Raw genomic sequence first — 115,105 nt, 5'->3', positions numbered from 1 at the left:
CGCACCGGCTCTGCCGTCAGGCGTTGTTTCAGGCTCGACGACATCAGCTCCATCAGACTGGCTTCCATCTCATGAACCAGATCGTATTCGGCATCACGGGTCATTTTCATCGAATACGCGTTCAACGCATCGTAATCGAAGAAGCCCTTGAAGATATCGTCCAGGCAATAGCGCAGGATGTTATCCAGCAGGATCATTGGCTTGCGTCTGCGTGGCGTTTCCGGCGGCAGATTGACGAAGCGCGGCACTTTATCCGACGGGATTTCCAGCAGCGCATAGCGAATGGACTCGCCGCGAATAATTTCAACCGCCAGATAGGTGTAGTCATCCTTCAGGAATTGCACCAGATCCGTTTCACGATTGATCAGAATCGGCGTGATGTGCTGACGCAGATAATGTTTGAAATAGTGCCGCAGCCAGGCTTGCTGATTGGCAGAAAGCTGACGTTCGTTAATCAGGAAAATCTGGTTGCGCGCCATTTCCAGCAGCAGTTCGTTATACAGACCGTCGAATTCCTGATCTGCCTTCAGTACTCGCGCCTGAATTTTGCCTAGCAGATGACGCGAATGAGAGTTCAAACCCTGCTCTTCGCTGATGATAATCCGCCGTTTCAGCTCAGCAAAACGCACCTTGTAGAATTCATCCAGGTTATTGGAGTAAATCCCCAGAAAACGCATACGCTCAATCAGCGGGTTGCTCTTATCAGCCGCTTCCTGAAGGACACGTTCGTTGAACGCTAACCAGCTTAGCTCTTTCTCGATGTATAACTTTTCCTGACCCATTACAACTTACACTCCGTTTCAATCACGGGACGCAGCAAATCCGTCTCGATTCTATTATGGCGAGCTTTGCCACGAGATGTCCAACTGTGCCAGAAAAGTATGACAGTAAACCGACCACGCAGCGTGAAAATTAGCGCTAAACCTCCTGATTATTTATGGTTTTTATGAATGGCAGGCAACAAAAAGCCGGCAATCGCCGGCTTGAATAATCATTCTTCTGAAGCATGCCCCTGAGGGGGCAGTTTTACGCCATCGAGCCAGGCTGCGTGTTCACGCATCTCCAGGCGCCCATCGACGAACCAGCTCACCACAAGCGGGTAAATGGCATGTTCCTGCGCCTGAACGCGATCCGTAATGTCATCTTCGTTGTCGCCATCAAACACCGGGACTTTGGCCTGCAGAATAACCGGCCCGCCATCCAGCTCATCGGTGACAAAATGCACCGACGTGCCATGTTCCTCATCACCATTTTCCAGCACCTGACGGTGGGTATACAGACCCGGATATTTTGGCAGAAGAGAAGGGTGGATGTTCAGCAGGCGTCCGGAATAATGCGAGACAAACGCGGGGCTAAGAATTCGCATGTAACCGGCGAGCACCACGACATCTGGTGCATAGGCGTCAATTTCCTGGACCAGTTCGCGGTCAAACGCTTCGCGGCTGGCAAACTGAGCGGCTTCAAGCGCGTGCGCGGGGATGTGCGCTTCGCGTGCGCGCTCAAGGCCGAACGCATCGGCCTTGTTGCTGAAAACTGCGCGTAGGGTGCCATTAATCTGTTTCTGTTTGCAGGCGTCAATGATTGCCTGCAAATTGCTTCCGTTACCGGAAATGAGCACCACTATATTTTTCATTCAATGACCACACGCTCGTCGGAATCAGAGGCTTTGATGATACCGATTTTCCACGCGTTTTCACCTTTTGCCTGCATCAGGCTAATGGCATTGTCTGCTTCACTGGCTGGCAGCGCGATGAGCATCCCAACGCCGCAGTTGAAGGTGCGATACATCTCGTGCTGGCTAACGTTACCCGCTGTTTGCAGCCAGTTGAACACGGCTGGCCACTGCCATGAGGATTCGTCAATCACGGCCTGGGTATTATCAGGAAGAACACGCGGGATATTTTCCCAGAATCCGCCACCGGTCAGGTGGGCGATGGCATGAACATCAACGTTCTCAATCAGCTCAAGAATATTTTTGACGTAGATGCGGGTTGGCGCGAGCAGGTGATCGGCCAGCGGCTTGCCTTCAAGCTCGATAGTTTCTGGATTGCTTCCACTCACCTCGAGGATTTTACGCACCAGCGAGTAACCGTTAGAGTGCGGGCCGCTGGATCCCAGCGCAATCAGCACATCGCCATCGGTCACTTTGCTGCCATCGATAATTTCTGATTTTTCTACTACACCGACGCAGAATCCCGCGACGTCATAATCTTCACCGTGGTACATCCCCGGCATTTCTGCCGTTTCACCACCGACCAGCGAACAGCCAGACTGCAGACAGCCTTCAGCGATCCCGGTGATTACGCTTGCTGCGGTATCAACGTCGAGTTTGCCGGTGGCGTAATAGTCGAGGAAGAACAGCGGCTCAGCACCCTGTACGACCAGGTCATTGACACACATAGCGACCAAATCGATACCGATGGTGTCGTGGCGTTTAAGATCCATTGCCAGACGCAGTTTCGTTCCCACGCCGTCAGTGCCAGAAACCAGAACAGGTTCGCGATATTTTTGCGGCAGTGCACACAGTGCGCCGAATCCACCCAGACCGCCCATCACTTCAGGACGGCGGGTCTTTTTCACCACACCTTTGATTCGGTCAACCAGCGCATTACCTGCGTCAATATCAACACCGGCATCTTTGTAGCTGAGAGAAGTTTTGTTGGTCACGGCTCAAGTCCCCACGCGATTGCATTGCGATAGTAAGAAAAATCGGCGCAATTCTAACAGTCCAGGCAAACGTTTGCGAGCCTAATCTGTTGTCACAAAAAGTCGCTGGAAATTTACACATTTAACCCTCGCGCGAAGACAAACTTGATACCGTTCACGAAAATGAAACCGGTTTCTGTAATGTGCTTGCAACCCCTTATGGCATTGCACATGATTCCACTGAAACCGGTTTCTGTAATGGTTTTTGCAGAACATAACGCAGACTGAGGGAAAAAGCATGCCAGTATTCAAAGAAGGTTTTCTGTGGGGTGGCGCGGTCGCGGCACATCAGCTGGAAGGCGGCTGGAAAGAGGGCGGCAAGGGTGTCAGCGTTGCCGATGTGATGACCGTTGGCGCCCATGGCGTACCGCGAGAAATCACCAACGGCGTTTTGCCGGGTAAAAACTACCCAAACCACGAAGCCATCGACTTTTACCATCGCTATAAAGAAGACATCAAACTTTTTGCCGAGCTGGGCTTTAAATGTTTCCGCACCTCGATTGCCTGGACACGCCTTTTCCCGAATGGTGATGAGCTGGAACCCAATGAAGCCGGTTTGCAGTTCTATGACGATCTGTTCGACGAATGCCGGAAATACGGTATCGAGCCGGTGATTACCCTTTCCCACTTTGAGATGCCCTACCATCTGGTCACTGAATACGGCGGCTGGCGTAATCGTAAGCTGATCGATTTCTTTGTGCGTTTCGCAACGGTGGCTTTTGAGCGCTACCAGCACAAAGTGAAGTACTGGATGACGTTTAACGAGATCAACAATCAGGCTAATTTCCACGAAGATTTCGCGCCCTTTACCAACTCCGGTCTGAAGTATGAGCCGGGTGAAGATCGCGAGCCGGTCATGTTCCAGGCGGCGCATTATGAACTGGTGGCGAGCGCGCTGGCGGTCAAAGCCGGACGTGAAATTAATCCGTCGCTGCAAATCGGCTGCATGATCGCGATGTGTCCAATCTATCCCCTGAGCTGCGCGCCGAACGACATCATGATGGCGATGAACGCCATGCACCGTCGCTACTGGTTCACCGACGTGCATGTCCGTGGAAAATATCCTCAGCACCTGCTCAACTACTTTGAACGTCGCGGCTTTGCGCTGGACATCACGGCAGACGATATTGCCGCGCTGCAACAAGGCTGTGTGGATTACATCGGTTTCAGCTATTACATGTCGTTCGCCACCAAAGCGACGCCAGATAACCCGCAGCTGGATTACGACGAAAGTAAAAGTCTGGTTTCCAATCCGTACGTGCAAAAATCTGACTGGGGCTGGCAGATTGATCCGGTTGGGCTGCGTTATTCCCTGAACTGGTTCTGGGATCACTATCAGCTGCCGCTGTTTATTGTTGAAAATGGCTTCGGTGCCATTGACGTGCAGGAAAGCGACGGCACGGTGAACGATCAGTACCGCATTGATTATCTTGCCGCGCATATCAGTGAGATGAAAAAAGCCGTCGTTGAAGATGGCGTCGATCTGATGGGCTACACCCCGTGGGGTTGCATCGATCTGGTTTCTGCTGGAACCGGCGAGATGAAAAAACGCTACGGGTTCATCTTCGTTGATAAAGATAACGAAGGCCACGGCACGCTTAATCGCAGCAAGAAAAAGTCTTTTGAGTGGTATCAGAACGTGATTGCGACCAACGGCGAGTCGCTCTAACCCTTGTAAATGACCAATAAGCCCCGCGATGCGGGGCTCTTTTTTGTCTTGATGTAGACTCAATATCGCAGTATTCATCACTTTGCTTGATCGTCGTCAAGCAAGATGGGTATGGCGCACTCCGAAAAAAGCGGTATAATCCGGCGATTTTTTTTGCGGTAGCCACCTCAGAGGAGAATGAGAATGAAGATTGTGGAAGTGAAGCACCCACTCGTTAAACACAAGCTGGGCCTGATGCGTGAGCATGACATCAGCACGAAGCGTTTTCGCGAACTGGCCTCTGAAGTTGGAAGCTTACTCACTTACGAAGCAACATCCGATCTGGCCACAGAAAAAGTGACCATTGAGGGCTGGAACGGTCCGGTTCAGGTTGAGCAGATCAAAGGTAAAAAAATTACCGTTGTGCCAATCCTGCGCGCAGGTCTGGGTATGATGGAAGGCGTGCTGGAGCATGTCCCGAGCGCGCGCATCAGCGTTGTCGGCATCTACCGTAATGAAGAAACCCTTGAGCCTGTTCCGTATTTCCAGAAGCTGGTTTCTAACATCGATGAGCGTATGGCGCTGGTCGTTGACCCTATGCTGGCAACCGGTGGTTCGATGATTGCGACTATCGATCTGCTGAAAAACGCCGGTTGTAACAGCATTAAAGTGCTGGTGCTGGTTGCGGCTCCAGAAGGTATTGCGGCGCTGGAAAAAGCGCACCCGGACGTTGAGCTGTACACGGCTTCTATCGACCAGGGTCTGAACGAGCACGGGTACATTATCCCGGGGCTTGGCGATGCCGGCGACAAGATTTTTGGTACGAAATAATCGAATAACGAATAAGAAGCCGACTTTGATAGTCGGCTTTTTTTTGAATAAAAACACCAACAACTCACAACACTTGAGGAAAACACTATGACGCGCCGTACTATCGGGGTGAGTGAAAGACCGCCGCTTTTGCAAACAATCCCGCTTAGTTTGCAGCACCTGTTTGCCATGTTTGGCGCAACCGTGCTGGTGCCAATCCTGTTTCACATTAACCCGGCCACCGTGCTGCTGTTCAACGGCGTCGGTACGCTGCTTTATCTCTTCATCTGTAAAGGAAAAATCCCAGCGTATCTGGGTTCAAGCTTTGCGTTTATTTCGCCGGTTCTGCTGCTGTTGCCGTTAGGATACGAAGTGGCATTGGGCGGTTTCATCATGTGCGGCGTGTTGTTCTGCGTTGTTGCCTTTATCGTCAAAAAAGCCGGTACCGGCTGGCTGGACGTGATGTTCCCTCCTGCGGCGATGGGCGCAATCGTTGCCGTCATTGGTCTTGAGCTCGCAGGCGTCGCTGCAAACATGGCGGGTCTGTTGCCGGCCGATGGGCAATCGCCTGACTCTAAAACCATTATCATCTCGCTGGTCACCCTGGGTGTGACCGTGTTTGGTTCCGTCCTGTTCCGCGGTTTTATGGCAATTATCCCGATTCTGATCGGGGTGCTGGCGGGCTACGCGCTCTCCTTTGCGATGGGCGTGGTCGACACCTCGGCGATTGCGCAAGCGCACTGGTTTGCATTGCCAACGTTCTACACCCCGCGCTTTGAATGGTTTGCTATCTTCACTATTCTGCCTGCCGCGCTGGTGGTGATTGCCGAGCACGTTGGCCATCTGGTGGTGACGGCGAATATTGTTAAAAAAGACCTGATCCGTGACCCTGGTCTGCATCGCTCGATGTTTGCGAATGGGCTTTCTACCATGATCTCCGGTTTCTTTGGCTCAACGCCAAATACGACTTACGGTGAAAACATCGGTGTGATGGCGATAACCCGCGTCTACAGCACCTGGGTAATCGGCGGGGCGGCAATTTTTGCGATCCTGCTCTCCTGTGTTGGAAAGCTGGCGGCAGCCATTCAGATCATCCCTGTTCCGGTCATCGGCGGTGTGTCTTTGCTGCTTTACGGCGTGATTGGTGCGTCCGGTATTCGCGTGCTGATTGAATCCAAAGTGGATTACAATAAAACGCAAAACCTGATCCTGACCTCGGTCATTCTGATCATCGGCGTGAGCGGTGCGAAGGTGCATATCGGTGCGGCAGAGCTGAAAGGCATGGCGCTGGCCACCATCGTTGGCGTGGGGCTGAGCCTGATCTTCAAACTGATCTCCGTACTGCGTCCTGAAGAAGAAATTTTGGACGCGGAAGACAGCGAAAACGTGTCACATTGATCGTTAAACCGGGTGGACGATCCGCCCGGTTCTCTCATTGCAGGTTCCGTGGTAAACTCTTCGCCGATTTTACGTAAGACCTTAATCGAGGTATTTCTGAACGGACCGGCACAGCTCTCTCTGCCACTTTATCTTCCTGACGACGAAACTTTCGCGAGTTTTTGGCCGGGTGATAACCCCTCTTTACTGGCTGCGCTGCAAAACGTGCTGCGCCAGGATCACAGCGGATACATTTATATCTGGTCACGCGAAGGCGCGGGACGCAGCCATCTTTTGCATGCCGCCTGTGCTGAGCTTTCGCAACGTGGTGATGCGGTTGGCTATGTGCCGCTGGACAAGCGCACGTGGTTCGTACCGGAAGTGCTCGACGGCATGGAACATCTTTCGCTGGTGTGCATCGACAATATCGAATGTATTGCCGGGGATGAGCAGTGGGAAATGGCGATGTTCAATCTGTATAACCGGATTCTGGAATCGGGCAAAACCCGTTTACTGATCACCGGCGATCGCCCGCCGCGCCAGCTCAATCTTGGCTTACCGGATCTGGCATCTCGCCTGGATTGGGGGCAAATCTACAAGCTGCAGCCGCTGTCCGACGAAGATAAGCTTCAGGCGTTACAGCTGCGTTCACGCCTGCGTGGATTTGAGCTTCCTGAAGACGTGGGCCGTTTTCTGCTTAAGCGCCTGGATCGCGAAATGCGTACACTCTTTGATACGTTGGATCAGCTCGATCATGCGTCGATTACCGCCCAGCGTAAGCTGACGATCCCGTTTGTGAAAGACACACTGAAACTATAATTTTGCCGCCCGACGTCATTGCCCGGCGGCGTTTCACTTGCTTTGGCCTACAACCTCTGCCTTTTTTGATGCATTTCGATCCATTCATCCATTATTTTAATATCGAGCAACAAATGTTCCACCAATAGCGGAATCGGTCTGCCTGATGCCACGCTACGGCCACTTTCGCGCCATAACGCCGTACCGCTGATATCCAGATGTGCCCACGGAATTTGCGGCGGGCAAAAATGATGTAATAACCACGCCGCCGACGCACTTATCGCGGCATTGTTGGTGGGCGTATTACACAGATCGGCGATCGCGCTTTCAGTCTGTTTTTTCAGCCGCGCATCCAACGGCAGCGACCACACTTCGTCTCCGCTCTTGATTCCTGCTCGGGTTAAATGATCCCTTAAACGCTCATCCTGCGTCATCAAACCACTTAGTTCATATCCCAGCGCCTTCACCACCGCGCCCGTCAGGGTTGCTATGTCGATAATATAATGCGCCTGCGGATGACGCTGGCTCGCCCACGCAATGGCATCGGCCAGCACTAATCGCCCTTCAGCGTCGGTGTTATTAATTTCTACCGTCATGCCGTTGCAGGCGCGCGCCACCGTACCGGGCTGCATCGCGTCTGGCCCGATCGCATTTTCCGCCAGCGCCAGTACGCCCATCACCCGCACAGGCAGATTCAGCTCAGCGATAGTCAGCATGAGCCCCATCACGTTTGCTGCACCGCACATGTCGTATTTCATGGTGTACATGCCCGCACCGTCTTTAAGCCACAGACCCCCGGTATCAAACGTGATGCCTTTACCGACGTAACAACGCACCGGGCCGTCCTTGATACCGTCGTAATGGATTGCCAGCAGTCGTGGTGGGCAGGTAGCGCCTTTACCAACGGCATGCAGCAGCCCCATCCCTTGATCAATAATCTGCTGTTCATCAAGTACTTCGCAGCGCAGGGAAGGGAAAGCGGCACAAAATCTTTGCGATTCCTCGACCACAAACTGCGGCGTGCAACGGTCAGAGGGCATATCCGATAGCCGCCGCGCGGCGATCATCCCGTTCGCCGTCGCCTGTTCCTGAAGGAAAACCGACGTTAAACGTTCTTGCTGCTCGGGCAGACACAGTGCGGTGATGTGGCGAAGGCGAATTGCCGAGGAATCCGTCTTTTTCAACTGCAAATCGCTGAGCCGATGCGCCTGGTTGAACAGAAAACGCAGCAGCTTCGCCAGTACGGTGTCATCAACGTGAGTGACGTCAATAATCACGTTTTCGCTTGCCGGAGCAGAAAAAAGGGGCCGCAGCGCAGCGAGCAAACTTTCGCCTGAATTGTCCTGCCACAATGCGTCCGGCAGAAGGGTGATGCGCGCAAACGGCGCACAGCCGAAGCGGGTATCGGCGACATTTTTTGCGTCGCGCATCTCATGCAGCAAGGCGGTATCGGGTAGCTGGCTGCATGACGCGCGGGCAATCAAATGGCCCTCAGGCTCCGCCTGGGAAAGGGCGCTAATGAACTGATAAGTCGTCATGATTACTCCTCAATCGGCGCACGAATGCGTGCGGCATAATCCTGCATCCACAGGTCATCGACAGGCTGATAATGGGTTTTCTCATGCTGACGCTCGGTGCGAAAAACGGTGAGGGGCTGACGCGCAGTGGCGACGACAAACGAGAACGTCTTGATATTGGTTGCTGCGCCAAATTCCCCTTTGCTATTCATGCAGACCACCGAGAGATCGCCCACGCGCCCGAAGCGCGACATCAGCTTGTCTTCCAGTTCGAAGACCACGGAATCCGCCGCCTGCTGCGGGGTCATACCCTGAGCCATACGACGTACGATTTCGTAGCTGGTACAGCCTTTCATCAGGTCTTCTCCCACGCCTGTTGCGGTCGCCGCACCCGTTTCGCTGTCGCAGTAAAAACCGGAGCCAATGATGGGCGAATCGCCTAGTCGCCCGCGCTTTTTCATGAACAGACCGCTGGTGGACGTGGCGACGCTCATCGAACCGTGACTATCCAGCCCGATAATCCCGACCGTATCGTGCCCGTTATAGGGGCTTAATCCTTTATCCAGCGTTTCACGACAGCGCTTGCGATAGTGCTGCAACGCTCTGTCGGTGAGCATTTTCTTGTCGGCGAAGCCCTGACTGAGCGCCCATTCACGCGCACCCTGACCAACCAGCAGACTGTTATAGCGCTGGCGACTCAAGGCATGCGCCACGCGGATCGGATTCGCGATGTCGACCAGATTGCCGACTGCGCCGAAGGCCAGCGTGTCGCCATCCATATAGGCGGCATCCAGCTCAACGTCACCGTTCTCGGTTGGCAGACCGCCATAACCGACGGACTTATAAAACGGGAAGTCCTCGACGGTCGCGACGGCATCGACCACCGCCGTTGAAACCGGCTTTCCCGCAGCCAGGGCCGCTGCCGACTCCGTGACCCCTTCCAGCGCCATTCGCCAGGTCGCAATAATTCCCCACATGGTTTACTCCTGTTTAGCCAGCGTGGTTTCAGTTGGCATCGCGGTGGCAAGCTCCGCGGCGCGGTATTGTTTGTCCAGGATGCGCATAAACGGCAGGTAGAGCATCGCGCCGATAAGCAGATTGAGGAGCTGCATCACGCTGCCGCTAATGTGCCCGGTGACGATAAATCCACTGATCACCGGCGGTAGCGTCCAGGGGATGAACACACCCGTCGTCACCGCCACCGCGCCGAGTTGCATCGCGGCATATTGCACGGTGACGAGCACCAGCGGCACCAGATTGAACGGGATGAGCATGATCGGATTCATGATGACCGGCAGACCAAACAGAATTGGCTCATTGATGTTAAATACCGACGCCCCCGCGCCAAGTCGTGCCACTTCGCGCATGTTTTTACTGCGAGCAAAAATCAGCATAGCAATGACCAGAGACAGCGTTGCACCTGCGCCGCCCATCCAAATCATGTCAAAAAACTGTTCGGTGATAATGTGCGGCGGGGTGACGCCAGCCTGAATGGCGGCGATATTGTCGGTCTGATTTTCCATCCACAGTGGACGAATAATGCCGTTAATCATTGAGCCGGAGTTAATGCCCACTGACCACAGAATGGTGATGCTGAACACCGTCATCAGCGCACCAAAGTAGGATGTCCCGTAATGGCGCACTGGCGTGGCGACCACGTCGTAGATGAACTGGTGAATGGTGTTGTAGTGGGTGTTTTCAAACGCGATGCGAATCATCAGCACCAGAATCATGACCACCAGTGCGGGGATCAGCGCGGCGAACGATTCCTGTACCGCAGGCGGTACGCCTTCTGGCATTTTGATCACCAGATTTTTGCGCTTGAGCCAGCAGAACAATTCAGTCCACAGCAGCGAGCCAATCATCGCCACAAAGAGCCCTTTGCTGCCGATCCATTCCACGGGTATGACCGTGATGCCGCCGTTCTCTGCCACTTTGATAAACGGCGTGAGGATCAGGAAACTGACCAGCGCAAGAATGCCGCACGACACGCGGTCTTCATTGTAGTGCTCCGCCAGTCGGTAGGCGACGAGGAAGCTGATAAACAGCGACATTGTGGAGAACACTGCATTGAAGGGGATCTCGATAATGGCGCTCCAGCTCGCACCAAAAGCCTGAGACATAAACTGCTGGTAGGTCTGATTAGGGAAAGAAGAGATAACCAGCAGGATCGAGCCGACAATAATAAATGGCATGAAAGAAACATAGGCGCCACGAATAGCCCCCAGATGACGCTGCTGAGCCGTTTTAGCCGCCAGTGGCATCAGTTTTGCTTCAAGAAATCCCAGAACATTGTTCATTGTGAACTCCGTACAAGATTGAGTGACGTGGTTTATGTTATGTGTGTGGATTATCAGTGGAGCGTGACGATAAAAAGGTGAAATCGGTCACAATGCAATCACAGTGTGAATGTATATCTCATAAGATTGGTTAGAGAAAATTTAACGGAATCCTTTCGATGGAAATTAAACTGCACGCCAATGCAACCACCACGCCGCGTATTCGCCGGTATCTTCAGAAGTCCGATAAAAGTGACAAAGAGCTCTCTCTGGAACTGGGGATATCCATCACCACCGTTCGGCGCTGGCGTCACCGCGAGCATATTTCAGATAACCACACCACACCCAAATTGATACACAAAGCGATGAGACAAGAGCAGATCTCGCTGATTAATGCCCTGCGTGATGCCACAGGCGCGCCGCTTGATGAGCTTCTGCTGGTGGTCAACGATTTTCTGGGTATTCGCGTCTCTCGCGCGACATTAAACCGCTACCTAAAAGCAGCGGTGACACCGCGTCAGGGCGCGCCGCTGAGCGGCATCAAAGCGATAAAGGCGGGGCAACGACCGGACCATCTTGAACTTCATCATCTTTCACTTTCACTGCATATGGACGACGGCGGCGAGCACCATGTGCTCTGGGCGCGGGAGCCCGTCAGCGGCTGGTGTTTTGCGCGGGTTTACGCGGGGATATCGCCACAATTACTTGTGAACTGGACTCGCGAGCTGCTAGAGGCTTGTCCGACCGATATACAATCTATTGAGACTTTTGGTTTTGAGTCGCCCTTTATCCCTGATGGGATAACCCTGAAAATCGGTAGTGGAAAGCAAAATACCGTGCTGGTGACGGCGCGGCTGGTGGAGATTATTCCGCGTATTCAGGCTGAGCCGGTGGAATGCTTACTGGCAACAATGTGTGCGTTTTATAACGAGGGGAAAGCGCAGAAAAAACTGGGAGATCGCACGCCGCAGGCCTTTCTGAAAGCGCTGCGGCGTCAGGATTAGTTGAGGATATCGAGCACAGCTTCCGGCGGACGGCCAATACGCGCCTTGCCATGCGCGACGACAATTGGGCGTTCAATCAGTTTCGGATTGTCGACCATTGCCTGAATCAGCTCATCTTCCGTCAGCTGGCTGTTCGCCAGATTTAACGACCTATACAGATCTTCTTTCTGGCGCATGAGTTCCCGCGCGCTTGTCATATTCAGCATGCTCAACAGTTGGCGGAGAGTCTGTGCGTCTGGCGGCGTCTCCAGATACAGTACCACTTCCGGTTCGACGCCTTTTGACTTCACCAGTTCAAGCGTTTCGCGGCTCTTGGAGCAGCGTGGGTTATGATAAATTTTTACCGCGTCTGACATGAATTCTCCTTTTATTCATCACGCTTCACGTTGCGGATGCCTTGGCTTTTCGGCAACGTGAAACATTACATCTTCTCGTAGGGCTTGAACCGCTGCTGCAGTGAACGCAGCTGGTCGATACGCGCGTCGTATCGGGCCTGTTGCAGACTACCCAGCTTCACCTGCGAACTGGCGCTGCTCAACAGCGAAATGGATTGATCCAGACGTCCGACTAACGCGAAACCTTCAGCGCGTGCCGCCAGTTCCTGGTCGCGATTGCCGAGCTGTGCTTCCGTTTGAGCCAATAAATCCCAGCCGTTAGGATCGTCTTTATTGTTGAAGGTGTAACGATTGAGTATTGTGGCGGCCTCTTTCGGCTGTCCACCCTGTAAGTAAGCGTTCGCCAGGTTGAGCTGTAGCACTAGGTTGGTGCGCAGATCTTTTGCCCCTTTCAGGCGATTGATCGCCTCGGTGGTTTTCTTCTGGCCTAAATCAATATCGGTCGACAGATCGAGATACCACGGATTATTGGCATCAGCGGTTAACAAAGGCTGTATCGCTTTACGCGCCTCGTCGAATTTGCTGGCTTCCATCGCCTGAAGCGCACGTCCGTATTGCGCTGCATTTTGCTCACGGATATTGCCTTTAGACAAATTGTCGAGCAGATCGCTGGTGAGCTGATTTCGCCCTGAATTGTACATCCCGAGCGTTCTGACTTTTGCCATGTAGAAATCTTGCGACGACTGCACAACGACAGGGCGCATCTGGTTGGCACGGTTTCGCGCATCGGACAGACGGCTTTCTGGCAACGGGTGCGTCAGTAAGATCTCTGGCGGGCGAGACGAATAGCGCGCCTGATCCAGCAATTTTTCGAGGAACGTAGGCATTGCCTGGGGATCGAAGCCTGAGCGCTGAAGCACCTGAATGCCAATGCGATCGGCTTCCTGTTCGTTCTGTTGGGTAAAGCTGATCATACCCTGCCGCGTGCCGGCGAGCGTACCGGTCAGTGCAGCCATACCCGCCTGCGGGCTGGCCATTGCCAGTAAAATAGAGCCCAGTGCGCCCACCCAGGTCAGCGGGGCTGTGCGTTTTTGATCTTCCATCGCACGCGCCAGATGGCGCTGGGTGACGTGGGAGATTTCATGCGCCATAACGGACGCAAGCTGGCTTTCGTTATCGGAATAACGGAATAAGGCCGAATGCAGCACCACGTTTCCACCAAAGAAGGCGAAGGCGTTGATTTCGTCATTATTAATTAAATAGAAGTGGAAAGGGGTCTTCACCGAGTCAGCATGGGCGACCAGACGCATTCCAAGCCCGTTGATGTATTGCACCAGCAGTGGGTCGTTAATCAGCGGTGCGCTACCGCGAAGCTGACGGACATAAAAATCACCCATCTGCATCTCTTGCCCGATGGACAGCGTGCTGCCTGCTGAGGTGCCCATATCCGGCAATGTATCCGCCGAGTCCGCGAAAGCGGGCATCACCTGACTGACAGTCAGCGCGGCGATAAGCGTCGCAACCAGAGTTTTTTTCAACTGCCTGAACATAGCCTCTGCCCTGTATTTTGGATGTGCTCTTTTGACCGGTGAACCCGCATATCGTTCACCTTCGACTGCTCTGCGAGTGTAGCCGTGTTGAGGCGTGAAGAAAATCCCATTCACCCGGCTTTTGCTAAACGTGAGAGAGATACAAAAAGCGAAAGTCTTTTTTGTGACAGTTAGATACAATTCGCTCTCTCAGTCCCGCCATCCGATTCAGGGAAGGGTTGTATGCTCGAAATGTTAATGCAGTGGTATCGGCGCCGCTTCAGCGATCCCGAGGCCATTGCTTTGCTGGTCATTCTGGTCGCCGGATTTGGTATTTTATTCTTCTTTAGCGGACTGCTGGCACCTTTGCTGGTGGCCTTAGTGTTGGCTTATCTTCTCGAATGGCCGACGGTTCGTCTGGAAAAGATCGGCTGCTCTCGTCGCTGGGCTAGCAGTATTGTCCTCATTTTGTTCGTCGGCATTCTTTTGCTAATGTCGTTTGTGGTGCTTCCCATTGCCTGGCAACAGGGGATTAACCTGATCCGTGACATGCCGGGCATGCTGAATAAACTGTCCGATTTTTCTGCGACGTTGCCGCGGCGTTATCCGGCCCTGATGGACGCCGGCATTATTGATGCAATGGCTGAAAATATGCGCGCCCGCATCATGACGATGGGCGATTCGGTGGTGAAATATTCTCTCGCCTCGCTGGTTGGGCTGCTGACGCTGGCCGTATATCTGGTACTGGTGCCGCTGATGGTCTTCTTCCTGGTGAAGGATAAAGAGCAGATGCTGAACGCGGTGCGTCGTATTCTGCCACGTAATCGCGGGCTGGCAGGGCAGGTATGGAAGGAGATGAATCAGCAGATCACCAATTACATTCGCGGCAAAGTGCTGGAGATGATTGTGGTAGGCGTCGCCACCTGGATTGGCTTCGTGATCTTCGGGCTTAATTATTCACTGCTGCTGGCGGTGCTGGTGGGCTTCTCGGTGCTGATCCCGTATATCGGCGCATTTGTGGTGACGATTCCGGTTATCGGCGTGGCGCTGTTCCAGTTTGGTCTTGGAACCGAGTTCTGGAGCTGTTTCGCGGTGTATCTGATTATTCAGGGATTGGATGGTAACTTGCTGGTGCCCGTGCTGTTCTCAGAAGCGGTCAATTTGCATCCGTTGGTGATTATTTTATCGGTGGTGATTTTCGGCGGTTTATGGGGATTCTGGGGCGTGTTCTTCGCGATCCCACTCGCCACGCTTATCAAAGCGGTGGTTCACGCCTGGCCGGATGCGCCGGCGGTTGAAGAGTAAAAAAATCCCGGTTCACTGAACCGGGATTTTTTATAGGCTTCAGGCGTTTTCTTTTAACCAGGCCAATACCACATCGTGGTGATTGCTGGTTTTGAAATCGTCAAATACATGTTCAATTTTGCCATCTGCACCGATCAGGAAGCTGATGCGATGGATGCCGTCGTAAGTTTTGCCCATAAAGGTCTTCTCACCCCAGATGCCAAACTGCTCGCAGACCTGATGGTCTTCGTCAGACAGTAGCGTGAAGTTCAGCAGCTCTTTTTCGGCAAAACGTGACAGTTTTTCCGGCTTGTCGGTGCTGATGCCCAGCACGTCGACGCCCGCTTTTTTCAGATCGTCCATGTTATCGCGTAAACCGCAAGCCTGTACGGTACAGCCTGGGGTCATGGCCTTCGGGTAAAAATAGACCAGAACGCGCTGTCCCTGGAAGTCGGTCAAATTTACTTGCTCGCCGTCTTGATCGGGCAGGCTAAATTTCGGTGCGATGTCACCGGCTTTCAGTGGATTCATTACTCAACTCCATCCTGTTCATGCTGTGAATAATCTACGACGTTTATACTGCCTTGCGCATTGAGTTCTGTACAGAGTGCTTTGAATGACTGCTCAATATTTGATGCATCGTGTGACGCGGGGCTGTGCGCGGTAATCTGGATAAACAGTTTTGGCGTGGCCCCTGTCTGTGTGCGCGACACCAGTTCTGCAATGTTCATCTGATGGCTGTCAAAAAGTGCCGTAAAGCGTTCAATCAAATGCGGGGAGTCGGTGACTTCAACCTGAACCCACACTGTTGCTGGCATCGCCGGGCGCGGATGCGCGGTGGTGCGCTTCATGACGATCAGTAAATCGAGTTCAGCGCCCTTAAGCGGCAGCGTCGATTCGATGAGCGTAATCGCGTTCCAGGTCCCGGAGAGCAGCATAATAAACGTGAACTCATCGCCAAGCATCGCAAGGCGGCTGTCTTCAATATTGCAGCCGCAACTGCTGACGTGGCGGGTGATGGTGTTCACAATACCGGCTCTGTCAGCACCCAGCGCAGTGATAACCAGGTAATGTTGTGATGAGGTTGTCAAACCTGTTCTTCCTTTGCGTGGTCAAGTGTTCTAAGGAAAGCATAAAAAAAACATGCATACAACAGCCTGGACGCCTTACGTCGCTTGCTTTTATTACAGTTCCAAACGTACCATTGAGAATCTTGTTTGCACAGAGGATGGCCCATGTTCACGGGAAGTATTGTTGCGCTTGTTACGCCGATGGATGAGAAAGGTAATGTCTGCCGGTCAAGCCTGAAAAAACTGATTGATTACCATGTCGCCAACGGGACTGCGGCGATCGTTTCGGTAGGGACTACCGGAGAATCCGCCACCCTGAGCCACGATGAGCACGGTGATGTGGTGATGATGACCGTTGAACTGGCTGACGGGCGTATCCCGGTGATTGCCGGTACCGGTGCAAACGCCACCGCTGAAGCCATTAGCCTGACGCAGCGTTTCAACAATAGCGGCATTGTCGGCTGCCTGACGGTGACGCCTTACTACAATCGCCCGACGCAGGAAGGGCTCTTCCAACACTTCAAAGCGATTGCTGAACATACTGACTTGCCACAAATTCTGTATAATGTGCCGTCACGTACTGGCTGCGATATGCTGCCTGAAACGGTAGGCCGCCTCTCGAAAGTTAAAAATATTATCGCAATTAAAGAGGCGACCGGGAACTTAAGCCGCGTTCATCAGATCAAAGAGCTGGTTTCAGACGACTTTATTCTGCTCAGTGGTGATGATGCGACCGCGCTGGACTTTATGCAGCTCGGCGGCCATGGCGTGATTTCCGTAACCACTAACGTTGCGGCGCGCGATATGGCTGAAATGTGCAAACTGGCTGCGGCGGGTCATTTCGATGAAGCGCGCGTGATTAACCAGCGTCTGATGCCGCTGCACACAAAATTATTTGTCGAACCCAATCCGATCCCAGTGAAATGGGCATGTAAGGAGTTGGGACTTGTAGCAACCGATACGCTGCGTCTGCCGATGACCCCTATCACCGACCATGGTCGTGATGTGGTTGCCGGGGCGCTGAAGCATGCCGGTTTGCTGTAGAGTTTAGGGAGATTTGATGGCTTACTCAGTACAGAAAACGCGCCTGGTGAAGGTTGCGGGTGTTTCGCTTGTTATGCTGCTCGCTGCCTGTAGTTCAGACTCGCGCTACAAGCGCCAGGTGAGCGGTGATGAATCCTATCTGGATGCAGCCCCGCTTGCTGAACTTCATTCCCCAGCGGGTATGATCCTGCCGATTCAGAACGGCGATTACAACATTCCTGTCACTAACGGCAGCGGTGCAGTGGGTAAAGCGCTTGATATTCGTCCACCTGCGCAGCCGTTGGCACTGGTGAGCGGTGCGCGTACCCAGTTTACGGGTGATACCGCGACGCTGCTGGTTGAAAACAACCGCAGCAACACGCTGTGGCCGCAGGTTGTGAGCGTCATTCAGTTGAAGAACTACACGATTGATAAACGCGATGATGCCAGCCAGACGTTGACTACCGACTGGATTGAATGGAACCGTCTGGATGAGGATCAGCAGTATCGTGGTCGTTATCAGGTCTCCGTGAAACCACAAGGTTATCAGCAGGCTGTGACAGTCAAACTGTTGAACCTCGAGCAGGCTGGTAAGCCTGTTGCAGACGCCTCTTCATTGCAACGCTACAGCACCGAAATGCTGAACGTGATTGCTACCGGTCTGGATAAAACGGCGACCGATGCGGCAAACTCTGCACAAAGCCGCAGCGGTGTCACCTTCGACGTACAAAGCGCCGCGGATGATACCGGTTTGCCAATGCTGGTGGTGCGTGCACCGTTCAACCAGACATGGCAGCGTCTGCCAGCAACGCTTGAAAAAGTGGGTATGAAAGTCAGTGACAGCACCCGTTCAACGGGCAGCATCACCGCGACCTACAAGCCACTTTCTGACAGCGCATGGCAAGCACTGGGCGCGAGCGATCCAGGACTGGCCTCTGGCGATTACAAAATTCAGGTCGGTGACCTCGATAACCGCAGCAGCTTGCAGTTTATCGATCCGAAAGGTCACACGCTGACCCAGTCGCAGAATGATGCGCTGGTCGCTGTCTTCCAGGCGGCATTCAGCAAATAAAAAAGAAGGGCTGGTTAATCCAGCCCTTTTTATTTTAGTGCTACGCAAACGTGTGCGTGGCATAATATCCCCAGTTTTGAACACAAATCATCACACCAGGAGTAATCAAGATGCAGAAGCAAGCTGAGTTGTATCGTGGCAAAGCGAAGACCGTATACAGCACGGAAAACCCGGATCTGTTGGTGCTCGAGTTCCGCAATGATACGTCAGCAGGAGATGGCGCACGCATTGAGCAGTTCGACCGTAAAGGCATGGTGAACAACAAGTTCAACCATTTCATTATGAGCAAACTGGCTGACGCGGGTATTCCGACTCAAATGGAAGCGTTGCTGTCCGATACGGAATGTCTGGTCAAAAAACTGGATATGGTTCCGGTTGAATGTGTGGTCCGTAACCGTGCCGCAGGCTCCCTGGTGAAGCGTCTGGGCATTGAAGAAGGCATCGAGCTGAACCCGCCGTTGTTTGATTTGTTCCTGAAAAATGACGAAATGCACGATCCGATGGTCAACGAATCTTACTGCGAAACCTTTGGCTGGGTGAGCAAAGAGAATCTGGCGCGTATGCAGGAGCTGACCTTCAAAGCCAACGACGTCCTGAAAAAGCTGTTTGACGACGCGGGTCTGATTCTGGTCGATTTCAAGCTGGAGTTCGGTCTCTATAAAGGCGAAGTCGTGCTGGGCGATGAGTTCTCCCCGGACGGTAGCCGCCTGTGGGACAAAGAGACGCTGGATAAAATGGACAAAGACCGTTTCCGTCAGAGCCTGGGTGGCCTGATTGAAGCCTATGAAGCGGTTGCCCATCGTCTGGGCGTTAAGCTCGACTAAATCCTCCCCAATCACGCCAAAGGGTGAAAATATCCTTTGGCGTCTTACCTCTGTTTCCTATGGTAATTCTTCCCCTAACCGCCTACGATCACTCTATTGATGATGGGATTTATTCGAGGTGGTTATGCGCTGGCAAGGGCGTCGTGAAAGTGACAATGTAGAAGATCGGCGCAGCAATGGCGGCGGTGGCCCATCAATGGGCGGCGGCGGTATGCGCCTGCCTGGCGGAAAGGGCGGCATTATTCTGCTCGCCATTGTGCTGGTTGCGGGTTATTACGGCGTTGATCTGACGGGGTTAATCACGGGAGACCCCGTTCAGCAACAGCAAACCTCTCAGCGCTCCATCAGCCCGAACGAAGACGAAGCTGCAAAATTCACCTCTGTCATTCTGGCGACGACGGAAGACACCTGGGGTCAGCAGTTCGAAAAAATGGGGCGCACTTACCAGCAACCCAAGCTGGTGATGTATCGCGGCGCGACCCGCACTGGCTGCGGTACGGGCCAATCGGTGATGGGGCCTTTCTATTGCCCGGCAGACAGCACCGTGTATATCGATCTCTCTTTCTATGACGACATGAAACGCAAGCTCGGCGCGGACGGTGATTTCGCCCAGGGCTACGTTATTGCGCATGAAGTCGGCCACCACGTTCAGAAACTGCTCGGTATCGAACCGAAAGTCCGTCAGCTTCAGCAAAATGCATCGCAGACCGAAGTCAATCGTCTTTCCGTGAAAATGGAGCTGCAGGCTGACTGCTTCGCGGGCGTGTGGGGTCATAGCATGCAGCAGCAGGGCGTACTGGAGTCCGGTGACCTTGAAGAGGCGCTCAACGCCGCACAGGCTATCGGCGACGACCGTCTGCAACAGCAGAGTCAAGGGCGTGTTGTTCCGGACAGTTTTACCCACGGCACATCAGAAGAGCGTTACAGCTGGTTTAAACGCGGTTTCGCCAGCGGCGATCCGGCGCAATGCAATACCTTCGGCAAAGCCATGTGACGTTGCGCGCCAGGGATGAGATCGGCATGACGTTTGACAATTTGACTGCCCAACTTGCGCGTTCTGGCCATCGCCGATTGCTGGTGTTGAGCGGCGATGACGACTGGTTGCAGACGCACTCTTTGGCGCTACGCGACCCACTGCAAGGCGACTGGCTGTGGGTCGGTCAAAAAAACGCTGTCGAACCTTTTTGCACGCCGCAAAATCTGAAAAGCCTGCTCGGGCGCGAATATCTCCACGCTATTTTTGATGCCCGCGATGGTTTTGACGTCGCGGCATTTGCGGCCCTGAGCGGCACCTTACGCGCGGGCAGTTTGCTGGTCTTGCTGGTGCCGCCTCTCTCGCGTTGGCCTGAAAAGGCCGATGCCGATTCCCTTCGCTGGAGCGACAGCGCAGAGCCGATTGCCACGCCACATTTTGTTCATCATTTTTGTCGAATCATAACCGACGATCCCGACGTGATTCTCTGGCAGCAGGAACAGCCACTCTACGTGGCAAGCTGTCCACCGTTGCACGACTGGTACCCCGCCAGCGGTGAGCCGCTGTGCGAACAGGCCGACATTCTTCATGCCCTCACACAGATGAACGCAGGGATCGCGGTAGTCACTGCAGCGCGTGGGCGAGGAAAATCAGCGCTGGCCGGAATGCTGCTGCAACGCGTGGTAGGCCGCGCCATTGTGACCGCGCCCGCGAAAGGCGCGACTGACGTTATTGCGCGTTTTGCCGGTGATAATTTCCGTTTTATCGCACCGGATGCGCTGTTAGCTTCTGATGAACGCGCTGACTGGCTGGTGGTTGATGAAGCCGCCGCCATTCCTGGCCCGCTGCTTGAACAGCTGGTTGCCCGTTTCCCGCGGGTGCTACTGACCACAACAGTCCAGGGTTATGAAGGCACGGGACGCGGGTTTTTACTGAAATTCTGCGCACGCTTTCCGCATTTGCATTATTTCACCCTCACGACGCCCGTCCGCTGGGCGGCAGGATGCCCGCTGGAACGCGTGGTGAGCAACGCGCTGCTGTTTGATGATGAAGCCCTTGATGCGATCCCTGACGACGTCGCGCAGATCACCGCGCTCGCACAGCCGCTATGGGAGAGCCATCCACACCTCGCAGCAGATATTTATAAACTTCTTTGCTCCGCTCACTATCGCACGTCGCCCCTCGATTTACGTCGCATGATGGACGCGCCGGGGCAGCATTTCGCCATTGCCCGCGCCGCAGAAAAACTTATCGGCGCAATGTGGCTGGTGGAGGAAGGCGGTTTGAGCCCGGAACTCAGCAAGGCGGTATGGGCGGGGTATCGGCGGCCGCGCGGCAATCTGGTGGCGCAGTCGCTGGCGGCTCACGGCGGCTCACCGTTGGCGGCTACGCTTATCGGGCGGCGCATCACACGCGTTGCGGTACATCCGGCGCGTCAGCGCGAGGGCATTGGGCAGGCTCTTATCGCGTGCGCGGGTCAGCATATTCAGCAGGATTATCTCTCCGTCAGCTTCGGGTTCACCGATGAGCTATGGCGATTTTGGCAGCGCTGCGGGTTTGTTCTGGTGCGGATGGGCACGCATCGTGAAGCCAGTAGCGGTTGCTTTACGGCAATGGCGCTGCTGCCCATAAGCGAGGCGGGCAGGGCGCTTTGCGTGCAGGCGCATCAGCGTTTATGTCGTGATGCCCGAATCATTGAGAGATGGAACGGCGAAAAGATCCCCGTAGAAGAGGCGTGGGAACCTGTTCTTAATAATGATGACTGGCTTGAGCTGGCTGGGTTTGCTTTCGCCCATCGGCCATTCGCCACGTCTGCGGCGGCGCTTACGCGATTACTGCTGGCGGTGGATCTCCCGCTTACGGCCTTGCGCGGGAAAATAGAACGCCAACGGGATGATGCCCAGCTGTGCGCGGATCTTGCCCTTCAGGGGCGCAAACAGTTGCTCGCAATGCAGCGTCGTGAAGCGTGTCAGGCCCTTGATTCATTAGATATTCAGCGTAGCCAACGGCTTAAAAGTGACATTTTGCAATGGCAATTTTTTCAATGACTCCTTCAGTAAAGTGGCATGGTGATTACCTTCCGGAGGCGTAAACTCCACTTTATCGAATTAAGGAGATTGCCATGAAACATGACCATTTTGTTGTTCAAAGCCCCGAAAAACCCGCGCAACAATTACTGCTGCTGTTTCATGGCGTGGGCGATAACGCCGTCAATATGGGGCAGATTGGAAGCTGGTTTGCGCCCATCTTCCCCGATGCGCTGATTGTCAGCGTGGGCGGCGTTGAGCCGTGCGGTCCGAATGGACGCCAGTGGTTTTCGGTGCAGGGTGTGACGGAAGAAAATCGTCAGGCGCGCATTGATGCCATCATGCCGGCGTTTATTGAAACGGTACGTTACTGGCAAAAACAGAGTGGCGTTGGCGCAGCGGCCACCGCGCTGATTGGTTTTTCTCAAGGGGCGATTATGTCACTGGAGAGCGTGAAAGCGCAGCCAGGCCTGGTGTCCCGCGTGATTGCGTTTAACGGCCGTTTTGCCACGTTGCCAAAAACGTCGACCACATCAACAACGATCCACTTGATCCACGGTGGTGAAGATCGGGTCATCGAGCTGTCTCACGCAGTCGCGGCACAGGACGCGTTGATTCGTGAAGGCGGGGACGTGACGCTGGATATCGTTGATGAGCTGGGTCATGCGATTGACGATCGCAGCATGCAGTTGGCGCTTGATCATCTGCGCTTTACCGTGCCGAAGCATTATTTTGACGAAGCGCTGAGCGGCGGTAAGCCGAATGACGACGATATCGTTGAGTTTTTATGATGTGGCGTTCCTCTCTCCTGGCGGAGAGAGGAAATAAGACGATTATTTCTTCTGGTCTTTCTTCGGCCAGTTGTCGTCATCGTCCCACTTATCGTTGAAGTCACGATGTGGCGGAAGTTCGGGCTTGTTGGCGAGAAACTTCTTATGATCAACGCGCTTAAGATCTTTGATGACGTTAAGCAAGACGCCTACCAGAAACACCAACACCAAAATCCACCAGTATTTAGCCAGCCAGTCCATTCGCTATTCCTTCTCAGAGCCCTCGTCAGGCGACGAGTTGCTCCATGATACGTTGATACATACGCGCCAGTAGCTGTAAATCAGCCGCATTCACGCATTCATTGATTTTATGAATGGTGGCGTTCACTGGTCCCAGTTCGACAACCTGCGCGCCCATACGAGCAATAAAGCGTCCGTCTGATGTGCCACCCGTTGTCAGCAGTTGCGGTTTAATTTCATTATAGTGCGCGATGGCGTTAACCACCGCATCGACCAGCTTGCCGCGCTGGGTCAGAAACGGCTGGCCAGACAGCCACCAGTCCACGGAGTAGCGCAATTCGTATTTTTCCAGCAGCGCGATGACGCGGCTTTTAATCATCTCGTCGGTCAGTTCCGTACTAAAACGGAAGTTGAACTGCACGGAGAAATCACCGGGGATCACATTATTGCTGCCCGTACCCGCCTGAAGATTCGCAATCTGCATGCTGGTCGGCGGGAAGAATTCGTTGCCTTTATCCCATTCGATATTGACCAGCTCATTCAGCATGGGCGCAGCGCGATGCACCGGGTTATCGGCAAGATGCGGATACGCGACGTGGCCTTGCACACCGTGGATCGTCAGGTTGCAGGTCAGCGATCCGCGACGGCCATTTTTTACCACATCGCCCACCACTTCAGTGCTGGACGGCTCGCCTACGAGACAATAATCCAGGCGTTCGCGGCGTTCCATCAGCGCTTCAACGACTCTCACCGTGCCATTTTTAGCGCTGGCTTCTTCATCGGATGTGATCAGGAATGCCAGACGGTTTTTGTGGTTTGGATGCTGGGCGACGAACCGTTCGGCGGCCACCACCATCGCAGCCAGCGAGCCTTTCATGTCAGCCGCACCGCGACCAAACAGCATGCCGTCACGAATGGTCGGTTCAAACGGCGGATTGATCCAACGGTCAGCATCGCCTGGCGGAACGACGTCGGTATGTCCGGCAAAAGCCAGCGTTTCACCCTGGCCGCGCCATGCCCAAAAGTTCTGGGTGTCGCCAAAATCCATCCGCTCAACGGTAAAACCGATCGCGCGCAGACGTTCAATCATTAAAGCCTGACAACCTGCATCGTCCGGGCTAAGGGAAGGGCGGCGAATAAGCTGCTGAGTCAGCTCAATGACCGGGCATGACATAAACTGCACCTCAAATATAAGTCTGATAACTGGATTCACTAAAGCCCAGCAGCATAGGCTGACCGGGCGCGCAGAGCAATGGGCGTTTGATTATTGCTGGCATTTCGAGCATTAATTTTGCTGCGCTATCGGCATCGGTAATGCTACTACGAACGGATTCATCCAGTTTACGCCAGGTTGTTCCGCGCGTATTCAGCAGCGCTTCCCAGCCCAGTTCCGCGATGGCGGTTTGAAGGAAATCAGCGTCAAGCCCATCAACGCGGTAATCATGAAAGCGATATTCGACATTATGGCTTTCCAGGAAGCGGCGTGCCTTTTTTATGGTGTCGCAGTTTTTAATTCCATACATCACAATCATGATGAATCCTTTTGTCTTTATTAATAAAAAATGTTCAGTTTTTTCGATGTTATATTATTTGACCAAACATAACATATTTACCTTATGCCTGATTGTACTATGCCTGATAATTCAACCTACACATGTAAGCTGAATATTATTTCATCAGGACCGCATAAATGTCCAGATAAGCAAAATTTGGCTTAAAGTCAGTAGGTAATAAGAATATCACCCACACGTGTGGTTGTTTCTAAATATTGCTATTGGTCACATAAAATTTATGGTTAAAAGACCATATTTGAAGCACGTCAGGCACAGCAAGGGGAAGGAAAGCAAACCGATTGATTAAATTATCTTCACAACACCGATATATTCTCATAGAATACGCATAATAATAAGAGAGGTTGTTATGATTGAACGTGAACTGGGGAACTGGAAAGATTTTATCGAAGACATGCTTCGTAAATGACATTCAGGAAGAATTGCAAGAGCACTTATTTAGTATAAAAACGATGTGATTCATCACACAATAAAAAGGCGGCTCTGGAGCCGCCTTTTTTAATGCACGTTTATTCTGGCCGTTCTTTAAGCGGGAAGCGACGACGCACCAGCACGAAGAACAACGGAACGAAATAGATAGCCAGAACCGTGGCTGAAATCATTCCGCCCATCACCCCCGTCCCCACAGCATGCTGGCTGCTGGAACCTGCTCCAGAACTGGTCGCCATAGGCAGCACGCCAAACACAAATGCCAGAGACGTCATCAGGATCGGGCGCAGACGCTGACGACACGCGTGTAGCGTAGACGACAGCAGATCGTGCCCCTTCGAATTCATCTCATTGGCAAACTCGACGATCAAAATCGCGTTCTTCGCTGACAAGCCGATGACCGTGAGCAACCCCACCTGGAAGTACACGTCGTTTTCCAGACCACGCATCCAGGTGGCGAGTAATGCGCCGATGACACCTAATGGCACCACCAGCATGACGGAGAACGGAACGGACCAGCTTTCATAGAGCGCGGCGAGGCACAGGAACACCACCAGTAACGACAGGGCATACAGAGCAGGGGCTTGTGCGCCTGAGAGCCGTTCCTGATAGGACATCGCGGTCCACTCCAGGCCGAACCCTGCGGGCAGTTGCTGAACCAGCTTCTCCATGGTGTCCATCGCGGTTCCGGTACTTACTCCCGGCGCGGCTTCACCAACGATTTCCAGCGCGGAATAGCCGTTATAGCGTTCCAGTCGCGGGGAGCCGCTCTCCCAGTGGGATGTCGCAAACGCGGAGAACGGCACCATCCCACCCGTATTATTGCGCACGTACCACAGATTAATATCGTCGGGCAGCATGCGGTAAGGCGCCGCCGCCTGGACGTAAACCTTTTTCACGCGTCCGCGATCCATAAAATCGTTCACGTAGCTGGAGCCCCAGGCCGTTTGCAGCGTATCGTTAATATCATTGATGGAAACTCCCAGCGCCTGGGCTTTGCGCTGATCGATATCGATCTGTAATTGCGGGCTGTCATCAAGACCGTTGTGGCGCACGCGGGTGAGCGAAGGGTCTTTACCCGCCAGATCCAGCAACCGGTCGCGGGCGGCCATGAGCGCATCGTGCCCGGCGCCTGCGTGGTCTTGTAACTCCATATCAAAACCTGCCGAACTGCCCAGGCCACTAATGGCCGCCGGGCTACTGGCAAATACCCGCGCTTCTTTAATGCGCGTAAATGCTTTGGTGGCGCGCTCGATAATGGCGAAAGAAGAGCCGGTCTTGCTGTCGCGCTCGTCCCAGCCTTTCAGGCGGACGAACATCCGCGCGACGTTCTGCCCGTTACCTCCAGGGCCGGATCCGACGGTTGAAAACACCGACACAATGTTGTCTTTTTCTTGGGTGAAAAAGTACTGTTCAACCTTCTGCACCACCTTCAGCGTTTGCTGCTGGGTGGCACCGCTGGGCAACTGCACTGACGTGATAAACATGCCTCTGTCTTCCAGCGGCAGGAACGAGGTCGGCAGGCGCAGGAATAAAAATACCATCCCACCGAGCAGTAAAACGTAAATTACGATCCAGCGCAGGCTGCGGTGCAATATCTTTGCGACGCCCGCCTCATAGCGCGCCGCATTGCGATTAAACATGCGGTTGAACCAGCCGAAGAACCCTTTTTGTCCGTGTTGTTCGCCTTTGTGCAACGGTTTGAGCAGCGTTGAGCAAAGGGCGGGCGTCAGGATCATGGCCACCAGCACCGAAAGCACCATGGCAGAAACGATGGTTATCGAGAACTGGCGGTAAATCGCGCCGGTTGTGCCGCCAAAAAACGCCATGGGCACGAAGACGGCGGAGAGCACCATCGCGATCCCCACCAGCGCGCCCTGAATTTGCCCCATCGATTTTCGCGTCGCTTCGCGCGGCGAAAGGCCTTCTTCCGTCATGATACGCTCGACGTTTTCCACCACAACGATGGCGTCATCCACCAGCAAGCCAATCGCCAGCACCATGGCGAACATGGTGAGGGTGTTGATGCTGTAGCCGAAGGCGTATAACACGGCGAACGTTCCGAGCAGAACCACCGGGACGGCAATCGTCGGGATAAGCGTTGCGCGAAAATTCTGCAGGAACAGATACATCACCAGGAACACCAACGCGATGGCTTCGAGCAGCGTTTTGACCACATCTTCGATGGAAGCTTTTACGAAGGAGGTGGTTTCAAAAGCGACTTTATATTCCAGGCCGTGCGGGAAATAGGGCGCGAGTTCGTCCAGCCTTTCAATAACAAGCTTTGCGGTGGCCATTTCGTTCGCCCCTGAGGCCAGTTTCACCCCTAAACCCGACGCCTGATTGCCGTTAAATCGGCTCAGGTTGTCGTATTTTTCCGCACCCATTTCCACTTTTGCCACATCCCCCAGACGCACTTCCGAACCGTCCGGATTGACGCGCAGGGTGATGTCGCGGAATTGCTGCGGCGTCTGAAGTAATGACTGCGAATTGATGGTGGCGTTTAGCGCCTGGTTATCGACAGACGGCGTACCGCCAAGTTGGCCGACAGCGATTTGCGCATTCTGGGATTTGATGGCATTGGTCACATCCGTTGCCGTCATTTGCACGCTATTCAGCTTCGCCGGATCGAGCCAAATACGCATGGAATATTGCGAGCCATAGGCGTCGATATCGCCAACGCCGTTAATACGACTCAGCGGATCCTGAATATTACTGGCGACATAGTCTGAGATATCCTGTTTATCCATCGAACCGTCGGTGGAAACAAAGGCAATCGTCAGGATATTGGAATCACCGGTTTTGCGGACCGTGACGCCCTGATTTTGCACCGCCTGCGGCAGTTTTCGCATGGCTGATTGCAGCTGGTTTTGCACCTGCTGTACGGCTTCATCCGGGTCAGAACCGGCGGTGAAACTCAACGTAACGGTCGCCTGGCCTGTTGCGCTGCTTTGCGAGGACATATACATCAGATTGTCCAGCCCGGTCATGTTCTGCTCAATGACCTGGGTAACGGTGTTTTCCAGCGTTTGGGCTGATGCCCCGGGATAGTTCGCGGTGATACGAACGTTCGGCGGAGCCAGATCGGGATATTGCTCAACAGGAAGTGACAGAATAGCGAGAGTGCCTGTCAGACATAAAATAATTGCCAGCACCCAGGCAAAAATGGGGCGATCAATGAAGAAATTCGCCATGAAAATAAGACCTCGTTTTGCTGCGCATCGTTATTGTACATTGCCCGCTTAACTCTAGCGGCAAGGCGGATGCCAAACGTGGAGAAAATAAGGAGATAGTGTAAATTATCATGCGCATTTACAGCGCGTTCCTGACGTTCCGCACAGCGAATTATTGCCCACAAGCGAAGCAGACTGGCAACAATACCCTTTTATTTACCGTTATTTACCCTCTACGACCTCGGGTGTGCGAAAGCGAATACATACCTGCGTTCCGCCATTTTGCGGCTGTGAGAAGCCCAGCGACCCGCCAAGTCGTCCGGCACGCTCGCGCATGATATTCAGTCCGTAGTGCCCTGGCGGCTCGCTGGCATCACCAATACCAATGCCGTTGTCACGAATATAAACCGTGTGCATGCCATCAGGCGCAGTGATGCAGCTGACGGTAATCTCACTCGCCTGGGCGTGCTTGATGGCGTTCAGCACCGCTTCGCGCACAATTTGCAGCAAATGGACCTGCTTTTGTGCATCCAGGGCTAAGGATGAGAGTCGGCAGTCCAGCGCCAGTCTGGCGGTGGTTTGGCTTTGCAGACCTTCCAGCGCCTCTTGCAGCGCGGCTGGAAGATTCGAATGATTGAGCGCCAATCGGAACGTGGTCAGCAGCTCGCGTAACTGACGCCAGGCATTGTTCAGTTCGCGTGAGAAGTCGGTGATAATGGTCTGCGCAGGCACGTTATCGTCCGGGATAGCACGTTTGAGCAGCGCCAGCTGAATGCGCAAATACGAGAGCACCTGCGCCAGAGAGTCGTGCAGTTCGCGGGCAATCGTGGCGCGTTCTTCCATAAGCAGCAATTGCTGGTAGTGCTTCTGCGCCTGATTAAAATAGAGTCCGCGCCCGAGCATTGTCGCCACGCTTTTCATCAAAGGCAGAGAAACAGCCACACTCTCGCTTTGCCAGCGCAGCTCGCCAAAACGCGTGTCCTGCATAATGACCGGCAGGGTAAACGTCTCCCGATCGTCTTGTTTTACCCCTTCGCACAGCTGCCAGTTATCGCTGGCCTGCAGTTCCAGGAAACTCATTCCCGTATCTTCCTGAACAATCTGCAGAATATGCCGGAAACAGTGCGCGTCTATCTGACTGGTATTCAGCGCCTGGGAGCATTTGAACAGCATTTCGAGCTGCTGGTGGGCTTCATTCAGGTGACGGGTTTTTTCTTCGACCGTTATCTCAAGCGATCGATAGTGTTTATGCAATTCCGAGGACATATGGTTAAAGGTGCGCGAAAGCAGCCCCAGCTCGTTGGGCAGGCTGGTGCCCAGAGCTTGAATGTCAAAATCACCTTGTTCCATTTGCAGGCTGGCGGCAACCAAATGGTTAAGCGGGGCGACAACCTGTCGGCGTATCCGGCGCAGTGTGACCACCACCAGCAGCATAATCCCCACACCACCGGCCAGTGAAATCGCCACCACCAGCTGCATTTTGTGTTCCGCATAGTGTTGAAGTGCGAGCACGAAAGCGTCAATACGCTCCACATATTGCTGGATATGATCCTGATACCACGCCTTATCCCCCGCTTCGAGATGGCTGTCCATCTCATGCCATGCGATCTGCAACTGCTGATAACCGGTTTTTACTGATTCCGGAACGTACCAGCGATCCAGCTCTTTCAACACGGGGGAGTTAAGGGTGTTTTGCCAGTGAAGGCGATGATCGGAAAAACCGGCGCTGTTGCGTTCCAGATCGTAACCAAGACGGTAGCTTTGCATGCGCAAAGAGCCTGCAATATTAATGGCTTCAGCGTCACGCAGGCTGCTGGCAAGCGTCATTAACGCAATTCCGCTGGTCAGAACGGAGAGCAAAATAATCGAGATAAAAGCCCGGGCCAGGCTTCCTGAAACAGGACGTTTAACGATCACAACACGGCTTCCTGAACGTTACTGAAACGCAATTTCACCTGTGATGAAATAAATTGATCTGCCACAGGTAAGTCGTAAATAGTGCCCCTTTCTGGGCAAATGAACATTGCCTGAGACCGTCAGCCCAGTTAAATACAATATTCTTATAAAAACTAAGGGTAATGCTACCAGAACGGGTGTCTTATGAATCGATTTATTATGACCGATAACCTGCGCTGTATTGGATGTCATGCCTGCGAAGTTGCCTGCGTGATGGCTCACAATAATGAACAACACGTGCTCAGTTTGCGCCAGTTTGTTCCCCGGATCACAGTCCTGAAGCAGGGATCGCGTCGCAGTGCGGTGACGTGTCATCACTGTGAAAACGCGCCCTGTGCTCAACGCTGCCCAAATGGCGCGATCGCAAAAATCAACGACAGCGTACAGGTGAATCAGCAAAAATGCATCGGCTGTAAAGCGTGCGTTGTTGCTTGCCCCTTTGGGACGATGGAAATAGTCGTGACGCCGCTTGCGGACGGTCACGTTAAAGCCTCAGCGTATAAATGCGATCTGTGCCATGACAGACCGCAAGGACCTGCGTGCGTCGAGAATTGCCCCGCCGATGCGCTGACGCTGGTCACGGAAAAAGGGTTGAATCAACTGGCCAAAATGCGACGTCAGCGTACCGCCAGCCAGGAAGCACAGCCGTGGCACGGCACATCCGCGCCAACTGAGACGCGACAGAGCAAAGTCAGCCAAATGCAGGCGCTGGCGGCGCGCGGTGAACCGGACAAACTCACGCCTGCTCAACGAGCCGGAAACTTTGACGAGATCTATCTGCCGTTTCGTACCGAGCAGGCGCATCGCGAAGCGGATCGCTGCCTGAAATGCGGTGAGCATTCCATCTGCGAGTGGACCTGTCCGCTGCACAATCATATTCCCCAGTGGATTGAACGCGTTAAGGCCGGAGATATCGACGGCGCGGTGGAACTCTCACATCAGACCAACTGTTTACCGGAAATCACCGGACGCGTCTGTCCCCAGGATCGTTTATGCGAAGGTGCCTGCACGATTCGTGACGAATCAGGCGCAGTCACGATCGGCAATATTGAGCGTTATATTTCCGATCGGGCGCTGGCAAAAGGCTGGCGACCTGATATGAGCAGCGTGGTGTCCGTCGATAAACACGTCGCCATTATCGGCGCAGGGCCTGCGGGTTTAGCCTGTGCCGACGTGCTGATTCGGCATGGCGTGCACGTCACGGTTTATGACCGTCATCCGGAAATCGGCGGTTTGCTGACGTTTGGCATCCCGGCTTTTAAGCTCGACAAATCCCTGCTGACGCGCCGTCGGGAGATCTTTACCGCGATGGGGATCCGCTTTGAGCTGAACTGCGAAGTGGGCAAGGATATCCCGCTGTCCCGTCTGCTCAGCGACTATGATGCAGTGTTTATCGGCGTCGGAACCTACCGCTCAATGAAAGCGGGTATCCCCCACGAAGATGCGCCAGGCGTTTATGACGCACTCCCTTTCCTCGTCGCGAATACACGGCATTTGATGGGCCTCGCGCCATCCGTAACCGAACCCTACATCGACACCGCTGGTCTGAATGTGGTGGTGTTGGGCGGCGGCGATACGGCGATGGATTGCGTGCGCACCGCGTTACGCCACGGTGCTGCCAACGTCACTTGCGCCTATCGTCGGGATGAAGCCAACATGCCAGGCTCGAAAAAAGAGGTCAAAAACGCCAAAGAGGAGGGGGCGAACTTTGAATTTAACGTCCAGCCCGTTGAGCTGGTGCTTGATGACGCTGGCAGAGTGAACGGCGTCCGCCTGCTGCGGACTCAGCTTGGTGAGCCTGATGGGCAGGGGCGTCGCCGTCCGGTGCCGATTGAGGGCAGCGAATTTGTCATGCCCGCGGATGCGGTCATTATGGCGTTTGGCTTTAACCCGCACGCCATGCCGTGGCTGCAGGCGCAAGGCGTGAACGTAGATGACTGGGGCCGTATCGTGGCAAGCGTTGAGAGTCGCTATCGTTATCAAACCAGCCACCCGAAAATTTTTGCCGGTGGCGATGCGGTGCGCGGCGCGGATCTGGTTGTCACAGCGATGGCGGAAGGGCGTCATGCGGCGCAGGGCATGATGGATTGGCTGGAAATAAAACAGCACGATATTCATTAAATCAGTGGGGCGACAAAGCGGGTTTCACGGCGTACTATGAATGACTCATTACGTTCTGGAGCCCGTATGAGTCTGAAAATTGAGATCATCAAAGATAAAATCCTTTCCGACAATTATTTCGTCCTGCGCAATATCACCTATGACTTAACACGCAAAAATGGCGAGATGATCCGCCATAAACGTGAGGTTTATGACCGTGGCAATGGGGCAACCATTCTTTTATACAACCGTGAAAAGCAAACCGTAGTGCTGATTCGCCAGTTCCGCGTGGCTACCTGGGTCAATGGCAATCCCGATGGACGTCTGATCGAAACCTGTGCCGGGCTGCTGGATAATGACGCGCCAGAAGTCTGCATTCGTAAAGAAGCCATCGAAGAAACCGGTTTTGCCGTGGGTGAAGTCAAAAAACTTTTCGAGCTGTATATGTCACCAGGCGGCGTGACGGAAATTATTCACTTCTTTATTGCGGAATATACCGACGCGCAGCGCGCTAATGCGGGCGGTGGCGTAGAAGATGAAGATATCGAGGTGCTGGAGATTCCGTTTGAAAAGGCGCTAGAGATGGTCAAAACCGGAGAAATTCAGGATGGTAAGGCGTTGATCCTGTTGCAGTATTTGCAGCTTTCAGGGTTAATGTCTTGATCTTTATGCCGTTAATAAATTGCATTTCAAATAAATCTATCCGATAAATCTGATTGAGCAACCCCGGTCATGACACGAAGATACCGCCAGTTTTCGAGTCTATGTATCCGGGATTGTGCCTTTCATGCGCCTCAGTGTTTTACTTATTTTATTTCTCAGCGTGCTGCCTGTGCCACTGGTATGGGCGGCTCCTGCACAACAGTCTTTCGCCGACTGGCAAGTCACCTGCAACAACCAGAACTTTTGCGTCGCGCGTAATACGGGTGAACACGGTGGGCTGGTGATGACGTTGAGCCGCAGTGCCGGTGCCAAAACCGATGCATCACTGCGTATCGAATTAGGCGGATTGTCGAGGGCTTCAGGTAAGGAAGCGCCAATTGCGCAAAGACTGTTGTTGGACAACGCACGTTTAACGCTGAATACGCAGCGCTGGCAGATTTCGCCCTTGCGACTCATGACCGACGATGCCGTAACGGTGACTCAGTTTCTGAAAACAATTCAGGAAGGGGAGGCACTGACGCTGAACGGCGGTAAGCAGACGATTTCGCTCGCAGGGCTAAAAGCCGCACTGCTGTTTATCGACGCGCAGCAAAAACGCGTGGGAAGCGAAACGGCCTGGATTCAGAAAGGCGACGATCCCCCGCTGAGCGTCCCGCCCGCGCCGGCCCTTAAAGAAGTCGCCGTTGTTAACCCCACCCCTACGCCGCTCACGCATGAAGAACTCAACGATCTGCTGGATTACGGCTCATGGCGTATGAATAACAGCCAGTGCTCGCTCGATCCAAATCGCCGAGAAGTGCGCGTCACGGCGCTCACCGATGACAAAGCATTGCTGATCATCAGCTGCGAAGCGGGTGCGTACAATACGGTTGATTTGGCGTGGCAAGTGTCGCGTAAGAAGCCGTTTGCTGCCCGCGCGGTGCGATTGCGTTTGCCGTTTGTCTCGTCGAGCGAGAGCAGTGAAATGGAGCTGATGAATGCGCGTTTTGATGAGAAAACCCGCGAGTTGACCACGCTGTCGCTAGGACGTGGCATGGCGGACTGCGGTATCCAGACGCGCTGGCGGTTTGACGGCCAGCGTTTTCGTCTGGTGCGTTATGCTGAAGAGCCGAGCTGTGATAACTGGCATGGGCCAGACGCCTGGCCCACCCTGTGGATCACGCGTTAAAGCACGCTTAGCGCTTTCTCGACCACGTTTTCGACGGTAAAGCCAAAGTACGGGAACAGCTTATCCGCCGGGGCGGATTCACCGTAGCCGGTCATCCCGACGATGGCGCCTTTCAGACCGACATATTTGTACCAGTAGTCGGCGATCCCCGCTTCAACCGCCACGCGGGCCGCGACGTTTGAGGGCAGTACCGATTCGCGATATTCCTCATCCTGCGCATCAAAAATATCCGTGGAGGGCAGAGAAACAACGCGCACCGCGTGGCCTTCAGCGGTTAATTTCTCTGCGGCTTGCACGGTAATTTCGATTTCAGAGCCGGTCGCAATCAGGATCACGTCAGGCTTGCCGCCGCTGTCTTTGAGCACATAACCTCCGCGGGCGATGTTCTTCACCTGCTCCGGTGAGCGCTCAATTTGCAGCAAATTCTGGCGCGAGAGGATAAGCGCAGTGGGGCCGGTGTGACGTTCAACCGCCAGTTTCCAGCCGACCGCTGCTTCCACCTGATCGCACGGACGCCAGGTGCTGAAGTTTGGCGTCAGACGCAGGCTGGCGAGCTGTTCGACAGCCTGGTGCGTGGGCCCATCTTCGCCAAGACCGATTGAATCATGGGTATACACCATGATTTGTCGCGCTTTCATCAGGGCGGCCATACGCGCCGCATTACGCGCATATTCGACAAACATCAGGAACGTTGCGGTATAGGGCACAAATCCGCCGTGATGGGCGATACCGTTAGCGATGGCGGTCATCCCGAATTCACGCACGCCGTAGTGGATGTAATTCCCGGCGATATCCTCTTTCAGCGATTTTGAACCGGACCAGATGGTGAGGTTACTAGGCGCTAAATCCGCCGAGCCGCCGAGTAATTCCGGCAGAATCGGGCCAATCACATTGAGCGTATTTTGCGAGGCTTTACGGGTGGCGATTTTTGCCGGATTCGCCTGTAAGTTCTCGATCAACGCCTGGGTTTTCTCTTCCCAGTCTTCCGGGAGGCCGCCGCTCATCCGGCGAGAGAATTCGGCAGCCAGCTCAGGATGCGCTTTTTTGTAGGCGGCGAATTTTTCGTTCCACGCCTGCTGGGCTTTTTCGCCGTCTTCACGAGCGTCCCAGGCTTTGTAGATCTCTTTCGGGATCTCAAACGCCGGGTATTTCCAGCCCAGTTTCTGACGCGTCAGGGCCACTTCTTCTTCACCCAGCGCTGCGCCGTGCGCCTCTTCTTTACCCGCTTTATTTGGCGAGCCAAAACCAATTGTCGTGCGGCAAATAATCAGCGACGGTTTATCGGTGACGCGTTGCGCTTCTTCAATCGCTTGCTTAATCGCCTGCGGATCGTGGCCGTCAATTTCATGCACCACATGCCAGTGATAGGCCTCAAAGCGTTTTGCCGTGTCGTCGGTAAACCAGCCATCGGTGTCACCGTCGATGGAAATACCGTTGTGATCGTAGAAACCGATCAGTTTTCCCAGCCCCAGCGTGCCGGCCAGCGAGCAGACTTCGTGCGAAATCCCCTCCATCAGACAACCGTCGCCCATGAAGACGTAGGTGAAGTGATCGACGATGTCATGGCCTGGCTGGTTGAACTGGGCGGCCAGGGTGCGTTCAGCGACCGCCAGCCCGACAGCATTCGCCAGCCCCTGACCGAGCGGTCCGGTGGTTGTTTCGACGCCCGGCGTATAGCCAAGCTCAGGGTGGCCGGGCGTTTTGGAATGCAGCTGGCGGAAATTTTTGATCTCCGACAGCGGCAAATCATAGCCGGACAAATGCAGCAGGCTGTACAGGAGCATAGAGGCGTGACCGTTTGAAAGAATAAAACGGTCGCGGTCATACCACGTTGGATCGGTCGGATTATGTTTCAGGAAATCATTCCACAGCACTTCGGCAATGTCGGCCATGCCCATCGGTGCGCCAGGATGGCCGGAATTGGCTTTTTGCACGGCATCCATGCTGAGGGCGCGGATGGCATTAGCGAGCTCTTTACGGGACATATTTCACTCCATGGCGAGATTAAAGTTTGGCGGCAAGAAGATCTTCCAGTTTGCGCTGGTCAACGGCGAAGAGGCGGATGCCATCTGCCAGCTTATCCACGGCCATCGGGTCCTGATTGTGTTCCCAGCGGAATTCGGCTTCCGTTAACGGTTTCGGTTTTGGCAGAACGGTAGAGGTCGGCACCAGCTTGCGCATCACCGGCTCATCGTGATCCTGAAGCTCTTGCAACAGGGTCGGGGAGATTGTCAGGCGATCGCAGCCCGCCAGCGCCAGAATTTGCTCAATACGGCGGAAGCTCGCACCCATCACAATGGTTTCGTAGCGGTGCTGCTTGTAGTAATCAAAAATATTGCGCACTGATTTCACGCCTGGATCTTCATCCACCACGTAGGGTTCCATCGGTTTTTTGGCCTGATACCAGTCGTAAATACGACCGACAAACGGCGAGACCAGATAGACACCCGCTTCAGCGCATGCGCGTGCCTGTGCAAAGGAGAACAGCAGCGTCAGGTTACAGTTGATGCCCTCTTTTTCCAGCACTTCGGCGGCGCGAATACCCTCCCAGGTGGAGGCGAGTTTGATCAAAATGCGCGATTTATCGATACCTTGCTCCTGGTACAGCTCGACCAGTCGGTGCGCTTTGGCGATGCTTTTTTCCTGGTCAAAAGAGAGGCGTGCGTCCACTTCCGTTGAGACGCGTCCCGGTATGCTTTTCAGAATTTCCGCACCGATATTGACTGCCAGTTTGTCGCTGGCTTCAGCAACTTGCTGTTCCTGAGTCTTGCCGCGTTGCTTGCCGTAGGCGAGCGCGTCGTCAATCAGATGGCTGAAATGCTCAAGGCCCGCGGCTTTAAGCAGCAGCGAGGGATTGGTGGTCGCATCTTCTGGCTGATAGTGTCGAATCGACTCGATATCGCCGCTATCCGCGACTACCGTAGTGAATTGTTTGATGCCGTCTAGCTGGTTCATAAAGAAATACTCCTTCGAAAACAAAGCCCCAGGCGAGTGCGTTGGTTCACACTTCTGCGAAATACATGACGTACTTAACAAAAAAGCATAGCAGACGGGGGAGGCCTTGTTTTTGGAAGGGGTAACAGGATTGTTATAAATTGATAACAAATTTTGCTCTGGGATGGTGAGAGTTTGGCAGCCTTCAAAGTTTGTGCGGCTTTCAGGGGCGATACTATGCGCCACTCCAGGGTGAGCATCAGGAACGTGAGCACGCCACCCTTTTTGATCGATACCTGAAAGGAACAACAAGATGGATGATCAGTTAAAACAGAGCGCCCTCGATTTTCATCAATTCCCTGTACCGGGCAAAATCCAGGTTTCACCGACTAAGCCACTCGCCACTCAGCGCGATCTGGCGCTGGCCTATTCGCCGGGCGTGGCGGCACCTTGTCTTGAGATCGAAAAAGATCCGCTCGCCGCGTTCAAATACACCGCGCGTGGCAATCTGGTTGCCGTTATTTCTAACGGTACGGCGGTGCTTGGGCTGGGTAATATCGGCGCACTGGCCGGAAAACCGGTGATGGAAGGCAAGGGCGTACTGTTCAAAAAATTCGCCGGAATCGACGTGTTTGATATCGAAGTGGACGAACTCGATCCCGACAAATTTATCAACGTGGTCGCCGCGCTGGAACCGACTTTCGGCGGGATCAATCTCGAAGACATCAAAGCGCCAGAGTGTTTTTACATTGAGCAGAAACTGCGTGAACGCATGAACATTCCCGTGTTCCATGACGATCAGCACGGCACGGCAATCATCAGTACGGCCGCCATTTTAAATGGTCTGCGTGTGGTTGAGAAAACGCTTTCTGATGTTCGCATGGTGGTGTCCGGTGCGGGTGCGGCAGCAATTGCCTGTATGAACCTGCTGGTGGCGCTGGGCATGCAGAAGCACAACATTGTGGTGTGTGATTCGAAAGGGGTTATCTACAAAGATCGCGAACCGAATATGGCCGAAACCAAAGCCGCCTATGCGGTGGACGATGACGGCAAACGCACGTTAGATGACGTGATTGACGGTGCGGATATTTTCCTCGGGTGTTCTGGGCCGAAAGTGCTGACCCCGGAAATGGTCAAAAAAATGGCGCGTGCGCCGATGATCCTGGCGCTGGCAAATCCGGAACCTGAAATCCTGCCGCCGCTGGCAAAAGCGGTGCGTGAAGACGCGATCATTTGTACCGGGCGTTCTGATTATCCGAACCAGGTGAACAACGTGCTGTGCTTCCCGTTCATCTTCCGTGGCGCGCTGGACGTGGGCGCAACGGCTATCAACGAAGAGATGAAGCTGGCGGCGGTACACGCCATTGCTGAACTGGCGCACGCCGAGCAGAGCGAAGTCGTGGCATCGGCGTACGGCGATCAGGATCTGAGTTTTGGCCCGGATTATATTATTCCAAAACCGTTCGACCCGCGCCTGATCGTCAAGATTGCTCCAGCCGTTGCTAAAGCGGCAATGGATTCCGGCGTGGCGACGCGTCCGATTGAGGATTTTGACGCCTACGTCGATAAGCTCACGGAATTCGTCTACAAAACTAACCTGTTCATGAAACCGATCTTTTCGCAGGCACGTACCGACGCAAAACGTGTGGTGCTGGCCGAGGGGGAAGAGGCGCGCGTGTTGCATGCCACGCAGGAACTGGTGTCGCTGGGGCTGGCGAAACCGATTCTGATTGGCCGTCCGAGCGTTATCGAAATGCGCATCCAGAAACTCGGTCTGCAAATTAAGCCGGGCGTGGATTTTGAGATCGTCAACAACGAGTCCGATCCGCGCTTTAAGGAGTACTGGAGCGAGTACTACAGCATCATGAAGCGCCGCGGGATCACGCAGGAGCAGGCGCAGCGCGCGGTGATCGCCAATACAACGGTTATCGGGGCGATCATGGTTCATCGTGGCGAAGCGGATGCGCTGATCTGCGGTACGATTGGCGATTATCATGAACATTTCAGCGTGGTGCAGGAGATCTTCGGCTATCGCGAAGGCGTCCACACTGCAGGCGCGATGAATGCGCTGCTGCTACCAAGCGGCAACACCTTTATCGCTGACACCTACGTCAATGACGATCCGACGCCGGAACAGCTGGCGGAAATCACCATTATGGCGGCTGAAACCGTGCGTCGTTTTGGTATTGAACCGAAAGTGGCGCTGCTGTCGCACTCAAACTTTGGTTCATCCAAATCTGCAGCCGCATGCAAAATGCGCGAGACGCTGGAACGGGTGCGCGAACGTGCGCCGGAGCTGATGATTGACGGTGAGATGCACGGCGATGCCGCGCTGGTCGAAAGCATTCGTAATGAACGCATGCCGGACAGCCCGCTGAAAGGCTCGGCGAACGTGCTGATTATGCCGAACGTCGAAGCGGCGCGTATCAGTTACAACCTGCTGCGCGTTTCCAGTTCTGAAGGGGTGACGGTTGGACCGGTGCTGATGGGCGTGTCGAAACCGGTGCATGTGTTAACACCGATTGCTTCTGTGCGTCGGATTGTGAACATGGTGGCGCTGGCGGTGGTTGAAGCGCAGACGCAGCCGCTGTAATTGTTTCTCCTTCAGGCCCTTTCCCCGGTGGGAAGAGGGCCTGAGAGTGAGGGGTTAAATCCAGTCCCGCACTTTTATAAACTCAGCAAGGGCAGCCTCAGGGCTGCCTTCTTTTGGTTCAAAATTGTATTCCCAGCGCACCAGCGGCGGCATCGACATCAGAATCGACTCCGTACGACCGCCGGTTTGCAGGCCAAACAGCGTGCCGCGATCCCACACCAGATTAAATTCCACGTAACGACCCCGGCGATACAGCTGGAACTCGCGCTCGCGTACGCCGTAATCGGTATTTTTGCGACGTTCCACTATTGGCAGGTAAGCGTCGGTATATCCCTCGCCGACGGCCTGCATAAAGTTAAACGCGGTGTCAAAATCCGGCGCATTAAGATCGTCAAAGAACAGGCCACCGATGCCGCGCTGCTCATCGCGATGTTTAAGATAGAAATAATCATCGCACCATTTTTTGTACTTCGGATACACCTCTTCGCCAAACGGCTGGCAGATATCCCGCGCGGTGCGGTGCCAGTGCTGGGCGTCTTCGTCAAATCCGTAATAGGGCGTTAAGTCGAAACCACCGCCAAACCACCAGACCGGATCGGCACCGGGCTTTTCAGCAATAAAAAAGCGCACGTTGGCGTGGCTGGTTGGGACAAAAGGACTGTGCGGATGAACCACCAGCGACACGCCCATCGCTTCAAAACTGCGTCCGGCCAGCTCCGGACGATGCGCCGTCGCTGACGCGGGCATCGCATCGCCATAAACGTGGGAAAAGTTGACGCCCGCCTGTTCGAACACACCGCCGTTTCGCAACACGCGGCTGCGCCCACCGCCACCGGCCTCGCGCTGCCAGCTGTCTTCGTGGAATTCGCCGCCGTCAACGGCGCTGAGTTTCTGGCAAATATCATCCTGAAGCTGCATCAGAAAGGTTTTGACCTGCTGTACATTCGGTTTCATCGGCGTCTCGACGAGTGGGCTTTTTGATTATCGAACCAGTTAAAATAACTGATCACGCCGGAGGCAATCGCATTGGCGATTTTCTGGCGAAACGCCGTCGTTCCGAGCAGGCGTTCTTCTTCCGGATTGGTGATAAATGAGGTTTCGACCAGCACAGACGGAATCGATGGCGATTTCAGCACCACAAACGCCGCTTGCTCGGTGCCTTTGCTGTGCAGGCGATGCACGGGCTTGATACGCTTTAAAATGTGCGAGCCGAGTGTCAGGCTGTTTTTGATGGTGTCCGTCTGGACCAGATCAAACAGAACCTGCTGCAGCAGATGATCTTTATCAGTGGTTTTTTTACCCGCCACTTCGTCCGCGCGGTTTTCCCTGTCAGAAAGATATTTCGCCATGGCGCTACTCGCGCCGCGATTCGACAAAGCAAACACGGAAGCACCCGCCGCGCTTGGGTTGGTAAAACCGTCGGCATGGATCGACATAAACAGATCCGCACCGTGCTGATGGGCAATTTCCACGCGATCGTACAGCGGGATAAAGGTGTCACTGCTGCGGGTTAAACGCGCGTCAATACCGTTGCTACGCAGGATTGAGCGGACATTTTTCGCTATCGCCAACACAACGTGTTTTTCTTTAGAACCGTTGCGACCGATAGCGCCGGTATCGATTCCGCCGTGACCGGGATCAAGCATCACGACCCGCTTCGCACCCGCTTTTTTTACCTTCGGTTTGCTGTGTCCGTTAGCCGTTTTCAGCGTGCTGTCATCTTTTGCTTGCGCTTGCGCAATGCCGGTTAACGTTAAAGCCGCCAGCCCCGCTTTGAGAACCTGACGACGCGATGTGAGTGTTTTTAAGGGTTTGAATGTGCTCATGCGGCCTGGATTGTAAAAAAATGGGAGTCCTGGTGTTATATCGTATCGCGTTTTCCGTTACGACAGTCCATGTTGAGAATTGTTTTACTTTTCATTTCAATACGTGACAGAGTGACATTATGCCAAAATTTCACGCCTTTTTCGCTGGTTATTGGCTAAAGGCGGTGTTCGCGTCATAATCACTGTTTTTGAACCCAAAAAGGCGGTTAATACCATGGAGATACGCGTTTTTCGCCAGGAAGATTTCGAAGAGGTGATTACCCTTTGGGAGCGCTGCGATCTGTTGCGTCCGTGGAATGATCCCGAAATGGATATCGAGCGAAAGGTTAATCATGACGTCAGCCTGTTCCTGGTAGCTGAAGTGAACGGCGAAGTGGTGGGCACGGTGATGGGCGGATACGACGGGCATCGCGGCTCGGCCTATTACCTGGGCGTACACCCGGAATACCGCGCACGCGGCATTGCCAATGCGTTGCTTAATCGACTGGAAAAGAAGCTGATCGCGCGTGGCTGTCCGAAGATTCAAATCATGGTGCGCGAAGATAACGACGTGGTGCTGGGAATGTATGAACGCCTCGGCTATGAACATGCCGACGTGTTGAATCTGGGTAAGCGCCTGATCGAAGATGAAGAGTACTGAATTCCATCCCGGCGATTATGACGTGCACGGGCGCATCAGGCTGCCGTTTTTATTCTGGTGCGTGCTGTTGCTCCAGGCCCGAACCTGGGTGTTGTTCGTCGTCGCGGGGGCGTCGCGCGATCAGGGAAACACGCTGCTGAATTTGTTCTATCCCGATCATGATAATTTCTGGCTTGGGTTATTGCCCGGCGTGCCTGCGGTGATGGCGTTTTTGCTGAGCGGACGTCGACAACATTTCCCGCGCGTGTGGAACAGCCTGCGATGGCTGTTGGTCTTGGCGCAGATCGTGTTAGTTGCCTGGCAGCCGCTGCTGTGGTTTTACGGTGAGCCGCTGAGCGGCATCGGGATTACGCTGGTGGTTGTCGACATCGTGGCGCTGATTTGGCTTTTGACCAATCCCCGTCTGCGCGCCAGTTTTGCCCTCGAAAAAGATTAAACGGCACTTTTCACCGATGCTGCACTCCAACAAGCGTTGAATTAACAAGAAAGGACGTTTCAATGAAATCGCTGCGTTTAGTTTTATGCGCTCTGCCGCTGGTGTTAACGGGGTGTTCGACACTCTCGTCGATCTCCTCAATTAACTGGTCGGCGGCGTATCCGTGGAACTGGTTTGGGTCATCCATTGAAGTGACCGATCAAGGCGTCGGCAATATTACCGCCGCAACGGCGCTGGATCAGGACGCCATCGAATCCGCATTAGGCAGTGATTACCGCCTGCGCAGCGGGATGAAAACGGAAAATGGCAATATTGTCCGTTACTTTGAAGCGCTGAAAGACGACAAGCTGGCGATGGTGATTAACGGCGATAAAGGCACGGTAAACCGCATCGACGTGCTGGACAGCGATATTGAGACCGACAGCGGCGTAAAAGTGGGGACACCGTTCAGCGCGCTCTATCAGAAAGCCTTCGGCAACTGCACAAGCGCCGTTGCGGAAGAGAAAGTCGCCGTGGAATGTAAAGCCGATGGTCGCCAGCATGTTAGCTATCTCTTCACCGGCGAATGGAGCGGCCCGGAAGGTTTAATGCCGTCTGACGATACGCTCAAAAACTGGAAAATCAGCAAGATTATCTGGAAGCAGTAATTTGCGCCCAGACAAACCGTCTCGCTGAAATATCAGTATAATAGCCGCCATCCGTGCCACGACTCCGTGGCATCTTTTTTTCAGGAGGAGCGATGTCTCAGGTTCAGAGTGGCATTTTGCCAGAACATTGCCGCGCGGCGATTTGGATTGAAGCCAATGTTAAAGGGGATGTGGATGCCCTGCGTGCGGCCAGCAAAGTGTTTATCGATAAACTGGCCACCTTCCAGGCCAAATTCCCGGATGCGCATCTGGGTGCCGTCGTGGCTTTTGGCAATAACGTCTGGCGTCAGCTGAGCGGCGGTGAAGGGGCGCAGGAGCTTAAAGACTTTATCCCTTACGGTAAAGGTTTGGCACCCGCGACCCAATACGACGTGCTGATCCACATCCTTTCTTTGCGTCACGATGTTAACTTCTCTGTGGCACAGGCCGCGGTGGAGGCTTTTGGTGATAGCGTGGACGTGCAGGAAGAAATTCATGGCTTCCGTTGGGTGGAAGAGCGCGATCTGAGCGGCTTTGTGGATGGTACTGAAAATCCGGCAGGTGAAGAAACGCGCCGCGACGTGGCGGTTATCAAAGATGGCGTGGACGCGGGCGGCAGCTACGTGTTCGTGCAGCGTTGGGAGCACAATCTCAAACAGCTTAACCGCATGAGCGTTCACGATCAGGAGATGATGATGGGGCGTACGAAAGACGCCAATGAAGAGATCGACGGCGATGACCGCCCGGTGACCTCTCACCTGACCCGCGTTGACCTGAAAGAAAACGGCAAAGGCCTGAAAATTGTTCGTCAGAGCCTGCCTTACGGTACGGCAAGCGGTACGCACGGTTTGTATTTTTGCGCCTACTGCGCGCGCCTGTACAACATCGAGCAACAGCTGCTGAGCATGTTTGGCGATACCGACGGCAAGCGTGATGCCATGCTGCGCTTCACCAAACCGGTGACCGGCGGCTATTACTTCGCACCGTCCGTTGAGCGTTTACTCGCGCTGTAAGTGAGTCTGTACCCTGACCCTCTCCTTTGGGAGAGGGGAAATCCCCCCCTTATTCCCTTTTCTGCTTCTAAATCACCAAACGGTATATAAAACCGTTACTCCTTTAGTACTCGTTATAAATATGATGACTTCATAAACGTCATCACAAATATAGGGTGCGCAATGACCGTTACTGTACTGAAAAAAGGAACGCTGGCGCTGGCTGGTTTGATGCTGGTTGCGCAGGCGCAGGCCACGGAGTTGCTCAATAGCTCCTATGATGTCTCGCGTGAGCTTTTTGCTGCCCTGAATCCACCGTTTGAACAGCAGTGGGCGAAAGAGAATAACGGCGACAAGCTGACCATCAAGCAATCCCACGCCGGGTCTTCAAAGCAGGCGCTGGCAATTTTGCAGGGTCTGAAAGCCGATGTGGTGACGTACAACCAGATTACCGACGTGCAGATCCTGCATGACAAAGGCAACCTGATCCCGGCGGACTGGCAAAGCCGTTTGCCGAATAACAGCTCGCCGTTCTACTCCACCATGGGTTTCCTGGTGCGTAAGGGCAACCCGAAAAATATTCACAGCTGGAACGATCTGGTGCGTTCTGATGTGAAGCTCATTTTCCCGAATCCAAAAACATCCGGTAACGCGCGCTATACCTATCTGGCTGCGTGGGGGGCTGCCGATAAAGCAGACGGCGGCGACAAAGCCAAAACCGAACAGTTTATGACGCAGTTTCTGAAGAACGTCGAAGTGTTTGATACCGGTGGTCGTGGGGCGACAACCACTTTCGCAGAGCGTGGGCTGGGCGATGTGCTGATCAGTTTCGAATCGGAAGTGAACAACATCCGCAAACAGTACGAAGCGCAGGGTTTCGAGGTGGTGATTCCTGAGACCAATATTCTGGCGGAATTCCCGGTTGCCTGGGTTGATAAAAACGTCAAAGCCAACGGGACCGAAAAGGCCGCCAAGGATTACCTGAATTTCCTTTACAGCCCGCAGGCGCAGACCATCATTACTGATTACTACTATCGCGTGAACAATCCGGACGTGATGGACAAATTGAAAGACAAATTCCCGCAGACCGAGCTGTTCCGAGTGGAAGATAAATTCGGCTCCTGGCCGGAAGTGATGAAAACGCATTTTGTCACCGGCGGTGAGTTAGACAAACTGCTGGCGGCGGGGCGTAAGTAATGTTTGCTGTTTCTTCCAGACGTGTGCTCCCGGGCTTTACGTTAAGTCTCGGGACCAGCCTGCTGTTCGTCTGCCTGATTTTGCTGTTGCCGTTAAGCGCGCTGGTGATGCAGCTCGCGCAGATGAGCTGGGCGCAATACTGGGAAGTGATTACTAACCCGCAGGTGGTGGCGGCCTATAAAGTCACGCTGCTGTCGGCGTTTGTGGCTTCCATTTTCAACGGCGTGTTCGGCCTGCTGATGGCGTGGATTTTAACCCGCTATCGCTTTCCTGGTCGCGTTCTGCTGGATGCGTTGATGGATCTGCCGTTCGCGCTGCCCACGGCCGTCGCGGGTTTAACGCTGGCATCGCTGTTTTCTGTTAACGGTTTCTACGGCGAGTGGCTGGCGAAGTTTGATATTAAAGTCACTTATACCTGGCTGGGTATTGCGGTGGCGATGGCCTTCACCAGCATCCCGTTTGTGGTGCGAACCGTGCAGCCGGTGCTCGAAGAGTTAGGTCCGGAGTACGAAGAAGCGGCGGAAACGCTCGGTGCAACGCGCATCCAGAGCTTTTGCAAAGTGGTACTGCCTGAGCTGTCTCCGGCGCTGCTGGCGGGCGTGGCGCTCTCTTTTACCCGTAGCCTCGGTGAATTCGGTGCGGTGATTTTCATCGCGGGCAACATCGCATGGAAAACCGAAGTGACCTCGCTGATGATTTTTGTGCGCTTGCAGGAGTTTGATTATCCGGCGGCGAGCGCGATTGCCTCGGTGATCCTGGCGGCATCGCTGCTGCTACTGTTCTCGATTAACACTCTGCAAAGTCGCTTTGGTCGACGCGTGGTAGGTCATTAATGGCGGAAGTGACTCAATTGAAGCGCTATGACGCGCCCCGCGTTAACTGGGGCAAATGGTTTTTGATTGGCACCGGCATGCTGGTGTCAGCGTTTATTCTCGTCGTGCCGATGGTGTATATCTTCGTGCAGGCGTTCAGCAAAGGGATTATGCCCGCGCTGCAGAATCTGGCCGACCCGGACATGCTGCATGCCATCTGGCTGACGGTGATGATTGCATTGATTACCGTGCCGGTGAATCTGGTGTTTGGGATTTTGCTGGCGTGGCTGGTGACGCGATTTAATTTCCCTGGCCGTCAGCTGCTGCTGACGCTGCTGGATATTCCTTTTGCGGTATCGCCAGTGGTCGCCGGTCTGGTGTATCTGCTGTTCTATGGCTCCAATGGTCCGCTGGGAGGCTGGCTCGATGAGCACAACCTGCAAATCATGTTTGCGTGGCCTGGCATGGTACTGGTGACCATTTTTGTGACCTGTCCGTTTGTGGTGCGTGAGCTGGTTCCGGTGATGTTAAGCCAGGGCAGTCATGAGGATGAGGCGGCGATTTTGCTCGGCGCATCCGGCTGGCAGATGTTCCGACGTGTGACGCTCCCGAATATTCGCTGGGCGTTGCTGTACGGCGTGGTGCTGACCAACGCGCGCGCGATTGGTGAGTTTGGCGCGGTATCGGTCGTTTCAGGCTCTATTCGCGGCGAAACCCTGTCGCTGCCGCTACAGATTGAATTGCTGGAGCAGGACTACAATACCGTCGGCTCCTTTACCGCCGCAGCGTTGCTGACGCTGATGGCAATTTTGACCCTGTTTTTGAAGAGTGTGGTGCAGTGGCGTTTAGAGAATCAGGAAAAACGCCTGCAGCAGGAGGGAAATCATGAGCATTGAGATTGCCAATATTAAGAAGTCTTTTGGTCGCACCCAGGTGCTGAACGATATCTCACTGGATATCCCTTCCGGACAAATGGTGGCGCTGCTGGGGCCGTCTGGTTCCGGTAAAACCACGCTGCTGCGTATTATCGCCGGTCTTGAACATCAGAGCAGCGGACATATTCGCTTCCATGGAACCGACGTGAGCCGTTTACACGCCCGCGATCGTAAAGTGGGTTTTGTGTTCCAGCACTATGCGCTGTTCCGCCATATGACGGTGTTCGACAATATCGCTTTTGGCCTGAGCGTGCTTCCGCGTCGCGAGCGTCCGAATGCGGCGACCATCAAGGCGAAAGTCACCAAACTGCTGGAGATGGTGCAGTTGGCCCATCTGGCCGACCGTTTCCCGGCGCAGCTTTCCGGTGGACAGAAACAGCGTGTGGCCCTGGCGCGTGCGCTGGCGGTTGAGCCGCAAATTCTGCTGCTTGATGAGCCCTTTGGCGCGCTCGATGCACAGGTGCGTAAAGAGCTGCGTCGCTGGCTGCGACAGCTGCATGAAGAGCTGAAATTTACCAGCGTGTTCGTCACGCACGATCAGGAAGAGGCGATGGAAGTTGCCGATCGCGTGGTCGTAATGAGTCAGGGAAATATTGAGCAGGTTGATGAACCAGAACAACTGTGGCGCGAACCGGCGACCCGGTTTGTGCTGGAATTTATGGGCGAAGTGAACCGCATGCAGGGCACAATCCGCGGCGGACAATTCCACGTCGGCGCACATCGCTGGCCGCTGGGGTATACGCCTGCTCATCAGGGACCGGTTGATCTGTTCCTGCGCCCCTGGGAAATAGATGTGAGCCGCCGAACCAGCCTCGATTCACCGCTGCCGGTGCAGGTTCTGGAAGCTAGCCCTAAAGGGCATTACACCCATCTGGTGGTACAACCGCTGGGCTGGTATACCGAACCATTGACCGTGGTGATGCGGGATGAAGAGCCGCCACATCGCGGTGAGCGCCTGTTTGTCGGCTTGCAGAATGCGCGGATTTATCATGGTAACGAGCGAATCGAAGCGCGTGAGGAACTTGCTCTGGCCGAGTCTGCCTGATAGGTTAATCAGTATGTTTATCGCCCGGTGGCGTTGCGCTTCCGGGCTTTTTTTTGAGCAAAAACCGTGAACACATTAGAGCAAACCATCGGCAATACCCCTCTGGTCAAACTGCAACGCATGGGGCCAACCAACGGCAGTGAAGTCTGGGTCAAACTTGAAGGCAACAATCCGGCAGGTTCCGTTAAAGATCGTGCGGCGTTATCGATGATTGTCGAGGCCGAAAAGCGCGGCGAAATACAGCCTGGCGATGTGCTGATCGAAGCGACCAGCGGCAATACGGGTATTGCGCTGGCGATGATTGCCGCACTGAAAGGCTATCACATGAAGCTGTTGATGCCGGACAACATGAGCCAGGAGCGTCGGGCTGCGATGCGCGCCTATGGTGCCGAGCTTATCCTCGTGACGAAAGAGCGGGGTATGGAAGGCGCGCGCGATTTGGCCCTTGAAATGGCACAGCGCGGTGAAGGTAAGCTACTGGATCAGTTTAACAATCCTGATAATCCTTACGCGCATTACACCACGACGGGACCGGAAATCTGGCAGCAGACAGAAGGGCGAATGACCCATTTTGTCTCAAGCATGGGTACGACGGGGACGATCACGGGTGTTTCTCGTTTTCTGCGTGAACAGGACACCGCAGTGACGATTGTTGGCCTGCAGCCGGAAGAGGGCAGCAGCATTCCAGGGATCCGTCGCTGGCCTGCGGAGTATATGCCGGGCATTTTTAATGCGTCGCTGGTGGATGTGGTACTGGATATTCATCAGCGCGAGGCGGAAAATACGATGCGTGAACTGGCGGTGCGCGAAGGTATTTTCTGCGGCGTCAGTTCGGGTGGCGCGGTAGCAGGAGCATTGCGGGTAGCCCAGCAGAATCCGGGCGCGTGCGTGGTAGCGATTATTTGCGACCGCGGCGATCGTTATCTTTCTACTGGCGTGTTTGGTGAAGAGAGTTATTCGCAGGGGGCGGGGATTTAAGCGTCATGGAGATGATTTTATTTCGGGATAAAACCCGTGCGCAGCAGACCGATATTGTTGCTGTGCAGTCGCAGGTGGTTTACGGCAGCGTAGGTAACAGTATCGCTGTGCCAAATATCAGACTGCATCAGCTCACCGTGATGGCCGTTCCAACGGTGCTGTTCAGCAATACGCCGCATTACGATACGTTTTATGGCGGCGTGATCCCGGACGAATGGTTTAGCGGTTATCTGAAAGCGCTGGAAGAACGCGACGTGTTGCGCGAACTGAAAGCAGTGACGACGGGTTATATGGGCAGCGCCAGTCAGATAAAAATCCTGGCGCAGTGGCTTAAAACGGTGAAGCAACAGCATCCTGATTTGCTGGTACTGGTCGATCCGGTGATGGGGGATATCGACAGCGGTATGTACGTTAATCCTGAAATCCCCAAAGCCTATTGTGAGCACTTGCTGCCACTGGCCCAGGGAATCACGCCCAACGTCTTTGAGCTTGAGGTGCTGAGTGGTCAGCCGTGCCGCACCCCTGAAAGCGCCATTTCTGCCGCAAAAGGATTGCTGTCAGAGACCCTCAAATGGGTGGCGATCACCAGCGCGCCGGTGGCCGCTGATCCAGACAATATTCATGTGGTGCTGGTGACGAAAGAGGACGTCGTGGTGACTCACCATCCGCGCGTCGCGACCGATTTAAAAGGAACGGGCGATCTGTTCTGTTCAGAGTTGGTGAGTGGCATTGTGCAGGGGAGTGATGTTGCAGAGGCGATACGTCGTGCAGGCGATCGGGTGACTGAAGTGATGAAGTACACCCAGCAAAAAGGTTTCGACGAGCTGATACTCCCGGTATAAAAAAGCGCTCACGGCATAAACAAAAATGGCGCCCTAAGGCGCCATTTCTCTGTGCGGCAAGAATTACTTCTTGATGCGGATCACTGGGGTTTCACCCACGGTCACGCTGCCAGACAGTTTGATCAGTTCTTTGATTTCGTCCATGTTGGAGATAACAACCGGAGTCAGGGTAGACTTGGCTTTCTCTTCCAGCAGGGCCAGATCGAATTCGATCACGGTGTCGCCAACTTTCACACGTTGACCTTCTTCTGCGATACGTTTGAAGCCTTCGCCTTTCAGTTCGACAGTGTCGATACCGAAGTGAACGAACAGTTCGATACCGCTATCGGATTCGATAGAGAACGCATGGTTAGTTTCAAAAATTTTACCGATGGTGCCGTCAACAGGAGCAACCATTTTGTTGCCGGTTGGTTTGATAGCAATGCCATCACCAACAATTTTCTCGGCAAAAACAACATCCGGCACGTCTTCGATATTCACGATTTCGCCAGACAGCGGAGCAATAATCTCAATAGTTCCGGTGTCTTTCTTATCATCAGAAACCAGAGATTTCAGTTTATCGAACAAACCCATGATCTTCTCCTAAGCAGTAATTGGGCCGCATCTCGTGGATTAGCAGATTGTTTTTTCTTCAATGAACTTGTTAACCAGCGTCATTAACTCGTCCGTTGTCGGTTGAGCAAGAGCCTGCTCTGCTAACACCTTCGCATCTTCGAAGTTCGTGTTACGGATAATCTTCTTAATGCGCGGGATGGAAATGGCGCTCATAGAGAACTCGTCCAGACCCATACCCAGCAACAGAAGTGTAGCACGTTCGTCGCCTGCAAGCTCACCACACATGCCAGTCCATTTGCCTTCAGCATGAGAAGCATCAATAACTTGCTTGATCAGGTTGAGTACGGATGGTGACATTGGCTGGTAGAGATGTGAAATCATATCATTACCACGGTCAACTGCCAGGGTGTACTGCGTTAAATCATTGGTGCCGATACTAAAGAAATCAACTTCTTTGGCTAAATGACGAGCAATAACGGCGGCAGCAGGTGTTTCTACCATCACGCCGACTTCGATTGTCTCATCAAAGGCTTTGCCTTCGTCACGCAGTTCCTGTTTGTAGATTTCGATCTCTTTCTTCAGTGCACGCACTTCTTCAACAGAGATGATCATCGGGAACATAATGCGCAGTTTACCGAAGGACGATGCACGCAGAATCGCACGAACCTGATCGCGCAGGATCTCTTTACGGTCCATAGCGATACGTACTGCACGCCAGCCCAGGAACGGGTTCTCTTCTTTCGGGAAGTTCATGTACGGCAGTTCTTTGTCGCCGCCGATGTCCATGGTACGCACGATAACGGCCTGAGAGCCGCAAGCTTCAGCAACCGCTTTATAGGCTGCGAACTGCTCTTCTTCAGTTGGCAGGGCGTCACGGTCCATGAACAGGAATTCAGTACGGTACAGACCGACACCTTCCGCGCCGTTGCGCTCAGCGCCGTCTACGTCACGTACGGTACCGATGTTTGCGCACACTTCTACCTGATGACCATCCAGCGTGATAGCAGGCAGATCTTTCAGTTTAGCGAGTTCGGTTTTCTCGGAAGCAACCTGCTCCTGAACGGCGCGCAGTTTCTCGATTTCTTCGTTGGTTGGGTTGACGTAAACCACATTGTTTACGGCATCCAGAATCAGATAATCGTCGTTTTTAACCTGAGAAGTAACGCTACCTGTGCCCACGATCGCGGGCAGTTCAAGAGAACGCGCCATGATAGAGGTGTGGGAGGTGCGGCCACCGGCGTCAGTGATGAAACCCAGCACCTTGTTCAGGTTCAGCTGTGCGGTTTCAGACGGCGTCAGGTCAGCGGCGACCAGGATAACTTCATCCTGAATTGAGCTGAGATCGATGATGGCCAGGCCTAAAATGTTGCGTAGCAGGCGCTTACCGATGTCACGTACGTCAGCCGCACGTTCTTTCAGGTATTCATCATCCAGTTCTTCAAGGGCAGTTGCCTGACCTTCGATAATTTCATGCGCAGCCGCGTCGGCCGTCATGCCTTTATCTTTAATCAGGGCTATGATTTCCTGCTCAAGCTCCTCATCTTCGAGCAGCATGATGTGCCCTTCGAAGATGGCTTCTTTTTCTTCACCGAAAGTTTCACCAGCTTTAGTTTTGATCGCTTCCAGCTGCGCAGATGCCTTTGCACGACCGCTCAGAAAACGTTCAACTTCCTGATCAACCTTGTCGGCAGAAATTTTTTTCCGGTCGATGACGATCTCGTCTTCTTTCAGCAGAAGTGCTTTGCCGAAAGCGATACCCGGGGATGCTAAAATGCCTGAAATCATAACCCTACCTTACTTGTGACTGATATTAAAAAGAACCCGGAACTTACTCGAGCTCAGCCATCAGTTTTACCAGATGCTCAACTGCTTTCTGCTCGTCTTCACCCTCTGCAGAAATAGCCACTACGGTGCCCTGAGTCAGGCCCAGAGTCTGCAGTTTGAACAGGCTTTTGGCGCTAGCGCTTTTGCCGTTGGAGGTCACAGTGATCTCAGAAGTGAAGCCTTTAGCTTCTTTAACAAACTGAGCAGCAGGGCGGGTATGCAGACCGTTTGGAGCAGTAATGGTAACTTCTTGCTGGAACATTGTATTTCCCCAACTTATAGGTTTAGTGTTGTGGAACTAAAGTCTAGCCTGGCGGCTTAACTTTAGCCTGTCTTGTTAGCGCTGACGTTTCGCTCGTCATTAAACATTATGCAGTCAAAGCAAGACTTGAACCAAATCATAAAATCGATTCAGCAAGTCGATTTCTCACATTGATTAATTTCGCGCTTCAAAATAATTGTCAGGTTAAATACCAGACCCGACGGGGTGAATCAATGCCAGGAGGGGTAAAAGTTTGAAGTGGACCACAAAAAAGCACCCATTAGGGTGCTTTTTTACGCGTTTTTAACATGCTGGCATTACTGTTGCAGCTCTTTTTCGGTAAAGAGATCGGCAAACAGTGCAGTGCTTAAATAACGCTCACCCGAAGAGGGGAGGATAACCACTATATTCTTATTGGTAAAGGTTTCATCTTCCTGGAGTTTCAACGCAGCAGCCACTGCCGCGCCGGAAGAGATGCCCGCAAGAATACCTTCCTCATCCATCAGACGACGCGCCGTAGAGATGGCTTCTTCGTTAGTAATGGCAACGACTTTATCAATCAGCTTCAGATCCAGGTTACCTGGAATAAAGCCTGCGCCGATACCCTGAATTTTATGCGGGCCCGGTTTCAGCTCTTCACCTGCCAGTGCCTGGGCAATAACCGGAGAATCCGTTGGTTCAACCGCAACGGTAATCAGATCTTTTTTGCCTTTCGTGCCTTTAATATAACGGCTAACGCCGGTCAAAGTACCCCCGGTACCCACACCGGAAATAAATACGTCAACCTGACCGTCCGTATCTTCCCAAATTTCAGGACCGGTTGTTTTCTCGTGAATTTCCGGGTTTGCTGGGTTGCTAAACTGCTGGAGCAGCAGATATTTAGCCGGATCGCCTGCAACGATTTCTTCTGCTTTCTGAATGGCACCTTTCATGCCTTTCGCGCCTTCGGTTAGAACCAAATTAGCTCCCAGCGCTTTCAGCAGTTTGCGACGCTCAATGCTCATGGTTTCTGGCATGGTCAGCGTGAGTTTATAACCTCGCGCTGCAGCAACGTAAGCGAGGGCAATACCGGTGTTGCCACTGGTAGGTTCAACCAGTTCAATACCAGGCTTCAGAACGCCGCGTTTTTCGGCATCCCAAATCATATTTGCACCGATGCGGCACTTCACGCTGAAGCTCGGGTTACGTGATTCGACCTTCACCAGAATGCGTCCATTACCGATACGGTTCAGTCGAACCAAGGGCGTATGACCGATCGTCAACGAGTTGTCTTCGTAAATCTTACTCATGGCCTGTCCTTAACTGTATGAAATTGGGATACCGCTCCAGCATACCTGTTGAGAAGGTATGGGGAAGTAAGGAAATCGCATATCTATATGCTGTTGAGAAATAATGCGTTCAAGTATGGAATAAGGCGCGGCATAAGCCACTCCGGTTTACACAGGTTTGCACTATTTCCATAACGCATGTTTATCGCGATAACAGTCCACCCACATGGCTGTCGCACCGCAAACGGCAACAGGCATGATGAACAAATTCAGCACCGGAATCATGGTGAACAGGCTGGTGAGTGCGCCAAACTGCATGTTGATCACTTTTTGACTGCGAAGGGCGGTGCGCATCGTCTTGAACGGCACTTTGTGATTGTCGAACGGATAGTCGCAATATTGTATGGCCAGCATCCACGCACTGAACAGGAACCACAGAACGGGAGCCACAGTCTGGCCGATGCCGGGAATAAAATAGAGAATGAGCAGCATAATGGCACGCGGCAAATACCAGGCAAATTTCTGCCATTCACGCTTCATGATGCGCGGCACATCTTTCATGATGCCGAACACGCCGGTATCGGGCGGCGTAGCGCCTGTCAGCCGGGCTTCCAGTTGTTCAGCCAGCAGCCCATTAAACGGGGCAGCTATCCAGTTGGCTATCGTCGAGAAGAAATAGCCAAAAACCAACAGGACCGAAATGACCACAATCGGCCATAACAGATAGCTAAGCCACTGCAGCCAGTCTGGAACGTGGCTCATGATGGAGGGCACCCAACTTTCGAGTTGGGTAAACAGCCACCAGAATGCGGCGCCCATCAGTAAAATATTGATCAGTAAAGGCATGATCACAAAGCGTCGGATGCCTGGCAGGGAGACCAGTTTCCATCCCTGTGAAAAATACCCAATGCCGCTGCGCGGGGCTGAATTTAAGGTTGAAACCATAACCAGGCTGTACTCCTTTTTTCACAACCAGTGGAATTGCTCACCTATATTATCGAGTTATGGATCAATGACCAGTTCGGAAATGTTCGAAAAAACAGCAAAAAGCACGATTTCATCCATCTTTATGCTGTGAATGCTCCGCACACACTTGCACTTGACGTAATCGGCAAATACTCTTAGTGAGTAAATGTTTGCCGTGGTGGCAAGGTGTTAGAACAACAGAGAATATAATGATGCAGGATTTGCGTCTGATATTAATCATTGTTGGCGCGATCGCCATACTTGCTTTACTGGTACATGGTTTTTGGACCAGCCGTAAAGAACGTTCGTCTATGTTTCGCGATCGCCCACTGAAGCGCATGAAGTCTCATCGTAATGATGACGGTGATGACGACATCGAAGATAACGACGACGAGGGCGTGGGTGAAGTGCGCGTCCATCGGGTCAATACGGCGCCCGGCGTAGGCCATGGGGAGCAAGAAGCGCCTCGTCAGTCTCCGCAGCATCAGTATCAGCCGCCGTATGCTTCTGCACAGCCGCGTCCACAGGCTCCTCAGCCTGTGGAAGAGCCGGTCCGCCAGCCACAACCGCAGCCTGTGCATCAACAGCCTGTCGCGCAGCCACAGCCGGTTCCGCAGCATCAGCCTGTGCAACCTGTTCAGCAGCCGCAGCCGGAACCTCAGCCTGTGCAAACACAGCCTGCACCGCCTGTTGAGCCAGAACCGGTTGTAGAAGAAGCGCCAGTGGTTGAAAAACCGCAGCGTAAAGAAACGGTCATCATCATGAACGTGGCGGCTCACCATGGCACCCAGCTTAATGGTGAGTTACTGCTTAACAGTATTCAGCAGGCTGGCTTTAAATTTGGCGATATGAACATTTTCCATCGTCATTTAAGCCCAGATGGCAGTGGTCCTGCGCTGTTTAGCCTGGCCAATATGGTGAACCCAGGGACGTTTGATCCGGAAATGACCGGTGATTTCCTCACGCCGGGTATCACCATCTTTATGCAGGTCCCGTCTTACGGCGATGAACTGCAAAACTTTAAGCTGATGCTGCAATCCGCTCAGCATATCGCTGATGAAGTCGGCGGTATGGTACTCGACGATCAACGTCGTATGATGACGCCGCAGAAACTGCGCGAATATCAGGATCGCATCCGCGAAGTTAAGGAAGCCAACGCGTAATACCTGCGTGTCTTCCCCTCCTCCAGAACCCCCGCATGTCGGGGGTTTTTCTCATTGATGGTGCGTTATGGACTCAATCGAACAACAACTGACACAGCTAAGAACCACACTTCGCCATCATGAATATCTTTATCATGTGATGGACGCCCCGGAAGTCCCGGATGCGGAATATGACCGTCTAATGCGTGAGTTGCGCGAGCTGGAAGCGCAGTACCCCGAGCTCATTACGCCTGATTCACCGACCCAGCGCGTGGGTGCCGCGCCGCTGGCCTCCTTCAGCCAGGTGCGTCACGAAGTACCTATGCTTTCGCTGGACAACGTTTTCGATGAAGAGAGTTTTCTCGCGTTCAACAAGCGCGTTCAGGACCGGCTAAAAAGCGCGGATTCCCTGACCTGGTGCTGTGAGCTAAAGCTTGACGGATTGGCCGTCAGTATTCTGTATGAAAATGGTCTGCTGGTGCGCGCTGCGACGCGCGGCGATGGTACAACAGGCGAAGATATCACTGCCAACGTACGGACCATTCGCGCCATCCCATTAACGCTGCGTGGTGACAATATTCCCGCGCGTCTTGAAGTGCGTGGTGAAGTTTTCCTCCCGCAGAAGGGCTTTGAGAAGATCAACGACGAAGCGCGTCGTACGGGCGGAAAAATTTTCGCCAACCCGCGAAATGCGGCGGCAGGGTCGTTGCGCCAGCTGGATCCGCGCATTACGGCGAAGCGACCGCTCACGTTCTTCTGCTACGGCGTCGGTATTCTGGAAGGGGGCGAATTGCCTGATACCCATCTGGGACGTTTGCTGCAGTTTAAAGCGTGGGGCTTGCCGGTCAGCAACCGCGTACAGCTGTGCGACTCTCCCGAAGCCGTGCTGGCGTTTTATCACAAGGTGGAAGAAGACCGCCCGTCGCTGGGGTTTGATATTGACGGCGTGGTGATCAAAGTGAATTCCCTGGCGCTTCAGGAACAGTTGGGCTTCGTCGCCCGCGCGCCGCGCTGGGCCGTTGCGTTTAAATTCCCGGCTCAGGAGCAAATGACCTTTGTGCGCGACGTGGAGTTCCAGGTCGGACGCACGGGCGCTATCACACCCGTTGCGCGCCTGGAGCCGGTGCAGGTGGCTGGCGTACTGGTCAGCAATGCGACTTTGCATAATGCCGACGAAATTGCCCGCCTGGGCCTGCGTATTGGCGATAAAGTCGTTATTCGCCGCGCCGGTGATGTCATTCCGCAGGTCGTTAACGTCGTGGAGTCTGAGCGTCCTGACGATACCCGTGAGATTGTTTTCCCGGCCCATTGCCCGGTCTGTGGCTCCGATGTCGAACGTGTTGAAGGCGAAGTGGTAACGCGCTGTACGGGCGGCTTGATTTGTGGTGCTCAGCGTAAAGAGGCCCTCAAGCACTTCGTATCGCGTCGGGCATTAGATGTGGACGGGATGGGCGATAAAATCATCGACCAACTGGTCGAGAAAGAGTATGTCCACACGGCTGCCGATCTGTTCCGCCTGACTGCAGGGAAGCTGACCGGGCTCGATCGAATGGGACCGAAGTCCGCGCAAAACGTCGTTAATGCCCTGGAGAAAGCGAAAGAAACAACGTTTGCCCGCTTCCTGTATGCGCTGGGGATTCGCGAAGTGGGTGAGGCGACAGCGGCAGGTCTGGCGGCTCATTTCGGTACGCTTGAGCAGCTTGAAAAGGCGACGATTGACGACCTGCAAAAAGTGCCCGATGTCGGGATTGTTGTCGCCACTCACGTCTTTAACTTCTTTGCTGAAGAGAGTAACCGCGACGTGATCGGCAAACTGCTGGAAGAGGGTATTCACTGGCCCGCACCGGTTGTTATCAACGCCGAAGAAATCGACAGCCCGTTTGCGGGCAAAACGGTGGTACTCACTGGCAGTCTGAGCCAGCTTTCGCGTGACGACGCCAAAGCGCGTCTGGTCGCGCTGGGGGCAAAAGTAGCGGGCAGCGTATCGAAGAAAACCGATCTGGTGATTGCCGGTGAAGCGGCAGGCTCGAAACTGGCGAAAGCGCAGGAACTGGGCATTGAGGTTATCGACGAAGCCGAAATGATTAGGCTACTGGGAGAGTAACGTGGAGAAAGAACAGCTCATCGAGATCGCCAATACCGAAATGCCTTTTGGGAAATACAAAGGCCGTCGGCTGATTGATGTTCCAGAAGAGTATTTTCTGTGGTTCGCGCGAAAGGATGAATTTCCTGCCGGCCGACTGGGTGAACTGATGGCTATCACGCTGCTCATTAAATCAGAAGGGCTGAGCCATCTGGTTCAGCCCCTCAAACGGCCTTAAGCTTTTGCGGCGTGGGTCTCTTCCTGCGCCAGCTTTTCGGTTTGACGTTTGTAGCGTCGTGCCATCACTGCGCACACCATCAGCTGGATCTGGTGGAAGATCATCAGCGGCAGCACCATCATCCCAATGACCGACGTCGGGAAAAGAATATTCGCCATCGGTATGCCATTCGCCAGACTCTTTTTTGACCCGCAGAAGACGATGGTGATTTCATCGGCTTTATTAAACCCGAATCGACGCGCGGCAAACATGTTCACCGCAATAATTATCGCCAGCAGCACACAGCTCACCAGCGCAATAAACAGCAACGAACCGATGCCGACTTTGTGCCAGATACCGTTTACGACGGCTTCACCAAACGCGGAATAGACCACCAGCAAAATCGACGTCTGATCAGTTTTGCCAATCCACTTTTTATTTCTCGCCACAAAGTCGCCAATCCATGGGCGAGAAAGATGGCCCAGCACAAATGGCAGCAGCAACTGCAGGCAGATTTTGCCCACCTGTTCCAGATTGCCTTCCGCACCATGCATGTTCATCAATAGCCCGACCAGCAGCGGCGAAACAAAAATCCCTAACAGACTTGAGGCTGACGCCGAACAGACTGCCGCCGCCACGTTGCCTCCGGCCAGAGACGTAAAGGCAATGGCTGACTGCACCGTCGCGGGCAAAATGCACAGATAGAGGAAGCCGGTATAAAGCGCGGGATCGACATTGACCGGTGCCCACCACGCGAACAGTACGCCGAGGATCGGGAATATCACGAACGTACTGCACATCACCCACAGATGCAGTCGCCAGTGACTGCCGCCTGCAATGATGGCTTCACGGGAGAGTTTTGCACCGTGCATGAAGAACAGCAGGGCAATGGCTGCAGTCGTTAAACCTTCAACGAAAGGAACGAAGCTGCCGCGGGCCGGGAAAAATGAGGCCAGCAGCACGACGGCAATGAGGGTGAGAGTAAAGGGATCGAGAATGCGAAAGAGTTTCATAAACGCTCCTGAAAACAGATTTCGCTATTGTGCTTTGTTCTGTTTGAGAAATAAAATCGATTTATTGCATCCATTCATGAATTAAAAATATGAATTATTCTCTACGTCAGCTTCGTGTTTTTGTCACCGTCGCGCAGGCCAAAAGTTTTAGCCGCGCCGGTGAGATAATTGGCCTGAGCCAGTCGGCGGTGAGCCACAGCGTGAAAGAGCTGGAGCTACAGACCGGCGTGCGTCTTCTGGATCGAACCACGCGTGAAGTGGTGCTCACTGAAGCGGGGCAGCAGCTGGCTTTACGCCTTGAAAGACTGTTGGATGAACTTAATAGCACTCTGCGTGATGTGGGCCGAGTCGGACAGCAGCTTTCCGGAACGGTGCGCGTGGCAGCAAGCCAGACGATTTCAGCGCATCTCATTCCGCAGTGTATTGCTGAAAGTAATCAGTGTTATCCCGATATCAATTTTGTGCTGCATGACCGGCCACAGCAATGGGTGCTGGAGAGCATTCGTCAGGGGGATGTCGATTTTGGGATTGTTATCGACCCCGGTCCGGTCACGGATCTTGAGTGCGAGATGGTGCTCTCTGAGCCTTTCTTGTTGTTATGTCGTGACGATGACCCGCTGGCGGCCTTGCCAGAGGTCACATGGCAGGCACTCCAGGGGGCGAATCTGGTGCTGCAGGATTATGCGTCCGGAAGCCGCCCGCTGATTGACATGGCGCTGGCCGAGCAAAACGTTAAGGCGATAATCGTGCAGGAAATTGGTCATCCTGCGACGCTATTCCCGATGGTTGAGGCGGGGATTGGTATCAGTGTGTTACCTGCGCTTGCACTGCCGCTGCCTCAGGGAAGTCGGCTGGTTGTAAAGCGTTTTACGCCGTGTATCGAACGCAAGTTGATGCTGGCGCGGCGCAAAAACCGCTCACTTTCGGGGGCGGCTCACGCATTATGGGAAGTCGTTCGTATGCAGGCACAGCAATTAATGGAGGCCCGCATACGCGATCCGCTGTTTAACGCAACTGACGATTAGATGTAGATATCGATCTGATGACTGTCCGTCGGTGAATTCACACCTTCGGCTTTGCCCTGTTGTTGCGCTTGTTTTTGTTGGCTTTCTTCGGCTTGCTGGCGCTGTAACTGTGCCAGTTGGGCCTGTAGCATTTTGAGCTGCTCCTGAATGAGCTCAGCCTGCTTTTTCTTTTCTTCGACGCTGCCACTCCCGCTTGTGACATCTTTAAGCTGTTGGGTCAGCTTGGTGATCTTCGTCATAAGGCGGCTGATCTGTGATGAGATGTCATTGCTCGTTGAGCTACTGCCACTGCTACCGCTGCTGCTCGTCTGAAGTGAAGGGGTAGATGCCTGGATAGTTGTCATGTTATTTCCTCTCGCCATAAAACAAGAATATCGGCATTTGTAACAATAGCTTGAGTGTACCTGCCAGATTTAGCAGGTCAGAATGCAGTAAAGTCGAAATGTGCAGGGGCAGGGGGCTTATGATGAAAAGTATATTGAGCGGACGACTTAATTTCAGGCAGTTCGTGTTGATACGCAAGTAACGTTAAGCGTTTTGCATTAGTAGGTCGTGCAGGATGATTCACGTTGCTCACCCTTCGGGCCGTCGCCAGTGGCTCCGGTGCCTCACTTCGTTCGGCTCGAACCTGCTGCTGGCTCGAATCTTTCAAATCGTAGATAGCAAAAAAGCGCCTTTAGGGCGCTTTTTTACATTGGTGGGTCGTGCAGGATTCGAACCTGCGACCAATTGATTAAAAGTCAACTGCTCTACCAACTGAGCTAACGACCCGAATGGTGGGTGATGACGGGCTCGAACCGCCGACCCCCTCCGTGTAAAGGAGGTGCTCTACCAACTGAGCTAATCACCCATTTCGGTACTACTCAGATAAGAAATTTTTTGAGAATGGTGGGCGATGACGGGCTCGAACCGCCGACCCCCTCCGTGTAAAGGAGATGCTCTACCAACTGAGCTAATCGCCCAATCTCAAATTCTTATCTACACTGCGGAGTCTACGTGAAGTAGATGGTGGGTGATGACGGGCTCGAACCGCCGACCCCCTCCGTGTAAAGGAGGTGCTCTACCAACTGAGCTAATCACCCCCGCTGTGTGGAGTCGCATTATAGGGAGAGTTGAAAATGAGTCAACGCCTTTTCTAAAGTTTTCGTTCGTTCGTCGTAAAATTAGACAAAAGGATTGCTAAACCACCCATGCAGCATGATTTCTAAACAAAATTAGCAAACCTGCACGTCAAACAGGCAACATCATTGAGGAATCGCCCCACAGTGATAGAATATTGCCCATTGTTTTTTTCCCAGCATTTGCCGGTCGTCGGCATCGTTCATAACGTAAGGCCATTTCATGAAAATCAAAACTCGCTTCGCGCCCAGCCCGACAGGTTATTTGCACGTCGGTGGAGCACGTACTGCTCTCTATTCCTGGCTTTTTGCACGTAACCACGGCGGTGAGTTCGTGTTACGTATTGAAGACACCGATCTTGAGCGCTCCACGCCGGAAGCCATCGAAGCCATTATGGATGGGATGAACTGGCTGAATCTGGAGTGGGATGAAGGCCCGTACTTCCAGACCAAGCGTTTTGACCGTTATAACGCGGTAATTGATGACATGATCGTCGCGGGCACAGCCTATAAGTGCTATTGCTCAAAAGAGCGTCTGGATGCATTACGTGAAGAACAAATGGCGAATGGCGATAAACCTCGCTACGACGGCCGCTGCCGCCACAGCCACGAACATCACGCTGATGATGAACCCTGCGTTGTACGTTTCGCTAACCCACAAGACGGTTCCGTTATTTTTGACGATCAGATCCGTGGCCCGATTGAATTCAGCAATCAGGAGTTGGACGATCTTATTATCCGTCGCACCGATGGTTCTCCAACCTATAACTTCTGTGTCGTCGTTGACGACTGGGATATGGAGATCTCTCACGTTATCCGTGGCGAAGACCATATCAACAACACCCCGCGCCAGATCAACATCCTGAAAGCGTTGAATGCGCCGGTGCCGGTTTACGCGCACGTTTCTATGATCAATGGCGACGACGGTAAGAAACTGTCTAAACGCCACGGTGCAGTGAGCGTGATGCAGTACCGTGATGACGGCTATTTGCCTGAAGCGTTGCTGAACTACCTGGTGCGTTTGGGGTGGTCCAGTGGCGATCAGGAAATCTTCAGTCGTGAAGAGATGATCAAGCTGTTCTCTCTGAGCGCGGTAAGTAAGTCAGCCAGTGCGTTTAACACAGATAAACTGCTGTGGCTGAATCACCATTACATTAACACCATGCAGCCTGAGTACGTGGCGACCTATCTGCAATGGCATATTGAGCAGGCTAACATTGATACCCGCACTGGCCCTGAGCTCGCGGATCTGGTGAAACTGCTCGGTGAGCGCTGCAAGACGCTTAAAGAAATCGCTGAAAGCTGCCGCTATTTTTATGAAGAGTTCGACGCGTTTGATGCGGATGCAGCAAAAAAACATCTGCGCCCGGTTGCGCGTCAGCCTCTGGAAGTGGTGCGCGATAAACTGGCCGCCATTACCGAATGGTCAGCAGAGAATGTTCATCATGCGATTCAGGCAACTGCAGACGAGCTCGAAATCGGTATGGGTAAAGTCGGTATGCCACTGCGCGTCGCGGTGACAGGTGCAGGCCAGTCACCCGGCCTGGACGTAACGGTCCACGCCATTGGTAAGACTCGCAGCGTTGCGCGCATTAACAAAGCCCTGGACTTTATTGCTGAGCGTGAAAGTCAGCAGTAATCTTTCACAACAGACGATAATTAAACGGCAGGTTTCCCTGCCGTTTTTTATGCGTGCTCTTCAGCAATACCGAGACGGTTGAGAAATCCCTGGATGCCCTCACGTGTCAGTAGCGCAGCAAGCCTCTCCTGCTCGATTTGGGTCATATTTTCCAGTGTATCGATAACCTGACGCAACACACGAGGTGGGGTAGTACCACCATATGTGGCTGATGGCTCAGCAAGATGATAGGTGACCTGACGGTTACGAATGGCGGGCAAGTTAACGATGTGCTCGCGGACCCTGGCGTCAATATGAATGAGCCTTGCCCGTCCACCTTTCACCCCGTTTATACCCTCTGTTTTCCAGCCTTGCTTGCGCACCCAGCGGTTTACCGTTTGCTTGGCCACGCCAAGACTTTCGGCCAACTCTTCCGTGGTCATTTTGCTCCGTAATTTATTCATATTAGTTCTGGTCACGTATTCCTAATCGTTGTAATAATCCGGAAATCCCTTCCCGCAGTAACAGCGTGGTCAGCTGCTTTTGTTCATCCGGGGTCATTTCATTTGCCAGTGTCAGGAGCAGCGCGTTAAGTGCGCTAAGGCTTGCACTGCCTTCCGATAGCTGAGGGTCGTCGGTTATTCGACAGGCAGAACGAATAAATTCCCTGACTTTTTCGTTCACATGTACCAAACGCGCTTTTCCGCCCTGAACTCCCGGCCTTGGTGAAGTTTTCCAACCCTCTTTACGTACCCATTTATTGATGGTCTGACGGCTATAGCCCGTGAGCCGGGACAGCTCCTCCGGCGTCATTCGTTCCTTGATCATACAATCACCTGAGTATCAGTAGGGTTAATTAGTGGTTCATCTTATAGCACCCTTTTACGTGAAAACGTGACAGGCTTAACTTAGGACTGCGAGCCGCTTCGCAATGTGCTTTATTTGCCTGATTTTTCGACGATTGAAAGAGTGGGGCTGATTTTGCCGTTGACACACTTCAATGGAATTCATATTATGCCGCCCGTCAACACGACAGCTTTACGTTGGGGCTATAGCTCAGCTGGGAGAGCGCTTGCATGGCATGCAAGAGGTCAGCGGTTCGATCCCGCTTAGCTCCACCAAATTCTTATCCAGAAGAGTTTGGAACGTAAAGACACTGTGGGGCTATAGCTCAGCTGGGAGAGCGCTTGCATGGCATGCAAGAGGTCAGCGGTTCGATCCCGCTTAGCTCCACCAAATTCAGACCCTCGCCGAATGGCGGGGGTTTTTTTATGGTAATGTAAAAAACATCCCTCCCTTTGTTGCAAAACAACGTATTTCTTATACGGCGAGTAAACCTTTGGCAAAAACGCTGGCGACCCTTAAAGGGAGACTTGCTTCGCGGAATTAATAAACTTACTATTCTTACGCATTAACGCACTGTCAGGTAAATGAGGTTGCTAACCGTAATGACAAAAAAAATTCTTGAAAGCTTAAGAATATTCGCAATCGCTTCTATTATTTGCCTGCTGACTCTTCCTCTTTCCCGCTATATCTCCCCTCGTGCAATTGTTAATGATAATGATATATATCTTGCCTGGCTTCCGCTGAGCGTAATGCTGGCGGTTATTCTATTATTTGGCCGACGTGCGATTGCCCCCATTATTGTTAGCACTGCACTTATTAATGCCTGGGGTTTACAATTAACGCTCATACAGTCATTAGCGTTATTGTTTTGCCAGGTATTTTCTGTGTTGGTTGTCTGCGGTATTATGCGATGGCAGCTTGGGCGACGATGGCGGTTTGGAGTCCCTAATCGAAACATAGGGATACAGATTTTTTGGTTGGGTTTTATACTCCCCATTAGCATTAAATTATCTATGTTTTTGATAGGATATTTACTCCATTTTCCTGTGATGCTGTCGAATTATTTTGGCCTAGGCTCAGCAATGGATAACGTTATCGATGTTCAGAGCCTAATATCGTCTGCAATAATATTTACCATGATGTTTTATTACCCCTTAAGGATGATGATTAATCCTCGTTATGCCATGAAAATTTGGCGGTATCATGTCAGACCTTCTTTTTCTAAAAAACATATCTTTTTTACATTATTCTGGTTGATGCTTCTGATCGCTGTACTGATTGCCCTGTGCACGCCTTTTCGCGCAAATTACATTGCAGGCTATCTGGTTCCGATCATATTTATCCTGTTCACTATAGGTATTAGCCGATTAAGCTATATTGTAATTTCGTTCAGTTGGGCTATCTGCGTATTTTTGCTACTCACCTATAATGGAAATTTCCTTTACGGTGTAGAGAATGGCTACTCCCTGGCATTTGTTCTCTCCGTTCTGATTTCGTTCACGCTATGTCTGCTTTACATGTCACGTATCTATCAGCATGGCGAGTGGTTAAAGCAGGGTTGGCAGGAGAGGGCATTGACCGACCCCTTAACGGGCTTACCTAATATGCGCGCTCTGGAAGCTTTTCTAGAAAAACACCCGCACTTTCATGTGTGTTGCTTGCGCATAGCCAACCTGGAGTTTCTAAGTCGGCATTATGGGATGATGATGCGCGTAAACTGTAAGCGTGAAGTTACGAGCGCTCTACAGCCGTTTTTACTGACCGATGAAAAACTTTTCCAGCTACCGGGTAGCGAGTTGGTACTTGTACTGAACGGCACCGAAACGGCTGCGCGCTTGCAGCACATTGTTGACCATCTTAATAATCGAAGAATTTACTGGAACAATACGGCTCTTGATGTCGAATTTGGCGCATCCTGGGGGAGCATGAGCGATGAATGGGGTGAGAAACTTCATCATGTGCTGGGTCAACTGAGTTGGTTATCAGAGCAGTCTTGTGCAAATCAAACCGTATTAGCATTAACGCACAGCCTGGCAACGATATCTGACCAGACGACGGAACGCGTTTTCCTGTTGAGCCGTGTCAAACGCGCTCTCACTGAGGGCGGTTTGCGTCTGTATGTGCAACCCATTCAGAATGCTGAAGGCGGGGGATATCACGAAATCCTGACGCGGCTGGAAAGTGATGGCGAATTGATTTTCCCCGACCAATTCATCCCACTCTTTGCACAATTTAACCTCAGCAGGCGTTTTGACCTGAGCGTGGTGGAAGCCATGGTGATATGGTTGGCGGATCATCCTGTGTCGCACTTTTACGCCCGGTTCTCGGTCAATCTCATGCCACTCACGCTGATGCAGAAAGAGACAGCATCAGAGATTATTGCTCTATTTAAACGCCATGGCGTCTCTTGCGCAGCGGTGATTATCGAAGTCACTGAAGAGCAGGCTTTTTCTGAGTCTGAAAGCAGTATTTTTAATATCCAGAAGCTGCGTGAATTCGGATTCAAAATTGCCATTGATGATTTCGGTACGGGCTATGCCAACTACGAGCGGCTGAAGCGCCTGGAGGCAGACGTTATAAAAATAGATGGCTGTTTTATAAAGGATATTTGTACCGACAGCATGGATGCGATGATTGTGAAATCGATCTGTAATCTGGCGAAAACCAAATCACTCAGCGTTGTTGCTGAATATGTTGAAACGCACGAGCAGCGGCAGATGCTTTTGGCGTTTGGTGTGGATTACCTTCAAGGCTATCTGATTGGGAAGCCACGCCCGATCGAGGAATTACAGGCATAAAAAAACCGGAGGCTTAGCACCTCCGGTTTTTTCTTCTGATTACAGTACCAGGGCTGCGATAGACGCAGACAGCACGCTCACCAGAGTTGAACCATAAACCAGTTTCAGACCAAAGCGGGAAACCACGTTTCCTTGCTCTTCGTTCAGGCCTTTAATCGCGCCTGCGATAATACCGATTGAAGAGAAGTTAGCGAAGGACACCAGGAAGACTGACAGAATGCCTTCTGCGCGCGGGGAGAGCGTGCTGGCAATTTTCTGCAGATCCATCATCGCAACGAATTCGTTGGAAACCAGTTTGGTGGCCATAATGCTACCGACCTGCAGTGCTTCATGCGCCGGAACACCCATTACCCAGGCAATCGGGTAGAAGATGTAACCCAGAATCCCCTGGAAGGAGATGCCCAGTACGGCAGCGAACAGGGCGTTCAACGCAGCGATCAGCGCGATAAAACCGATCAACATGGCAGCAACGATAATGGCAACTTTAAAGCCAGCCAGAATGTATTCACCCAGCATTTCGAAGAAGCTCTGGCCTTCGTGCAGGTTAGACATCTGGATATTTTCTTCGCTGGCATCAACGCGGTAAGGGTTGATCAGAGACAGAACGATAAAGGTGCTGAACATGTTCAGAACCAGCGCTGCGACCACGTATTTCGGTTCCAGCATCGTCATGTATGCACCCACGATAGACATGGATACAGTCGACATTGCTGTTGCCGCCATGGTGTACATGCGGTTGCGAGACATTTTGCCCAGGATATCTTTATACGCGATAAAGTTCTCAGACTGGCCCAGAATCAGGGAACTGACGGCGTTGAAAGACTCCAGTTTACCCATACCGTTGACTTTGGATAACAGGAAGCCAATCGCGCGGATAATCACTGGCAGAACACGAATGTGCTGCAGAATACCGATCAGTGCAGAGATAAAGACGATTGGGCACAGCACTTTCAGGAAGAAGAATGCCAGACCTTGATCGTTCATACTGCCAAAGACGAAGTTGGTCCCTTCGTTAGCAAATCCGAGCAGTTTTTCGAACATTTCGGAAAAACCTCTGACGAAACCAAGGCCAATGTTGGAGTTCAGGAAGAACCACGCAAGTAAAACTTCAATGACGAGCAGTTGTATAACATAGCGAATACGAATGTTTTTGCGGTCAGTGCTGACCAGCAATGCAAGTGCAGTAACGACAACAAGTGCCAGGACAAAATGAAGGACGCGGTCCATATTTGCTCCAAATATGAGGCAGGTTTAATTTCCGTGCACATTCTATGTAACAAGTGCAAAGAAAACGAGATCAAGACCACACTATAGTTACATCCTGTGACGAGTCTCAAAAATAGTGATCAACCATACATTTCTGTTATGTTATGTAAATGAGTGAAAAGTTACGTTTGTGTGCTAGGCTTCACAAAAGATGATTCACTTTCGCAGTTGGTTCTAAATAATTCCAAAACGTCCTGCCTTGCTATTGTTCTTCACTATCAATGAAATCGCTATAACCCATTTAAATGATCTTGATAATCATTCTCGTTTTGATAGCATGAAACATAGCAAAGGCTATATCTCCAGAGGTAGAAATGAATAACAGTCGCGTTGAGGGTAGCAGTGGCAGAGCAGCGCGCAAGTTGCGGTTCGCATTAATGGGACCGGCGTTCATTGCTGCGATTGGTTACATTGATCCAGGTAACTTTGCGACCAATATTCAGGCTGGGGCCAGCTTCGGCTATAAATTGCTGTGGGTTGTCGTGTGGGCAAACCTGATGGCGATGCTGATTCAGGTGTTATCCGCGAAGCTTGGGATCGCGACGGGAAAAAACCTGGCGGAACAAATTCGCGATCATTATCCCCGCCCGGTCGTATGGTTTTACTGGGTTCAGGCGGAAATCATCGCGATGGCGACCGATCTCGCGGAATTTATTGGCGCGGCCATAGGCTTCAAACTGATCCTCGGCGTTTCGCTCCTTCAGGGCGCAGTACTGACGGGGATTGCCACTTTCCTTATTCTGATGTTGCAGCGGCGGGGGCAAAAACCGCTGGAACTGGTCATCGGCGGTCTGCTGTTATTCGTTGCGGCAGCGTATATTGTTGAGCTCGTGTTTTCGCAGCCGAATCTGGTGCAATTGAGCAAAGGTATGGCAATACCCAGCCTCCCAACCTCGGAAGCTGTGTTTCTGGCAGCCGGTGTTCTGGGCGCGACGATCATGCCGCATGTTATCTATCTCCACTCGTCGTTGACGCAAAATGCGCATGATGGCACCCGGCAGGAACGCTATTCGGCAACCAAATGGGATGTGGGTATTGCGATGACGATCGCCGGATTCGTTAATCTTGCCATGATGGCGACTGCTGCGGCGGCGTTTCATTTTAACGGTCACACTGGCGTTGCCGATCTCGATCAGGCGTATTTGACGCTGGAACCGCTGCTGAGCCATGCGGCGGCAACCATTTTTGGTTTAAGCCTGGTCGCCGCGGGGCTTTCATCGACGGTGGTCGGTACGCTGGCTGGGCAGGTCGTTATGCAGGGCTTCGTACGTTTCCACATTCCGCTGTGGGTACGCCGCTCCGTCACCATGATGCCTTCATTTATCGTCATTCTGATGGGGCTGGACCCCACCCGCATTTTGGTGATGAGTCAGGTATTGCTGAGCTTTGGTATCGCACTGGCGCTGGTACCGCTGCTGATTTTTACAGGCAATCAATCGCTGATGGGTGATTTGGTCAATTCGACGCTGGTTAAACGTATCGGATGGATGATCGTGGTACTGGTGGTGGCGCTGAACCTGTGGCTGCTGATTGGCACGCTGCTGGGGTTGTAAGACAACCAGACTGAAATAAGCATGAAAAAGGAGCCTGATGGCTCCTTTTTTGCGGTGACGATATTAGTGGCGATGCCCGTGTCCGTGCCCACGATCGTGACCTCGTCCATGGCCCCGAGGTCCGCGACGGTCATCACGATCGCTCCAGCCTTCACGGTAGCCACGTTCGTACGCCTTGCGGTTATCCCAGCCACGGTGACGACCATTATCATGTCTCCACCAGCGGTTTTGACGCCATTCGTAGTTACGGTGCCAGTAATCACGGTCGCGCCAGCCGCCACCGTCCCAGTAGTTACCAGAGTTATCACGATCGCCAATATGTAATTTTATTGACGGCAACAGGGTAATTTCGCCTGCATTTGCAATCAGTGGCGCACTCGCCATCAGGATTGCTGCAAGAATCAGTGATCTGAACATTATTGTTATTCTCCTACGAACGGAGCCGTAAGCGGCCTGTTAATGCAATTTTACGGGGCAGTAAAGCCCCGTTTAATCGCCTCAACTCCTAATTCACAGGGGGGAGCACTTTTTGCTAAAGACGCATTTATTTTGAGCTGTTCAGAATCGCGTCGATCGCTTCAAGCTCTTCAGCAGTGAAGTGAAGATTATTGAGCATGCCGACTGCGTCTTCGATTTGTGACGTTTTACTGGCACCAATCAGCACGCTGGTGACGGTGTCGTGACGTAACACCCAGGCGAGTGCCATTTGTGACAGCTTCTGGCCTCGGCGTTCGGCTAACGCGTTGAGCTGGCGAACCTTACTCAGTTTTTCATCGCTGACCTGATCGGCATTCAAGAATCGACTCTTGCTCGCCGCGCGTGAATCAGCCGGAATACCATTCAAATAGCGATCGGTCAGTTGCCCACCCGCGAGCGGTGAGAAAGGAATACAACCCACCCCTTTTTCCTGCAAAACGGACAGCAATCCCTCTTCCGGAGCACGTTCAAACATCGAGTATTTTGGCTGGTGGATGAGACAAGGCGTCCCAAGATCGTCCAGGATATCAATGGCCTGGCGAGCCAGTTCCGCCGGGTAGTTTGAAAGACCGACATACAGGGCTTTGCCCTGGCGCACGATATGATCGAGCGCTTTCATTGTCTCTCTCAGCGGCGTTTCTGGGTCCGGGCGGTGGTGGTAAAAGATATCAACATATTCCAGCCCCATGCGCTTGAGGCTTTGATCAAGGCTGGCGATGAGATATTTTCGCGATCCCCAGTCCCCGTAAGGCCCGTCCCACATGGTGTATCCCGCTTTAGTCGAGATCACTAGTTCGTCACGGTAAGGGTGAAAATCTTCTCGAAAAATACGTCCAAAGTTGCTCTCTGCCGATCCTGGCGGTGGCCCGTAGTTGTTGGCCAGATCGAAGTGGGTGATCCCGAGCTCGAATGCGCGTTGTAAAAGTTGACGGCTATTTTCAATCAACGTGCTGTCGCCAAAGTTATGCCACAGACCCAGCGAAACGGCGGGGAGTCTCAGACCACTCTGACCGCATCGACGATACTGCATTGACTCATAACGTGTTTTATCAGCCTGAAAAACCATGCTCTAGCCCCTTTGTTCTGAATAATGATTCTCAGTGTATACGTTTACACGCTGGTTCAGACCATCAGATTACTACGTCATTTTTCGTAAAGCATTCTTTCCAGACTCTTCTTTTCCGCATTCCTGGACAGACATCACGCTTCTTTAATACTCAAAGTGAGGTCAACGTCAGAAGGACTCCTGTTATGCGAACCGCCTATTCCGTCGCCGATTATCTGCTGGACCGCCTTTCACAGTGTGGTGTTGAGCACCTGTTTGGCGTGCCGGGTGACTACAATCTGCAATTCCTTGATCACGTTATCGACAGCCCCGTAATCCGCTGGGTGGGGTGCGCCAACGAACTCAATGCCTCCTATGCCGCCGATGGATATGCTCGCTGCAAGGGTTTTGCCGCGTTGCTCACGACATTTGGTGTGGGGGAACTGAGTGCGATGAACGGAATCGCCGGCAGTTTTGCGGAGTACGTGCCGGTATTGCACATCGTAGGAGCGCCTTGCAGCGCCGCACAGCAAAAAGGGGAGCTGATGCATCACACATTGGGTGACGGAGAATTCCGCCATTTCTTTAAGATGAGTGAGCCCATTACCGCAGCGCAGGCTATTCTCACCGAACAAAATGCCTGCTATGAAATCGATCGCGTATTGTCAGTTATGCGACGTGAGCGCCGTCCGGGATATCTGATGCTCCCCGCGGATGTGGCAAAAAAACCTGCCATACCCCCTGTAAGCGTTTTCACTGATGAACTTCTTCCCCTTGATCACGCCTGTTTGCAAGCGTTCCGCGAAGCCGCAGAGGCGCGTCTTGCAACCAGTCAACGTACGGCGCTATTGGCTGATTTTTTAGTCCTGCGGTATGGGCTAAAAAAATCGCTTCAGGCGTGGGTGAAAGAGACGCCCATGGCACATGCGACGATGCTGATGGGGAAAGGGATTTTTGATGAGCGACAGACGGGTTTTTACGGGACGTACAGCGGGGCTGCGAGCACCGACGCCGTCCGGGAGGCTATCGAAGGGGCGGATACCGTCATCTGCGTGGGCACGCGTTTTACCGATACCTTGACCGCGGGATTTACTCACAAACTCACTGCGGGCCAGACCATTGAAGTCCAACCCTATGCGGCTCGGATTGGGGATCGCTGGTTTACCGGCATTCCCATGGCGCGGGCGGTTGAAATCGTATCTGAGCTTTGCAGGCAGCACGTTACCCGGCAGACGCTGCCGATTCATCAGCCCGCACTTTCTCAGGATTATCATCAAGGCACGCTGACTCAGGATAATTTCTGGCACACGCTGCAAACGTTTATTCGTCCCGGGGATATCATTCTTGCCGATCAAGGAACTGCTGCGTTTGGTGCAAGTGCGCTGCGACTGCCTTCGGACGTCGACTTTATCGTTCAGCCGCTATGGGGATCGATCGGCTTTACGTTAGCAGCGGCGTTCGGCGCGCAAACCGCTTGTCCGGACCGGCGCGTAATTGTGCTCACCGGGGACGGCGCAGCACAGCTGACGATTCAGGAAATGGGCTCGATGCTGCGGGATAATCAGCGGCCGGTCATTCTGGTGCTGAATAACGAAGGGTATACCGTTGAGCGGGCGATTCATGGGGCGGAGCAGCGCTATAACGACATCGCGCTGTGGAACTGGACGCAAATCCCGCAGGCGCTCAGCCTGAATTGTCAGGCTCAATGCTGGCGGGTCAGCGAAACGGTACAGCTGGCGGAGGTGCTGGAGAAAGTCGCCCATCGTGAGCGACTTTCATTGATTGAGGTGATGTTGCCCAAAGCGGATATTCCTCCGCTTCTCAGGGCCATCACCGAAGCGCTGGAGGCGCGTAACAGCGCGTGATCACTTATCCTTCCGCCAGGCCATCAGCATCGGTTTGCCCGCCAGCAGGAGCCAGGCGGGCAGCATCACGATACAGAGTAACGGCAATAAGTTGGTATCGGGCACCACGACCGCTGCCATAAACAGGCTCAGCCAGGCATCGCGCGTGACGACCAGTACCAACCCCAAAATGGAGCAGGAAATCGTAATTGCCGCCGGAACGGCGTCGACATGCTCATGAAGCATCAGTCCTAACGCCACGCCGATAAATACCGCCGGGAAGATACGCCCCCCGCGAAAACCACATGCGGCCGCCACGACAACGGCGGCCAGCTTGATAACGGCGAACAGGAAATAATCCGACACGCTAAAGACCTGGCTAAATGCCATCTGTTGCATCTCATCGAGGCCTTTAAATAACGTCACCGGCCCACCGATTGCCCCAAGAATCCCCAGCAGAAAACCGCCCGCACCCAGAATCAAAACCGGGTGTTTGAGCTTATGCATCAGGCGATGCAGTCGCGGCAAGCACCAAACGGCCACCATACCCAGCGCGATGGCGATGGCAGCGACAATGGCCCCGCTGAATATATCTGCCAGTTGCATCTGCCCGTAGTGCGGAATGGGCAGCGAAAAATGCGGATGGTAAAACAGGCTGGTGGTGAGCGCGCCAGCGGCAGCGGCCATCAGAGGCGCAAAGAGGCGATCCCAGAGCGGGACGTCGTTATCGCCACTCAGCGTTTGGGAAAAAATAAGCGCGGCGGCGACGGGCGTACCAAATAGCGCCCCGATGGTGCCGGCAGACGCCAGAATCGTCCAGTCCAGCGCGCCAACGCGGGGGAAAATGCGCGAACCCAGATAAACTGCGAGCGCAATATTCACGGCCATGATGGGGTGTTCTGGCCCCAGACTCACACCGCCCGCCAGACCGATCACCAGGGCAAGAAGTAAACCCGGTAGCGCCGCCGGGTTGACCGGCGCGCTAATCAACGGCTCCAGCGCCGGATCGGGGCCTGCGTGTCCAGGGCTAAAACGAATGACTAAGCCTACCGCGATACCGGTGAGGGTCAGCATCAGGATAATCCAGGTCGGAGAGGCAAAATCGATGCCGAGCTTTCCCGGCAGGGCAGCCCACAAAAAAGTTTGCAGCACCGAGGCGACTTTCATCACGACGATTAACACCAGGCTTGACGCAATACCAATGATGAGCGCAGGTGTCGCTAACAACAGCATGGTTCTGGCTCGCGGATGGAGCATGATGATTTCCTTGTACAAAAGTATTTAGCGTGACTTTGCACATTCAGTTTGACGGCAATAGTGCAAAAGGTGCTGAAACGGTAAAGTGATTCTGTGACGAAGATCGATTATCCTGGGCAGTTCGCATTCAGGCCGTTGTTGTTATCCCGCCTTGAATTTACAGTGTCCCAAAGATTTATTCTGACTTTAGCGGAGCAGTAGAAGAATGACAAAATATGCTTTAGTAGGCGATGTAGGCGGCACGAATGCGCGGCTGGCATTATGCGATATTGATACCGGTGAAATTTCTCAGGCAAAGACCTATTCCGGGCTGGATTATCCCAGTCTTGAAGCGGTAGTTCGTGTCTATCTGGATGAACATCAGGTCGGTGTGGAGGACGGTTGTATTGCTATTGCCTGCCCAATTACCGGTGACTGGGTGGCCATGACGAATCACACCTGGGCCTTTTCCATTGCCGAAATGAAAAAAAATCTCGGCTTCGCACATCTGGAAATTATCAACGACTTTACGGCCGTTTCAATGGCGATCCCCATGCTCAAACCCGAACATCTTATTCAGTTTGGTGGCGCGGAACCGGTCGAAGGCAAGCCGATTGCCGTCTATGGCGCGGGCACAGGACTGGGTGTTTCACATCTGGTTCACGTTGATAAACGTTGGGTCAGCTTGCCGGGCGAGGGCGGTCACGTTGATTTTGCGCCGAACAGTGAAGAAGAAGGGATCATTCTGCATGAACTGCGCGCCGAACTGGGCCACGTCTCCGCCGAGCGCGTGCTGTCCGGCCCTGGGCTGGTCTATCTTTATCGCGCGATTGTGAAATCCGATAATCGTCTGCCGGAAAACTTACAGCCAAAAGACATTACTGAACGCGCCCTGGCGGACAGTTGCACTGACTGTCGTCGCGCGTTGTCACTGTTCTGCGTGATTATGGGACGCTTTGGCGGCAATCTGGCGCTCAATCTCGGCACGTTTGGCGGGGTTTACATCGCGGGTGGCATTGTGCCGCGTTTCCTGGAGTTCTTTAAAGCGTCGGGTTTCCGTGGCGGATTTGAAGATAAAGGGCGTTTTAAATCCTATGTGCAGGACATTCCGGTTTATCTGATCGTACATGATAATCCAGGACTGCTGGGCTCCGGCGCGCATTTACGCCAGACGCTGGGCCAATATCTCTGATTGTCATCCCCTCTCCAGGTGGAGAGGGGATTCTGCTACAAATGCATAAGCTGTCTGAATTCCTTCACCTTGCTACGACTCACTGGCACCTGAAAATCCAAATCCTTCAGCCGTAAAATATAGGTGTTGTTAAACCACGGTTCGATCTCGCGGATTTTATTCAGATTCACACAAAACGAACGGTGACAGCGGAAAAAATGCGACGCGGGCAGCTTGCTGCAAAATTCAGTGATATTCATCGGCATCACGAAAGACTCGCGGCGAGTATAAACAAACGTCATTTTTTCGTGCGCTTCGGCGTAATAAATATCATCCATGGGGGTGACGATAATCCGCTCATCTTTTATAAGATTCAGCGTATCGTTTTCACGTGTAATAACAGGGCTTGTGCTCACCGCGGAGTGGTTTTGCTGCTGCCAGGCCATTTCAAGTTTTTGCAGCATACTCACAATGCGCGATTCCTGATAAGGCTTGAGAATGTAGTCAAACGCTTCCAGTTCGAATGCTTCGACGGCATGCTCTTTCCAGGCAGTGACAAAAACAATAAACGGCTTATGAGCAAACTGATTGATATTCTGCGCCAGCAGTACGCCATCCAGTGACGGAATGTTGATATCCAGGAAAATAGCGTCAACTTTGTTGTGCTGTAAAAACTTCAGCACATCCAGTCCGTCTTCAAACGTACCCACAATCTCCATCTGGCTGTGCTCTTTTATCAGCCAGCTCAGCTCTTGTTGGGCGAGGATCTCATCTTCGACAATGATGACTTTCATGCATCCATCCTCATTCAGGGCCACAATAATGTTTGCGTATGCACGGGCAAGCGCTCATTAGGCACATAAAAAGCGATTTCTGTCCCGGGTTCCAGACGACGAATATGCAGCCCTTCGCCGTAAAGTAATTTCACGCGGTGATGAACATTCAACAGGCCAATTTTATTGCCGGGCATTTCGTTAGATTCCACGCGCGCAATCACGTTGGGATCAATGCCGTTTCCGGTATCTCGTACCGCCACGCGCACGCGATTGCCACATTCCGCCACGCTAATCGTTACCACGCCTTTGCCTTTGCATGGCTGAATACCGTGGACGATCGCGTTCTCAACCAGCGGCTGAATCAACAGGCTGGGGATGACGCAGTGCACCTCTTCGTCGATATCGTAGATGACCGTCAGCTTATCGCCAAAACGTGCCTGTTCGATCGCGATGTAGTCTTTGATCTGATACAGCTCTTTTTTGATGTCGATTTGCTCGTCGTCATTAAGCTCAATGTTGTAGCGTAAATAGCGCGAAAGATTATAAATCAGCTGACGGGCGGTATCTGGATTCATTCGAATAGAAGAGGAAATCGCATTCAGCGCGTTAAACAGGAAATGGGGATTAATTTTACTTTGCAGGGCGCGCAGCTCTGCCTTATTTGCCATTTCACGTAGCTGCTCGGCGCGAGAAACTTCCAGCTGTGTAGAGATAATTTGCGACAGGCCAATCGCCATCTCCTGCAGTGAAGAGGTGATTTGATGCGCATGGCAGTAGTAAATCTTAAGCGTGCCGGTAACTATCCCTTTTTCCCACAGCGGGATTACCAGCATGGAGTGGATCTCCGGCGTGCGATGCGCTTCATCATTGTTTTTAATAATGATTTTTCCGTAGTTAATGGCCTGGCGAGTCGTGGGGCTGACGGCATCGTCGTTATCGCGATAGTTATGTTCACCCACACCTACGTAGGCGAGCACATGATCAATATTGGTGATCGCCACCGCATCAGCGTGAATATCTCGTCGGATGATATCGCAGACCTGACGCAAGGATTCTGCGTTGACATGCCGAAAAAGCGGCAGCGTTTTATTGGCGATATCCAGCGCAAGTTTTGCCTGGCGCGCTGCGCTGGCCTCTTTTTCGCCTTCGACGCTCTGCACCAGTAAAACGATAAATCCAATACATACGCTGCCCAGAATCATCGGAATACCGATTTTCGAGACAATATCCAACCCAAGCTCGGTAGACGGGGCCCAGGCCACCACCAGGATCATGGTCAGCGTTTCGCAAACCATACCGGCCACGATACCGGCTTTCCAGTGCTGTTTTTTGGGAAACTTACGGTTGATCCAGCCGGATAATACACCCGCGATTATGCTGGTGATAAAGCACGGGATAGCCGTCACGCCACCGATATCGATTAAATAGCGGTGCGTTCCCGCAATAATGCCGGTAATGATCCCCACCCATGGACCAAATAAAATCCCCCCGGACATCACGGCAATAATGCGTACATTGACCAGCGATCCCTCTACCGGTACGCCGGACCAGGTACTGAAGAGCGCAAACATCGAGAAGATTGCGGTGACGGCCAGCAGCTCTTTTGGCGAGTGTGCTGATTTATGCAAAAGCTCGCGAAAAAGCCGGATGCGGATCAGGAAAAACAGACAAATCAGCATTAATGCTGCGCGATCAAATACCGCCAGCAGCATAGTGAATATTTCGTGCACGAGACAACCTGGGAAAACGGGAAAAATCTATGATAGAAAACCTGGCGCCGAATGACCAGACATCACTGTTTTTAGCAAATGAGGAAAAACCTTAATTTACAAAGGGGATTGTTGGATTCTGATTGACGGGATTGATGATGACGGTGAATGAGCGGATTGTTGTAAGTTCATTGATATCATGATGTTAATAAAATGGCATCTCTGATCTCTTTTTGCATAAACACTTCCTGTTTTCCGTAAATTGTTGTTCCCATTTTACCTCTTTTTTTATTTTTTCATTCTCCTCTCGACAGCGGGTTTTCAATCAGGCTATTTTCTAAGCACGCCACAAACGTGGCAGCGTCGCTCGGACGGTCCGGGCGCAAACGTGACTCTGAGGAATCTATGGCTGAATTCAGTCCTGAACGCCGTTTTACGCGTATCGATCGTCTCCCCCCTTATGTTTTTAACATCACTGCTGAACTGAAAATGGCTGCGCGTCGGCGCGGCGAAGACATTATCGATTTCAGCATGGGTAATCCTGATGGCCCTACGCCGCCGCATATCGTCGAAAAACTGTGTACCGTTGCTCAACGCCCGGATACTCACGGATACTCGACGTCGCGTGGCATTCCGAGACTGCGACGTGCCATTTCTCGCTGGTATCAGGATCGCTATCAGATTGATATCGATCCTGAAAGCGAAGCTATCGTTACGATCGGATCGAAAGAAGGACTCGCACACCTGATGCTGGCGACGCTGGATCATGGTGATACCGTACTGGTGCCAAATCCGAGCTATCCGATCCATATTTATGGTGCGGTGATAGCTGGCGCGCAAGTTCGTTCCGTGCCGTTGGTAGAAGGCGTGGACTTCTTCAACGAGCTGGAACGCGCGATTCGAGAAAGTTATCCGAAGCCGAAAATGATGATTTTGGGCTTTCCGTCGAATCCGACGGCGCAGTGCGTTGAGCTGGAGTTTTTTGAAAAAGTGGTAGCGCTGGCGAAGCGTTATGACGTGCTGGTGGTCCATGATTTGGCGTACGCCGATATCGTGTATGACGGCTGGAAAGCACCTTCAATTATGCAAGTACCCGGCGCGCGCGATGTGGCGGTTGAATTCTTTACGCTGTCGAAAAGCTACAACATGGCTGGGTGGCGTATCGGATTTATGGTCGGCAATAAAACGCTGGTCAATGCGCTGGCGCGAATCAAAAGCTATCACGACTACGGCACTTTTACACCGCTACAGGTGGCCGCGATTGCCGCGCTGGAAGGCGATCAGCAATGTGTGCTAGACATCGCCGCGCAGTACAAACGACGCCGCGATGTGCTGGTGAAAGGGCTGCATGAAGCGGGCTGGATGGTCGACATGCCGAAAGCCTCAATGTACGTCTGGGCAAAAATTCCTGAGCACTATGCGGCCATGGGGTCACTGGAGTTTGCTAAAAAGCTGCTTCAGGACGCAAAAGTCTGCGTTTCCCCAGGCATCGGCTTTGGTGATTATGGCGATACGCATGTGCGTTTTGCGCTCATTGAAAATAGCGATCGCATACGCCAGGCGGTAAGAGGGATTAAAGGCATGTTCCGAGCCGATGGTCTTTTGCCGTCGGACAAAAAGAATTTAGCAGAATCTGAATAGCCGTCGCACGCATAAAAAAAGAGGCGCCAATGGCGCCTCTTTTTTTTAACGGTTGTTCTTCGCTCAGATCATCAGGGCAAAGGTTCCGGCCCAGACAAATACAATCACCGAAATGCCCATAAAGAAATATTTCACGTTTGTCGCTCCGCGCATCTTTTGATACGCCTAAAAAAACAAAGTCCAACTGAGTATAGAGAGTTGAAATCGGATGCTATCGGAAATAAGAATTATCCCGCTATGCCATCGACTCCAGCTCAGAATTCTGTGCCTTCCCGTTGCCAGACGGCGCTAATGTACGCCTAAAAAACAGGAGTGACAAGAGGCATTTTTTTAAATACTTTCCGTCACTTACGAGTGTCGTGGAATGGCGACAGATTAATTTCATCGTGCAATAAATAGACGTTGAGCGACGATGAAAATTAACAATTGAGACTGTGATGGCAGGTGATTGAAAAGGTTAGTTTCTCAACGAAACTAACCTTCAAAGATGTTACGTATAAAGAGAGGATTCACCAACAGGACGTGTTTTGAAGCGGCGATGGACCCACAAATATTGTTCAGGGGCACGCATGATTTCTTTCTCGATCACTTTGTTGATGTAAGCGGCGGCTGCCGTCTCGTCCTGGGGATAATTTTTCAACTCAGGTGAGATAAAGAGACGGTAACCTGAGTTATCCGCTTTTCTGATCATAGTGACAGTCAGCATCGGTGCGCCAGAAAGACGTGAGATCACAAACGTACCGTTCGTTGTGGCAACATTCTCAACGGCAAAAAACGGGGCAAAGCTGCTTCCTTTGCGGCCATAATCCTGGTCGGGAGCGAACCAGACGGCTTCGCCTTTTTTGAGAGCACTCACTAAGCCACGCAAATTGTTACGGCTGATCATGGCTTTGTTAGACCGAAGACGACCGCGCGTCTGCACCCATTCCATCAGTAAGTTGTTGTGCGGACGATAGGTCGCCATCATAGGTTGGCACAGCCCCATCACCCGACCACCCAGCTCCAGCGACATAAAATGAACGCCAATCACCATTACGCCACGGTTTTGCGCCTGCACTTCTTTCAGATTCTCCAGTCCCTCAACATCGAACCATTTACGCACGCGCTCGTCGGGCCAGAACCAGGCGATACCTGTTTCCAGCAGCGCCATCCCAATGGCTTTGAAGTTTTCTTTAATCATTTTTTCACGTTGAGCGGACGTGTCGTTTGGGAAACAGAGCTCAAGGTTTCTGCGCGCAATGGATTCACGTCGTTTCAGGAAGTGGCGGGATGCACTGCCTAACCGCGAGCCCAGAACACGAATAGCGGGATAAGGTAATTGAACCAGTAGCCAAAGGAGGCCAAGACCAAACCACGTTACCCAGTAACGCGGATGAAGAAATGCACGCTGGAATTTGCATTGAGACAAAATAGTGAACCTATATAAAACCTGAGAAGGTAGCGCAAACGTCGCGTTACAACCTGCTTGCGTAGACCGCATTTCAGGATAGTAGTTTCAGCGCTTACCGATATTTACGGAGTCAATAACCACTGCCAATGTAAGGTAGGCTGCGTAATGTAGCATCGTTGGACACCGTGTTCCACGACTACTTTATCTGAAAAAGCAAGCGCAGGATGGTGAGGATTATAGGCTTTAAAGTACAACGCGAGCGTCAGTATTTCGACTTATATTGCATAAGTACGACCGCCAATATTGATTCTTAAATATCCGGATAATGAAACCATAATCATCTTATTCGAGTGCCACAGGATGTTAAATAACCTGATACAGTCATGAAATAACGTCGTTAAAGAGTCATCTGGCTTTATTATCGACCCGTGTTAGACGAAAGGGCTTTTGGCGTCATCTGTGAAAGTCATTTTACAGAGTGATATTTTGACAGCAAAACGATGAACGTCTGTTTTGTGGTGATAATTCGTCGCCACGTTCAGATAGCCTGCTGTTTAATGTTTTATGAAGAGTGCTGTAAAGCCTGCTGATTAACATGATTCAACAGGCTTCACGAAATCAGCGTGCAGCCGATTTTACTTGATGAAAGCGGGGTAGATCTAAAATATCGTAGGTGTAAGTGTCTTTCAAATAACAACGGTCGGGCGTATCGCTATTCGCGTACAGTAAAAAATACTGTTGGGTATCCTCAAAAATGACAAGGTCATCGCCATTCCTGAAGTGAGTCACCACGTAAGGCGTGTTATTTTTTGTGCGGGCATGGTTAACACCTGAGGCAATTTGAAAGCGATCGGCCCATTTCATGGTGCTGAGCTGATATTTAAAGTGAGAGATGGTCACACTGCTCCGTAAAGAACAGGAGAGCCGAATAGCGGTGGCGGCAAACGACGGTGAGCTTATGAGGGTGATGAGGCTGAGTAAGAGTAAAATTTTCAAGGTGTCTCCGTTGAGGATGATATTGCGAGGAACAGTACTGGAATTGCCGTCAGCATGATTGAATCAGCGGCGTTGTTGACGAGGTACACGCGAGGTGGTGGTCTATTGATGCCCAGCAGAGATAACATTGTATAGATAACTCAAAGAGATACAAGTTTGGTGCGCAGTTTACTGTCCATAAAACTTGCACGGACCTGCATTTCCGGGAGGGATGTACCTTCTCGAATGCATCTGTCACGTAAAGATGAATTGATATCGGGAATGATTATGTATTCTTGACGGTAAATGTAGTCATTGAGGCTCAATGTTTATTTCCCGGATTTTCGCTTAATTGTCTTTATTTATCGTTTTGAGATTGTCTTGTCTTTTATTTTATCAGGCTCGCGTCACTATCCAGTTTTTTGCATACAAGCGGCGCACAGAAAAAGTCTGAATTGCGTATGAAACGTGTTTTGATGGGCAATTATAGCAACGGAATAGAGCCGCGGCCCATTTCGGAGCGCGCAAAGATCAATGTGAATAAAATAACGCTGCCAGTCTACTGGCTGAAATCTCGTCAGCCATACATTACAGAGTTCATGGTTGAAGGGCGGGTGTTACACCGGCCTGATTTTTACAGATTTGGCTTGCTGCATTTCTGTCTCCGCTACCGGCAACATAAAAGCCAGCACAGGGGATGAATTGCGTCAGCAGCCTCGTTACCCTAAACAGTAATTTCATAAACGCAGCGGCAGCTTACCAGGCCGATAACAAGAATGACCGGATGCCGTTGTCTCAGGCACAGGTTCAAAGACATTTAGGTTTTTACTCAAGTGGCAGAGGATAATTTTTTGAACACGGAGTAAATAACGTTCAACAGGGGTTGGACTCGTTGAGATTGCTAAGTCGAGAAAAGAGGAGTAACGGCTGATTTCAGGCTAAGTAGGATTTGGTAGATATAACGAAAAGTCTCAATGGTGTCCCCTGCAGGAATCGAACCTGCAACTAGCCCTTAGGAGGGGCTCGTTATATCCATTTAACTAAGGGGACGAAGCGGCACGAGTATAGCGTTATTTACGCTATGCGTTAAGCTCAATGCCGCTTGACTGCTCAAAGAGTCGCCATTTAATCCGTTTTTTTTGGACTTTCGTCATTGTTTTGCCGAGCTTTTTCTTTTTCCTTTAACTCCGCCTTACGTTTATTCGACATGTCATTGCGAATTTGAGCATGGCTTAAGAGGGCGAAAATGAAGGTCCCGCCGCAGATATTTCCTGCCAAAGTCGGCAGCGCGAAGGGCCAGAAAAAGTCTGTCCAGTGCTGCGTCCCATTGAATACCAGGTACAACACTTCAACCGTTCCCACCACAATATGCGTCGTATCGGCCAGTGCAATAAGCCATGTCATCAGGATAATAACGACAATTTTTGCGGATCCCGCAGACGGGAACATCCAGACCATGGTGGCAATAATCCAACCGGAGATAATGGCGTTGGAGAACATCTCAAGAGGCGTGTTCTTCATGACGTCCGTACCAATTTTGACGAACGCGTCGCGAGTCGGCTCATCAAAAATAGGCATATACTCGAAGGCCCATGCCGCCACTCCTGTGCCAATAAGATTCCCCAGTAACACAACGCCCCACAGGCGCATTAAAAGGCCAAAATTTCCCCACGTCGGACTTTGCATCACCGGCAGAACCGCGGTCACTGTATTTTCAGTAAACAGCTGTTGGCGCGCCATTATGACGATGACAAATCCAAAGGTATAACCCAGGCTCTCAATCAAGAAACCACCGGGAACACCTTCTAGCTGTACGTGGAAAATACCTTTCGCCAGCAGCGATGCGCCCATCGACAATCCCGCTGCAATCGCAGACCACAGCAGGGCCATGGCATCACGTTCAAGCTCTTTCTCGCCGTCCTGGCGAATATGCTCGTGAATAGCCATGGCTCGTGAGGGAAGGCGATCTTCATCGATTTCTATTTTTTTACCACGCTGCTTTTCTTCGCTTTCAACTTCAAGTTCATCCGAATGTTTATCAATTTTTTCTTCTTTTAGATCGTCCATAGAAAATGTCTCGCTTCGTTATCATCACTATAATCGTAGCGTTTTTTCGGATGTTGCCCGTCGGGATGCTCTTATTTTTTGGTAATGGCAACAAACGCGATACATCACGTTGTGTCACACGCTAAAATCGCCATCAAATGAAATGGCAAAGTCAGGCTATGCTGTGATCAGGGCGTGAGCGATCATCACCCGGCATTGTGTGCGTGGACATCCAGAAACGTGCTGTTACAATCACTTGCATGTTTATAGAGGAGCGTCATGCGCTCCGTTACGGATGGCAATCTACGATAGCCATACTTAACAGGGAGAAATAAATGAAACTTCGGCTGTCGGCGCTTGCGCTGGGCACAAGCCTGCTTGTGGGCTGCGCCAGCTCAGGCGAGCAAACGGGGCGCTCCGATCCTTTAGAAGGATTCAACCGCTCCATGTATAGCTTCAACTACAACGTGCTGGACCCGTATCTGGTTCGTCCGGTGGCTGTGGCATGGCGCGACTATGTTCCGCAACCTGCGCGCAATGGGCTGAGCAATTTCACCAGTAACCTGGAAGAGCCCGCGGTGATGGTGAACTTCTTCCTGCAAGGCGATCCGTATCAGGGGATGGTGCATTTTACTCGCTTCTTCCTGAACACCCTGTTGGGTATGGGCGGCTTTATCGATGTGGCTGGGATGTCTAACCAGAAACTGCAACGTGAACAGCCGCACCGCTTTGGTAGTACGCTCGGAAGTTATGGCGTCGGCTATGGCCCGTATATGCATTTGCCGTTCTATGGTAGCTTTACCGTTCGTGATGACGGTGGCGATATGGTTGATACGCTTTATCCGGTTCTGTCATGGCTGACGTGGCCGCTATCGATTGGGAAATGGACGGTCGAAGGAATTGAAACGCGCGCGCAATTGCTGGATTCTGACGGCCTGCTGCGCCAGTCTTCCGATCCTTATATCATGGTGCGTGAAGCTTACTTCCAGAATCATGATTTCATTGCCAGCGGTGGCAAGCTGAAGCCGGAAGATAACCCGAATGCGAAAGCTATCGAAAACGAACTGTCCGAGATTGATGCGGAATAAATAAAAAAAGGTGAGCAAATGCTCACCTTTTTTAATGATTGCGGAATTAGAACGCGTAGTTGAAGTTAGTACCGAACAGCCACGCTTTACCTGCAGATTTGAATTCGTACGCAGACACACCTTCACCCTCGGTGAAGCTGACGTTCTGACCATGCATGTAGGATGCACCCACATCAACAGAAGCATCGTCGTTGAAGGCATATGTCATACCTGCGCTCAGCCAGAAACGGTCCTGATCCGGAATTGAGATAGAACGTTTGTCGGCCGGCACTGGGCTGTCATCGAATGCGATACCCGTACGGAAGGTCCAGTTCTTATCGTAGTAGTAGGTTGTACCCAGCGCGATACGATAAGCATCTTTGAAGTTTTCGTCTTTCTGGAACAGCGTCTGGCCGTTGTCGCCCGTCGCTTTCAGTTCCTGGAACTGGCTCCAGCTGGTATAAGTCAGGCTATAGTGAACGGCCCACTGTGGCGCGACGCGGTTATAACCGGACACTTCCCACATTTCAGGCAGGTTCAGAGTCAACGCACCGTTCTGTGTTCTTCCGCCGGTACCGGTTGGCAGGGAAGTCATCCCCATGCTGGCGAAAATACTGTTAAGCGCCGGGTTAATGGAGCTCTTATAGTCGCCTTCGAAGTCGATTTTAACTTCTGAACGGTAAGTCAGACCCCAGCGGTTGTTTTTATCCAGCTCATACAGAATGCCGGCATTCCAGCCAAAGCCCCACTCATCACCCTTCAGGTATGCAATTTGGTCGCTCGGTGAGCTAATACCATCCCTGTATGGAGGAGGGAGTTGGGAAGCCAGTAATGGACCCAGATCGCCCGCGTAGCGTTCGATTTTCGCTTTGGCATAAACGGCATCAAAGCCAAGGCCGAAGCTCCAGTTACTGTTCAGACGATATGCACCGCTCAGGTTCAGGTTCATCGTCGTCAGATCGGTTTTGCCGCCGTAAATACCTGCGCCATAGCTGTCATTGAATTCGGTTGCCAGACCATAGTTTGACGTGACCGATGCACCCCAGCCAAACTGATCGTTAATGGGCATCACGAAGTGCATGTTAGGCACCCAGGCTACCGGAGCAATATTGTCCTGATTCGCGCTTTGCCCTGTCAGGCTGGATTTTCCGGTGACGTTTACATCAGGATCGATATAAACCGCACCGATAGAGAAGGTTGGGCGATCAAACATCGTGATCAGCGCCGGGTTACGGCTCACGTTGCCTGCATCATCGGCAATTGCGCCTTCCCCAGAATAGGCACGGCCAAGGCCAGAGGAAGAAAATTCGTTGAGCTGGAAGCCCGCTGACCAGGCGGACGTTGATACGATTGCCACTGCGACTGCCAGCGCAGTCTTTTTGAACAGGGTTTTCTGGCTCATGACCATAACCTCATTGAGTTTTTTTTATTCAATAATTGTTACACGTAGTAACAGGAGCGCGGAGTGTAGGGTCTGTGGTAACACTTAGAAATCAGACCAGTGGCGAGAGTATAGGTCTGACCAGATGGAATGTTGCAAGTTTGTTTATTAAGTTTTTCAAAGATGTTTATCGAAACGGGATCTGCGTGGCAAAAATGCGACCCGTCGCACTCATTGAAAAGGGTGATTTTTGCGTTAGATCATTTTTTAGTGTGATATCGCTCACTTATCGCCTTTTGCGCCATTAACGACTGGAGAGACCACCGGCTCGGGCGTAAAATATCGACAACGTATTTATCTCGCGCCGTGCGCGAATCCAGAGGAACTTGAGCTATGAGTAAATGCAGTGCTGATGAAACCCCGGTTTGCTGCTGTATGGATGTCGGTACCATCATGGACAATACGGATTGCACCGCGTCTTACAGCCGCGTGTTTAGTAAACGTGCGGACGCCGAAGAAACGCTGAGTGCATTGACTAAGCGCGCTCGCGACGTGGAGTCCGATCCTTGCGAAATCAAATCTACGCTCACCGAAGTTGAAGGTGGTGTGAAACTGGATATCGATTTCATTTTTGCTTGCGAAGCAGAAACATTGATTTTCCAGCTCGGCTTACGTTAATCCCGTCTTTTACGCCTCTGTTCTTCAGGGGCGTTTTCTTTTTCTTCTCTGTGTTTTAGCTCGCATTTTTTCGTTTCCCTGATTGGCTGAATGTAAAAAAATGGTTAAGACTGTTATCAGGTCAGACCACTTTATGCGTTTTGTCATTAACAGGGGAGTGTTATGAGTCAGGCATTACCGCTTATCACCCGCCAGGGCGATCGCATCGCCATTGTCAGCGGATTGCGTACGCCATTTGCACGCCAGGCGACGGCATTTCATGGAATACCGGCTGTCGATTTGGGCAAAATGGTGGTGGGGGAGATGCTGGCTCGCAGCGAAATATCCCCTGACGTCATTGAGCAACTGGTTTTTGGCCAGGTTGTTCAGATGCCTGAAGCACCGAATATCGCTCGTGAAATTGTGCTGGGCACCGGTATGAATGTGCATACCGACGCGTATAGCGTCAGCCGCGCGTGTGCGACCAGCTTTCAGGCGGTGGCAAACGTCGCTGAAAGTCTAATGACGGGAACCATTCGCGCCGGTATTGCGGGTGGCGCCGACTCTTCTTCCGTTTTGCCTATTGGCGTCAGCAAGAAACTGGCGCGTGTGCTGGTGGACGTCAATAAAGCGCGCACAATGGGGCAACGCCTTAAGCTTTTCTCTCAACTGCGTTTACGCGATCTCGCACCTGTTCCTCCTGCCGTCGCGGAATATTCGACGGGCCTGCGCATGGGCGACACCGCCGAGCAAATGGCGAAAACGTACGGTATCACGCGCGAACAGCAAGATGCTTTGGCGCATCGTTCACATCAGCGCGCTGCGCAGGCCTGGTCAGAAGGCAAGCTCAGGGACGAAGTGATGACGGCGTATATCCCGCCATTTCGCGAACCGCTCACCGAAGATAATAATATTCGCGGCACCTCAACGCTGGCGGATTATGCAAAATTACGTCCGGCATTCGATCGTAAACATGGCACCGTTACGGCGGCAAACAGCACCCCGCTGACCGACGGCGCGGCGGCGGTTATCCTGATGACCGAATCACGGGCGAAAGAGTTGGGTCTGGTTCCACTTGGGTATCTGCGCAGCTATGCGTTTACCGCCATCGACGTGTGGCAGGATATGCTGTTGGGGCCAGCATGGTCGACACCGCTGGCACTGGAGCGTGCCGGATTAGCGCTATCGGATTTAACACTCATCGATATGCACGAAGCCTTTGCCGCGCAAACTCTGGCGAATCTGCAATTGCTGGGCAGCGAACGTTTTGCTCGCGATGTTCTTGGCCGACCGCACGCCACGGGCGAGGTAGATGAGAGCAAATTTAACGTTCTTGGCGGCTCGATTGCCTATGGGCACCCCTTTGCGGCCACCGGTGCTCGAATGATTACGCAAACCCTGCACGAGCTTCGCCGTCGCGGCGGAGGATTTGGTCTGGTCACCGCGTGTGCGGCGGGTGGTTTGGGCGCAGCGATGGTTCTGGAGGCTGAATAATGGAAACGACTTCCGCATTTACACTTAACGTGCGTCTGGACAACATCGCGGTTGTCACTATCGATGTCCCGGGCGAGAAAATGAATACCCTGAAAGCCGAATTTGGCGTTCAGGTACGCAGCATTTTGAAGCAGGTCCGCGACAACAAAAATATCCGTGGGCTGATCTTCATTTCCGCCAAATCTGACAACTTTATCGCGGGTGCGGATATCAACATGATTGCCCGCGCTAACAGTGCGCAAGAGGCTGAGGAGCTTGCCCGGCAAGGGCAGCAAATCATGGCGGAGATCCATAGTTTACCAATCCCGACGATCGCCGCGATCCATGGCGCCTGCCTCGGCGGTGGGCTGGAATTAGCGCTGGCGTGCCATAGCCGCATTTGTACGGATGATGCAAAAACCGTTCTTGGCCTGCCGGAAGTGCAGCTTGGTTTGTTGCCAGGCTCTGGCGGAACGCAACGATTACCACGGCTGGTGGGTGTCAGCACTGCGCTGGAAATGATTCTCACTGGTAAACAGCTCCGTCCACGGCAGGCCTTAAAAGTCGGCCTGGTCGACGAAGTGGTTCCTAATTCTATTCTTCTAAAAGCGGCCGTTGAGCTGGCGCAAAAGGAACGGCAGGCAAGCCGTCATTTGCCCGTGCGGGAGCGCATCCTGGCGGGGCCGCTTGGCCGCGCGCTGCTGTTTAATGCGGTTGGCAAGAAAACCGAACAAAAAACCAAAGGCAACTACCCGGCGACGAAACGTATTTTAGCCGTTATCGAAACGGGGCTATCACAGGGAAGCAGCAGCGGTTACGCCGCAGAAGCCAAAGCCTTTGGCGAATTAGCAATGACGCCTCAATCGCAGGCCCTGCGAAGCATCTTTTTTGCCAGCACGGATGTCAAAAAAGATCCCGGCAGCGAGGCTGCTCCTGGTCCGCTAAATGCCATTGGCGTTTTGGGCGGCGGATTAATGGGCGGAGGCATCTCTTTTGTGACCGCCAGTAAAGGCAAATTGCCCGTTCGTATCAAAGACATTAATGCGAAAGGCATCAACCATGCGCTGCAATATAGCTGGCAGCTGCTTGATCAAAAGGTAAAACGCCGCCATATCAAAGCCAGCGAGCGAGACCGAGAACTGGCGCTGATTTCAGGCACCACAGACTTTAGCGGTTTCAAACACCGTGACGTGGTCATTGAGGCCGTGTTTGAAGATCTGAAACTAAAGCAACAGATGGTGGCGGACGTTGAGCAGCACTGTGCGCCACATACGATTTTTGCATCCAATACGTCATCTTTGCCAATAGGCGATATCGCGGCAAATGCGGCGCGACCAGAACAGGTGATTGGTTTGCATTTCTTCAGTCCGGTAGAAAAAATGCCGCTGGTTGAAGTGATCCCTCACGCGTCGACCAGCCCACAAACCGTAGCAACGGTCGTTAAGCTCGCTAAGCGGCAAGGGAAAACGCCGATAGTCGTGGCAGATAAAGCGGGATTTTACGTCAATCGTATTCTTGCCCCGTATATCAATGAAGCCATGCGGCTGCTGACCGAAGGCGAAAAAGTCGAAAATGTTGATGACGCGTTGGTAAAGTTTGGGTTCCCGGTTGGGCCAATCCAACTTTTGGATGAGGTCGGAATTGATACAGGCACTAAAATTATACCTGTGCTTGAAGCAGCTTATGGCGAGCGCTTTAGTCCCCCTGCGAATGTTGTTTCAGCGATTTTGAATGACGATCGCAAAGGCAGAAAAAATGGTCGGGGTTTCTATCTTTACGCAGCAAAAGGGCGTAAAAGCAAGAAACAGGTTGACCCCTCGGTTTATGGGCTTATCAATGCCAGTGGCCAGGGCAAGCTTACCGCGCAACAGTGCGCTGAACGCTGCGTCATGATGATGCTTAACGAAGCGGCGCGTTGCTTTGATGAAAATGTGATTAAAAACGCGCGCGACGGTGACATTGGCGCCGTATTTGGCATTGGTTTTCCGCCGTTTCTGGGCGGCCCGTTCCGCTATATGGATAGTCTGGGTGCGGGTGAAGTTGTGGCGACATTGCAGCGTCTGGCATCACTTTATGGCTCTCGATTTACACCCTGCGAGGCATTAAAACAGATGGCAGAAAATAAGCTGCGTTTTTGGCCAGCACAGGAAACTGACCCAATAAATTAGGGTCAAAATAGAGTAGATCCTGGGGTGAATGGGATAGCCATTGTCTAATTTGTAAACAGATATTGACTATACTTACGCCATTAAGGTAAAAAACAGCGTTTCATTCATCGAATGGATCAGGCACAATGCCCGGCCATCGGGTTTTCTGCCTTTTTGCTGTATTCGCGGGTAGTCAACGCCGGTGATCCTGGTCAACAAAAGCGGTGCAATATGCAAGTTTTTATCATGCGTCACGGCGACGCGGCACTCGATGCCGCCAGTGACTCTGTTCGTCCTTTGACAACCTGCGGCTGTGACGAATCTCGTCTAATGGCCACCTGGCTCAAGGGTCAAAAAGTGGACATTGCTCGTGTTCTGGTGAGCCCATTCTTGCGTGCTGAACAGACGCTAGACGTGGTAGGCGAATGTATGAACCTACCTAAAAACGTGGACGTGCTTCCTGAACTCACACCTTGCGGCGATATCGGTCTGGTGAGCGGTTATCTTCAGACATTGAGTCATGAGGGCGTCGCGTCTGTGCTGGTCATTTCCCACCTGCCACTGGTCGGCTATTTAGTTGCTGAACTGTGCCCTGGCGAAACGCCTCCGATGTTTACCACCTCGGCCATTGCTAACGTCACGCTCGACGAAAGCGGCAAAGGGGTATTCAACTGGCAAATGAGTCCGTGCAATTTGAAGATGGCAAAAGCTATCTGACGTGACGTGCGATCTGGCGGGTAAATAGTATTACCCGCCACTCTGTCAGGGCAGCTCAGGGGGCTGCCACTCTTCAATTTCAATCAACACCAGCAATGCGGCATCTCCGCCGTACTCTTTCGGTGCCTGATGAAAAGCCATCACGTGTGGATGCTGAGCCAGCCACAGTGGCGTTTGTTGTTTGAGAATATGTTTGCCGTGCCCGTGCATAACACAGGTGCAAAAGACATGTTCGCGACGGCACGCCGCAATCAATGCCCCGAGCTCCTGTTTCGCCTGCATCTGCGTCAGGCCATGCAGATCAAGAAACAGCTCTGGCGAATAATCCCCACGACGTAATTTTTTCAGCTCAAAATGGCTGACGTCTTCGCGCACATATTTTACCGGGCCCTGTGTGTTGAGCAGCGGCTGGAATTCATCTGAAAAATAGTGGCTGTTATCGGCTTGTTCCTGAAGCAGCCGTTTAACCGGCACTTCGGTAATTTTTTTACGGATCGGACGATGAACAATGGTGTCCTGGGCGATTTGACGCGTCCCGCTCATAAGCTGGCGAAACAGCGACTGATCCTCCTCGCTAAGCGATGTTTTCTTTTTCATTCTTGGGTCTCATCTCTTATTTCCCTTAGTTTACCTGAGGGAGGCGCAAGCAAAACGCATTTTTTCACCTGTCTCGCGTCGCGACAATGCTGATTTATCGCCGTCTTCATGGCAAACTAGCCGCCGAAAATTATGCAAGCATGCCCTGGAGAGAATAATGGATAAAATTTTTGTCGATGAAGCAGTAAACGAACTGCATACCATTCAGGACATGTTGCGCTGGTCCGTTAGCCGCTTCAGCGCGGCTAATATCTGGTACGGTCACGGCACGGATAACCCGTGGGATGAAGCTGTGCAGCTCGTACTGCCGTCGCTTTATCTGCCGTTGGATATCCCCGAAGACATGCGCACTGCGCGCCTGACCTCCAGCGAAAAACACCGTATCGTTGAGCGCGTGATCCGTCGCGTGAACGAACGCATTCCGGTCGCGTATCTGACCAACAAAGCCTGGTTCTGCGGCCACGAATTTTATGTCGATGAACGCGTGCTGGTGCCGCGCTCACCGATTGGCGAGCTGATCAACAATCATTTTGCGGGTCTGATGGACCATCAACCGGAACATATTCTGGATATGTGTACCGGTAGCGGATGTATTGCGATCGCGTGCGCCTACGCTTATCCGGAAGCAGAAGTTGATGCGGTGGACATCTCGACTGACGCGCTGGCCGTCACTGAACACAACATCGAAGAGCACGGTTTGATTCATCATGTGACGCCGATCCGCTCCGATCTGTTCCGCGATTTGCCGACGCTGCAATACGATCTGATCGTGACCAATCCGCCGTATGTGGATGCGGAAGATATGTCCGATCTGCCGAATGAATATCGCCACGAACCCGAACTCGGCCTGGCATCCGGTACAGACGGTCTGAAGCTGACGCGCCGCATTCTGGCTTGCGCGCCGGATTATCTGACCGATGACGGTATTCTGATTTGTGAAGTCGGTAACAGCATGGTACATCTGATGGAGCAGTACCCGGAGGTGCCTTTCACCTGGCTCGAGTTCGACAACGGTGGCGAAGGCGTCTTCATGCTGACCAAAGCGCAGCTTATCGCCGCGCGTGAATACTTCAGCATCTATAAAGATTAATCTTGCGGGCTTCGGCCCGTTTCACCTGCTCAAACAGAGAACAACGATAACGGAGCCGTGATGGCAGGAAACAGTATTGGACAATTATTCCGCGTGACCACGTTTGGTGAGTCGCACGGTCTGGCGCTCGGGTGCATCGTTGACGGCGTTCCGCCGGGCATCGAACTGACCGAAGCCGATTTACAACACGACCTTGACCGTCGCCGTCCGGGCACCTCGCGTTACACCACGCAGCGTCGCGAGCCAGACCAGGTCAAAATCCTCTCCGGCGTCTTCGAAGGGCGCACTACGGGCACCAGTATCGGCCTGCTGATTGAAAATACCGACCAGCGTTCTCAGGATTACGGCGCGATTAAAGATGTTTTCCGCCCAGGTCACGCTGATTACACCTACGAGCAAAAATTCGGTTTCCGTGATTATCGCGGCGGCGGTCGTTCGTCTGCGCGCGAAACCGCGATGCGCGTTGCCGCAGGTGCGATTGCGAAAAAATATCTGGCGCAGAAGTTTGGCATTGTGATCCGCGGTTGTCTGACTCAAATGGGCGATATTCCGCTGGCCATCAAAGACTGGGATCTGGTTGAACAGAACCCGTTCTTCTGTGCCGATGCGGACAAAATCGATGCGCTGGACGAACTGATGCGCGCCCTGAAAAAAGAGGGCGACTCCATTGGCGCAAAAGTCACCGTTGTCGCTGATGGCGTGCCGCCAGGCTTAGGCGAACCGGTGTTTGACCGTCTGGATGCTGATATCGCGCACGCGATGATGAGCATTAACGCCGTGAAAGGTGTGGAGATTGGCGACGGTTTTGAGGTCGTTGCGCTACGCGGCAGCCAGAATCGCGACGAAATCACCGCGCAAGGTTTCCAGAGCAATCATGCGGGCGGTATTTTGGGCGGTATCAGCAGCGGCCAACAGATTGTGGCCAATATCGCACTGAAGCCGACTTCCAGCATCACGGTGCCTGGTCACACGATTAATCGCGCGGGTGAAGAAGTTGAAATGATCACCAAAGGCCGTCACGATCCTTGCGTGGGTATCCGCGCGGTGCCGATTGCTGAAGCTATGCTGGCGATCGTGCTGATGGATCATTTCCTGCGCCAGCGCGCGCAGAACGCGGATGTGATTCCCCCTCTTCCACGCTGGTAACCATGAAAAAAACCGCAATTGCTCTGCTGGCACTGCTTGCCAGTGGAGCCAGTCTGGCAGCCACTCCGTGGCAAAAAATCACCCATCCGGTGGCGGGCAGCGCGCAGTCGATCGGCGCGTTTTCCAACGGATGTATAGTAGGTGCGCAGGAATTGCCGTTGCAGTCCGATACCTATCAGGTGATGCGAACCGATCAGCGCCGTTACTTTGGTCATCCTGATCTGGTGACTTTTATCCAGCGTTTGGGGGATCGGGTTCACAATCTGGGGTTGGGGACGATGCTGATTGGCGATATGGGTATGCCCGCGGGCGGTCGCTTTAATGGCGGGCACGCCAGCCACCAGTCGGGACTTGATGTCGATATTTTCCTGCAATTGCCAAAAACACGCTGGAGTTCAGCACAGTTGCTTAAACCTCAGGCGCTGGATTTGGTCGCGCGTGACGGCAAAAATGTTGTGCCGTCACTGTGGACGCCCGATGTGTTCAGTTTGATTAAAGTGGCCGCGAAAGATAACGATGTAACGCGTATTTTCGTCAATCCGGCAATCAAACAGCAGCTCTGTCTGGATGCCGGAACGGATCGCGACTGGTTAAGCAAAGTTCGTCCGTGGTTCCAGCATCGCGCGCACATGCATGTCCGCTTACGTTGCCCGGCGAACAGCCTTGAGTGCGAAGACCAGCCATTACCTCCGCCTGGCGACGGCTGTGGCGCTGAACTACAAAGTTGGTTTGAACCTGCCAAACCTGGAACCACTCAGCCTGAGAAGAAGACACCGCCTCCGTTGCCGCCTTCCTGCCAGGCGCTACTGGATGAGCATGTACTGTAATGGATAACTTCGTCGATCTTTTCATGGTGTCACCGCTGTTGCTGGCGGTGCTTTTTTTTGTCGCCATGCTGGCCGGTTTTATTGATGCGCTGGCGGGGGGCGGGGGATTATTAACGGTTCCCGCGCTATTGGCCGTAGGCATGAGCCCTGCGCAGGCGCTGGCAACCAATAAACTCCAGGCCTGTGGCGGCTCACTTTCGGCCTCAATTTATTTTATTCGTCGCAAAGTCGTTAGCCTTGCCGATCAGAAGCTCAATATTTTGATGACGTTTATCGGCTCAACGTCAGGCGCGCTGCTGGTTCAGCATGTCCAGTCCGATATTTTGCGCCAAATTTTACCGATTCTGGTTATCTGTATTGGTCTCTATTTTTTGCTGATGCCAAAGCTTGGCGAAGAAGACCGACAGCGTCGTTTGCACGGTTTGCCGTTCGCCCTGATTGCTGGCGGTTGCGTCGGTTTTTACGACGGATTTTTTGGTCCTGGCGCGGGTTCGTTCTATGCGCTGGCGTTTGTTACGCTTGCCGGTTTTAATCTCGCCAAATCCACCGCGCATGCCAAAGTGCTGAATGCGACCTCTAATCTCGGCGGCCTGCTGCTGTTTATTATCGGTGGCAAAGTTATCTGGGCGACCGGTTTTGTGATGATGGTGGGGCAGTTTTTAGGCGCGCGCGTGGGCTCTCGCCTGGTATTAAGTAAAGGGCAGAAACTCATTCGTCCCATGATTGTTATTGTGTCGGCGGTGATGAGCGCCAAACTTCTTTATGACAGCCACGGACAGGAGATCCTCCACTGGTTGGGGATGAACTAATGAACAGTACACATAATTATGAACAGCTGATTGAAATCTTTGACGGCTGTTTCGCTGATGATTTTAATACCCGTCTGATTAAAGGCGACGACGAACCGATCTATCTCCCTGCTGATGCCGACGTGCCGTACAACCGGATTGTGTTTGCGCACGGCTTTTATGCCAGCGGGTTGCATGAAATTTCCCACTGGTGTATTGCCGGGAAAGCGCGTCGCGAGCTGGTAGACTTTGGTTACTGGTACTGCCCGGACGGGCGAGATGCGGCGACGCAGGGTCAGTTTGAAGATGTGGAAGTCAAACCCCAGGCGTTCGACTGGCTGTTCTGCGTGGCGGCAGGTTTTCCGTTTAACGTCAGCTGTGACAATCTCGAAGGCGATTGTGAGCCAGACAGAATTACCTTCCAGCGCCGCGTTCATGCGCAGGTGATGGAATATCTTGAGAAAGGCTTCCCGGAACGTCCGGCGCGTTTCATCAAAGCATTGCAGGATTACTACCACACGCCGGAATTAAAGGCGGAACACTTCCCATGGCCGGAAGATATTTAACTGAGGAAAGAAGATGATCGCAGAATTTGAATCACGCATTCTGGCGCTAATTGATGGCATGGTAGAGCACGCCAGTGACGATGAACTGTTTGCCAGCGGTTATCTGCGTGGTCACCTGACGCTTGCCGTAGCGGAGCTGGAAGCGGGCGACGATCACTCGCCTGAAGCCGTTCACGCTGCCGTGGGGCGTGGCCTTGAAAAAGCCATTCAGGCAGGCGAGCTTTCTCCACGCGACCAGTCTTTGGTATTGGATATGTGGGATAACCTGTTTGATCAGGCAAAGTTGCAGTAAATTTTCTGCCCGTGTGAGAACCCTCTCCCAGGAGAGGGTTCAGACCACGTCTTATTTCACCGCTTTCCCTTTCAGCAATTTCCGCACCCACAAACGATTTGGACTCAGACCCGCAAGCGTCGTACTGTCCATCGGAATCGGCTCTTCGCTCATCTGTGATGCCAGGATTTCTGCCAGCAGCGGGGCGGTACACAGCCCGCGCGATCCCAGCGCGCCCAGCATAAAGAGGCCTGGATATACCGGCGCAGTGACTGCGGTTTTGTTGTGCTCGGCAAGATCCTGATATTGCGTCAGCGTCGATTCGTAATCCGGCACGTTCCCGACCATCGGCAAGTGATCCCGCGTCGCACACCGCACGCCGCAGCGGGCATCTGAGTCAGAGACATCCACCTCTTTTGCCCATTCGGCTTTCGGGAAACAATCCACTAAACGCTGGCGATTTTGCTGCTGATCGGCTTCGCTGTACTCCATTTCTGTCTGGCCGCGATGATAGCTGGCGCCTATGCAATGATGGCCATTTGCTGGGTTTTGCGGTGTCAAATAACCGTCATAACAGAGCACCTGACGGAGTTTTTCGAGCTGTGGAGTTGTGGGAATATGACTGACCTGACCACCAACCGGATAAACGGGTAACTTTTCTGTTTGCGAAAAATCGCCAATGCGATGGCCGTTAGCCAGCACAACGCTTGAGTGCCGGGCATCAGCGTCATTGTTGAACCGTAACTGCCAGTCACCTTCCTGATGATTTAGGGATTCCAGTTGATAACCGTAATGCACATCCAGGCCGCGAGACTGCGCCAGGCTTATCACCGCAGCCGTCAGTTCCGCCGGGCATAACCACCCGCCCTCAGGGTAGTGAATGCCACCGCAGCCGGTTGGCACACCGGTGTTTTCCAGAACCTGCTGCGCATCCACGGCTGTTGCGATTTGTTCCGGTAAACCCAGTGACAGCATTTGGTCTATTTTTTGTTGGCTTTTTTCATCCCAGCCGAGCTGCGTCACACCGCACCAGTCGTGCGCATAGGTAACGGGAAGAGCGTCATACAGGCGACGAGCGAAGGTGAAGGCTGCCGGGAAAAACTGGCTGATCGCCGGGTCGTGAGCGCTCAGAAGCGGATACAACGCGCCCTGACGGTTGCCGGAGGCGCCATTTGCCGGTGAGTTGTCGGCACAGTAGAGCGTCACCCGCCAGCCGCGCTGAAGTAATGCAAAGGCCAGCAGGGCACTGGCGATGCCCCCGCCAATAATCGCCGTTTCACGTTTTTCAATGCCGCTGCGGGTAAACCAGGGCGCGCGGGGGCTTGGGGCATTGTCCTGCGCCATGACGCCCGTGAGCATTTCGCGTTTGCGGCCAAAACCTTTGCATTTTTGCATGGTAAAACCGGCGTCCCGCAAGCCACGACGAACAAATCCGGCGCAGGTAAATGTTGCCAGGGTTGCACCGGGGCGGGCCAGACGCGCCATTGCAGCGAATAACTGCTCGCTCCACATATCCGGATTTTTGGACGGAGCAAACCCATCGAGAAACCAGGCGTCGACCTGTTGATTGAGTGAGTCGTCGAGTTGGTCGGTCAGTTCATTGATATCGCCGAACCATAAATCGAGCGTGACTCTACCTTCATCCAGTAACAGGCGGTGACATCCGCCGATCGGCAACGGCCACTGCGCCTGTAGCTGTTCTGCCCACCGTGCCAGTTCTGGCCAATGCTGATGCGCCAGTTTGAGATCGTGACCGGTGAGGGGATATTTCTCAAAACTGATGAAATGTAATCTTTGTAGCGTAGCTTCGGGATGGTCAGCACGGAACTGCTCAAACGCCTGCCAAAGGGTGAGGAAGTTTAAACCGGTGCCAAAACCGCTCTCCGCCACGACAAATTGGCTGCGGTTATGGAGGGGAAAGCGCGCGTTGAGGTGGTTTCCATCCAGAAAAACATAACGGGTCTCTTCCAGCCCGTTATCATTAGAGAAATAGACATCGTCGAAATCTCGGGAAACAGGTGTACCCTCAGCGTTGAACTCAAGGTTAGCAGGTTGTACGACGTTTTGTTTCACGTAAGTTACTCGTCTGACAGGCAGTGGCATGATCTTAACGATGTGAGCCCGCTGGTGCAAATTTCCACAGAAATTGGCTGATCGGACTTGTTCAGCGTACAAGTGTACGCTATTGTGCCAGTCGAAACTTTAATAGTGCGACTTATAGAGGTATTGAATGAAACGTGCAGTGATTACTGGCTTGGGCATTGTTTCCAGCATCGGTAACAACCAGCAGGAAGTCCTGGCATCTCTGCGTGAAGGACGCTCTGGGATCACTTTCTCTGAAGAGTTTAAAGATTCAGGTATGCGTAGCCACGTATGGGGTAACGTCAAACTGGACACCACCGGTTTGATTGACCGTAAAGTGGTTCGTTTCATGAACGATGCCTCTATTTATGCTTATCTCTCCATGCAGGAAGCGATAGCTGATGCTGGTCTGAGCGAAGAAGTTTATCAGAGCAACCCACGCGTGGGCCTGATTGCAGGCTCCGGCGGTTCTTCAAAAGCGCAGGTATTCGGTGCTGACGCTATGCGTAGCCCGCGTGGCCTGAAAGCAGTGGGTCCGTATGTTGTGACCAAAGCGATGGGTTCAGCGGTTTCCGCGTGCCTCGCGACGCCGTTCAAAATTCACGGCGTAAACTACTCCATCAGCTCTGCCTGTGCGACTTCAGCACACTGCATCGGTAACGCGGTTGAACAAATTCAGCTGGGTAAACAGGACATCGTCTTTGCCGGCGGCGGCGAAGAGCTGGGCTGGGAAATGGCCTGTGAGTTTGATGCGATGGGCGCACTGTCCACCAAATATAACGAAACGCCAGAAAAAGCGTCCCGTACCTATGATGCGCACCGTGACGGTTTCGTTATCGCGGGCGGCGGCGGTATGGTTGTCGTTGAAGAGCTGGAACATGCGCTGGCACGTGGCGCGCACATTTATGCAGAAATCGTGGGCTACGGCGCAACGTCCGATGGCGCAGATATGGTCGCTCCATCCGGTGAAGGCGCAGTGCGCTGCATGAAGATGGCGATGCAAGGTCTGGACACCCCGATCGATTACCTGAACTCCCACGGGACGTCTACGCCAGTAGGCGACGTGAAAGAGCTGGGCGCCATCTGTGAAGTGTTCGGCGACAACAGCCCGGCCATTTCCGCCACCAAAGCGATGACCGGTCACTCTCTGGGTGCTGCTGGCGTTCAGGAAGCCATTTACTCACTGCTGATGTTGGAACATGGCTTTATCGCACCAAGCATCAACGTTGAAGAACTGGACGAGAAGGCTGCGGGTCTGAACATCGTGACCAAGCCAACTGAGCAAACGCTGACGACCGTTATGTCTAACAGCTTCGGCTTCGGCGGGACGAACGCCACGCTGGTTATGCGTAAACTGAAAGCGTAAGTTTTCCGTATCACGTTAAACATCACGTAAAAAGGGAGCCAGATGGCTCCCTTTTTGTATATGTATTTGGGTGTTATGCCGCTCGGCACAGATGCCACTTAGCACGTTTTCAACGAATTTTTCGCACCTGCACGAGCATTTGCGCTTAAATCACAATCCACATGATCGCCAGCGCAATCATCAGGGCAATGAACATCAGCCCTGGGCGCGCGGACATTGATTTGAGGGTTTCCACCACGGGCGCAAACAGCGGGCTGTAAATTGGCTGGATGTTGCGGGCTTCAGGCACACCCGATTCGCGCTCAGCGCGGCGGACAAAAATCTGATTGAGGAGATCCTGCACCTGCGCGGTCGTCAGTACCGCTTGCGGCGTCACCTGCCAGTTTTGTTGTGCGTAATCACGTATCGCTTCAAATTCCCGTGGCTCAAGCGGCTGTTTTAGCGCAGCCTGTAGGGTGTGCAGCGTTGGCGCGCTTTGCGTGCTCAACGTCTGACGCGCCTGAAGCCAGGTCACCAAATGGGTAAACTGTTTGGCTGGGATTAATTCGCCATCCTTTACGCCAGAAAGTTCCAGCATGGATTGCCAGATGAGCTTCGTGGGTTCTCCGGTCGCAGCGGCGAGTTTAGTCACCATCTGCTTGAGCGTGTTGTGCTCTGCGGGCAAGAGCGAGCGTTCTGTCGCCGGGCGCGTTTGCGGCTGCGGAATCGACATTTCATTATTTTGCAGCAGCGTCAGCACGGTTTTTAGCTGATCCGGCGTCAGTTGACTCAGCGCCGTCTGGCCAAATTGCTGGCGGATAAAATCACTCACCGCCTGGCGATTGTTACCCTGACCTAACAGCTCGGTGAGCTGTGAGATTGTCTGGCGCGTGGTGTGATTTTGTTGCGCGGTGTTCAGACGCGTATTCAGGTTTTGTTCCGCCGCTGGAAAGTGACGCGACAACAACGGCGCATCGTTTTTCAGCCCGAGCTCGTGTTTGACCCCAGCCCATACTTCCGCACTCTGTTGCGAAGTGAGGGCAACAAGACGGACGATCAGACGCTCCAGCACGGTGCGCTGCAGCGTAGAAAGCGGTTGTTCGCCAGCGGCGGAGGGAACTCCCGGGCCATCACCTGGAGGGCGCGGCGGCGTACCTGAAATGGGCTGCATCGTCATAAATCCTTAAAGTCGTTACTCACCGTAATCCAGGCCACCTGTACGTGTATGCCTGGGGGCGAGATTATGGCACACTTGCCCGGTTAACTTCCTCTCAAACAGGTACTCAGACGTGAAAATCCTCGTTGACGAAAATATGCCTTACGCTCAGGAGCTATTCAGCCGCCTGGGCGACGTCAAAGCTGTTCCTGGTCGTCCTATTCCCGTTGCTGAACTCGACGATGCGGATGCCCTGATGGTGCGCTCCGTGACCAAAGTGAATGAGACGCTTCTGGCCGGAAAAGGCATCAAGTTTGTGGGTACCGCTACGGCGGGAACCGACCATGTGGATGATGCCTGGCTCGCCAAAGCCGGTATTGGATTTTCGGCAGCGCCTGGCTGTAACGCGATTGCGGTTGTGGAATACGTTTTCTCATCGTTATTGATGCTGGGTGAGCGTGATGGCTTTGCGCTTCAGGACCTCACCGTGGGCATTGTCGGTGTCGGTAACGTGGGCGGCCGTCTGCAAAAACGTCTCGAGGCATTGGGGATTCGCACGCTGCTCTGCGATCCGCCGCGCGCCGATCGCGGTGATGAAGGCCATTTTGTCACCCTTGATGAACTGGTCGAGCAAGCGGATGTGATCACCTTCCATACGCCGCTGTTTAAAGACGGCGCATATAAAACGTTCCATCTGGCCGATGAGACGCTGATTCGTCGCCTTAAGCCTGGCGCTATTCTGATAAATGCCTGCCGTGGCCCGGTTGTGGATAATGCAGCATTGCTGAAATGTCTGGAAGAGGGGCAAAATCTTAGCGTTGTGCTGGATGTCTGGGAGCCAGAACCGGATCTCAACGTGGCGCTGCTGAATCGCGTTGACGTGGCAACCGCACACATCGCGGGCTACACGCTGGAAGGTAAAGCACGCGGTACAACGCAGGTCTTTGAGGCCTATAGCGCGTTTATCGGCAATGCACAGCAGGTGGCGCTTGATACGCTGCTGCCTGCGCCGGAATTCGGCCGTATTACGCTCCATGGCCCACTCGACGCGTCTTCGCTAAAAAGGCTGGTGCATTTAGTGTATGATGTGCGCCGCGATGACGCGCTGCTGCGAAAAGTAGCAGGAATTCCGGGGGAGTTTGACAAGCTGCGCAAGAACTATCTTGAGCGCCGCGAATGGTCTTCTTTGTATGTGATTTGTGACGATGCCGATGCGGCAGCGTTATTGAATAACTTAGGTTTTAACGCCGTACATAACCCGGCGCGTTAATGTCTTCTTAATGCTCCCTGCCGGATAATCTGGCGGGGACGCTAATTCATTTCTGGAGTACACCACCATGTCTGAAGGCTGGAATATTGCCGTACTGGGTGCCACTGGCGCTGTGGGCGAAGCCCTGCTCGAAACACTTGCGGAGCGTCAATTCCCGGTGGGAGAAATTTTTGCACTGGCGCGCGCAGAAAGCGCGGGCGAAGGGCTGCGCTATGAAGGAAAAACGGTGCGCGTTCAGGATGTCGCACAGTTTGACTGGTCGCAGGCCCAACTGGCGTTCTTTGCCGCGGGCGCTGAGGCATCAGCCGCTTACGCCGACGAAGCCGCCAACGCAGGTTGTTTAGTTATCGATTTGAGTGGCCATTTTGCGCTGGAGCCTGACGTCCCATTGGTCGTACCGGACGTTAACCCGTTTGTGCTGGCAGATTACCGTAATCGCAATATTATCGCCGTACCGGATAGCCTGACCAGCCAGCTTCTGACGGCGCTTAAACCGTTGATCGACGATGGCGGTTTATCGCGTATTTCAGTCACCAACCTGCTTTCTGTCTCCGCGCGCGGGAAAAAGGCCGTCGATGCGCTGGCAGGGCAGAGCGCGAAACTCCTGAACGGTATCCCGGTTGACGAAGATGATTTCTTTGGTCGTCAACTGGCGTTCAACATGATGCCAATCCTGCCGGATCGCGAAGGTAGCGTGCGTGAAGAACGCCGTATTGTCGAAGAGACGCGGAAAGTGATGCAGGACGAAGGCCTGATGGTTTCCGTCAGTTGCGTACAGTCTCCCGTATTTTACGGTCATGCGCAGATGGTGAGCTTTGAAGCGCTGCGCCCACTGGCCGCCGATGAAGCCCGCGAAGCGTTTGAACGCTGCGATGATATCTCCCTGAGCGATGAAACGGATTTCCCGACCCAGGTGGGGGATGCAACCGGCAGCGCGCATCTTTCCGTCGCCTGCGTGCGTAATAACTACGGTGTACCAGGTGAAGTACAGTTCTGGTCGGTTGCCGATAACGTCCGTTTTGGTGGCGCGCTAATGGCCGTCAAAATCGCCGAGAAACTGGTGCAGGAGTATCTGTACTGATGTCAGAAGTGGAACTTAAGCCGGTTCATAGAATTGCCCTTGGAATTGAGTACGATGGCAGTAAATACTATGGCTGGCAGCGTCAAAATGAAGTGCGCAGTGTTCAGGAAAAACTGGAAAAAGCGCTCTCTCAGGTGGCGAATCATCCGATCGCTGTCTATTGCGCGGGTCGTACTGACGCAGGCGTGCACGGTACCGGTCAGGTGGTGCATTTTGAAACCACGTCGGTGCGTAAAGATGCTGCATGGACGCTTGGCGTAAATGCGAATTTACCTGGTGACATCGCTGTGCGCTGGGTGAAAGATGTGCCGGATGATTTTCACGCGCGTTTCAGCGCCACGGCGCGTCGCTATCGCTACATCATCTACAATCAGCGCCTTCGCCCGGCGATACTTGGGCAAGGTGTGACGCACTTTTACGCGCCGCTGGATGCGGAACGTATGCAGCGCGCTGCGCAATCGCTGATTGGTGAAAATGACTTTACCTCGTTTCGCGCGGTGCAGTGCCAGTCGCGCACGCCGTGGCGAAACGTGATGCACATAAACGTCAGCCGTTATGGCGCGTATGTGGTGGTGGATATCAAAGCAAATGCCTTTGTACATCATATGGTGCGGAATATTGTTGGCAGCCTGATGGAAGTGGGCGCCGGACACCAGCCGGAGAGCTGGATTGCAGAACTGCTGGCAGCGAAGGACAGAACGCTTGCAGCAGCAACGGCAAAAGCGGAAGGTTTGTATCTGGTTTCAGTTGATTATCCAGAACGTTTTGACCTTCCAAAACCGCCAATGGGCCCGCTGTTTTTAGCGGACTAACGCAGTTGCAATTAAGGCTTAACCAATATGGACGTAATACATTTTATTATCGATTTCATCCTGCATATTGATGTGCATTTGGCGGAGCTGGTCGCGCAATACGGCGTCTGGGTGTATGCCATTCTGTTCCTGATTTTGTTCTGTGAAACCGGCCTGGTCGTGACACCATTTTTGCCGGGGGATTCCCTACTGTTCGTCGCGGGTGCGCTTTCAGCGCTTCCGACCAACGATCTGAATGTGCACCTGATGGTGATGCTCATGATTGTTGCGGCGATTGTTGGCGATGCGGTGAATTACACTATTGGGCGGCTGTTTGGTGAAAAACTGTTCAGCAATCCAGACTCAAAGATCTTCCGTCGCAGTTATTTAGACAAAACGCACGCGTTCTATGCACGTCACGGTGGGAAGACCATTATCCTGGCGCGCTTTGTTCCGATCGTTAGAACGTTTGCGCCGTTTGTTGCGGGAATGGGGCACATGTCCTATCGTCATTTTGCGGCGTATAACGTCATCGGCGCGCTGCTGTGGGTTCTGCTGTTTACCTATGCAGGCTACATCTTTGGCGACCTGCCGATCGTGCAGGAAAATCTTAAGTTATTGATTGTTGCTATCATTGTGCTCTCGGTTCTGCCGGGTGTGGTCGAAATCATTCGACACAAACGAGCAGCAGCAAAGCAAGCGAAGTAAGTACGCATTTGCGGTTCGACCACTTTTTTATCCAAAGTTTCGGGCTGTTATGTTTTAATGTGCAACATTCATGGTCTGTTTGTGGCAAAAATGGCATTATGCGCCGCTTACAGCAAAACTGGCATACGACCAGGTTCAGGCAGAAAGGTTATCAATGAGCTGGATTGAACGAATTAAAAGCAACATAGCCCCAACCCGTAAGGCGAGTATTCCTGAAGGGGTGTGGACCAAGTGTGATAGCTGCGGCCAGGTTCTGTACCGCGCTGAGCTGGAACGCAATCTTGAGGTTTGCCCGAAGTGTGACCATCACATGCGTATGTCGGCGCGCAATCGCCTGCATAGCTTGCTGGATGAAGGCTCGATGGTAGAGCTGGGCAGTGAACTTGAGCCGAAAGATCTGCTGAAGTTCCGTGACTCCAAGAAATACAAAGATCGTATCGCTTCTGCGCAAAAAGAGACCGGCGAGAAAGATGCGCTGGTGGTGATGAAAGGCACTCTGCACGAGATGCCGGTTGTCGCTGCAGCCTTTGAGTTCTCCTTTATGGGCGGCTCGATGGGTTCTGTCGTGGGCGCGCGTTTCATCCGTGCCGTTGAGCAGGCACTGGAAGACAACTGTCCTCTGATCTGCTTCTCCGCCTCGGGTGGCGCACGTATGCAGGAAGCGCTGATGTCCCTGATGCAGATGGCGAAAACCTCTGCGGCACTGGGCAAAATGCAGGAACGTGGTCTGCCGTATATCTCCGTACTGACTGACCCGACCATGGGCGGCGTGTCGGCGAGCTTCGCCATGCTTGGCGATCTGAACATCGCTGAACCGAAAGCCCTGATTGGCTTTGCGGGTCCGCGTGTTATCGAGCAAACCGTGCGTGAGAAATTGCCGCCTGGCTTCCAGCGCAGCGAATTCCTCATCCAAAAAGGCGCCATCGATATGATCGTTCGCCGTCCGGAAATGCGCCTGAAACTGGCAAGTATCCTGGCGAAGCTGATGAATCTGCCTGCGCCGAGCCCGGATGAACCACGCGAAAGCGTCGTTGTACCGGATCAGGAACCCGAAGCCTGATAACTCGAAAGGGCAGGGCCAAACGGCGCTGCCCTTTTGCTTTCTCACCGTAACTGAAAAGTGCGTATCATGGAAAACAACAGCATTCCCCAAGCCACGTCGCCCCTGGTCACGTGGCTTTCTTATCTGGAAAACCTGCACAGTAAAACCATCGATATGGGGCTTGATCGCGTCAGCCAGGTAGCGGCTCGCCTTAATGTGTTGAAACCCGCGCCGTTCGTTTTCACCGTCGCCGGCACCAACGGTAAGGGCACCACCTGCCGTACGCTGGAATCAATGCTGATGGCGGCAGGGTATAAGGTTGGCGTGTACAGCTCTCCGCACCTGGTACGCTACACAGAGCGCGTTCGCATTCAAAATACCGAGCTGCCAGAGTCTGCGCACACCGCCTCTTTTGCTGAAATCGAAGCGGCGCGTGGTGAGATCTCCTTATCTTATTTCGAGTACGGCACGCTCTCGGCGCTGTGGCTTTTTAAGCAGGCGAAGCTGGACGTAGTGATCCTGGAAGTCGGTCTCGGTGGGCGTCTTGATGCCACCAATATGGTTGATGCCGATGTTTCGGTGGTCACCAGCATCGCACTGGATCATATCGACTGGCTGGGACCGGACCGCGAAAGTATTGGTCGTGAGAAAGCGGGCATTTTCCGGGCGAATAAACCGGCCGTCGTGGGCGAGCCTGATATGCCGCATACCATTGCCGATGTGGCGCAAGAAAAGGGCTCTGTCCTGCTGCGTCGTGGCGTGGACTGGCAGTATGACGTGACGGAAAACGACTGGCGCTTCAGTGATGCGCAGGGTGTTCTCGAGCATCTTCCGCTCCCGCATGTTCCTCAGCCCAATGCCGCCACCGCGCTCGCAGCGATACGCGCAAGCGGTTTGAACGTCAGCGAGCAGGCTATCCGCGACGGCATCCAAAACGCTATGCTTCCGGGACGTTTCCAGATAGTGAGTGAATCGCCGCGTTTGATTCTGGACGTTGCGCACAACCCACACGCTGCTGGCTATCTCGCAGAACGCCTGAAATCATTGCCAAAAAACGGGCGCGTTCTGGCGGTTATCGGTATGCTTCATGATAAAGATATTGGCGGTACGCTGGCCTGCATGGAGAGTGTTGTCGATTGCTGGTATTGTGCTCCACTGGAAGGGCCACGCGGTGCGACTGCTGAACAGCTGATGGAACATATCAGCGCAGGAACCGCTTATGATAGCGTGGCACAGGCGTGGCATGCGGCGATGGCTGATGCTAAACCTGAAGATACCGTGCTGGTATGTGGGTCATTCCATACCGTTGCACATGTCATGGAAGTGATGGACGCGGGGAGAACCAGTGGCGAGTAAGTTTCAGAACCGTTTAACAGGAACCATTGTGTTGGTGGCGCTGGGAGTGATTATTCTTCCTGGCCTGTTGGATGGGCAAAAAAAACATTATCAGGATGAATTTGCGGCAATCCCACTGGTGCCAAAACCAGGCGATCGTGATGAACCTGACATGTTACCTGCGGCAACGCAGGCGCTGCCGGCACAGCCGCCAGAAGGTGCCGCGGAAGAAGTGCGCGCCGGAGACGCGGCTGCGCCATCGCTGGATGGCACTCGCTTAACCGGCAACGGCAGCAACGAGCTGGATCCTGTCGCAGAGCCGGTGGTGCAACCGAAGCCTGTCGAGAAAGCAAAACCTGTCGAAAAACCTCAACCGAAACCGCAGCGAGATAAAGCCAGCGAGCAAATTGCTGCTGCGACGGAAGTGCCTCCGGAAAAACCGGTCCAGGAAGAAAAACCTGCACCAACCGGAAAAGCCTACGTTGTGCAGTTGGGCGCGTTAAAAAATGCCGATAAAGTCAATGAAGTCGTCGGTAAATTACGCGGTGCGGGATATCGTGTTTACACTTCACCTTCGACGCCAGTGCAGGGTAAAATTACCCGCATTCTCGTCGGCCCGGATGCCTCGAAAGATAAACTGAAAGGGTCGCTTGGCGAGCTGAAGCAGATTTCAGGTCTGAGCGGCGTGGTGATGAATTACAGTGCAAACTGATTGACCTTATCCCGTCCCTTTCTCTAAAAAGAGCGGGAGAAAACCGTCCCATTTTCCCTTTGAGGAGAGGGGGACGGTGAGAGGAGAAGGTCCAGGCATCCGTCCGAAGAGACGTAAGAAGCCCTCGGCGTTGAACATTTTTTCAGCGCCTTTTTTATTTACGCGGGGGAAGGAAATCCCTACGCAAACGTTTTCTTTTTCTGTTAGAATTCGCCCCGAACTGGATGACAGGGCGTTTAATCGTGGGACATATATGGTCTGGATTGATTACGCCATCATTGCGGTGATTGGTTTTTCCTGTCTGGTTAGCCTGATCCGTGGCTTTGTTCGTGAAGCGTTATCGCTGGTGACATGGGGTTGTGCTTTCTTTGTTGCCAGTCATTACTACACGTACCTGTCCGTTTGGTTCACGGGCTTTGAAGATGAACTGGTCCGAAATGGGATCGCCATCGCGGTGCTGTTTGTTGCGACGCTACTCGTCGGCGCTATCGTCAATTACGTGATAGGTCAGCTGGTCGAGAAAACCGGTCTGTCAGGAACAGACAGGGTGTTGGGGATCTGTTTTGGTGCGTTGCGAGGCGTATTGATTGTGGCCGCGATACTGTTCTTCCTTGATACCTTTACCGGGGTTTCAAAAGGTGAAGACTGGCAGAAATCGCAGTTGATACCACAGTTCAGCTTCATCATCAGATGGTTCTTTGACTATCTGCAAAGCTCGTCGAGTTTCTTGCCCAGGGTCTAACCCTGAGTTGTGGCTTAGAGTTTGGTTTATTAGGGTACGTGTTCGCTCCAGTTGTTGGGCGCTGTCTGCGCTCAAACGGCCTGCGACAATGACGCCTACTAAACCACGCTCTTAACGAGGAAAAGACGAATGTGCGGTATTGTCGGTATCGCCGGTTTCATGCCGGTAAACCAGTCTATCTATGACGCGTTATCGGTGCTTCAGCACCGTGGTCAGGATGCAGCGGGTATCATCACGATTGATGCAAACAACTGCTTCCGTTTACGCAAAGCGAATGGCCTGGTCAACGATGTGTTTGAAGCCCGCCATATGCAGCGCCTGCAAGGCAACATGGGTGTTGGTCACGTTCGTTATCCTACTGCTGGCAGTTCCAGCGCTTCTGAAGCTCAGCCTTTTTATGTGAACTCACCGTACGGTATTACGCTTGCCCACAATGGCAATCTGACCAATGCGCATGAGCTACGTAAAAAGCTCTTCGAAGAGAAACGTCGCCACATTAACACCACTTCTGATTCAGAAATCCTGCTCAATATCTTTGCCAGTGAGCTGGATAACTTTCGCCATTATCCGCTGGAAGCAGACAACATTTTTGCCGCGATTGCCGCGACAAATCGCCTGATTCGGGGCGCTTACGCCTGCGTCGCGATGATTATCGGCCACGGTATGGTGGCCTTCCGCGACCCGAACGGTATTCGTCCGCTGGTGCTGGGTAAACGCGATCTGGGTGATGGCCGAACCGAATACATGGTTGCCTCCGAGAGTGTGGCGTTAGACACGCTGGGCTTCGAATTCCTGCGCGACGTTGCGCCGGGTGAAGCGGTGTACGTTACCGAAAAAGGCCAGCTGTTTACCCGCCAGTGTGCGGAAAACCCGGTCAGCAATCCGTGCCTGTTTGAGTACGTTTACTTCGCACGTCCAGACTCCTTCATCGATAAAATTTCCGTGTACAGCGCACGCGTTAACATGGGAACCAAACTCGGTGAAAAAATTGCCCGTGAGTGGGACGATCTGGATATCGACGTGGTCATTCCGATTCCCGAAACCTCCTGCGATATCGCGCTGGAAATGGCGCGCATTCTGGGTAAACCGTACCGCCAGGGCTTTGTGAAAAACCGCTATGTTGGCCGTACCTTTATCATGCCGGGTCAGCAGCTGCGCCGTAAATCAGTGCGCCGTAAGTTGAACGCCAACCGCGCTGAGTTCCGTGATAAGAACGTATTGCTGGTGGATGACTCCATCGTGCGTGGCACGACTTCTGAGCAGATCATTGAGATGGCGCGTGAAGCCGGTGCGAAGAAAGTCTACCTGGCCTCTGCCGCCCCTGAAATTCGCTTCCCGAATGTGTACGGTATCGATATGCCAACGGCGAACGAACTGATTGCGCACGGCCGTGAAGTCGACGAAATTCGTCAGATAATCGGTGCCGACGGTCTGATTTTCCAGGACCTGGATGACTTAATCGACGCGGTTCGTGCTGAGAACCCGGATATTCAGCAGTTTGAATGCTCCGTGTTTAACGGCATTTACGTGACCAAAGATGTTGATCAGCAATATCTTGATTATCTTGATTCGCTGCGCAATGACGACGTTAAAGCCGTTCAGATGCAAAACGATCTCGAAAGTTTAGAGATGCACAACGAAGGCTAATCCCTTCGCGAGTGAGGGCGCTGGCCCTCACTTGCAACTCCCCGCAAAATCCTGCAAAGTCTGCCCTGATACAAGAAAGGGCGAAATTATGAAACGACTCATCGTAGGGATCTCAGGTGCCAGTGGCGCAATTTACGGCGTACGCTTACTGCAAGTGCTGCGCGACGTGCCAGAGGTCGAAACCCATCTGGTGATGAGCCAGGCTGCACGCCAGACGTTGACGCTCGAAACCGATTTTTCCCTGCGCGATGTTCAGGCTCTGGCAAACGTGGTGCACGATGCCCGCGATATCGCCGCCAGCATCTCTTCCGGCTCATATAAAACGGCTGGCATGGTTATCTTGCCGTGCTCAATCAAAACCCTTTCTGGGATTGTGAACAGCTATACGGACACGCTGGTGACGCGCGCGGCGGATGTGGTGCTTAAAGAGCGGCGTCCCCTGGTGCTCTGCGTGCGTGAAACCCCGTTGCATCTGGGGCATTTGCGTTTGATGACGCAGGCCGCCGAACTGGGTGCGGTGATTATGCCTCCCGTCCCGGCGTTTTATCATCGGCCTCAGTCGCTGGATGATGTGATTAATCAGACCGTCAACCGCGTTCTTGATCAGTTTGATATCGACCTGCCAGAAGATCTCTTTACCCGCTGGCAGGGCGCTTGATCCCTCGCACAACGTCGGTGCATGAAAAATGGATTTGCCCTGTTTCGGGGCAAATATGCAACCGCGATCAAATCCTCAACATTTAATTCGTTTTTTCCCCTTTTCCCTCTGCGGTTCGTTCGGTAGACCTGCTATCTTTCACCATTAAGGCATTATCGCAACGTTTTATTAACATATTTAACGTCGATTTTTTCACCCGACGGCAATGTGGCATAAGACCTGCAAGGATCGCCTGCAATACAACACACAACACAATACATAATAAAATCACGACACTTGAGGGTAAATGTATGAAGAAGACGGTTCTGGCTCTGTCTTTGCTGGTGGGGTTAAGTGCGGCGGCAAGCAGCTATGCAGCACTTCCACAGACAGTTCGTATCGGTACCGACGCAACCTACGCGCCATTCTCGTCGAAAGATGCTAAAGGTGATTTTGTAGGCTTTGATATCGATCTGGGCAATGAGATGTGCAAGCGTATGCAGGTTAAGTGCACATGGGTGGGCAGTGATTTTGACGCGCTGATCCCGTCGCTGAAAGCCAAAAAAATTGATGCGATTATCTCCTCACTCTCTATCACCGAAAAACGTCAGCAGGAAATTGCGTTCTCCGAGAAGCTGTACGCTGCGGATTCCCGTCTGATTGCTGCTAAAGGTTCCCCAATTCAGCCAACCATTGAATCGCTGAAAGGCAAGCATGTGGGTGTGCTGCAGGGCTCCACGCAGGAAGGGTATGCTAACGCTGACTGGCGCGAAAAAGGTGTCGATGTCGTGGCTTACCAGAACCAGGATCTGATCTATTCCGATCTGGCGGCAGGTCGTCTGGATGCGGCATTCCAGGACGAAGTGGCGGCGAGCGAAGGCTTCCTGAAACAGCCTGCAGGTAAAGATTTTGCGTTTGCGGGCCCGTCGGTTAAAGATAAAAAATACTTTGGCGACGGCACCGGGATTGGCTTACGTAAAGACGATGCCGAACTGAAAGCCGCATTCGATAAAGCCTTTAACGAACTGCGTAAAGACGGTACCTACGACAAACTGGCTAAAAAATACTTCGACTTCAACGTTTACGGCGATTAATCGTCAGAGACGGGAAAGGGTGCCATGGCGATTCCCTGCCATGGTGCACCTCGGGTGTGAATGACCCAATGTGGTGCAAAAAACGCACCATGTTGGGTCGTCAGGTGCATAGTTAAGCACTTATGATGCAAAAAACTCCATACAGCGGGCATTATACTTTGCCATGTCTGGGGGATTGATGGCACATTAACGACACCCCCTCGTCGTAAAATCCCGTAATAGACAGTTTGTTGAGGATAGATATGAAAAAACTGGTGTTGTCACTTTCACTGGTGCTGGCGTTTTCCAGCGCTACCGCGGCGTTCGCTGCCCTCCCGCAAAAAGTTCGTATCGGCACAGATCCCACTTATGCCCCGTTTGAATCGAAGAATTCGAAAGGTGAATTGGTCGGTTTTGATATCGATTTGGCAAATGAGCTGTGCAAACGTATCAAAGTGCAATGTACCTACATTGAGAACCCACTGGATGCGCTGATCCCCTCGCTGAAAGCGAAAAAAATTGACGTGATCATGTCTTCTCTGTCTATCACCGAAAAGCGCCAGCAGGAGATTGCCTTCACGGATAAACTCTATGCGGCAGATTCTCGTCTGGTGGTGGCAAACGCCTCTGATATCCAGCCGACACTTGAGTCCCTGAAAGGCAAACGCGTAGGCGTGTTGCAGGGTACAACTCAGGAAACCTACGGCAATGAACACTGGGCGCCAAAAGGGATCGAAATCGTCTCTTATCAGGGCCAGGAAAATATCTACGCTGACCTGACTGCGGGTCGTATCGACGCTGCATTCCAGGACGAAGTCGCTGCCAGCGAAGGTTTCCTCAAAACGCCGGTCGGTAAAGACTATAAGTTTGGCGGTCCGTCCATTAAGGACGAAAAACTCTTTGGCGTCGGCACCGGTATGGGTCTGCGCAAAGAAGATAATGAACTGCGTGAAGCGCTGAATAAGGCCTTTGCAGAAATGCGCGCTGACGGAACGTACGAAAAGCTGGCAAAGAAATACTTCGATTTTGATGTATACGGCGGCTAATAGCGCTGTTCAATAACGTGCGGCCCCTCTCGTTACGGGAGGGGAAAAGACACGGTTTGACCACTCACGACACGACAGGGCAGGCGTTATGCTGTACGGATTTTCTGGCGTTATTTTACAAGGCGCGCTTGTCACCCTCGAACTGGCCCTCAGTTCTGTGGTGCTGGCGGTGCTGATAGGCCTGGTGGGTGCGGGAGCGAAACTTTCGAGCAATCGAATTCTGGCATTGGTCTTTGAAGCCTATACCACACTGATTCGCGGCGTACCCGATCTGGTATTGATGCTGTTGATTTTCTATGGCCTGCAAATTGCGCTTAACAGCCTGACGGATGCCATCGGGATGTCGCAAATTGATATTGACCCGATGGTGGCCGGTATCATCACGCTGGGCTTTATCTACGGCGCATACTTCACTGAAACGTTTCGTGGCGCGTACATGGCCGTCCCCAGAGGACATATCGAAGCGGCGACCGCTTTTGGCTTTACCGCGTCGCAAATCTTCCGTCGAATTATGTTCCCGGCCATGATGCGTTTTGCTTTACCGGGCATTGGCAACAACTGGCAGGTTATCCTCAAAGCGACGGCGCTGGTGTCACTGCTTGGTCTGGAAGATGTGGTCAAAGCCACTCAGCTTGCCGGGAAAAGCACGTGGGAACCGTTCTATTTTGCTGTCGTATGCGGATTGATTTATCTGGTGTTTACCACCGTCTCCAATGGCGTGCTGCTTCTACTCGAACGTCGCTATTCCGTGGGTGTGAAGAGGGCTGACCTGTGATTGAGATTATTCAGGAATACTGGAAATCGCTGCTGTGGACAGATGGCTATCGCTTCACCGGCGTGGCGATCACCCTGTGGCTGCTGATCTCCTCCGTCGTAGTCGGCGGAATTTTGGCGGTGTTTTTAGCGATTGGTCGCGTCTCGAACAATAAGTACATCCGCTTTCCGATCTGGCTGTTCACCTATGTGTTTCGCGGAACGCCGCTTTACGTGCAACTGCTGGTGTTCTATTCCGGGATGTATACGCTTGAGATCGTGAAAGGCACCGAGATGCTGAATGCGTTCTTTCGCAGCGGGCTGAACTGTACCGTCCTGGCACTGACGTTGAATACCTGTGCATATACCACCGAGATTTTCGCAGGGGCGATTCGTTCGGTGCCTTACGGTGAGATTGAAGCGGGTCGGGCGTACGGCTTTTCATCGGTGAAACTCTATCGCTGCATTATTTTGCCCTCGGCGCTGCGTATTGCGCTCCCGGCCTACAGCAATGAAGTGATCCTGATGCTGCACTCCACCGCGCTGGCGTTTACCGCCACCGTACCGGATTTGCTGAAAATCGCCCGTGATATTAACTCGGCGACCTATCAGCCCTTTACCGCATTCGGTCTCGCTGCGGTGCTGTACTTAATTATTTCGTACGTTCTGATTAGCCTGTTCCGTAAAGCGGAAAAACGCTGGCTGCAGCATGTCAAACCTTCGACGCACTGAGAATAAAGATGGCTGAGAACAAACTAAACGTTATCGACTTGCACAAGCGCTACGGCGAACATGAAGTGCTGAAAGGGGTGTCGTTGCAGGCAAACGCGGGCGATGTCATCAGCATTATCGGGTCATCCGGTTCGGGGAAAAGTACTTTCCTGCGCTGCAT

Annotated in this window: 106 protein-coding genes, 7 tRNA genes and 1 other RNA gene (2 of these 114 running past the window's edge); 66 read left to right on the top strand and 48 right to left on the bottom strand. The window is 52.8% G+C overall.

Annotation, left to right across the window (positions count from 1 at the left end; all coding sequences use genetic code 11):
- The 3 genes from ppk1 to purM form a co-directional block, all read right to left on the bottom strand.
- Positions 1–782, bottom strand: partial view of a polyphosphate kinase 1 gene (gene ppk1, locus I6L74_RS02465; protein WP_059179429.1) — the 5' portion only. It extends 1,279 nt beyond the left edge of the window; 782 of the gene's 2,061 nt are visible here — the first part of the coding sequence; its start codon is at positions 780–782; its stop codon lies off the left edge, out of view.
- Between the two features lie 209 nt (positions 783–991).
- Positions 992–1,633, bottom strand: a complete 642-nt coding sequence (gene purN, locus I6L74_RS02460) for a phosphoribosylglycinamide formyltransferase (protein ID WP_059179428.1) — start codon at positions 1,631–1,633, stop codon at positions 992–994.
- A complete protein-coding gene (purM, locus tag I6L74_RS02455; RefSeq protein ID WP_059179427.1) occupies positions 1,630–2,667 on the bottom strand; it encodes a phosphoribosylformylglycinamidine cyclo-ligase in 1,038 nt (345 codons plus the stop codon). The genes purN and purM overlap by 4 nt, the downstream gene beginning before the upstream one ends.
- A gap of 277 nt (positions 2,668–2,944) precedes the next feature.
- Here purM and I6L74_RS02450 point away from each other — a divergent pair, with 277 nt between their 5' ends.
- From I6L74_RS02450 to I6L74_RS02435, 4 genes are all read left to right on the top strand, one after another.
- Positions 2,945–4,375 carry a 6-phospho-beta-glucosidase gene (locus I6L74_RS02450; protein ID WP_059179426.1) on the top strand — a complete coding sequence of 477 codons (1,431 nt, stop codon included), beginning with the start codon at positions 2,945–2,947 and terminating at the stop codon, positions 4,373–4,375.
- Between the two features lie 183 nt (positions 4,376–4,558).
- Positions 4,559–5,185 (top strand): uracil phosphoribosyltransferase, encoded by a 627-nt coding sequence (gene upp, locus I6L74_RS02445; RefSeq protein WP_015959982.1) that lies wholly within the window; start codon positions 4,559–4,561, stop codon positions 5,183–5,185.
- 87 nt (positions 5,186–5,272) lie between these two features.
- Positions 5,273–6,562, top strand: a complete 1,290-nt coding sequence (uraA, locus tag I6L74_RS02440) for a uracil permease (protein WP_059179425.1) — start codon at positions 5,273–5,275, stop codon at positions 6,560–6,562.
- A gap of 96 nt (positions 6,563–6,658) precedes the next feature.
- Positions 6,659–7,360 carry a DnaA inactivator Hda gene (locus I6L74_RS02435; protein ID WP_189683356.1) on the top strand — a complete coding sequence of 234 codons (702 nt, stop codon included), beginning with the start codon at positions 6,659–6,661 and terminating at the stop codon, positions 7,358–7,360.
- A gap of 47 nt (positions 7,361–7,407) precedes the next feature.
- Here I6L74_RS02435 and I6L74_RS02430 read toward each other — a convergent pair whose 3' ends face one another.
- From I6L74_RS02430 to celB, 3 genes are read right to left on the bottom strand one after another with little or no spacing between them, the layout of a single operon-like run.
- Positions 7,408–8,877, bottom strand: coding sequence for a leucyl aminopeptidase family protein (locus I6L74_RS02430; protein ID WP_059179424.1), 1,470 nt, complete (start codon positions 8,875–8,877; stop codon positions 7,408–7,410).
- 2 nt (positions 8,878–8,879) lie between these two features.
- Positions 8,880–9,833, bottom strand: coding sequence for a glycosylasparaginase (locus I6L74_RS02425; RefSeq protein WP_059179423.1), 954 nt, complete (start codon positions 9,831–9,833; stop codon positions 8,880–8,882).
- 3 nt (positions 9,834–9,836) lie between these two features.
- Positions 9,837–11,156: a PTS cellobiose transporter subunit IIC gene (gene celB / locus I6L74_RS02420; RefSeq protein ID WP_059179422.1), complete on the bottom strand. Its 1,320-nt coding sequence runs from the start codon at positions 11,154–11,156 to the stop codon at positions 9,837–9,839.
- 158 nt (positions 11,157–11,314) lie between these two features.
- Here celB and I6L74_RS02415 point away from each other — a divergent pair, with 158 nt between their 5' ends.
- Positions 11,315–12,139: a hypothetical protein gene (locus I6L74_RS02415; RefSeq protein WP_059179421.1), complete on the top strand. Its 825-nt coding sequence runs from the start codon at positions 11,315–11,317 to the stop codon at positions 12,137–12,139.
- Here I6L74_RS02415 and arsC read toward each other — a convergent pair.
- Entirely contained in the window at positions 12,136–12,495 is a 360-nt protein-coding gene (gene arsC, locus I6L74_RS02410) for an arsenate reductase (glutaredoxin) (RefSeq protein WP_059179420.1), read from the bottom strand. The genes I6L74_RS02415 and arsC overlap by 4 nt on opposite strands.
- Before the next feature lie 65 nt (positions 12,496–12,560).
- Positions 12,561–14,024 carry a beta-barrel assembly-enhancing protease gene (gene bepA, locus I6L74_RS02405; protein WP_059179419.1) on the bottom strand — a complete coding sequence of 488 codons (1,464 nt, stop codon included), beginning with the start codon at positions 14,022–14,024 and terminating at the stop codon, positions 12,561–12,563.
- A gap of 222 nt (positions 14,025–14,246) precedes the next feature.
- Here bepA and I6L74_RS02400 point away from each other — a divergent pair, with 222 nt between their 5' ends.
- The gene (locus I6L74_RS02400) at positions 14,247–15,308 is read left to right on the top strand and encodes an AI-2E family transporter (RefSeq protein ID WP_059179418.1); all 1,062 of its coding nucleotides are present in this window, start codon (positions 14,247–14,249) and stop codon (positions 15,306–15,308) included.
- 39 nt (positions 15,309–15,347) lie between these two features.
- Here the strand turns inward: I6L74_RS02400 and bcp are convergent, their stop codons facing one another.
- Both bcp and I6L74_RS02390 read right to left on the bottom strand, forming a co-directional pair.
- On the bottom strand, positions 15,348–15,818 hold the full coding sequence (bcp, locus tag I6L74_RS02395; protein WP_059179417.1) for a thioredoxin-dependent thiol peroxidase: 471 nt from the start codon (positions 15,816–15,818) through the stop codon (positions 15,348–15,350).
- Positions 15,818–16,378, bottom strand: a complete 561-nt coding sequence (locus tag I6L74_RS02390; protein WP_059179416.1) for a glycine cleavage system transcriptional repressor — start codon at positions 16,376–16,378, stop codon at positions 15,818–15,820. Before I6L74_RS02390 ends, bcp begins: the two co-directional genes overlap by 1 nt.
- A gap of 144 nt (positions 16,379–16,522) precedes the next feature.
- Here I6L74_RS02390 and dapA point away from each other — a divergent pair, with 144 nt between their 5' ends.
- From dapA to ypfH, 6 genes are all read left to right on the top strand, one after another.
- Complete coding sequence (dapA, locus tag I6L74_RS02385; RefSeq protein WP_015959970.1) at positions 16,523–17,401, top strand: 4-hydroxy-tetrahydrodipicolinate synthase; 879 nt, start codon at positions 16,523–16,525, stop codon at positions 17,399–17,401.
- 16 nt (positions 17,402–17,417) lie between these two features.
- Positions 17,418–18,452 carry an outer membrane protein assembly factor BamC gene (gene bamC / locus I6L74_RS02380; protein ID WP_059179415.1) on the top strand — a complete coding sequence of 345 codons (1,035 nt, stop codon included), beginning with the start codon at positions 17,418–17,420 and terminating at the stop codon, positions 18,450–18,452.
- A 110-nt stretch (positions 18,453–18,562) separates the two neighbouring features.
- Entirely contained in the window at positions 18,563–19,276 is a 714-nt protein-coding gene (gene purC, locus I6L74_RS02375) for a phosphoribosylaminoimidazolesuccinocarboxamide synthase (RefSeq protein WP_015959968.1), read from the top strand.
- Between the two features lie 124 nt (positions 19,277–19,400).
- On the top strand, positions 19,401–20,270 hold the full coding sequence (gene ypfJ, locus I6L74_RS02370; RefSeq protein WP_059179414.1) for a KPN_02809 family neutral zinc metallopeptidase: 870 nt from the start codon (positions 19,401–19,403) through the stop codon (positions 20,268–20,270).
- 26 nt (positions 20,271–20,296) lie between these two features.
- Positions 20,297–22,297 (top strand): tRNA(Met) cytidine acetyltransferase TmcA, encoded by a 2,001-nt coding sequence (locus tag I6L74_RS02365; RefSeq protein ID WP_059179413.1) that lies wholly within the window; start codon positions 20,297–20,299, stop codon positions 22,295–22,297.
- Between the two features lie 74 nt (positions 22,298–22,371).
- Positions 22,372–23,067: an esterase gene (ypfH, locus tag I6L74_RS02360; RefSeq protein WP_059179412.1), complete on the top strand. Its 696-nt coding sequence runs from the start codon at positions 22,372–22,374 to the stop codon at positions 23,065–23,067.
- A gap of 42 nt (positions 23,068–23,109) precedes the next feature.
- Here the strand turns inward: ypfH and I6L74_RS02355 are convergent, their stop codons facing one another.
- From I6L74_RS02355 to I6L74_RS02345, 3 genes are read right to left on the bottom strand one after another with little or no spacing between them, the layout of a single operon-like run.
- Positions 23,110–23,307, bottom strand: coding sequence for a YpfN family protein (locus I6L74_RS02355; RefSeq protein ID WP_059179411.1), 198 nt, complete (start codon positions 23,305–23,307; stop codon positions 23,110–23,112).
- Between the two features lie 25 nt (positions 23,308–23,332).
- Positions 23,333–24,460 carry a succinyl-diaminopimelate desuccinylase gene (gene dapE / locus I6L74_RS02350; protein WP_059179410.1) on the bottom strand — a complete coding sequence of 376 codons (1,128 nt, stop codon included), beginning with the start codon at positions 24,458–24,460 and terminating at the stop codon, positions 23,333–23,335.
- A gap of 10 nt (positions 24,461–24,470) precedes the next feature.
- A complete protein-coding gene (locus I6L74_RS02345; protein WP_059179409.1) occupies positions 24,471–24,818 on the bottom strand; it encodes an ArsC family reductase in 348 nt (115 codons plus the stop codon).
- 388 nt (positions 24,819–25,206) lie between these two features.
- On the opposite strand from I6L74_RS02345, the gene ypfM reads away from it, so the two are divergent.
- Positions 25,207–25,266, top strand: coding sequence for a protein YpfM (gene ypfM, locus I6L74_RS02340; RefSeq protein WP_100780840.1), 60 nt, complete (start codon positions 25,207–25,209; stop codon positions 25,264–25,266).
- A gap of 100 nt (positions 25,267–25,366) precedes the next feature.
- Here the strand turns inward: ypfM and acrD are convergent, their stop codons facing one another.
- On the bottom strand, positions 25,367–28,480 hold the full coding sequence (acrD, locus tag I6L74_RS02335; protein ID WP_059179408.1) for a multidrug efflux RND transporter permease AcrD: 3,114 nt from the start codon (positions 28,478–28,480) through the stop codon (positions 25,367–25,369).
- Between the two features lie 201 nt (positions 28,481–28,681).
- Entirely contained in the window at positions 28,682–30,376 is a 1,695-nt protein-coding gene (narQ, locus tag I6L74_RS02330; RefSeq protein ID WP_059179407.1) for a nitrate/nitrite two-component system sensor histidine kinase NarQ, read from the bottom strand.
- Positions 30,377–30,559: 183 nt separating this feature from the next.
- Between narQ and aegA the strand changes: the two genes are divergently transcribed.
- The 3 genes from aegA to I6L74_RS02315 all read left to right on the top strand — a co-directional run bounded on the left by aegA (position 30,560) and on the right by I6L74_RS02315 (position 34,346).
- Positions 30,560–32,536 carry a formate-dependent uric acid utilization protein AegA gene (aegA, locus tag I6L74_RS02325; RefSeq protein WP_059179406.1) on the top strand — a complete coding sequence of 659 codons (1,977 nt, stop codon included), beginning with the start codon at positions 30,560–30,562 and terminating at the stop codon, positions 32,534–32,536.
- Positions 32,537–32,602: 66 nt separating this feature from the next.
- Positions 32,603–33,178, top strand: coding sequence for a GDP-mannose pyrophosphatase NudK (nudK, locus tag I6L74_RS02320; RefSeq protein ID WP_059179405.1), 576 nt, complete (start codon positions 32,603–32,605; stop codon positions 33,176–33,178).
- A gap of 124 nt (positions 33,179–33,302) precedes the next feature.
- Positions 33,303–34,346 (top strand): DUF1176 domain-containing protein, encoded by a 1,044-nt coding sequence (locus tag I6L74_RS02315; RefSeq protein WP_059179404.1) that lies wholly within the window; start codon positions 33,303–33,305, stop codon positions 34,344–34,346.
- On the opposite strand, the gene tkt is transcribed toward I6L74_RS02315, so the two are convergent.
- Both tkt and tal read right to left on the bottom strand, forming a co-directional pair.
- The gene (gene tkt, locus I6L74_RS02310; RefSeq protein ID WP_059179403.1) at positions 34,343–36,331 is read right to left on the bottom strand and encodes a transketolase; all 1,989 of its coding nucleotides are present in this window, start codon (positions 36,329–36,331) and stop codon (positions 34,343–34,345) included. The two genes, I6L74_RS02315 and tkt, sit on opposite strands and share 4 nt — an antisense overlap.
- A 19-nt stretch (positions 36,332–36,350) precedes the next feature.
- Positions 36,351–37,301, bottom strand: a complete 951-nt coding sequence (gene tal / locus I6L74_RS02305) for a transaldolase (RefSeq protein ID WP_059179402.1) — start codon at positions 37,299–37,301, stop codon at positions 36,351–36,353.
- A gap of 292 nt (positions 37,302–37,593) precedes the next feature.
- Between tal and maeB the strand changes: the two genes are divergently transcribed.
- On the top strand, positions 37,594–39,873 hold the full coding sequence (gene maeB, locus I6L74_RS02300; RefSeq protein ID WP_059179401.1) for an NADP-dependent oxaloacetate-decarboxylating malate dehydrogenase: 2,280 nt from the start codon (positions 37,594–37,596) through the stop codon (positions 39,871–39,873).
- A gap of 54 nt (positions 39,874–39,927) precedes the next feature.
- Here the strand turns inward: maeB and hemF are convergent, their stop codons facing one another.
- Positions 39,928–40,827, bottom strand: coding sequence for an oxygen-dependent coproporphyrinogen oxidase (gene hemF / locus I6L74_RS02295; RefSeq protein ID WP_059179400.1), 900 nt, complete (start codon positions 40,825–40,827; stop codon positions 39,928–39,930).
- Positions 40,824–41,699: an N-acetylmuramoyl-L-alanine amidase AmiA gene (gene amiA / locus I6L74_RS02290; RefSeq protein ID WP_059179399.1), complete on the bottom strand. Its 876-nt coding sequence runs from the start codon at positions 41,697–41,699 to the stop codon at positions 40,824–40,826. Before amiA ends, hemF begins: the two co-directional genes overlap by 4 nt.
- 214 nt (positions 41,700–41,913) lie before the next feature.
- Between amiA and I6L74_RS02285 the strand changes: the two genes are divergently transcribed.
- From I6L74_RS02285 to pdxK, 10 genes are all read left to right on the top strand, one after another.
- Positions 41,914–42,339, top strand: coding sequence for a GNAT family acetyltransferase (locus tag I6L74_RS02285; protein WP_041689485.1), 426 nt, complete (start codon positions 41,914–41,916; stop codon positions 42,337–42,339).
- Positions 42,326–42,775 (top strand): DUF2919 domain-containing protein, encoded by a 450-nt coding sequence (locus I6L74_RS02280; protein ID WP_059179398.1) that lies wholly within the window; start codon positions 42,326–42,328, stop codon positions 42,773–42,775. The genes I6L74_RS02285 and I6L74_RS02280 overlap by 14 nt, the downstream gene beginning before the upstream one ends.
- 62 nt (positions 42,776–42,837) lie before the next feature.
- On the top strand, positions 42,838–43,422 hold the full coding sequence (locus tag I6L74_RS02275; RefSeq protein ID WP_059179397.1) for an RpoE-regulated lipoprotein: 585 nt from the start codon (positions 42,838–42,840) through the stop codon (positions 43,420–43,422).
- Between the two features lie 92 nt (positions 43,423–43,514).
- Positions 43,515–44,414 (top strand): Dyp-type peroxidase, encoded by a 900-nt coding sequence (locus I6L74_RS02270; protein ID WP_059179396.1) that lies wholly within the window; start codon positions 43,515–43,517, stop codon positions 44,412–44,414.
- A gap of 162 nt (positions 44,415–44,576) precedes the next feature.
- Positions 44,577–45,590, top strand: coding sequence for a sulfate ABC transporter substrate-binding protein (locus I6L74_RS02265; protein ID WP_059179395.1), 1,014 nt, complete (start codon positions 44,577–44,579; stop codon positions 45,588–45,590).
- On the top strand, positions 45,590–46,423 hold the full coding sequence (gene cysT / locus I6L74_RS02260; RefSeq protein ID WP_059179394.1) for a sulfate/thiosulfate ABC transporter permease CysT: 834 nt from the start codon (positions 45,590–45,592) through the stop codon (positions 46,421–46,423). Before I6L74_RS02265 ends, cysT begins: the two co-directional genes overlap by 1 nt.
- Positions 46,423–47,298, top strand: coding sequence for a sulfate/thiosulfate ABC transporter permease CysW (gene cysW / locus I6L74_RS02255; RefSeq protein WP_059179393.1), 876 nt, complete (start codon positions 46,423–46,425; stop codon positions 47,296–47,298). Before cysT ends, cysW begins: the two co-directional genes overlap by 1 nt.
- A complete protein-coding gene (gene cysA / locus I6L74_RS02250; RefSeq protein WP_059179392.1) occupies positions 47,288–48,382 on the top strand; it encodes a sulfate/thiosulfate ABC transporter ATP-binding protein CysA in 1,095 nt (364 codons plus the stop codon). The genes cysW and cysA overlap by 11 nt, the downstream gene beginning before the upstream one ends.
- 66 nt (positions 48,383–48,448) lie before the next feature.
- Positions 48,449–49,360 carry a cysteine synthase CysM gene (gene cysM, locus I6L74_RS02245; protein ID WP_059179391.1) on the top strand — a complete coding sequence of 304 codons (912 nt, stop codon included), beginning with the start codon at positions 48,449–48,451 and terminating at the stop codon, positions 49,358–49,360.
- 5 nt (positions 49,361–49,365) lie between these two features.
- Positions 49,366–50,202, top strand: a complete 837-nt coding sequence (pdxK, locus tag I6L74_RS02240; RefSeq protein WP_059179390.1) for a pyridoxine/pyridoxal/pyridoxamine kinase — start codon at positions 49,366–49,368, stop codon at positions 50,200–50,202.
- Positions 50,203–50,265: 63 nt separating this feature from the next.
- On the opposite strand, the gene crr is transcribed toward pdxK, so the two are convergent.
- The 5 genes from crr to cysZ all read right to left on the bottom strand — a co-directional run bounded on the left by crr (position 50,266) and on the right by cysZ (position 55,056).
- Positions 50,266–50,775, bottom strand: coding sequence for a PTS glucose transporter subunit IIA (gene crr, locus I6L74_RS02235; RefSeq protein ID WP_015959941.1), 510 nt, complete (start codon positions 50,773–50,775; stop codon positions 50,266–50,268).
- A gap of 39 nt (positions 50,776–50,814) precedes the next feature.
- On the bottom strand, positions 50,815–52,542 hold the full coding sequence (gene ptsI, locus I6L74_RS02230; protein WP_059179389.1) for a phosphoenolpyruvate-protein phosphotransferase PtsI: 1,728 nt from the start codon (positions 52,540–52,542) through the stop codon (positions 50,815–50,817).
- Between the two features lie 43 nt (positions 52,543–52,585).
- Positions 52,586–52,843 carry a phosphocarrier protein Hpr gene (gene ptsH, locus I6L74_RS02225; RefSeq protein WP_059179388.1) on the bottom strand — a complete coding sequence of 86 codons (258 nt, stop codon included), beginning with the start codon at positions 52,841–52,843 and terminating at the stop codon, positions 52,586–52,588.
- A gap of 317 nt (positions 52,844–53,160) precedes the next feature.
- Complete coding sequence (cysK, locus tag I6L74_RS02220; protein ID WP_059179387.1) at positions 53,161–54,132, bottom strand: cysteine synthase A; 972 nt, start codon at positions 54,130–54,132, stop codon at positions 53,161–53,163.
- 162 nt (positions 54,133–54,294) lie between these two features.
- Positions 54,295–55,056, bottom strand: coding sequence for a sulfate transporter CysZ (gene cysZ / locus I6L74_RS02215; RefSeq protein WP_059179386.1), 762 nt, complete (start codon positions 55,054–55,056; stop codon positions 54,295–54,297).
- A 230-nt stretch (positions 55,057–55,286) separates the two neighbouring features.
- Here cysZ and zipA point away from each other — a divergent pair, with 230 nt between their 5' ends.
- The 3 genes from zipA (at position 55,287) to I6L74_RS02200 (ending at position 58,540) form a co-directional block, all read left to right on the top strand.
- Positions 55,287–56,240, top strand: coding sequence for a cell division protein ZipA (gene zipA, locus I6L74_RS02210; RefSeq protein WP_059179385.1), 954 nt, complete (start codon positions 55,287–55,289; stop codon positions 56,238–56,240).
- Between the two features lie 67 nt (positions 56,241–56,307).
- Positions 56,308–58,323: an NAD-dependent DNA ligase LigA gene (gene ligA / locus I6L74_RS02205; protein ID WP_059179384.1), complete on the top strand. Its 2,016-nt coding sequence runs from the start codon at positions 56,308–56,310 to the stop codon at positions 58,321–58,323.
- 1 nt (position 58,324) lies between these two features.
- A complete protein-coding gene (locus tag I6L74_RS02200) occupies positions 58,325–58,540 on the top strand; it encodes a DUF3820 family protein (protein ID WP_059179383.1) in 216 nt (71 codons plus the stop codon).
- On the opposite strand, the gene I6L74_RS02195 is transcribed toward I6L74_RS02200, so the two are convergent.
- Positions 58,537–59,532 carry a bile acid:sodium symporter family protein gene (locus I6L74_RS02195; protein ID WP_059179382.1) on the bottom strand — a complete coding sequence of 332 codons (996 nt, stop codon included), beginning with the start codon at positions 59,530–59,532 and terminating at the stop codon, positions 58,537–58,539. The genes I6L74_RS02200 and I6L74_RS02195 overlap by 4 nt on opposite strands.
- Positions 59,533–59,621: 89 nt before the next feature.
- Here I6L74_RS02195 and I6L74_RS02190 point away from each other — a divergent pair, with 89 nt between their 5' ends.
- Positions 59,622–60,557 carry a LysR family transcriptional regulator gene (locus I6L74_RS02190; RefSeq protein WP_059179381.1) on the top strand — a complete coding sequence of 312 codons (936 nt, stop codon included), beginning with the start codon at positions 59,622–59,624 and terminating at the stop codon, positions 60,555–60,557.
- On the opposite strand, the gene I6L74_RS02185 is transcribed toward I6L74_RS02190, so the two are convergent.
- The 6 genes from I6L74_RS02185 to I6L74_RS02160 all read right to left on the bottom strand — a co-directional run bounded on the left by I6L74_RS02185 (position 60,554) and on the right by I6L74_RS02160 (position 61,639).
- Positions 60,554–60,901: a FlxA-like family protein gene (locus tag I6L74_RS02185; protein WP_059179380.1), complete on the bottom strand. Its 348-nt coding sequence runs from the start codon at positions 60,899–60,901 to the stop codon at positions 60,554–60,556. The genes I6L74_RS02190 and I6L74_RS02185 overlap by 4 nt on opposite strands.
- A gap of 199 nt (positions 60,902–61,100) precedes the next feature.
- Positions 61,101–61,223: non-coding RNA, RtT sRNA (locus I6L74_RS02180), on the bottom strand.
- Positions 61,224–61,252: 29 nt separating this feature from the next.
- Positions 61,253–61,328 (bottom strand) — tRNA-Lys (locus I6L74_RS02175).
- 3 nt (positions 61,329–61,331) lie between these two features.
- Positions 61,332–61,407 (bottom strand) — tRNA-Val (locus tag I6L74_RS02170).
- A 36-nt stretch (positions 61,408–61,443) separates the two neighbouring features.
- Positions 61,444–61,519, bottom strand: a tRNA-Val gene (locus tag I6L74_RS02165).
- A 44-nt stretch (positions 61,520–61,563) separates the two neighbouring features.
- Positions 61,564–61,639: transfer RNA gene (locus I6L74_RS02160), tRNA-Val, on the bottom strand.
- 259 nt (positions 61,640–61,898) lie between these two features.
- On the opposite strand from I6L74_RS02160, the gene gltX reads away from it, so the two are divergent.
- A complete protein-coding gene (gltX, locus tag I6L74_RS02155; protein WP_059179379.1) occupies positions 61,899–63,314 on the top strand; it encodes a glutamate--tRNA ligase in 1,416 nt (471 codons plus the stop codon).
- 47 nt (positions 63,315–63,361) lie between these two features.
- Here the strand turns inward: gltX and I6L74_RS02150 are convergent, their stop codons facing one another.
- On the bottom strand, positions 63,362–63,757 hold the full coding sequence (locus I6L74_RS02150; RefSeq protein WP_059179378.1) for a YfeC-like transcriptional regulator: 396 nt from the start codon (positions 63,755–63,757) through the stop codon (positions 63,362–63,364).
- A gap of 1 nt (position 63,758) precedes the next feature.
- On the bottom strand, positions 63,759–64,121 hold the full coding sequence (locus I6L74_RS02145) for a YfeC-like transcriptional regulator (protein WP_059179377.1): 363 nt from the start codon (positions 64,119–64,121) through the stop codon (positions 63,759–63,761).
- A gap of 217 nt (positions 64,122–64,338) precedes the next feature.
- Here I6L74_RS02145 and I6L74_RS02140 point away from each other — a divergent pair.
- From I6L74_RS02140 to I6L74_RS02130, 3 genes are all read left to right on the top strand, one after another.
- Positions 64,339–64,414, top strand: a tRNA-Ala gene (locus tag I6L74_RS02140).
- Positions 64,415–64,453: 39 nt separating this feature from the next.
- Positions 64,454–64,529: transfer RNA gene (locus I6L74_RS02135), tRNA-Ala, on the top strand.
- Positions 64,530–64,741: 212 nt separating this feature from the next.
- A complete protein-coding gene (locus I6L74_RS02130; protein ID WP_059179376.1) occupies positions 64,742–66,937 on the top strand; it encodes a sensor domain-containing phosphodiesterase in 2,196 nt (731 codons plus the stop codon).
- 39 nt (positions 66,938–66,976) lie between these two features.
- Here I6L74_RS02130 and nupC read toward each other — a convergent pair whose 3' ends face one another.
- On the bottom strand, positions 66,977–68,164 hold the full coding sequence (gene nupC / locus I6L74_RS02125) for a nucleoside permease NupC (RefSeq protein ID WP_059179375.1): 1,188 nt from the start codon (positions 68,162–68,164) through the stop codon (positions 66,977–66,979).
- A 353-nt stretch (positions 68,165–68,517) separates the two neighbouring features.
- On the opposite strand from nupC, the gene I6L74_RS02120 reads away from it, so the two are divergent.
- Entirely contained in the window at positions 68,518–69,756 is a 1,239-nt protein-coding gene (locus I6L74_RS02120; protein WP_059179374.1) for an Nramp family divalent metal transporter, read from the top strand.
- A gap of 63 nt (positions 69,757–69,819) precedes the next feature.
- On the opposite strand, the gene I6L74_RS02115 is transcribed toward I6L74_RS02120, so the two are convergent.
- Together I6L74_RS02115 and mgrA are read right to left on the bottom strand one after the other, a co-directional pair.
- Positions 69,820–70,173, bottom strand: coding sequence for a DUF2502 domain-containing protein (locus I6L74_RS02115; protein ID WP_059179373.1), 354 nt, complete (start codon positions 70,171–70,173; stop codon positions 69,820–69,822).
- 127 nt (positions 70,174–70,300) lie between these two features.
- On the bottom strand, positions 70,301–71,299 hold the full coding sequence (mgrA, locus tag I6L74_RS02110) for an L-glyceraldehyde 3-phosphate reductase (RefSeq protein ID WP_059179372.1): 999 nt from the start codon (positions 71,297–71,299) through the stop codon (positions 70,301–70,303).
- A 185-nt stretch (positions 71,300–71,484) separates the two neighbouring features.
- Between mgrA and ipdC the strand changes: the two genes are divergently transcribed.
- Positions 71,485–73,143 carry an indolepyruvate decarboxylase gene (ipdC, locus tag I6L74_RS02105; RefSeq protein ID WP_059179371.1) on the top strand — a complete coding sequence of 553 codons (1,659 nt, stop codon included), beginning with the start codon at positions 71,485–71,487 and terminating at the stop codon, positions 73,141–73,143.
- Here the strand turns inward: ipdC and I6L74_RS02100 are convergent, their stop codons facing one another.
- On the bottom strand, positions 73,144–74,379 hold the full coding sequence (locus I6L74_RS02100) for an ion channel protein (protein ID WP_059179370.1): 1,236 nt from the start codon (positions 74,377–74,379) through the stop codon (positions 73,144–73,146). It abuts the gene before it with no gap.
- A 205-nt stretch (positions 74,380–74,584) separates the two neighbouring features.
- Here I6L74_RS02100 and glk point away from each other — a divergent pair, with 205 nt between their 5' ends.
- Positions 74,585–75,550 carry a glucokinase gene (gene glk / locus I6L74_RS02095; protein WP_059179369.1) on the top strand — a complete coding sequence of 322 codons (966 nt, stop codon included), beginning with the start codon at positions 74,585–74,587 and terminating at the stop codon, positions 75,548–75,550.
- Positions 75,551–75,585: 35 nt separating this feature from the next.
- Here the strand turns inward: glk and I6L74_RS02090 are convergent, their stop codons facing one another.
- Positions 75,586–76,323, bottom strand: coding sequence for a LytR/AlgR family response regulator transcription factor (locus I6L74_RS02090; RefSeq protein WP_059179368.1), 738 nt, complete (start codon positions 76,321–76,323; stop codon positions 75,586–75,588).
- A 14-nt stretch (positions 76,324–76,337) separates the two neighbouring features.
- Positions 76,338–78,035, bottom strand: coding sequence for a sensor histidine kinase (locus I6L74_RS02085; protein WP_059179367.1), 1,698 nt, complete (start codon positions 78,033–78,035; stop codon positions 76,338–76,340).
- A gap of 384 nt (positions 78,036–78,419) precedes the next feature.
- Between I6L74_RS02085 and alaC the strand changes: the two genes are divergently transcribed.
- A complete protein-coding gene (alaC, locus tag I6L74_RS02080) occupies positions 78,420–79,655 on the top strand; it encodes an alanine transaminase (protein WP_059179366.1) in 1,236 nt (411 codons plus the stop codon).
- Positions 79,656–79,718: 63 nt separating this feature from the next.
- On the opposite strand, the gene ypdK is transcribed toward alaC, so the two are convergent.
- The 5 genes from ypdK to I6L74_RS02050 all read right to left on the bottom strand — a co-directional run bounded on the left by ypdK (position 79,719) and on the right by I6L74_RS02050 (position 84,087).
- Positions 79,719–79,790, bottom strand: a complete 72-nt coding sequence (ypdK, locus tag I6L74_RS02075; protein WP_106379800.1) for a membrane protein YpdK — start codon at positions 79,788–79,790, stop codon at positions 79,719–79,721.
- A gap of 355 nt (positions 79,791–80,145) precedes the next feature.
- Positions 80,146–81,066, bottom strand: a complete 921-nt coding sequence (gene lpxP, locus I6L74_RS02070; RefSeq protein WP_096759589.1) for a kdo(2)-lipid IV(A) palmitoleoyltransferase — start codon at positions 81,064–81,066, stop codon at positions 80,146–80,148.
- 597 nt (positions 81,067–81,663) lie between these two features.
- Positions 81,664–82,041: a hypothetical protein gene (locus I6L74_RS02065; protein ID WP_234592825.1), complete on the bottom strand. Its 378-nt coding sequence runs from the start codon at positions 82,039–82,041 to the stop codon at positions 81,664–81,666.
- Between the two features lie 954 nt (positions 82,042–82,995).
- Positions 82,996–83,070, bottom strand: a tRNA-Arg gene (locus tag I6L74_RS02055).
- A 75-nt stretch (positions 83,071–83,145) separates the two neighbouring features.
- A complete protein-coding gene (locus I6L74_RS02050; RefSeq protein ID WP_059179364.1) occupies positions 83,146–84,087 on the bottom strand; it encodes a formate/nitrite transporter family protein in 942 nt (313 codons plus the stop codon).
- A gap of 314 nt (positions 84,088–84,401) precedes the next feature.
- Here I6L74_RS02050 and mlaA point away from each other — a divergent pair, with 314 nt between their 5' ends.
- The gene (gene mlaA / locus I6L74_RS02045; protein ID WP_059179363.1) at positions 84,402–85,154 is read left to right on the top strand and encodes a phospholipid-binding lipoprotein MlaA; all 753 of its coding nucleotides are present in this window, start codon (positions 84,402–84,404) and stop codon (positions 85,152–85,154) included.
- Between the two features lie 46 nt (positions 85,155–85,200).
- Here the strand turns inward: mlaA and fadL are convergent, their stop codons facing one another.
- On the bottom strand, positions 85,201–86,535 hold the full coding sequence (gene fadL, locus I6L74_RS02040) for a long-chain fatty acid transporter FadL (protein WP_059179362.1): 1,335 nt from the start codon (positions 86,533–86,535) through the stop codon (positions 85,201–85,203).
- 372 nt (positions 86,536–86,907) lie between these two features.
- Here fadL and I6L74_RS02035 point away from each other — a divergent pair, with 372 nt between their 5' ends.
- The 4 genes from I6L74_RS02035 to sixA all read left to right on the top strand — a co-directional run bounded on the left by I6L74_RS02035 (position 86,908) and on the right by sixA (position 91,508).
- Entirely contained in the window at positions 86,908–87,192 is a 285-nt protein-coding gene (locus tag I6L74_RS02035) for a YfcZ/YiiS family protein (RefSeq protein ID WP_015959881.1), read from the top strand.
- A 162-nt stretch (positions 87,193–87,354) separates the two neighbouring features.
- Positions 87,355–88,665 carry an acetyl-CoA C-acyltransferase FadI gene (fadI, locus tag I6L74_RS02030; RefSeq protein ID WP_059179361.1) on the top strand — a complete coding sequence of 437 codons (1,311 nt, stop codon included), beginning with the start codon at positions 87,355–87,357 and terminating at the stop codon, positions 88,663–88,665.
- Positions 88,665–90,812, top strand: coding sequence for a fatty acid oxidation complex subunit alpha FadJ (gene fadJ, locus I6L74_RS02025; protein ID WP_059179360.1), 2,148 nt, complete (start codon positions 88,665–88,667; stop codon positions 90,810–90,812). Before fadI ends, fadJ begins: the two co-directional genes overlap by 1 nt.
- Positions 90,813–91,022: 210 nt before the next feature.
- Complete coding sequence (gene sixA / locus I6L74_RS02020; RefSeq protein ID WP_059179501.1) at positions 91,023–91,508, top strand: phosphohistidine phosphatase SixA; 486 nt, start codon at positions 91,023–91,025, stop codon at positions 91,506–91,508.
- A gap of 45 nt (positions 91,509–91,553) precedes the next feature.
- Here the strand turns inward: sixA and smrB are convergent, their stop codons facing one another.
- Positions 91,554–92,105, bottom strand: a complete 552-nt coding sequence (gene smrB / locus I6L74_RS02015; RefSeq protein ID WP_059179359.1) for an endonuclease SmrB — start codon at positions 92,103–92,105, stop codon at positions 91,554–91,556.
- Positions 92,106–92,262: 157 nt separating this feature from the next.
- Here smrB and prmB point away from each other — a divergent pair, with 157 nt between their 5' ends.
- The 6 genes from prmB to I6L74_RS01985 are packed head-to-tail and all read left to right on the top strand — an operon-like array spanning position 92,263 to position 96,814.
- Positions 92,263–93,195 (top strand): 50S ribosomal protein L3 N(5)-glutamine methyltransferase, encoded by a 933-nt coding sequence (gene prmB / locus I6L74_RS02010; protein WP_059179358.1) that lies wholly within the window; start codon positions 92,263–92,265, stop codon positions 93,193–93,195.
- Between the two features lie 60 nt (positions 93,196–93,255).
- Complete coding sequence (gene aroC, locus I6L74_RS02005) at positions 93,256–94,341, top strand: chorismate synthase (protein ID WP_059179357.1); 1,086 nt, start codon at positions 93,256–93,258, stop codon at positions 94,339–94,341.
- A gap of 2 nt (positions 94,342–94,343) precedes the next feature.
- Positions 94,344–95,168: a penicillin-insensitive murein endopeptidase gene (gene mepA, locus I6L74_RS02000; protein ID WP_059179356.1), complete on the top strand. Its 825-nt coding sequence runs from the start codon at positions 94,344–94,346 to the stop codon at positions 95,166–95,168.
- Positions 95,168–95,977, top strand: coding sequence for a sulfite exporter TauE/SafE family protein (locus I6L74_RS01995; protein WP_059179355.1), 810 nt, complete (start codon positions 95,168–95,170; stop codon positions 95,975–95,977). The genes mepA and I6L74_RS01995 overlap by 1 nt, the downstream gene beginning before the upstream one ends.
- Positions 95,977–96,522 carry an elongation factor P hydroxylase gene (locus tag I6L74_RS01990; protein ID WP_059179354.1) on the top strand — a complete coding sequence of 182 codons (546 nt, stop codon included), beginning with the start codon at positions 95,977–95,979 and terminating at the stop codon, positions 96,520–96,522. The genes I6L74_RS01995 and I6L74_RS01990 overlap by 1 nt, the downstream gene beginning before the upstream one ends.
- A gap of 13 nt (positions 96,523–96,535) precedes the next feature.
- On the top strand, positions 96,536–96,814 hold the full coding sequence (locus I6L74_RS01985) for a YfcL family protein (RefSeq protein WP_059179353.1): 279 nt from the start codon (positions 96,536–96,538) through the stop codon (positions 96,812–96,814).
- Between the two features lie 51 nt (positions 96,815–96,865).
- Here I6L74_RS01985 and mnmC read toward each other — a convergent pair whose 3' ends face one another.
- Entirely contained in the window at positions 96,866–98,866 is a 2,001-nt protein-coding gene (mnmC, locus tag I6L74_RS01980; protein ID WP_059179352.1) for a bifunctional tRNA (5-methylaminomethyl-2-thiouridine)(34)-methyltransferase MnmC2/FAD-dependent 5-carboxymethylaminomethyl-2-thiouridine(34) oxidoreductase MnmC1, read from the bottom strand.
- Between the two features lie 157 nt (positions 98,867–99,023).
- Here mnmC and fabB point away from each other — a divergent pair, with 157 nt between their 5' ends.
- On the top strand, positions 99,024–100,241 hold the full coding sequence (gene fabB / locus I6L74_RS01975) for a beta-ketoacyl-ACP synthase I (protein WP_059179351.1): 1,218 nt from the start codon (positions 99,024–99,026) through the stop codon (positions 100,239–100,241).
- 145 nt (positions 100,242–100,386) lie between these two features.
- Here the strand turns inward: fabB and flk are convergent, their stop codons facing one another.
- Positions 100,387–101,391, bottom strand: coding sequence for a flagella biosynthesis regulator Flk (flk, locus tag I6L74_RS01970; protein ID WP_059179350.1), 1,005 nt, complete (start codon positions 101,389–101,391; stop codon positions 100,387–100,389).
- A 118-nt stretch (positions 101,392–101,509) separates the two neighbouring features.
- Between flk and pdxB the strand changes: the two genes are divergently transcribed.
- From pdxB to hisP, 15 genes are all read left to right on the top strand, one after another.
- Positions 101,510–102,646 (top strand): 4-phosphoerythronate dehydrogenase PdxB, encoded by a 1,137-nt coding sequence (gene pdxB / locus I6L74_RS01965; protein WP_059179349.1) that lies wholly within the window; start codon positions 101,510–101,512, stop codon positions 102,644–102,646.
- A 67-nt stretch (positions 102,647–102,713) separates the two neighbouring features.
- The gene (locus I6L74_RS01960) at positions 102,714–103,727 is read left to right on the top strand and encodes an aspartate-semialdehyde dehydrogenase (protein WP_059179348.1); all 1,014 of its coding nucleotides are present in this window, start codon (positions 102,714–102,716) and stop codon (positions 103,725–103,727) included.
- Complete coding sequence (gene truA, locus I6L74_RS01955) at positions 103,727–104,539, top strand: tRNA pseudouridine(38-40) synthase TruA (RefSeq protein WP_059179347.1); 813 nt, start codon at positions 103,727–103,729, stop codon at positions 104,537–104,539. The genes I6L74_RS01960 and truA overlap by 1 nt, the downstream gene beginning before the upstream one ends.
- 27 nt (positions 104,540–104,566) lie before the next feature.
- Positions 104,567–105,226, top strand: a complete 660-nt coding sequence (locus tag I6L74_RS01950; RefSeq protein WP_059179346.1) for a DedA family protein — start codon at positions 104,567–104,569, stop codon at positions 105,224–105,226.
- A 154-nt stretch (positions 105,227–105,380) separates the two neighbouring features.
- Entirely contained in the window at positions 105,381–106,286 is a 906-nt protein-coding gene (gene accD, locus I6L74_RS01945) for an acetyl-CoA carboxylase, carboxyltransferase subunit beta (protein ID WP_059179500.1), read from the top strand.
- A gap of 69 nt (positions 106,287–106,355) precedes the next feature.
- Positions 106,356–107,624: a bifunctional tetrahydrofolate synthase/dihydrofolate synthase gene (gene folC, locus I6L74_RS01940; protein ID WP_059179345.1), complete on the top strand. Its 1,269-nt coding sequence runs from the start codon at positions 106,356–106,358 to the stop codon at positions 107,622–107,624.
- Positions 107,614–108,315 carry a cell division protein DedD gene (gene dedD, locus I6L74_RS01935; RefSeq protein ID WP_059179344.1) on the top strand — a complete coding sequence of 234 codons (702 nt, stop codon included), beginning with the start codon at positions 107,614–107,616 and terminating at the stop codon, positions 108,313–108,315. The genes folC and dedD overlap by 11 nt, the downstream gene beginning before the upstream one ends.
- 253 nt (positions 108,316–108,568) lie before the next feature.
- On the top strand, positions 108,569–109,057 hold the full coding sequence (gene cvpA, locus I6L74_RS01930) for a colicin V production protein (protein WP_015959860.1): 489 nt from the start codon (positions 108,569–108,571) through the stop codon (positions 109,055–109,057).
- Between the two features lie 129 nt (positions 109,058–109,186).
- Positions 109,187–110,704, top strand: coding sequence for an amidophosphoribosyltransferase (gene purF / locus I6L74_RS01925; protein WP_059179343.1), 1,518 nt, complete (start codon positions 109,187–109,189; stop codon positions 110,702–110,704).
- Between the two features lie 88 nt (positions 110,705–110,792).
- Positions 110,793–111,362, top strand: a complete 570-nt coding sequence (locus I6L74_RS01920; RefSeq protein WP_059179342.1) for a UbiX family flavin prenyltransferase — start codon at positions 110,793–110,795, stop codon at positions 111,360–111,362.
- 290 nt (positions 111,363–111,652) lie between these two features.
- On the top strand, positions 111,653–112,435 hold the full coding sequence (argT, locus tag I6L74_RS01915; protein ID WP_059179341.1) for a lysine/arginine/ornithine ABC transporter substrate-binding protein ArgT: 783 nt from the start codon (positions 111,653–111,655) through the stop codon (positions 112,433–112,435).
- Between the two features lie 242 nt (positions 112,436–112,677).
- The gene (hisJ, locus tag I6L74_RS01910) at positions 112,678–113,460 is read left to right on the top strand and encodes a histidine ABC transporter substrate-binding protein HisJ (RefSeq protein WP_059179340.1); all 783 of its coding nucleotides are present in this window, start codon (positions 112,678–112,680) and stop codon (positions 113,458–113,460) included.
- 88 nt (positions 113,461–113,548) lie between these two features.
- Positions 113,549–114,235, top strand: coding sequence for a histidine ABC transporter permease HisQ (locus I6L74_RS01905; RefSeq protein ID WP_059179339.1), 687 nt, complete (start codon positions 113,549–113,551; stop codon positions 114,233–114,235).
- Entirely contained in the window at positions 114,232–114,945 is a 714-nt protein-coding gene (locus I6L74_RS01900) for an ABC transporter permease (RefSeq protein ID WP_059179338.1), read from the top strand. The genes I6L74_RS01905 and I6L74_RS01900 overlap by 4 nt, the downstream gene beginning before the upstream one ends.
- Positions 114,946–114,953: 8 nt before the next feature.
- Positions 114,954–115,105, top strand: partial view of a histidine ABC transporter ATP-binding protein HisP gene (hisP, locus tag I6L74_RS01895; protein ID WP_059179337.1) — the beginning only. The gene runs 622 nt beyond the window's last position; only the first 152 of its 774 coding nucleotides appear in the window; it begins with the start codon at positions 114,954–114,956; its stop codon lies off the right edge, out of view.

This window comes from Lelliottia amnigena (assembly GCF_019047465.1).
Lineage (GTDB): Bacteria > Pseudomonadota > Gammaproteobacteria > Enterobacterales > Enterobacteriaceae > Enterobacter > Enterobacter amnigenus.
The sequence above is the reverse complement of the archived record's forward strand: the minus strand, read 5'-3'. Positions and strand labels throughout refer to the sequence as shown.

Excerpts from the sequence above, each read along its gene's own strand:
- cysK (WP_059179387.1), bottom strand. The coding sequence starts at position 54,132 with ATGAGTAAGATTTACGAAGACAACTCGTTGACGATCGGTCATACGCCC.
- purF (WP_059179343.1), top strand. The coding sequence starts at position 109,187 with ATGTGCGGTATTGTCGGTATCGCCGGTTTCATGCCGGTAAACCAGTCT.
- I6L74_RS01995 (WP_059179355.1), top strand. The coding sequence starts at position 95,168 with ATGGATAACTTCGTCGATCTTTTCATGGTGTCACCGCTGTTGCTGGCG.
- I6L74_RS02120 (WP_059179374.1), top strand. The coding sequence starts at position 68,518 with ATGAATAACAGTCGCGTTGAGGGTAGCAGTGGCAGAGCAGCGCGCAAG.
- I6L74_RS02035 (WP_015959881.1), top strand. The coding sequence starts at position 86,908 with ATGAGTAAATGCAGTGCTGATGAAACCCCGGTTTGCTGCTGTATGGAT.
- nupC (WP_059179375.1), bottom strand. The coding sequence starts at position 68,164 with ATGGACCGCGTCCTTCATTTTGTCCTGGCACTTGTTGTCGTTACTGCA.
- dapE (WP_059179410.1), bottom strand. The coding sequence starts at position 24,460 with ATGTCATGCCCGGTCATTGAGCTGACTCAGCAGCTTATTCGCCGCCCT.
- I6L74_RS02450 (WP_059179426.1), top strand. The coding sequence starts at position 2,945 with ATGCCAGTATTCAAAGAAGGTTTTCTGTGGGGTGGCGCGGTCGCGGCA.
- truA (WP_059179347.1), top strand. The coding sequence starts at position 103,727 with ATGTCAGAAGTGGAACTTAAGCCGGTTCATAGAATTGCCCTTGGAATT.
- folC (WP_059179345.1), top strand. The coding sequence starts at position 106,356 with ATGGAAAACAACAGCATTCCCCAAGCCACGTCGCCCCTGGTCACGTGG.
- tkt (WP_059179403.1), bottom strand. The coding sequence starts at position 36,331 with ATGTCCCGTAAAGAGCTCGCTAATGCCATCCGCGCCCTCAGCATGGAT.
- I6L74_RS02100 (WP_059179370.1), bottom strand. The coding sequence starts at position 74,379 with ATGCTCCATCCGCGAGCCAGAACCATGCTGTTGTTAGCGACACCTGCG.
- aegA (WP_059179406.1), top strand. The coding sequence starts at position 30,560 with ATGAATCGATTTATTATGACCGATAACCTGCGCTGTATTGGATGTCAT.
- I6L74_RS02185 (WP_059179380.1), bottom strand. The coding sequence starts at position 60,901 with ATGACAACTATCCAGGCATCTACCCCTTCACTTCAGACGAGCAGCAGC.
- prmB (WP_059179358.1), top strand. The coding sequence starts at position 92,263 with ATGGATAAAATTTTTGTCGATGAAGCAGTAAACGAACTGCATACCATT.
- upp (WP_015959982.1), top strand. The coding sequence starts at position 4,559 with ATGAAGATTGTGGAAGTGAAGCACCCACTCGTTAAACACAAGCTGGGC.
- sixA (WP_059179501.1), top strand. The coding sequence starts at position 91,023 with ATGCAAGTTTTTATCATGCGTCACGGCGACGCGGCACTCGATGCCGCC.
- I6L74_RS02365 (WP_059179413.1), top strand. The coding sequence starts at position 20,297 with ATGACGTTTGACAATTTGACTGCCCAACTTGCGCGTTCTGGCCATCGC.
- cysT (WP_059179394.1), top strand. The coding sequence starts at position 45,590 with ATGTTTGCTGTTTCTTCCAGACGTGTGCTCCCGGGCTTTACGTTAAGT.
- hemF (WP_059179400.1), bottom strand. The coding sequence starts at position 40,827 with ATGAAACCGAATGTACAGCAGGTCAAAACCTTTCTGATGCAGCTTCAG.
- I6L74_RS02190 (WP_059179381.1), top strand. The coding sequence starts at position 59,622 with ATGAATTATTCTCTACGTCAGCTTCGTGTTTTTGTCACCGTCGCGCAG.
- cysZ (WP_059179386.1), bottom strand. The coding sequence starts at position 55,056 with ATGGTTTCAACCTTAAATTCAGCCCCGCGCAGCGGCATTGGGTATTTT.
- I6L74_RS02315 (WP_059179404.1), top strand. The coding sequence starts at position 33,303 with ATGCGCCTCAGTGTTTTACTTATTTTATTTCTCAGCGTGCTGCCTGTG.
- gltX (WP_059179379.1), top strand. The coding sequence starts at position 61,899 with ATGAAAATCAAAACTCGCTTCGCGCCCAGCCCGACAGGTTATTTGCAC.
- I6L74_RS02425 (WP_059179423.1), bottom strand. The coding sequence starts at position 9,833 with ATGTGGGGAATTATTGCGACCTGGCGAATGGCGCTGGAAGGGGTCACG.
- ptsH (WP_059179388.1), bottom strand. The coding sequence starts at position 52,843 with ATGTTCCAGCAAGAAGTTACCATTACTGCTCCAAACGGTCTGCATACC.
- I6L74_RS02130 (WP_059179376.1), top strand. The coding sequence starts at position 64,742 with ATGACAAAAAAAATTCTTGAAAGCTTAAGAATATTCGCAATCGCTTCT.
- ypfH (WP_059179412.1), top strand. The coding sequence starts at position 22,372 with ATGAAACATGACCATTTTGTTGTTCAAAGCCCCGAAAAACCCGCGCAA.
- I6L74_RS01920 (WP_059179342.1), top strand. The coding sequence starts at position 110,793 with ATGAAACGACTCATCGTAGGGATCTCAGGTGCCAGTGGCGCAATTTAC.
- cysW (WP_059179393.1), top strand. The coding sequence starts at position 46,423 with ATGGCGGAAGTGACTCAATTGAAGCGCTATGACGCGCCCCGCGTTAAC.
- zipA (WP_059179385.1), top strand. The coding sequence starts at position 55,287 with ATGATGCAGGATTTGCGTCTGATATTAATCATTGTTGGCGCGATCGCC.
- I6L74_RS02345 (WP_059179409.1), bottom strand. The coding sequence starts at position 24,818 with ATGATTGTGATGTATGGAATTAAAAACTGCGACACCATAAAAAAGGCA.
- dapA (WP_015959970.1), top strand. The coding sequence starts at position 16,523 with ATGTTCACGGGAAGTATTGTTGCGCTTGTTACGCCGATGGATGAGAAA.
- I6L74_RS02270 (WP_059179396.1), top strand. The coding sequence starts at position 43,515 with ATGTCTCAGGTTCAGAGTGGCATTTTGCCAGAACATTGCCGCGCGGCG.
- bcp (WP_059179417.1), bottom strand. The coding sequence starts at position 15,818 with ATGAATCCACTGAAAGCCGGTGACATCGCACCGAAATTTAGCCTGCCC.
- argT (WP_059179341.1), top strand. The coding sequence starts at position 111,653 with ATGAAGAAGACGGTTCTGGCTCTGTCTTTGCTGGTGGGGTTAAGTGCG.
- nudK (WP_059179405.1), top strand. The coding sequence starts at position 32,603 with ATGAGTCTGAAAATTGAGATCATCAAAGATAAAATCCTTTCCGACAAT.
- I6L74_RS01990 (WP_059179354.1), top strand. The coding sequence starts at position 95,977 with ATGAACAGTACACATAATTATGAACAGCTGATTGAAATCTTTGACGGC.
- I6L74_RS02150 (WP_059179378.1), bottom strand. The coding sequence starts at position 63,757 with ATGAATAAATTACGGAGCAAAATGACCACGGAAGAGTTGGCCGAAAGT.
- I6L74_RS02265 (WP_059179395.1), top strand. The coding sequence starts at position 44,577 with ATGACCGTTACTGTACTGAAAAAAGGAACGCTGGCGCTGGCTGGTTTG.
- aroC (WP_059179357.1), top strand. The coding sequence starts at position 93,256 with ATGGCAGGAAACAGTATTGGACAATTATTCCGCGTGACCACGTTTGGT.
- ligA (WP_059179384.1), top strand. The coding sequence starts at position 56,308 with ATGGACTCAATCGAACAACAACTGACACAGCTAAGAACCACACTTCGC.
- fadJ (WP_059179360.1), top strand. The coding sequence starts at position 88,665 with ATGGAAACGACTTCCGCATTTACACTTAACGTGCGTCTGGACAACATC.
- bepA (WP_059179419.1), bottom strand. The coding sequence starts at position 14,024 with ATGTTCAGGCAGTTGAAAAAAACTCTGGTTGCGACGCTTATCGCCGCG.
- I6L74_RS02090 (WP_059179368.1), bottom strand. The coding sequence starts at position 76,323 with ATGAAAGTCATCATTGTCGAAGATGAGATCCTCGCCCAACAAGAGCTG.
- I6L74_RS02050 (WP_059179364.1), bottom strand. The coding sequence starts at position 84,087 with ATGGACGATCTAAAAGAAGAAAAAATTGATAAACATTCGGATGAACTT.
- smrB (WP_059179359.1), bottom strand. The coding sequence starts at position 92,105 with ATGAAAAAGAAAACATCGCTTAGCGAGGAGGATCAGTCGCTGTTTCGC.
- mlaA (WP_059179363.1), top strand. The coding sequence starts at position 84,402 with ATGAAACTTCGGCTGTCGGCGCTTGCGCTGGGCACAAGCCTGCTTGTG.
- ipdC (WP_059179371.1), top strand. The coding sequence starts at position 71,485 with ATGCGAACCGCCTATTCCGTCGCCGATTATCTGCTGGACCGCCTTTCA.
- ypfJ (WP_059179414.1), top strand. The coding sequence starts at position 19,401 with ATGCGCTGGCAAGGGCGTCGTGAAAGTGACAATGTAGAAGATCGGCGC.
- amiA (WP_059179399.1), bottom strand. The coding sequence starts at position 41,699 with ATGAGCACATTCAAACCCTTAAAAACACTCACATCGCGTCGTCAGGTT.
- cysA (WP_059179392.1), top strand. The coding sequence starts at position 47,288 with ATGAGCATTGAGATTGCCAATATTAAGAAGTCTTTTGGTCGCACCCAG.
- bamC (WP_059179415.1), top strand. The coding sequence starts at position 17,418 with ATGGCTTACTCAGTACAGAAAACGCGCCTGGTGAAGGTTGCGGGTGTT.
- alaC (WP_059179366.1), top strand. The coding sequence starts at position 78,420 with ATGGCTGAATTCAGTCCTGAACGCCGTTTTACGCGTATCGATCGTCTC.
- accD (WP_059179500.1), top strand. The coding sequence starts at position 105,381 with ATGAGCTGGATTGAACGAATTAAAAGCAACATAGCCCCAACCCGTAAG.
- I6L74_RS02430 (WP_059179424.1), bottom strand. The coding sequence starts at position 8,877 with ATGACGACTTATCAGTTCATTAGCGCCCTTTCCCAGGCGGAGCCTGAG.
- I6L74_RS02285 (WP_041689485.1), top strand. The coding sequence starts at position 41,914 with ATGGAGATACGCGTTTTTCGCCAGGAAGATTTCGAAGAGGTGATTACC.
- I6L74_RS02415 (WP_059179421.1), top strand. The coding sequence starts at position 11,315 with ATGGAAATTAAACTGCACGCCAATGCAACCACCACGCCGCGTATTCGC.
- mgrA (WP_059179372.1), bottom strand. The coding sequence starts at position 71,299 with ATGGTTTTTCAGGCTGATAAAACACGTTATGAGTCAATGCAGTATCGT.
- fadL (WP_059179362.1), bottom strand. The coding sequence starts at position 86,535 with ATGAGCCAGAAAACCCTGTTCAAAAAGACTGCGCTGGCAGTCGCAGTG.
- arsC (WP_059179420.1), bottom strand. The coding sequence starts at position 12,495 with ATGTCAGACGCGGTAAAAATTTATCATAACCCACGCTGCTCCAAGAGC.
- I6L74_RS02400 (WP_059179418.1), top strand. The coding sequence starts at position 14,247 with ATGCTCGAAATGTTAATGCAGTGGTATCGGCGCCGCTTCAGCGATCCC.
- maeB (WP_059179401.1), top strand. The coding sequence starts at position 37,594 with ATGGATGATCAGTTAAAACAGAGCGCCCTCGATTTTCATCAATTCCCT.
- acrD (WP_059179408.1), bottom strand. The coding sequence starts at position 28,480 with ATGGCGAATTTCTTCATTGATCGCCCCATTTTTGCCTGGGTGCTGGCA.
- celB (WP_059179422.1), bottom strand. The coding sequence starts at position 11,156 with ATGAACAATGTTCTGGGATTTCTTGAAGCAAAACTGATGCCACTGGCG.
- I6L74_RS01985 (WP_059179353.1), top strand. The coding sequence starts at position 96,536 with ATGATCGCAGAATTTGAATCACGCATTCTGGCGCTAATTGATGGCATG.
- I6L74_RS02115 (WP_059179373.1), bottom strand. The coding sequence starts at position 70,173 with ATGTTCAGATCACTGATTCTTGCAGCAATCCTGATGGCGAGTGCGCCA.
- purC (WP_015959968.1), top strand. The coding sequence starts at position 18,563 with ATGCAGAAGCAAGCTGAGTTGTATCGTGGCAAAGCGAAGACCGTATAC.
- ptsI (WP_059179389.1), bottom strand. The coding sequence starts at position 52,542 with ATGATTTCAGGCATTTTAGCATCCCCGGGTATCGCTTTCGGCAAAGCA.
- glk (WP_059179369.1), top strand. The coding sequence starts at position 74,585 with ATGACAAAATATGCTTTAGTAGGCGATGTAGGCGGCACGAATGCGCGG.
- hisJ (WP_059179340.1), top strand. The coding sequence starts at position 112,678 with ATGAAAAAACTGGTGTTGTCACTTTCACTGGTGCTGGCGTTTTCCAGC.
- I6L74_RS02145 (WP_059179377.1), bottom strand. The coding sequence starts at position 64,121 with ATGATCAAGGAACGAATGACGCCGGAGGAGCTGTCCCGGCTCACGGGC.
- I6L74_RS01905 (WP_059179339.1), top strand. The coding sequence starts at position 113,549 with ATGCTGTACGGATTTTCTGGCGTTATTTTACAAGGCGCGCTTGTCACC.
- pdxK (WP_059179390.1), top strand. The coding sequence starts at position 49,366 with ATGGAGATGATTTTATTTCGGGATAAAACCCGTGCGCAGCAGACCGAT.
- purN (WP_059179428.1), bottom strand. The coding sequence starts at position 1,633 with ATGAAAAATATAGTGGTGCTCATTTCCGGTAACGGAAGCAATTTGCAG.
- I6L74_RS02195 (WP_059179382.1), bottom strand. The coding sequence starts at position 59,532 with ATGAAACTCTTTCGCATTCTCGATCCCTTTACTCTCACCCTCATTGCC.
- cvpA (WP_015959860.1), top strand. The coding sequence starts at position 108,569 with ATGGTCTGGATTGATTACGCCATCATTGCGGTGATTGGTTTTTCCTGT.
- fadI (WP_059179361.1), top strand. The coding sequence starts at position 87,355 with ATGAGTCAGGCATTACCGCTTATCACCCGCCAGGGCGATCGCATCGCC.
- I6L74_RS01960 (WP_059179348.1), top strand. The coding sequence starts at position 102,714 with ATGTCTGAAGGCTGGAATATTGCCGTACTGGGTGCCACTGGCGCTGTG.
- uraA (WP_059179425.1), top strand. The coding sequence starts at position 5,273 with ATGACGCGCCGTACTATCGGGGTGAGTGAAAGACCGCCGCTTTTGCAA.
- mepA (WP_059179356.1), top strand. The coding sequence starts at position 94,344 with ATGAAAAAAACCGCAATTGCTCTGCTGGCACTGCTTGCCAGTGGAGCC.
- I6L74_RS02275 (WP_059179397.1), top strand. The coding sequence starts at position 42,838 with ATGAAATCGCTGCGTTTAGTTTTATGCGCTCTGCCGCTGGTGTTAACG.
- fabB (WP_059179351.1), top strand. The coding sequence starts at position 99,024 with ATGAAACGTGCAGTGATTACTGGCTTGGGCATTGTTTCCAGCATCGGT.
- tal (WP_059179402.1), bottom strand. The coding sequence starts at position 37,301 with ATGAACCAGCTAGACGGCATCAAACAATTCACTACGGTAGTCGCGGAT.
- I6L74_RS01950 (WP_059179346.1), top strand. The coding sequence starts at position 104,567 with ATGGACGTAATACATTTTATTATCGATTTCATCCTGCATATTGATGTG.
- crr (WP_015959941.1), bottom strand. The coding sequence starts at position 50,775 with ATGGGTTTGTTCGATAAACTGAAATCTCTGGTTTCTGATGATAAGAAA.
- I6L74_RS02280 (WP_059179398.1), top strand. The coding sequence starts at position 42,326 with ATGAAGAGTACTGAATTCCATCCCGGCGATTATGACGTGCACGGGCGC.
- I6L74_RS02355 (WP_059179411.1), bottom strand. The coding sequence starts at position 23,307 with ATGGACTGGCTGGCTAAATACTGGTGGATTTTGGTGTTGGTGTTTCTG.
- flk (WP_059179350.1), bottom strand. The coding sequence starts at position 101,391 with ATGCAGCCCATTTCAGGTACGCCGCCGCGCCCTCCAGGTGATGGCCCG.